The sequence below is a fragment of the Papillibacter cinnamivorans DSM 12816 genome (assembly GCF_900176335.1).
In the GTDB taxonomy this organism is placed as follows: domain Bacteria; phylum Bacillota; class Clostridia; order Oscillospirales; family Oscillospiraceae; genus Papillibacter; species Papillibacter cinnamivorans.
The window spans coordinates 1-115343 of record NZ_FWXW01000003.1; the positions used below are offsets into that span (position 1 = coordinate 1).

Sequence of the window (115343 nt, forward strand, 5' to 3'; positions counted from 1 at the left end):
ACGTACCGCGTCCTTATACCTTCGGTGTAAGCGCTTCCGATTACTCCGCCCACCGTATTTTGAAAAAATGGTGGGCTCAAATGGACTCGAACCATCGACCTCGCGCTTATCAGGCGCGCGCTCTAACCACCTGAGCTATGAGCCCTCGTCGTCGCGGACTTCGCTTCCTCTCGCTTCACCGCCGACGGTAAAGCTCGCTCGCTCCGTCGCTCCTCCTCTCCGGCTCAAACCCGCTGCGCTGGGCTTTGCGCCGGGGAAAACGCAATCTGCGGACCGTATGGTGGAGATGAGCGGAATCGAACCGCTGACCCCCTGCTTGCAAAGCAGGTGCTCTCCCAGCTGAGCTACACCCCCGCGTCGTCGCGGACTCCGTTGCGTCTCGCTTCTCCGCGGGGCGGAAAAGCTCGCTCCGCAGGGTTGTGCACCCTCTAAATTAAACAACGTGACGTTTTCGCTCCAAAAAAGACTGACCTAGGACCTGTACCGATATCTGTGTACCGGTATAGTCTCCTTAGAAAGGAGGTGATCCAGCCGCACCTTCCGATACGGCTACCTTGTTACGACTTCACCCCAATTATCGAACCTACCTTCGGCCGCGTCCCCCTTGCGGTTAGACTACGGACTTCGGGTATTCCCGACTCTCATGGTGTGACGGGCGGTGTGTACAAGGCCCGGGAACGTATTCACCGCGGCATGCTGATCCGCGATTACTAGCAATTCCGACTTCACGCAGGCGGGTTGCAGCCTGCGATCCGAACTGAGACGGTTTTTAGGGATTTGCTCCACATCACTGTCTTGCTTCCCTCTGTTAACCGCCATTGTAGTACGTGTGTAGCCCAGGACATAAGGGGCATGATGATTTGACGTCGTCCCCGCCTTCCTCCGTTTTGTCAACGGCAGTCTCGCTAGAGTGCTCTTGCGTAGCAACTAGCAATAAGGGTTGCGCTCGTTGCGGGACTTAACCCAACATCTCACGACACGAGCTGACGACAACCATGCACCACCTGTCTCTACTTTCCCCGAAGGGCACCTGACGTATCTCTACCTCGTTAGTAGGATGTCAAATCCTGGTAAGGTTCTTCGCGTTGCTTCGAATTAAACCACATACTCCACTGCTTGTGCGGGCCCCCGTCAATTCCTTTGAGTTTCAACCTTGCGATCGTACTCCCCAGGTGGGATACTTATTGTGTTAACTCCGGCACGGAAGGGGTCAGACCTCCCACACCTAGTATCCATCGTTTACAGCGTGGACTACCAGGGTATCTAATCCTGTTTGCTCCCCACGCTTTCGCGCCTCAGCGTCAGTTAATGTCCAGCAGGCCGCCTTCGCCACTGGTGTTCCTCCTAATATCTACGCATTTCACCGCTACACTAGGAATTCCGCCTGCCTCTCCATCACTCAAGAACTACAGTTTCAAATGCAGCTCCGGGGTTAAGCCCCGGCATTTCACATCTGACTTGCAATCCCGCCTACACGCCCTTTACACCCAGTAAATCCGGACAACGCTTGCCACCTACGTATTACCGCGGCTGCTGGCACGTAGTTAGCCGTGGCTTGTTTTCCAGGTACCGTCACTTCTTCTTCCCTGGTCAAAGAAGTTTACAACCCGAAGGCCTTCTTCCTTCACGCGGCGTTGCTGGGTCAGGCTTTCGCCCATTGCCCAATATTCCCCACTGCTGCCTCCCGTAGGAGTCTGGGCCGTATCTCAGTCCCAATGTGGCCGTTCAACCTCTCAGTCCGGCTACTGATCGTCGCCTTGGTGGGCCTTTACCCCGCCAACTAGCTAATCAGACGCGAGCTCATCTTTCGGCGGATTGCTCCTTTGGTATACGGACGATGTCGTCCATATACGTTATGCGGTATTAACGACCGTTTCCAGTCGGTATCCCCCTCCAAAAGGCAGATTGCTCACGCGTTACTCACCCGTCCGCCACTAAAATACCCCCGCATTGCTGCTTTGGTATTTTCGTTCGACTTGCATGTGTTAGGCACGCCGCCAGCGTTCGTCCTGAGCCAGGATCAAACTCTCAATAATATGGTATCTTAATGCCCCGCTTAACCTTTCGGTTCCGCGGGGACCCCGCAGACATTTTTTGCGGCCGCCGAAAGTGAATTCCGTCGGCCTGCGCCGCCTCTCGGCGGCGTCCCGCCTTTCGGCGGGTCCCTGCTGGATCCTTGGGCACTAAAATCATTTTATCGAGCTTAATCAAGCTCTTGTTTTCTTTTGTCATCTACTCTGTCTACAATCAACAGTTTCGACAACTCAAAGTACTTTTCTGGTGCTTTTTTTGTCACGTTGTTTAATTTACAAGGTGCACTGCCTCTTCAGGCGGAGTTACATCATACCATACCGGCCGCCGCTTGTCAACCCTTTGCTTTCCCTTTCGACCGTTTCCGATCCCAGGCCCAGCTCCCGGCCACCCGCGGCAACTTTTACAGTTTAGCACCACCAGGAGCCTTTGTCAACTCCTTTTCGGCGCCTTTCTCCACCTTTTTTCGGCTCGCTTTCCCCTTCTGACTGGGGTCAAAAAACCGCCCTTCCGGGTCTCCCCCTTCAGGCGCTCCGTTAATATACCATTTCTCTTCCTCCCTGTCAAGCCTATTTTACCTATTTTGCACTTCCATTTTTACGGAATGTCCAATACACACCAGTATATTCTCATCCGCCGATTTTATTACTCTTTTTTAACCCGGAAACCGTTTTTCGGCGGTGAGAGAGAAAAATTCGCCGGAAGAGTGAAACGTCCGCGCCGGCATATGCCGGCGCGGACGCTACATTCAATTAGTTACCGGCCTTATCGCCTTTATCCCGCCGCGGTGGGAGAGGGAGATGCGGCGCCGGCATCGGTAGCCTCGGCGGCGTTGTCGCCGGCTTCCGCTTCCGCCTCGGCCTCTGCCTCCAGCTCCTCGCGGAGGGTCAGCAGCTTGGTATAATAGGCCTCCGGGTCCACCTTATCGTAGGCGCTCTTAAATGAGACTTTCGCTTCTTCCTGCCACTGATTGATTCTCTCGTCAAAATTCTGGTCGCTGTAGTCATCCACCAGCTTGGAGGTGTCTACCGGAAGACGGAGAATAATATGGTATCCGAAGTCGGTCTCCACGATGTCGCTGATCTCATTGATGTCAAGGTTCTGCACCGCCGATTCGAAATCCTCCACCATCGTCCCCGGAGTAAACTGATAACCGTCGGGATTGGAGGAATAGCCCGTATCGTCCGTATATTCCGCGGCAAGGGTATTGAACAGCGTCAGGGGATCGTCACTGGCACGCAGCTGAGCCAGCACTTCCTTCGCCTGGGCGAGAACCTTCGCCTTTTCGTCGTCCGGAATGGGATTGCCGTCGTCGTCCAGAGTGGAAAACAGAATATGATTGGCATGGAGATATCCGTTGTCGCCTGCATACTGGGTGAGCTCCTCATCGGTGGGGTAAAAGGCCCCGCCCTCCGTGTAGAGGTTGCTCTTCAGGTTCTGATACATATAAGATACCGAGTTGAGCTTCATAAAGGTCTCGTCAGACAGGCCGATGCTGCGCATCTTCTCCGCATACGCTTCTTCTCCGCCCAACTGGCTGACGAAACTTGCGCGCATGCTGTCCAGATTGCTCTGATCCTCTTCGGTCAGCCCGCAGTCGTACTCCTTCGCCTTCGCTTCCACCACGGCGTAGAGCTTTGCTATATTCAGCGCGTCGTCCTTCACATAATCGGCAGTGGAAACTTCCGCTTCCTCCTCGTCCGCCTGCTGCATTTCCTCCCAATCGATTTCGCCGGTGTCGCTGTATTGGGCCATGTAGTCGCAGCTGTAGGCCAGCCAATAGTAATACACTTCCGCCGTCACATCTATTCCGTTCACCGTCATCAGGACGGTTTCCGGAGTCACTCCCGCAGCTTTGTATACCAGGCTGTCCGTATCCCCCTTCGTTCCTCCGCAGCCGGTTAGAATCCCGGCAGCAAGAGCCGCCGTCAAGAGCAGTCCGGTGATCTTCCTGTAGCTTATCATGATCCCCGCCGTTCCCCTTTCCATTATTTTACTTTTATCTTCCGATGGCTTTACTATACCATCTTTCCCTGCCGGAGGCAACCTGACAGGCAGGTAATTCACCAAAAATTAATAATTGCTTTCCCGGGGCCTATTTCATGTCCGGTATTTCCTCCGCCTGTTTCGACTGCGCGTACGCCGCCACCACTTTTTCCGCCGCGGCGAGGATATCCTCTTCTTTGCCCACACGCAGAGACAGATACGGGCGCTCTCCCGCCGAAAAGAGAAGCTTTCCCTTGTACTCCCGCCGGGCGCAGAGGGAGGAAATGTGCTTGAGATCGAACTCCGCAAGGGTCAGAATCAGCCGGCCTTCCTTCTGGGATATCTCCGTAATGGAGGCAGCCGAAGCGGCGGCGCGCAGCAGAGCCACGGAGATTAGGGCCCGCACGCTGGCGGGAGGCTCTCCGTAACGGTCGATGAGTTCATCCACCATATCCTCCGCGTCATCTTTGGTGCGGATGAGAGCAATCCGGCGGTACAGGTCAATCCTCTGTTCGGCGGAAGGCACATACCGCTCGGGAATGTTTGCGGACACCGCAAGGTCGGCGGCGCATTCGGCAGCCTGAACCGGGCGCTCCCCCTTTTCCTCCAGGACCGCCTCCTCCAGCAGCATCAGATACATATCGTAGCCCACGCTGAGCATGTAGCCGGACTGCTCCGGCCCCAGAACGTTGCCCGCGCCGCGGATCTCCAGGTCCCGCATGGCTATTTTGAAGCCCGAGCCGAACTCGGCAAATTCCCGGATGGCGGAAAGACGCTTGGATGCGGTTTCGCTGAGAGCTTTTCCCTGGCGGAAGGTCATGTAGGCAAAGGCATGACGCGAGCTTCTGCCCACCCGGCCGCGGATCTGATGGAGCTGGGCAAGCCCCAGCTTGTCGGCATCTTCAATAATCAGTGTATTGACATTGGGAATATCTATGCCTGTTTCTATTATAGTAGTACAAACCAGAATCTGAATTTCCCCGTCAATCATCTGCTGCATCACGTCGCTGAGAGCTTCCTCGTCCATTTTTCCGTGTGCCACGGCGACGCGGGCCCCCTCCATCATGCCGGAAATCCGGGCGGCCGTCCGCTCGATGGTCTCAATCCGGTTGTGCAGATAATACACCTGCCCGCCCCGTCCGATCTCCTTGCGCATGGCGTCGGCCAGGATGCCCCAGTCGTGTTCCAGCACATAGGTCTGGACCGGTTGGCGGTCCTGAGGCGGCTCTTCCAGCATGGAAATGTCCCGTATCCCGGACAGAGCCATATTCAGCGTGCGTGGGATGGGAGTGGCTGTCAGGGTCAGCACGTCCACCTGGCGGGCAATCTCCTTGAGCCGTTCCTTATGGGAAACGCCGAAGCGCTGTTCCTCATCGATGATGAGAAGCCCCAGGTCCTTGAATTTCACGTCTTTCTGCAAAAGTCGGTGGGTACCGATAAGAAGGTCCACACCGCCCTCCCGCGTACGGCGCACCGTTTCCCTGTGCTGGGAGGCCGAGCGGAAACGGCTTAGCACGTCGATTTTCACAGGGTATCCCCGGAAGCGGTGCATGGCCGTGGCATAGTGCTGCTGGGCCAGCACGGTGGTTGGGACCAGTATGGCAGCCTGCTTCCCGTCCAGAATGCACTTCATGGCGGCCCGGAAGGCCACCTCCGTCTTTCCGTATCCCACGTCCCCGCAAAGCAGACGGTCCATGGGAACGGGGACCTCCATGTTTTCCTTGACCTCCCGGGAGCACCGGAGCTGGTCCTCCGTCTCCTTATACTCGAAGGCTTCCTCAAACTCGGTCTGCCACACGGTGTCGGGAGCAAAAGCGTGCCCCTTCCTGCGCATCCGCTCGGCGTAGAGGGCTATGAGTCCTTTGGCGAGGTCCTTCGCGGCACTTTTGGCTTTAGCCTTGGCCTTACTCCACTCCGCCCCGCCCAAGCGGCTGAGCTTCATGCCGGCCGTTTCCCCGACGCCGATATATTTGGAAACCAGGTCCAGCTGGGTCGCCGGAACATACAGATTGTCTCCGCCTGCGTACGCTATCTTGATGTAGTCCTTTTCCGCGCCGTCCACCGGCATTTTGACGATCTCCACAAACCGGCCCACGCCGTGATGCACGTGCACCACCAGGTCGCCGGGAGAAAGATCCGAATATCCGGCCAGGCGCTCCCGGCTGGACATCTCGCGCTTTTTGCTCCTGGACTTCGGCCGGGAGGCGAGAATCTGGCCTTCGGTGATTACCGCCAGGCGGATTCCCGGATACTCCAGTCCTCCCGAAAGCTGCCCCACGGAAACCAGAACGCTTCCCGGCTCGGGAAGGCGGGCCGGGAGCAGATCCAGCACGGCCGGTATTTTATGTTCCGCCAGCAAATCCTTCAGCGCCCCGGCCCTTCTCTCGTTGGCGCACAGCACCGCCGTGCGGTATCCCGAGCGGACATAATAACCGAGGTCGCCCAGGGCGGTATCCAGGTTCCCCCCGTACGAGGGAATCTGCTTTGCGGAAATGGAAAGAAGTTTTCGCGGCGGCAGAAGATACCGGGAAGCGGCAAAGGGCTCCAGCATTACCACGGGAAAAGAAGCAAAACTCCGGATCAGATCGTTCAGGTCCCAGGAAAACTTCGCCAGCTCGCCGGCCAGGGCGCCGGATTCCAGCAGAGCCTCGGCATCCTGCTGCAGCTGCCATGCGTAGCTCTTGGCCCTTTCCCGGATCCTGGCGGTTTCGCTCACCAGAATCACGGCATCCTCCATCATATAGTCGGCCGCCGCGGCCATCCGGGGATAGATCAAATCCATATACCGGTCCGCGGCGGGGAAAGCCATCCTTTCCCCCAGCCTCTCCCGATCCGCTTCCAGGGTTTTGAGCAGGACGGCATGATCTCCCTTCCGGCGCGACACCTTTTTTATGAGCTTTTCCAGTTCCCCCTGCAATCCCGAAACGCCTCCGGGCGTCAATTCCGGAAGGGTTTCGGCGGCCGGCAAAATAACCGCGTTTTGGATCTGCTGGATCTTTCTCTGGGTGCCGGTGTCGAAATAGCCCAAAGAGTCCAATTCGTCCCCGAAAAATTCCGCTCGGACAGGATGTTCCCCGCCCGGAGAGAAATAATCCAGAATCCCTCCGCGAACCGCGAACTGGCCGCCGCCCTCCACCTGCTGGCACCGGGTGTAACCGATGCGCGTCAGATGATCCGCGAGCCCTTCCAGGTCATAACTTTCTCCCAGGGCAAGACGGAATACGGAAGAATCGAACAAATCCTTCGGAATGGTCCGCTGAAGCATCCCGTCCACCGTGGCGAGCACCACGGGGGCCTTTCCCGCGCTCATGGAATAGAGGGCCGCAAGCCGGCGGTGCTCCCATTGGCGGGAAACCACCGAAGCGTTGTAAAAGGTGAACTCCCTGGCCCCCAGGATCACCGGCTTTTCCCCCGAGAGACTTTCCAGATCGGGGGAAAGCCTCGCGGCCTCCTCCTCATCCGCGCAGAGGATCAGAAGAGGCCTTCCGGTAAGGACCCGAAGGGCAGCGCCTATATGGGCGCGCTGCACCGGCCCGAGTCCCGTCAGGGCAACCGGGCCGTCTCCGCTCTGAACCCTCGACAGCATTTCTCCGAATTCCGGAAGCTGTGCAACCGCTTCCGTTAAAAAGCGCATGGCGCGCCTCCTCAATGTAAAAATATGGAAATAGCAAGAAAAAGCTTTCCCCCTAAACCTATCTCCCGCAGGCATATCGGACACCCGGACACAAGCTGCCGCCCGGAGCGGCGGGAGTATCCCCGGCAATCCGCGGAAAATGGGATTGAAAGCCTTTTTTATTCTTTATCAATACTATGGTATCTGCCTTTACAGGCCATTATACCTGTTCATCGCGGCATCGGGGCCGTTTTTTACGATCTCCGAAACCGCCTGGATCGCGTTTTCCACCGCTTGGTCCACCGCTTTGCCTTCCTGCTGGGAAAACGTTCCCAAAACCCAGTCTGCCAGGTCGTACTCCGGGTTTGGCGGAGCACCCACCCCGATCTTGACGCGGGGGAACTGATCCGACCCAAGGCAGGAGATAATGCTCTTAATTCCGTTGTGCCCCCCCGCGCTTCCGCTCTTGCGGATCCGGAGCTTTCCCGGGGGCAAAGAGATATCGTCGAAAACCACCAGAATTTTCTCCGCCGGAATTTTGAAGTAACCGGACGCCTCCCGGACCGATTCCCCGCTGAGGTTCATAAAGGTCTGAGGCTTGAGAATCAGCACCTTTTCCTCTCCCAGGGACACCGTACCCGTCAGGGCCTTGAACTTCAGATGGTCCAGGCGCGCGGACTGCTGCCGAGCAAGGGCGTCCGCCATACGGAAGCCCACGTTGTGCCGGGTCTTTGCATACTTGGGCCCGGGATTTCCAAGGCAGACCAGGAGCCATCCCGGCGCGCCGCGCATTCTTCGATTTGAAAACCACATACCGCACATCCCGCCCGCATTCCTGCAGATTTGCTCCCGCACGACGGCGGGCACGGCTTCGTCCCGCCGGAATACAGCCGTTAAATAAACAGCTTGGAGATGGACACTTCCTCATAGATCCGCTCGATGGCCTCGGCAAACATGGGCGCCACCGGCAGGAACTTGATTTTATCGCAGTCGCATTCCGGACGAAGGGGAACGGTATCCAGGAACACGGCTTCCTTGATCACGCTCTTCTGCAGCCGCTCGATGGCGGGACCCGAAAGGACGCCGTGAGAAGCGCAGGCATAGACCTCCTTCGCCCCGCCGATCTCCACCAGGGCCTGGGCTGCGCCGCAGATGCTGCCGGCCGTGTCCACCATATCGTCGAAGAGGATCACGTCTTTTCCCCGCACGTCGCCTATGATATTCATCACTTCCGAGGAATTGGCCTTCTGGCGCCGCTTGTCCACGATGGCAAGGGACATCCCCAGCTTCTGGGCAAACACCCTGGCCCGGGCCACCGAACCCACGTCGGGGGACACCACCACCATATTCTCATGCTCCGAGGCGAATTTTCTGCTGAAATAGCGGGCAAAGATGGGATTGCCCAGGAGATTGTCCACCGGGATATCGAAAAATCCCTGGATTTGTGCGGCATGCAGGTCCATGGTGAGCACCCGGTCCGCCCCGGCACGGGTGATGAGATTTGCCACCAGTTTCGCGGAAATCGGGTCCCTGGCTTTTGCCTTTCTGTCCTGGCGGGCATAGCCGAAATAAGGGATCACCGCTGTGATCCTTCCGGCGGAAGCCCGCTTCAGGGCGTCGATCATGATGAGCATCTCCATAAGATTGTCGTTGACCGGCGCGCAGGTGGACTGAACCACAAAAGCGTCCGATCCGCGGACGGTCTCGAAGATGGACACAAAGATTTCGCCGTCGGAAAACTTTCCCACCTCGGATTCACCCAGCTTCAGCCCCATCTCCTTGCAGATGCCCTCCGCGAGCTTCTTGTTGGAATTTCCCGTAAATACCTTTATGTCCTTGCCGTGTGCTATCATCGGATTTCCTCTCACTTTCCTCAGATGTTTTTACCGTCAACGGGGCAAGCACCCTCTGCTCCCCCGCCTTATTTTATTTCCGCCGTTTATGCACCCACTGCTTTTTGACGGTCTGCTGGGCCCGGGCAATGGCAAGACTTCCCGGAGGTACGTCCTCCGTAATGGTGGAGCCGGCAGCCACGTACGCCCCCTCGCCCACTACAACGGGAGCGATGAGATTGGTGTTGCAGCCCACAAAGGCGCCCTCGCCCACCACGGTGCGGGCCTTGGTGTTCCCGTCGTAATTCACCGTAACCGTACCGCAGCCCAGATTCACGTCCGAGCCGATGTCGGAATCGCCCACATAAGTAAGATGAGATATTTTAACTCCTTCGCCCAGGTTGGAGTTCTTAACCTCAACAAAATCGCCGATCTTATTTCCATCTCCAATAACGCAGTTAGGGCGCACGTACGCAAAGGGCCCGATCTTGGTCCGGCTGCCAATCACGCTTTCATTGAGCTGGGAGGCGTTTACAAGGGTGCCGTCTCCCACCGTGCAGTCGGTGATCATGGCGTTTGGGCCGAGCTCGCAGTCCAAGCCGATGGAGGTATTTCCCCGGAGGATCGTCCCCGGGAGGATGAACGTTCCCTTTCCGATACGGACCCGGGGATCAATATATACCTGATTTGCGTCCAGAAACTGCACGCCGGCGCTAACATGGCGGGCGATCACATCATATCTGGCGATTTGCTGGACCTGGTATAAATCCGAGGCGGATTCAACGGACAGAGCGGGAGGAAGTGCATTTTCCGAATCCGTCCGGAGCAGTTCCCGCCCCTTGTCGGCCAGAAGCTTCCGGAAATCTTCGCCGCCTTCCAGCGCCGTTTTCATTGTCTCCAACTCCAGGCGGAAAAGGCCGGTGGGTTTTCCCTTTTTCGGCTGCGGCAGCTCATCCCGGAATATCCGGACGCCGCCGTCCAGAATCAGGGTCGGCCGCGTCACCACCACCACCTCGCCGGTTTCCTGCTCCGAGAGAAAAGCCCGCAGCTGCTCCGCGGGGTTTTCGCTCCCGGCGGTCACAACACTTCCTTCCGGAAAGCAGGATACGGCTTCTTCCTTATATTTATCGTGGCAGACAAGAAAAAACCGCTCCACGCCCACAGCGCTCAGCGCCTGCGCCACCCACGCGGCCACAGGACAAAAGAGCGCTTTCTGCAGCATCAGCGGTTTTTCGAGCCCTTCGCGGGCCGCATCGTCCGGAAAAAAGACAATCGCACATACGTCCCTCACGAAGATACCCCCCTTCTGTCTGCCATTATACCAAATTTCCATATTAAGTGCATGGAAGACAGCATAATTTTTATAAAAATCCTGCTGCCGGCCGCCGAGGACCGGAGCATCCCATCCGTACGGAACAATACGCAAAGGGAATCCGAAGCCGGTATGCTGAACCCAGCATACCGGCTTCTCAGGCTGAAATTTACGCCATGGGTTTGAGATCCGGTGAGATAATCAGCTTGCAGCCCGTGGCAGCCTGGATGTCTTCCACGGTGAATTCGGGATTGTATTCGGTCAGGAGAAGTCCCTTGGGGGTAACCTTCATGACGCCCATTTCCGTAACAATAAGGGTGACCACGCCCACAGCCGTGTACGGCAGGGTGCACTGGGTCAGGATCTTATGCTCGCCCTTCTGCGTGTGCTCCATGGCGATAATCACCTGCTTGGCATACGCAACCAGGTCCATGGCGCCGCCCATGCCGGGAACCATTTTGCCGGGAACGATCCAGTTTGCGAGATTTCCCTTTTCATCCACCTGAAGAGCACCCAGAACCGTGGCGTCCACATGTTTGCCGCGGATCAGGCCGAAAGATGCGGAGCTGTCCACAAAGGCGCCGCCCAAAGCAACGGAGGCAGGTCCGCCGCCGGCGTCAAACACATACGGGCTGGCTTCTTCCGGAGTAGGCTTCGGGCCGACGCCCACAATGCCGTTCTCCGCCTGGAGGATCACTTTAACGCCCGCGGGCAGATAGTTCGGGACAAGAGTCGGCAGGCCGATGCCGAGATTGACCACATCGCCGTCTTTGAGTTCCTTGGCTACGCGCTTTGCAATATAGTCTTTGATCAAAGCCTTATCCATTATGCTTTACCTCCATCCACGATATAATCCACCAGAATGCCAGGAGTCATCACATTCTCCGGTTCAATCTCGCCGAGCTCAACAATATTGTCGGCTTCGCAGATGACAAGGTCCGCCGCAGTGGCCATCACAACGTTGAAGTTCCGAGCGGAACCCTTGTACCATACGTTTCCGTTCTTGTCCACTTTGTAGCCGCAGATCAGAGCCACGTCGGCATGGAGGGGTTTTTCAAGCAAAAATTCCTGCCCGTCGATATTGATGACCTGCTTGCCGTCGGCAATGATGGTGCCGAGGCCGGTCTTGGTGAGAACACCGCCAAGGCCAGCTCCGCCAGCGCGGATCTTTTCGGCGAAGGAACCCTGGGGAACCAGTTCAACTTCCATCTCGCCGGCGTTCATTTTCTTGCCGACTTCCGGATTGAGTCCGATATGGGTGGCGATGAGCTTCTTCACCTGGCCGTTGGAGATGAGCTCGCCGAGGGCCCAGCCTGTCTTGGCGCCGTCGTTTGCCATAACGGTAAGGTCCTTTACTCCGGTTTGCGCGATTTCGTGCAGGAGTTTGCTGGGGCCGCCCGCGCCCAGGAAACCGGCGACCATAACGGACATTCCGTCTTTAAGCATCCCTGCAGCTTCCTTCATTGTCACTATTTTTGCCATGAATGCATACCCTCCTAAATTAAAATTATGTCAGAACGTTTATTTCAGCATTCCTGTGCCGGAATGCACGTGACCCAAAAGCCGCGCATTCCGGCACCAAACGCTTATTTCGGGATTACCGCCGTCGTACCCGGCAGTTCATTCAGCACATTTCGTAAATGGTGGCAATGCCCATGCCGCCGCCGATGCAAAGAGTGGCAAGGCCTTTCTTGCTGCCGCGCTTCTTCATTTCATACAGCAGGGTAACAATGATCCGGGCTCCGGAAGCTCCGATGGGGTGGCCAAGGGCGATGGCGCCGCCATTGACGTTGGTCTTCTCGGGATCCAGTCCCAGATCCTTTACAACGGCCAGACTCTGAGCGGCGAAAGCTTCGTTGGCTTCCACAAGATCCATATCCTTGACGGTGAGGCCCGCCTTCTTCAGGGCGTTCTTGGAGGCGTCGATGGGTCCGATGCCCATGATCTTGGGATCCACTCCGGCCTGGCCGTAGCCAATCAGCTTCGCCATGGGTTTGAGGCCCAGCTCTTTGACCTTCTCGCCGGAGGCAAGGAGGATCGCGGCTGCGCTGTCGTTGATTCCGGAAGCGTTGCCGGCGGTGACGGTCCCGTCCTTTTTGAAGGCGGGCTTCAGGCCTGCAAGGGTTTCAACGGTGGTGCCGGCTTTGGGATACTCGTCAACCTTGAATTCCACTTCGCCCTTCCTGGTTTTAATGACGACGGGAACAATTTCTTCCTCAAACCGTCCACTCTTGATAGCGGCAACGGCTCTCTGCTGGCTGCGGGCGGCGAACTCATCCTGCATCTCGCGGGTGATGCCCCACTGCTCGGCAACGTTTTCAGCCGTCATACCCATGTGGTAGTTGTTGAAGGCTTCCCAAAGTCCATCCTTCACGAAAGAGTCCACCATCTTGGTGTCGCCCATGCGGGCGCCCCAGCGGGCGGCGGGTACATAATAAGGAGCGGCAGACATGTTCTCCGTGCCGCCTGCCATCACGATATCGGCATCCCCGGCCATAATAGTGCGGGCTCCCTCCACCACGCTCTTCATGCCTGAACCGCAAACCATGTTAACGGTCGTGCAGGGAACGGTGATGGGAAGGCCCGCATTGAGTGCACACTGTCTGGAAATATTCTGGCCAAGACCGGCAGGAACCACGCTTCCAAAGAACACTTCGTCCACTTTATCGGCGGAAACGTTGGCACGTTTTAGAACGTCCTTCATAACAACTGTACCCAGTTCAATGGCGGATACATCCTTCAAGGTGCCACCAAAAGAGCCGATGGCTGTTCTGGTTGCGCTAACGATATAGACTTCTTTCATGGTAAAACCTCCTACTATATTTTGGGTTGATTTTATTATATACATGCATTTTTCAAACGTCAACCTTACAGTTTTCCCGCTTTGTAAGGTTTCGGGCATGAATCATCCCATTTTCTTGCTTTTCAGTCGGTTTTCTTGTTAAATTATTCATATTTTATTTGCGGTCCGGACAGGCATCATTGAATTTTTTTATTATTCCTCCTTCATATTATTCTATTTTCCGCGGCATTCTTCCACTTATTATGCCGCTTTTTGATCCAACTCCTGCATTTTCAAATCACGGCGGAAGAAAACTCAAAAATGGCAGAAATTGTTTTGTGCAAAGTGTAAAATACTTGAGCCTGTATGATAAAAAATATATGTCTTGCAGATATTGGATTATAAGCCGGCCGCAGGCTTCTCCGGGGCTTTTCGTTGACAGCGCCGTTGCGGCGGTGATATATTTACCGTATTACATCCTATAATACAGTCGACAGCCCAACACTGCAGGGGAGGCAGCGCAATGATACAGCTCAACTACCGGGATTCCCGGCCTATTTACGAACAGATCAAGGACGGCCTGCGCCGGCTGATGATATCCGGGGCGATCCCGGAAGGGGAAAGGCTTCCTTCCGTGCGGCGCCTGGCAGCGGCGCTCACCATCAATCCCAACACCATTCAGCGGGCATACACGGAGCTGGAGGGCGAAGGCTACGTCTCCACGGTGACCGGAAAGGGCTCCTTTGCCTGCAGGCAGGTGCAGACGGGCACGGGAAGACTGCCCGAGCTGTTTTGTCAATTCGACAGAGCGGCGGCGGAGCTTCTTTTCTGGGGGATAGAGCCGGGAGAACTCTCGGGCAGAATTGCCGGGATATCCGGAAAAAAGGAGGAAGAGCAGGTTTGATCGAAGTAAGAAACATTATAAAAAGCTTCGACGGTTTCCGGGCTCTGGACGGTCTTTCCATGTCGGTGCCCGGCGGCTCCATCTATGGCCTCGTGGGACCCAACGGCGCCGGGAAATCCACGCTGATCCGCAATCTCACGGGAATCTACCGGCCGGATTCCGGAGAAATCCGGTTTGACGGAAAACCGGTGTTTGAAAATCTCGCCGTTAAGTCCCGCATCGCAAGCATACCGGACGAACTGTATTTTTTCCTCCAGGCCTCCGTCCTAGATATGATGCGTTTTTACAGGGGGATTTATCCCGCTTTTGACCCGCAGCGGTACAGGGCTCTCAAAGAGGTGTTCGGCATCCGGGAGACCCAGAGCATCCGGCGTCTTTCCAGGGGCATGCAGAAGCAGGTGGCCTTCTGGCTGGCGCTATGCTGCAGGCCGGACTATCTGATCCTGGACGAGCCTGTGGACGGACTGGACCCTGTGATGCGCCGCCAGGTATGGAGCCTCATTCTGTCGGACGCCGCCGACAGGGGCATGACGGTGCTGGTTTCCTCCCACAATCTCCGGGAGCTGGAGGACGTGTGCGATCACGTGGGGATCCTCAACCACGGGAAGCTTCTCCTGGAGCGGTCTTTGGCCGATCTTCAGGGAAACGTGGTAAAAATGCAGGTGGTCTTCCAGGGGGACGCACCGGAGTTCCCGCCCGATCTGGAGATCCTCCATCAAAGCAGAACGGGGCGGATCTACACTCTCATCATCCGGGACACTCCCGCGGGAGCCACCAACCGGCTTGCCGTATACGCACCCATTCTCATGGACGCCGTTCCGCTGACGCTGGAGGAAATTTTTATTTACGAGCTGGGAGGTGCGGACTATGCGGTTAAAGACATCCTTCTTTAACCGGACGGTTTTTACAAGGTCGTTCTTCCGTTTCTGGCCCATCTGGGCGATCTATACCCTGATCTGGGCGTTTCTGTTTCCCATCGCTCTGGGAAACAGTCTGTTTTCCCCTTACAGCACGATGACAACCGACAGTCTCGCCCTCGCCTCTTACATCTATCGGATCATTCAGTACGGCGGCGTGATCATGACCTTTGTTTTCGGCGTCGTTGCCGCCATGGCTGTTTTTTCCTATCTGTATTCTCCGAAAAGCGCGGGGATGATGCACGCGCTGCCTATCCGCCGGGAAGGACTCTTCTTTTCCAACTATCTGGCGGGGCTCTGCTTTTTCCTCATCCCCCACGCAGTGCTGTTCGTACTGGCGCTGCTTGTGGAAGCCGGGGCCGGCTTCGTTTCTCCCGCGCCGCTGCTGGTCTGGCTGGGCGCCGTCACCGCCATGGCCGTATTCTTCTATTCCTTTGCCGTCTTCTGCGGCATGTTTACTGGAAATATCCTGGCCCTGCCGGTTTTTTACGGGGTCCTCAGCTTTCTTACTCCCGCCATAGAATATCTGATCCGTTCGGTTTTGGGGGATTTCCTGTTCGGGTATTCCAACCGGTACTCCGACTTCATTACCCTCGCTTTTTCTCCGGCGGCGAAGCTCCTCACAGGTCTTTCCCCCCAGGCAATCTACCGGGAAGGCTCAGGCGGGGTTAATGGGGAGGTAATCGGCTACATTCCGGGCAACTGGCGCTTTCTCGTTTACTACTTTGCCGTGGCCCTAATCCTCATTGCCGCCGCTCTCTTCGTGTATCAGATCAGGAGAAGCGAGTCCGCGGGGGATCTGGTTTCCGTGCGGGGTATGCGCCCGGTATTCAAATTCGGGGTCTCCGCCTGCGCGGCTCTGGCTTTGGGGCAAATGTTCTACTACTTTATCTCCTCCTCCATTCCCTCTTACGCCTTCTTTAACCCCTGGATCCTGCTGCTGTGCATGCTTCTTCTGGGATTCGTGGGGTATTTCGCCTCGGAAATGCTGCTGCGAAAGTCCTTTCGGGTATTCGGACAAAGCTATAAAGGGTTTCTGATTTTTTCCGCTCTGCTGGTCCTCTTCACCACGGCGCTGGAATACGACTTCTTCGGGTATGAAAGAGCCGTGCCTTCCCCGGAATCCGTCCAGTCCGTTTCCCTGCTGCCCAGCAGTACTTTTCCCTACTATACCGGGCAGCTTCTTTTTGAGGACCAGGAGGAAATCCGCGCCGCAATCGCGCTGCACGGCGATATCGTCGAAACCAAGGCATCCATCGAGCAGTCAGTACGGGAGTACTACGCAGGCGGGGCGGACTACTCCCCGAAAGCCGCGGAATATACCAGCACGAATTTTTATTCCGGCAGCGAATCTTCCCTCATCACGCTTCAGATTCTCTACACGCTTACCGACGGGAACACCGTGCGCCGGCAGTACACCCTCCCCGTCACCACCGGGGGGCTTTCGGATCCGGACGGCTTCGCCGGACGGCTTGACGAGCTGATCAACTCGGACGGCGGCGTTCTTTCCGGTCTCTTTCCTTCCGGTTTTTCAGCGGAAGATCTCACGGGGGGCACCGTGGGCTTCTCAGGAGGCAGGCAAACCACCGAAATCAGCCGGGAGCAGGCAATGGCCCTCTATGACGCGGTTATGGCGGACAGGAAGGAGAACGCCATCGGCAGGCTTTACCTCCTTGACAATCAGGAGTATTATAGTGCCGTATACGACAACCCCATCGAACTGTATTTCAGCGGGGTATATCCCGGCTGGACCTACAGCAGCGGCAAATATGAAAGCCACAGCGTCACCATCTGGCCGGAAACCGGCTCCGAGCACACCATCGAGGCCCTCGAGAAACTGGGGATTGTGAATCCGGATTCCCCGCTGGTCGTAAAGGGGGTTTCCGCCGGAACCGAATGGAACAAGAAATACTACATCGATTAACACGGAGGCTGTATGAAGGCAATTGTTTTAGCGGCGGGCAAGGGAACGCGCCTGCAGACCGAGGGGATTCCCCTTCCCAAAGTGATGCGCAGCGCCTGCGGCCGGCCGCTGCTGTCCTACGTGCTGCAGGAGCTGGATTTTCTTTCGCCGGGGGAGATCGCAGTCGTGGTGGGATACCGGAAGGAGAACGTCATTCCGGCGTTTCCCGGCTATCGGTTCGCGGAGCAAAAAGAGCAGCTGGGAACGGGGCACGCCGTTTTATCGGCATCCGGCCTGTTTGCCGGGTATCAGGGCCCCGTGCTGGTCTGCTGCGGAGACATGCCCCTGATGAAAAAAAGCACCTATCAGGCCCTTATTCGGACCCATCTGGAGGAGGGCAATCTCTGCACCGTCCTCACCGGGAGGGCAGAGCATCCTCTGCCGTACGGGCGCGTTATCCGGGACGGGGAGGGCCGTTTTCTCGCCATCCGCGAGGAAAAGGACTGCAATGCCGAGGAAAGGGAGATCCGGGAGCTCAATTCCGGGGTCTATGTGTTCGACGCCGAAACGCTTTTTTCCGCCCTGCCGAGGCTTAAAAACTCCAATGCTCAAGGGGAATACTATCTCACCGACGTGCCTTCCCTCATCCTGAGCGAGGGGGGGCGCGTAGGCATCTGCGAAGCCTGCGGCGAGGAGGAAATGCTGGGAGTCAACACGCCGGACCAGCTCCGGGAGGTGGAGGAGCAAATTCGCCGCAGGAAGGCCTGATTCAGATACTATACCGCAGATTTTCACATACTGACCCCAAAACGCCGGGAGAGCAAGCTCTTCCGGCGTTTTGGGGAAACCGTCGAAAAACTCTGTTTTCCGACGGAAACGTAAGAAGGAACGCGCCTTTGAAAAGGCGCGCAAAGTATGCTACGCGGAAAGTGAATTCCCGCGCTGCATTGTGATTTCATCTTTTGCGGATTCCGGTCACGGAGCGCAACGCAAAATCCGCAAAAGCTTTTCGCCGGCGGCGAAAAGAACGACGGGTTTTCGGACACTGACCCCAAAACGCCGGGAGAGCAAGCTCTCCCGGCGTTTTGGGGTCAGTATCAGTAATCAGGAGGATATCATAGTAAGCGCAGCTCAGATGATTGAGCCCTGGAGCAATATGCCCAGATTTTCCTTATAGATGGTGTCGAACTGAGAAATGGGGATGGGATTTTTCCCGAGACCAACCTCGACGGTATAGCCGGGGCGCCGGTATTCCTGGATGAACCAGTCCTTATAGCCGGCGTAGGAGGCGATCCCCGTCGCGACTTCCAGGGTGTAGCCGCTGACAGCGGCAAACTGCTGACCGATGATCTTCGCCTCGGGCGGCGCGAGGTCCATGAAGTTCCAGTAAATCACGCGGCCCTGGGTATGATAGGCGATGGCCAGGCGAAAGTCGTGGTCCCGGGTGAAGGCCACCATGGTCCGAGTTTCTGGTTCGGACTCCGGACCGGGGCCGGAATAGCGGGTGGGGCCGGGGCCGGTGATGCCCAGGGCGGCCTCTGCTTCCTTGGAGGCCTCCCAGGCGGCGTTGTAATTGTGGTTTAAGTCCACGCCCCGGTTGTTGGCCTGCCAGTCGGAGGAAAAGTCGTCGCTGCCGCCGTTCCAGCGGATCAGATCCTCGTAGTAGGGGTTTCCGGGCTTGAGGCCGTTCAGGACCAGATCCACTCCGTCGGGATTGACCATGGGAACGAGGTATATGCTGCTGATGTTCCAGATCTCCCTGGGATCATACCCTTTCAGCGTACGGCCCAGGGCATAGGCTCTCAGGAAATCCTCGGCAAATTTCATGAGAAGGGGCGAGGTGATCCATTCCAGGCTGTGATGGGCAGCGTTGTAAAAAACCTGATTGGAGCCCGCGCCCAGGCGAAGGTAATAGAGGTTTTTCCCCAGAACGCTCTTGCCCGCGACCCCTGTTTCCAGAAAGGGATAGCGCGCCTTCAGGCCCAGAATGTCTCTTTCCATCCCCTCATAGGTGTAGGAAATATTGGTGTCCACCACCGGAAAGGGAAAGGGCAAAATCACCTTCTGCCCCACCTGAAGATTGCCCGGCTCCACGCCGGGATTGGCTGCCAGCACCAGGTCCAGGTCCGCCCGCTGCTTTCTTGCCAGATTATAAAACGTGTCACCGGGTTTTACGGTATACTGCAGATATCCAAGGTAAAAAGGATTTAAGGCTTCCCGGGTCTTCGGACCCACAATTCCGTCGGATGTCAGCCCCATGTCCCGCTGAAAACGCATTACCGCCTGTCTGGTGTCCCCGCCGAAGAGTCCGTCCACCTCGCCGGGATTGTACCCCATCTTTTTCAGCAGCGCCTGCAGCTCCATGACGTCGGTGCCCGACATTCCTGTTTTCAGCGTCCTCGTACCATCACCTCCCGTCGGATTTTACCGCCGGGTTATGCTTCCGCCCGGCCGGATTCCCGGCTCTTTTCATATCTATTCCGCTCCGGTCCCGTTCATGTGTGTTTTACAGTCCGTTTCGTATTTTTCATGAAATAAACCCTCTCCCCGCCCCGGCATATTTCCGGCGAGAGGAGAGGGTTTATCCTATCATTTTCAGGCCGCGGCGGCGGGGGAAACTTCCGGGGCCGGGGTAACGGAGGGCGAAGGCGTCTCCAGCGGTGCGGGAGACGCGGACGGAGCCGGCTGGGACACGCCCGCGTCCAGACGGGTGATGGAATAGGCGTTGCGAAGCTCCCCAGTGGCCTGCCCGTCATATTCGATCTGCACCGAATCGCCCACATTCAGGATTACCGCCGCTTCGCTTTCCTCCGCGGATATCACGTAATATTCCGACTTGCCGTCCAGCCGGATATAATAGTAGGAATTACCGTCCTTGACCGCGGTTCGGATCTCCGCCACCGTTCCCGTCACGGTGTTCTGGGGCAGCGACTCCTCCTGTGTCACGTTGTTTTCCACCAGAAGGGAAACGTAATCCCGCTCGCACTCGGCAACCGACTGCCCGGTCCCCACGATCTGATACTGCCTCACGTTCACCATGGCGTACATCTTCACCAGGCCCGCGTTGTCCTTCAGGGCCATGAAATAGGTGGGCTGATTGGAAATATTCAGAAGCAGCGGGAAGGTGGCCACGTAGTTCAAATGCTGCACCACGCCCTCCGCGGAGGACATGGCGGAGTATTCCTCCGCGCCGGGTATACTGTAATAGGTCGTTTGCTTGGTGCGCTGATTGGATAGGATAAAGCCGATGTTGGACTGGTCCCCGGTAACGGAGGTAATGCCCGTGTAGACGTACACGTCGTCGTTCATCGCGATATAGTTATACCCGTCGGTGGTGACGGTGACTCCCCGCTGCCCGAAGATGGAATTGAAAAACCCGTTGCGGTACAGCCCGTAATAATCGTACTGCTCAATGATCAGTTCCGCGGTATACACCCGGTCCACCCAGGCGGGGACCTCCTCCTTGGGATAATACACAGACTCACCCGTAACGGCGTTTACCAGAACCGCGCCGAAGATATCCGTTCCGCCGAAAAGCCCGATGGTCTTCTCCACCCTGGGGCAGATCCAATAGGGCTCCCCGTCGTCGTTTATCTCGAAAACAGGCGCGTCAAACATATAAGTCGGGTACCGGAAACGGAGATACCGGTAAAGGTTCCTGCTGAAATGCTCGGCCGTGGTGTATTTGATGCCGTCCTGCAGACGGACCACCTCCACCCCCTGGGTTACCATATCGATGATAAGGTAAGCGGGGATCCCCTCGGAACGGTTGTTCCACCACTTGATGATATCCCCGTACACCAGGGGAGTCACGCGGACCGGGCGGTTTTTGTAGTTGATCTGGGTGTAGTTGTCCGCCACCTCAAACTGGCTGACCATGTCGGACAGCTCGCCCATTTTACGGTCTCCCAGCTTTTCCGCCGAATCCTTATCCAGCATGGGGATCTTGTCGTAGGAAATCTCCTTCACATCCTCGGTAAAATCCCCCTGAGCGACGGAAATCAAATCTTTATACGACCCGGCGCGAAACAGGGGAACGGAAATCACCGTACCTACGATGAAAACAAGGATGAGGGCCACGACGACCACCAGAGGAACCATACACTGCTGCTTCACAAAGGCACCGTATTCCCGGAAGCCTCCGCCGGTCTGAAATCCCGAGGTCAGCAGGGCGCTGACGGTATAAATCACGCAAAGGAGAAAAATGAAGCCGTAAAAATCAACAGAATGCAGATTCAGCGGGGGCAGGTTCACATAGAAATACACAGCGCCGATAACCACCGTAACAAGAAGATTGATCAGCGTCCTCTTTACGGAAGCGGCCGGGCCACCCGCGGGCTTTTGCTCCCGGGTCGGGCGGGCGCTGTCGCGTTTGCCGAATCCGAAGTGAAACCCATTTGCCTGACTGAACATAAAGAATAACTCCATTTCTCCGGCGAGGAATCGTTGAGCGCTCCGGCGGATGTGCCGGAACCGTTTCCGAAGCGCCAGCGTACGGGGAAGGAACGCCGTGTCCTGTACCGCGCCGCTTCGGTCTGCCACACCGGGGCCGGACCCGAAGCCTAGACTTTTCTGCAGAATACTATTATACCGTATTCCCGAAAAATGCGCAACCAATCCATCCTCAGCCAAAGGGAAGCCTGTGAAAAGAACGGAACTATCTCCGCTAAACCTCGGAGGCCTTCCGCCAACGGCGGAAGGCCTCCTTCGCTATGTATGAAACATTTTTATTCGCCGTCTTTATAAATCTCGCAGGAATCCACCAGATATCCGCCGCCGATTCCGTTCCCGCTTTTCAGGAAGACCAGCGCCCGGCCGTAATAGATGGGGTCTCCGCCGGTGTTGGGAGAGGCGTACAGAATGCACCACACCTTCGCGCCTTCCGCGGTCGCCTCACCGTGATAAATCTGGACCCAAACCGTCGTTTTAAGAGACGTCCTCCGCGTGAACACCACCGCGTCTCCGGTCCGTGTCACGACGCCGCCGGAAGAGGAGGCGTCATACTGATAGTTGCCGGAAGCGTCCTTGTTCAGATCTCCCACGGCGAAAACCGAGCGGTAAATCTCTCCCAGCTGCGTGTCGGTAACCGTCACCGAATCCGTATTCGTCACAAGGCCCTCGAACAGGCTTCCCTCCGCCACGGAGTAAAGAACGCACGTGGCTGTTTTCAGCGAGGGGGTTCCGTCTATGACGGTATAGCCGCTGTCCAGCATGGAGGCGCCCACATATTCCAGGACTGTCCCCAGGGCGCTCCCCTGAGAATCGGTCAGGTCCAGCGCAGCCAGCGTTTCTTTGTCAACACCGCGGGAAAAGGAGTTCCCGCCGAGAAATCCCGCCGCTTCCATCACCCGGTACAGGAAGGTCGCCACCTCCGCCCGGCCCATGGTGCCCTCCGGGTTCAGCAGCTCGCCGCTTCCCTGAATCATTCCGCCGCCCACCATTTCCGTCACCGCGTCCAGAGCATAGGGATACACACTGTCGAAATCCGAGAAGTCCTCCGGCACAGTTGCATCTTCCGTTTCCGGCAGATAGGCTCCCACCGCCGCCAACGTCCGGCTCACCAGCACCATAGCGTCCTGCCTGGTGATGCCGGAGGAAGGGCTGAACATCCCCCCGGAACCTTTGGCGATTCCCAGCGCCTTGGCCGTCAGGACAGCTTCGCAGTAATAACTGTCCTGAGAAACGTCGGAAAAATTCTCCTCCGTTCCGCCTTCCAGATCAAAGGCCCGGACGAGCATCAGCATAAAATCGGCCCGGGTGATCCGCGTCTCGGGCAGGAACATTCCGCCCCCCGCCCCCTGGACCACGTAGGCCTCGTACAGTTTGTCCACCGCATCGGCCGCCCAGGAATAATTCTCTCCCACGTCGTTAAAATATTTGGAACGAACGGCGGAAGCCGGAGTGGACAGGATCAGGGCCGCCAGGGCAAAGGAAAGCACCAGCAGCAGCTTTCGTTTTGTCCTCATTGCATTTCCTCCTGACAGTTGGATTGGGAAATCCGTTTTTCCCTAAATTATAACAATGTCGTATCAAATTATTACAATTTGGTATCATTATAGCACACTCGTTCTGATTTGTGCCGAAAAACCTTCGGTTAGGACCGCTCCAAATTATACCATGGAGCCATACCGTTTTGTATTTGGCCGGAGAATGGATTTTTTCCAGAACAATATCCAGAAGCTGCCACAGACAAAATAAAAGGCCGGAGAATACACATCTCCAGCCTTTTATTTTTCGCTTCGATTCCGTTTTTACGCCGTCGGTTCCGTTTCAAAGCCGTCACCCAGGTCGTATCCCACCAGAGCCCAGGTTATGGACTTATCCTCTCCGACGGTGTATCGGTACAAAATGGAGCAGGCGACGTGCCCGTCCTCCGCTCTGGCGTAGACCCAGGACTCGCTGAGAATCACGGTTTCATCCGGCAGGAAGGCGGGAGTACCGCCCAGAACGCCGCCGAAGGGGATCAACTCCGGATGGGCCATCAGATCGGCTTTCAAATCGCCGGCGGTTATTCCCAGGCTCGCCAGGTATGACACGGCAATTGGGGAATCGGCGCCGGAAGCCGGCACCGCAGCCGGCGTTTCTGTGGGCTTCGCCGTAAGCGACGGCTCCGGGGTAACGACAGCGGTGGGCGAGGGAGTAGTGGCGGCCGACGGCGCGCAGGCCGACAGGGCAAATACCGCTGCGGCCGAAACGGCCAGTAAAGCAATCATATAACGAGTTTTCATATGTATACGTCCTCCTTCTTTTCATGCAGGCGTATCATTTCCATTCTTTACGCTCTTTCCTTTCAGTCCATTATACCACAAGCGCAACGCGTTTCGTGGTATATGGCATCGTTCGCGCTTCCGCCTGGAAGGCGGGAGCAAACCGCGCCGTCCTGCCCGGTATAATAACCGCTTTGCGGCTATTATATCATAAACGCAACCGCCGTTTATGATATAATTTGTTGCGCCGGGTCTCCGACGCCATATTATTAAGATCTCAGCGCATGCTCCAAGAGAGAGCATATGCGCGGTCTTTCGCCCGCCTTACGGATATTCTGCCGCAAACCGCTCTGCCGTATAAATTCGGAGCACGCCGATGAAAGATATTTCTTTTCAATTATGTCGAATTATGTTATAGTTTTTTTTATAAACTTAAAATTATATGGAGGAATACGAATGGCCAATTATCAGGCGGAATACCGTTCTAAGGTAGTTTCCGTAGACGAAGCGCTTTCCCATATCAAAAGCGGATACTCCATCAGTTCGGCATTTGCAGGAAACGAACCCTTTACGCTCTTGGGCAATCTGCACAAGCTGCAGGGCAAGGTATCCGGAATCAAGGTCTTTACCTCACTGAACCTGGCAAAATACGAATTTATGAACAACCCCGCGTATAAAGACACCTTCGATGTGCAGTCCAATTTCATGATGGAAACCAATCGTCAGGCACACAAGGCAGGCCTTTTAACTTATATGCCCGGCCATCTTCACGACGGCACCTCCCGGTGGATCTCCCACAACGGCATGAACGTATACGTCGGCGCCGTCTCCCCCATGGACAAGCACGGATACTTCCGCATGTCCCTTAGCATGGTCCACGAAAGAATTCTTCTGGAGCACGCCGACCTTGTCATTGTCGAGGTCAATCCCAACATGCCCATCGTATTCGGCGACAACGAGCTTCACGTCAGCGACGTGGACTATGTCGTCGAGGTCAACACTCCCATCCCCACCCTTCCGAAGGGCGCCATCGGGCCCAAGGAAAAGGCCATCGGGGAATACGTTTCCACGCTGGTGAACGACGGGGACACCATCCAGCTGGGCATCGGCGCCATTCCCGACGCCGTGGGTGCCGCCTTTATGGACAAGCACGATCTGGGCGTGCACACGGAGATGATCACCAGCGTGATCGCCGATCTTGTGGACGCGGGCGTCGTCACCGGGAAAAAGAAGACTCTGCACCCGAGAAAGATCGTTGCCACCTTTGCCCTGGGTTCCAAGGAACTGTACGATGTTCTTGACAACAACCCCGCCATCATGATCATGGACGGCTCCTATACGAACAACTCCTGGGTCATGGCCCAGAATGACAATATGGTCTCCATCAACAACGGCCTCGCGGTGGACCTCACCGGGCAGGTCTGCTCGGAATCGGTGGGCTCCCTGCAGTACAGCGGAACCGGCGGGCAGAACGACACCGCCGTGGGCGCCATCCACTCCAAGAACGGCCGCTCCATCATCGCCCTCAAGTCCACCGCCAAGAACGACACCATTTCCACCATTTCTGCCCAGCTTCCGTTGGGTTCCGTGGTCACGCTTTCCCGCAACAACCTGGATTATGTGGTCACCGAATACGGCATTGCTCCCATGAAGGGCAGAACCGTCCGCGAAAGGGTCAACAATCTGGCAGCCATCGCACACCCCAATTTCCGTGCCCAGCTGAAGGCCGACGCGGAAAAGCTCATGCTCTGGTAATTCGGATTCATAAAAAGGGGAGCCGCCTTACACAGCGGCTCTCCTTTTCGTTAAAATGAAGCCGGCGCCTGTATTTCAGGCGCCGGCTTTCTTTTACACCACGGCGTGTTCCGCCGGGGCAAATACGATTTTTCCGTCGTCCGCCTTCGCGATCACCGTATCCCCTTTCTTCAGGGACCCGTCGAGATATTTCTCGGCGACGGTGTCTTCTATGGCGTTCTGGATGGCGCGGCGGAGTGGACGGGCTCCGAAGACCGGGTCAAACCCCGTCTTAACCAGGACGTCCAGCGCCCCGTCGTCCACCCGGAGCGTAATTCCCAGCTCGGAAATCCTGCCCTCCACCACGGAGAGCATGCGCTGGGCAATCTCCCGGATGTTCTCTTTGGTGAGCTGATGGAAGACGATGATCTCATCCACACGGTTTAGAAATTCCGGGCGGAAGGTGCGCTTCAAGTCGCTCATCACCGCGCTGCGGATCTCCTCAAACCGGGCCTTTTCGCTCTTTTCCCCCTCTTCCAGCTGGGCAAATCCCAGACGCTTGTGCTCGGTGAGGTTTTTGGCCCCCACGTTGGAGGTCATCACGATCACCGTGTTTTTGAAGTCCACCCGCCGGCCCTGGGCGTCCGTCAGGATGCCGTCCTCCATGATCTGCAGGAGAACGTTGAACACATCCTCATGGGCCTTTTCGATTTCGTCGAAGAGAATCACCGAATAGGGTTTTCTCCTTACCTTTTCCGTGAGCTGTCCGCCCTCGTCGTAACCCACATATCCCGGCGGAGAACCGATGAGGCGGGAGACGGTATGCTTTTCCATATATTCGGACATATCCACACGGATCATGGCGTTTTCGTCCCCGAACATCGCCTCGGCCAGGGCCTTGCTCAGTTCGGTCTTGCCGACGCCGGTGGGTCCCAGGAAGATGAATGAGCCGATGGGCCGTTTGGGATCCTTGAGCCCCACGCGGCCGCGGCGTATCGCCCGGGCAACGGCTTTCACCGCTTCCTCCTGGCCAACCACCCGCCGGTGGAGGGTCTCCTCCATTTTCAGAAGCCGGGTCCCCTCGTCCTCGGTGAGCCTCGTCACGGGAATTCCGGTCCAGAGGGAAACCACGGCGGCTATATCCTCTTCCCGGACCTCGCTGCGCAGGCTTCTCTGGTGCTTTCTCTCCTGCTCGATCTGGGCGCGAAGGTTGTTTTCAATGTCCCTGAGCCGGGCGGCCTTTTCAAAGTCCTGGGCCTGGACGGCAGCGTCCTTCTCCGCTTTCGTGGACTTGAGCCGGGACTCCATGGCCTTGATATCGGGAGGCAAAGTAAAGTTTTCCATCCGCACCCGGGAGGCGGCCTCGTCGATGAGGTCGATGGCCTTATCCGGCAGGAACCGATCGTTGATATACCGGCGGGACATGGTCACGGCCGCCTGAAGGGCGCCGTCTCCGATGGTCAGCTTGTGATGGGCCTCGTATCTTGAGCGAAGGCCCTTTAGAATATCCAGGGTCTCCTCCGGGCTGGGCTCGCCCACCTGAATGGGCTGGAACCGGCGCTCCAGGGCGGAGTCCTTCTCAATGTACTTTCTGTATTCGTTCAGGGTCGTGGCTCCGATCACCTGAATCTCTCCCCGCCCAAGGGCGGGCTTTATAATGTTGGCGGCGTCGATGGCTCCCTCCGCCGCTCCCGCTCCCACGATGGTATGGAGCTCGTCGATGAAGAGAATGATGTTCCCCAGACGCTTGACTTCCTTGATGGCCGCTTTCACGCGTTCTTCAAATTCACCCCGGTACTTAGTCCCGGCCACCATGCCGGACATATCCAGGGTGAGAATCCTTTTATTGCGCAGGGTTTCCGGAATGTCGCCCGCTACGATCTTCTCGGCCAGGCCTTCCGCGATGGCGGTCTTGCCCACACCGGGCTCCCCGATGAGAACGGGGTTATTCTTGGTGCGGCGGCTGAGGATCTGGATCACTCTCTGGATCTCCTTGGATCTTCCGATCACCGGGTCCAGCTTTCCCTTGCGGGCGGCTTCCGTCAGGTCCCTGGTAAAGTCCTCCAGGGCCTTGTTTTTCCCCTCACCCTCCGTCTTCTGATCTTTCTCGGAGGATTCTTCACCGGAGGATTCGCTGCCTCCCCTTGCCTGGGCAAGGGTGCTGGCGTACAGCTCCCGGAGGTCCACGCCCGCGGCTTCGATGATCCGGGCCGCGATGCCGCCTCCCTCCCGGAGGATTCCCATGAGCAGGTGTTCGGTGCCCACGTTACCGCGGCCCATCTGAGCCGCTTCGGCCATGGCCAGTTCAATGATCCTGCGGGATCTGGGCGTCAGCCCCTGGGAGGGGGAGGAGCCCGACGCACCGACGCCGATACTCTCGGCAATGGTGTCCCGGATCATCTCTTCCGTGAGTCCGGCTTCCAGAAGGGTCTGGCAGGCCATCCCCTCCTTTTCCCTGGCGAGACCCAACAGGATATGCTCGCTTCCTACATAGCCGTGGCCCAGCTCGGCGGCTGCTTCCTGCGCCAGGCGAAGAGCGTTCTGCGCTCTGCGTGTAAATCTATTTTCATTCATGCCGTATCCCTCATTTTTCCGCGGGAGTACTTCCTCCCTTGTTTTCCAACTGTCTGATCTTATCCCGCAGTTCGGCGGCCAGCTCGTAATCCTGGGCGTCCGAGGCGTCCTGCAGCTGCCGGTGTAGCAGTTGAAGCTCCCTGCGGGCCTTCAGCTTTTCAGCCACCGCCTCCGGGATGGTATGGTCCGCCGTCCCGACCTGCTTCTCCGCGCGGTCCGGATCTCCGGGCCGTTTGGCTTCCGGGATTTCCCCCGCCGCGCCTTCCACATTCCTGGAGGCGATGATGGCGGGTATCACAAGCCAGCCTCCGGTAAACTGGGACAAAATGGCGCTGAGCGTCGGGTCCTCTTCCCGTCCCGTCCAGGAGGCGGCATTGAAATGGGCCGCGCAGTCCTCGCAGAGGTGCTGCTCACTGATCGTTCCGTTTATGTTTCTGGTATAATGAAATACCGCTTCGTGTTTTCCGCAATTTTGGCAAAGCATTACAATCCCTCCTTGGGCAGCCGATCATTGAAGGATACGCCGATTCCTCACACCGCATGAATGAGAATTCTCTTAAGTATATCCGCGCGGAGCGGATTGCGTTCCTCGGTATGCACCGATCGAAGCGCTTTGTCGCTCACCGCGGCAACAATGATCTGGGCTATATGTTCCTCTATCACTCCGCCGGAGAGAAGATTGGAGCAGATGGCGCAGGCGCTCCACTCGTCTATCTCGTCCCCAATGGCATTGATGGCGTGCATCAGCATGGTCTTTCGGTCCAGGCGGACACGGGTGATGCGGATGTATCCGTTGCCTCCGCGCCTGCTTTCCACAATGTATCCGTGCTCCGGGGAAAACCGGGTGGACATCACGTAGTTTATCTGGCTGGGCACACAGTTGAACTTCTGCGCCAGCTCCCCGCGCTGCAGTTCCAGAACACCGTCCGTCTGGGCAAGGGCATCCTGGATAAAATCCGCAATCAAATCACTGATTCCCATGATCGTCATTCCTTTGTGCGGCTCTTCCCTACCGGGAGGAACCCGTTTTGACATTGTTTGACTATTCTAAGTTTAATCTATTTTCCGTTTTCGGTCAATTATCATTTTCAACCTTCTCTGACCAAATAGCGCGAATCCCACCATCCGCTTCCCTTATCCTTGCATTTGCTTCTCTTTTCTCCGCTTTCCTTTTTCCCGATCCTTGTGCTTTTCCGTTTCAGCGGTTAAGGGGGATTCCAAGCGTCTCGGAGAATGGGGATGGCTGCTGGGAGCCCTGCTCAGATCCGGCACCAGACTCCCGGCGGTCTCCATCGTGTCGAGATAATCTCGTCTCATACCGTCACTCCTCCCGTCAATTCACCAAGTATCCCCGCAAGAGCAAAAAATATTCCCCTGTTTTGGGAAAGAATCTTGCTTTTTCCCGATTTCGTGGTAGAATAGCAGACAGTAACAAAGTGGGAGGTGTATTTCTATGGCATATGTGATCAGTGACAAGTGCATCAGCTGCGGTTCCTGCCAGGGCGAGTGCCCCGTGGGCGCGATTTCCGCAGGGGATGACAAATACGTAATCGACGCCAATTCCTGCATTGACTGCGGGACATGCGCCGATACCTGCCCGGTAGGTGCAATCTCCCAGGGCTGAGCAAGATCCTTACATACGCGCCGCAGGCTTGTGCCTGCGGCGCGTTTTTCCATCTGAAAGACGTTGGGTGCTGTAAAAAACGGGCATCCTTATCTTAGGGCAGCAGGAAAATTTCATTCCGCCGGATGCTGCTGTTGCGGTGATTCGGGCTTTCGTGCTATGATACTTGTGATTCGCGGGAAGAAGGACAAGGGAGGGGGGCGGAAGGCATGGAACATGTGGAGGAGCTCTGGCCGGGAGGATTCCGGCTGATCTCCGACGACCGCCACTTCAAGCTTGGCACCGATTCGGCCATGCTCGCCGCCTTTCCGGCTCTTTCCGCCGGCTGCCGCGTCTGCGATCTGGGGTGCGGAACCGGGGTCCTGCCCATTCTGATGTCCGCGCGGTGCCCGGATCTCCGGATCGACGGAATCGACATTCAGGAATCCGCCCTTTCGCTGGCGGCGCGGAACATCGCCCTCAACGGGCTTGCGGATTCCGTCCGCCTCATTAGAGCCGATCTGCGGAATCCGGAGGAGCTGCCGGAAGCCGGCAGCTACGACCTGGCGGTTTCCAATCCGCCTTATTTCCCCAAAAACAGCGGATTTTCAAAAGCGGAGGACACCATCGCCGAAGCCCGGGACGACAGAAGCTGCACCGTTACCGAGGTATGCGCCGCCGCGTCCCGCCTGGTCCGGTGGGGCGGGCGGTTCGCTGTGGTCTTCCGCCCGGAGCGCCTGGTGGATCTTTTCTGGGCCATGCGGCTGCACGGGATCGAACCGAAACGGCTGCGCATGGTCCGGCACCGGTCCGGCGGTCCCGTTTCTTTGATCCTGGCGGAGGGCCGCCGGGGAGGAAAACCGGGTCTGAAGCTGGAGCGGGATCTCGTGCTGCTCCATCCGGACGGCACGGAAACCGACGAGGTAAAAGCCATCTACCGCCGAAAACAGAACTGAGGTGAAACCTTATGCCGGGAACCTTATATCTTGTTGCAACGCCCATCGGGAATCTGGGCGATATTTCCCCCCGCGCAGTCCGGGCACTGGAAGAGGCCGATTTTATCGCGGCGGAGGATACCCGGGTCACACTTAAGCTGCTCAATCACCTGGGCATCAAAAAAAAGCTGGTGAGCTATTACGCCCACAACCGTACGGAGGCAGGTCCGGGAATCCGGGACCGCCTATTAAGCGGAGAAAGCTGCGCTCTTGTCACCGACGCAGGCACTCCCGCCGTCAGCGATCCGGGAGAGGATCTCGTGGTACTCTGCGCCGAGGCGGGGATCCCCGTGTCGGCCGTTCCGGGGCCCTGCGCGCTCATTTCCGCCCTCGCGGTTTCGGGGCTTCCCACGGGACGTTTCACCTTTGAGGGATTTCTCAGCACCAGCCGGCAAAGCCGGAAAAAGCATCTTGCCTCTCTCGGGGACGAAACCCGGACCATGATCTTCTACGAGGCTCCCCACAAGCTGGTATCCACCCTCACGGATCTTCTGGCGGAGCTGGGAGACAGGAGGATAAGCGTCTGCCGGGAGCTTACCAAGCTCCACGAGGAGATCCTCCGGACCACTTTGAAGGAAGCTCTTTCGTATTTCTCCTTTGTTCCTCCCCGGGGGGAGTTTGTGCTTGTGGTGGAAGGAGCCTCTCCTCCCAGCCATCCGGCCCTGACCCTGGAGGAGGGCGCGGAGCTGGTGCTGCAGCGCCGGTCCGAGGGTCTTTCCCTGAAGGACGCGGCCCGGCAAGTTTCGGAAGAGACGGGGCTTCCCAAAAACGCGCTCTATTATGCCAGTCTGAATCACTGAAAAAAAAACACAGCCCTTTCCGGCGTTTGCCATCGGAAAGGGCTTTTCATATTTTCAGGCCGCTCAAGCATCTGTCGCTGTTAACCGCTTATCTAATTCCGACCTGCCAGGCTTATGTACGGCCATTTAACCGTATATTACTATCTGTATAATTTGGAGGAAATGTGTTTTCACACAGCCATCACATTCTATGTCATCTTTCCTACCCGGTGCGGAAATCCAGCGTTTCAGGCATGTGCTTTCAGGCATTGCTCACTTTTTGCACGGAAACCGAAATTACTTGTTTTTCAGCTCCTTGATGCAGTTGGGGCAGACGTTTTTACCCTTGTAGTTGATGACATCCCGCGCATCGTCGCAGAAGATGCAGGCCGGCTGATATTTCTTCAGCACAATGGAAGCGCCGTCCACATAGATCTCCAGCGAGTCCTTTTCCGCGATGTCCAGGGTGCGGCGGAGTTCGATGGGCAAAACGATTCTTCCCAGTTCGTCAACCTTTCTGACGATTCCAGTTGATTTCATATTCTATCCTCCTTTCCGGATTTCCCATTTACTGTTATCATAGTCCAGAATCTGTAATTATCATAACATAACGTATTCATTTGTCAATATTCATTTGTAAATTATTTTGGAAAAAGCACTAATTCCCACAGAAAATGTGTTATTATCACGTCTCCTGCCATATCCCGCCGCACCGGAAGCGGCGCCTTGTCTCATGATTTGCCCCGCGGCCGTATATATATAGTCCAGAAGCCCGGGAATCAGACAGCCCGGGCCGGAGGGAGTGTTTTCAATGGCAATGGCCTGGATCTGGACTTTTATGACCGTGTTTTCCATTTTCTGCGCCGTCCTCACAGGACGGATTGACGCCCTCGGCTCGGCCGTGCTGGAAGGAGGCGCCGCGGCCGTTACGCTTTGTCTTTCCATGGCGGGCATCCTGTGCCTCTGGACCGGAGTTATTTCCGTGATGCGGGAGGCGGGAATGATACGCGCTCTGTCCCGCCTGTTTCGCCCCGTTCTCTCCTTTCTCTTCCCCGGAGTCCGGGGAAACGAGGAGATCCTGTCGGCAATTTCCTCCAACGTCTCCGCCAATCTGCTGGGGCTGGGAAATGCGGCCACACCCATGGGGGTCAAGGCGGCCTGCCTCATGTCCAGAGCTTCCGGGAAGCGGGCCACGGACGATCTGTGCATGCTGGTGGTGGTAAACACCGCATCCATCCAGCTGATTCCCGCCACCGTGGCCGGCGTCCGGGCTGGACTGGGCGCCCAGGCGCCTTTCGATATCCTGCCGGCCGTGTGGTTCACCTCGGCGATGTCCGTCCTGGCCGGAGTTCTGGCAGCAAAGCTGCTTTCCGCCGTTTGGAGGCGGTTTGAATGAATACGGTTTCTTCCTTACTGGTCCCGGTTATCATCGGGTTCACTGCGGTATACGCGCTCTCCCGGAAGGTGGATGTCTTTTCCGCCCTCGTTCGGGGAGCCGGCGAGGGACTCACCGTGATGATGAAAATCTTCCCCGCCCTCATAGGCCTTCTGACGGCGGTATATATGTTCCGCGCCTCGGGAGCCATGGATCTCATGGCCCAGGTCCTTTCGCCCCTACTGGGCGCCCTGGGAATCCCGCCGGAAACCGTCGGGCTGATGCTTGTCCGCCCCATCAGCGGAAGCGGCGCCCTGGCCGTGGGCGCGGAGCTCATGTCCTCCTACGGGCCGGACTCCACTGTGGGCCGGACGGCCGCCGTGATGCTGGGTTCCACCGAAACCACTTTCTATACCATCGCGATTTACCTGGGTTCGGCGGGGGTCACCAAAACCCGCTACACCATCCCGGCGGCTTTGACCGCGGATCTCACGGGGTTTATCGTGGCAGCGGCGTCGGTGCGTCTCTTTTTCCATTGAGGCGAGCAGGATCCCACCCGCGGGTCTTATCCTATAGGACAATCAGGCCGTATTTATCCTTCAGGCGTTCCAGGACGTCCGCTTCGATGGCGCCCGTCCCGTCGTAAAACGCCCGGCCGTTATAAAGCCTCAGGGCCTTTTCCAGGATCTCCGGAGAATCGGAGAGCAGGCAGAGGGCTTCGCGGATCATATACTGGGCCTCATTGAAGACATCCAGGTCGTCCTGGCTGTACACGGCAATTTTTACGGCGCCGCTGGGCGCGTCCTCCGCTTCGAGAATATCCTCCTCCAAGTGGGGGGAGCATTCGATGGTCTCCCCCACGTCCACGGTGGGAGATATAAAATGTACTTCCGTCCGGCTGGCGCAGAGGATGCTGTCCTCATCCCGGGGAAAACCTGCCGGCGCGGACAAATCCATGGCATCCACAGCTTTCCGCAGGGCCGCGATATGTTCGGGACCCGTTCCACAGCAGCCGCCGAAAATCCGGGCGCCGGCCCGAGCCAGGTCCGGGACACAGGCGGCAAATTCCTCCGGACTCAAATAACATGCCGGATCGTTTCCCTCTTCAGCGGGAAGCCCCGCATTGGGCTTTGCGACCAGGGGGACGGCGGCATAGGGAGTAAGCCTGCGCAGGCCTTCCAGGACCATCTTCGGGCCTTCGGAGCAGTTGATGCCGAAAGCCGCGGCCCCAAGGCCCTCCATGATGACGCAGGCGGCCAGGATATCGGCCCCGTCCGCCGTTTCGCCGTCTCCGTCCACGGTGAAGCAAACCATCACCGGCCGGGAGGAAACCTCCCGCAGCGCGATCACCGCGGCGCGGGCCTCTGCGATATCCGTCATGGTCTCCACCACGAAGAGGTCCACACCGGCCTCTTCCAGCGCTCTCCCCTGCCGGGCGAAGATTTCAATCAGCCTCTCCAGCCTGTCGGGTTCCTCTTCGTCCAGAAGCGGGCCCACCGGAGACAGGTTCCCCGCCACCAGGGCTTTGCCGCCGGACGCCCGCCTGGAGAGGGCCACCAGTGCGGCGTTATATTCCTCCACCTTGTCTTCCAGGCCGAAGCGCGCAAGACGCGGGCCGTTGGCGCCGAAGGTGGGGGCCAGAATCACGTCCGAGCCTGCCTCAACGTATCTTTTCTGAAGTTCCACGAGAATTTCCGGGTGAGCGAGCACCCACTGCTCGGTGCACGCCTCGGGAGGCATCCCCTGCTCCCGGAGTGCCGTTCCGGTTGCGCCGTCCATGAGGAACGGCAATCGCAACGGAATTGCGTCCATTTTTCCGTTCTCCTCCTTAGATCACATTCAATCAAATAAAATCACATTTTAACCGGCGCCGAAACGCCAATGAGCTTCAATCCGTTTTCCAGCACGGCCCGAACGCTGTCGGCCAGCTTCAGCCGGGCCGATAGGACCTCCGGATCCGCTCCCTTGAGCCGGTTGGAGGTGTAAAAGCGGTGGAACCGGGCCGCGAGTTCGATGAGATAGCGGTTGATGCGGGAGGGATCCAGCTCCCGGGCCACCAGGCGGACCTCCTCGGGAAGCTGAGAGAGCTGCTTAATCAGTTCGTGCTCCACTTCGGTGGACAAAAGCGACGCGTCGATCCCGGAGGAGGCGGGAACCTCGGCTCCCTCCAGCGCCAGGGCGGAGATGAGGCTGCAGATCCTGGCGTGGGCGTACTGTACGTAATAGACGGGATTTTCGCTGTCCTGGCGGACGGCAAGCCCCATATCAAATTCCAGATGGGTATTGGGCCGGGAATTGAACCAGAATCTGGCCGCGTCCACGGAGATCTCGTCCAGCAGGTCCGACAGGGCGATGGCCTTGCCGGTGCGCTTGGAGACCTTCACCGTCTCTCCGTCCCGTGTGAGGTGGACCAGCTGCATGATGAGAAATTCCAGGCGGCTGTTGTCGATCCCCAGAGCGGTGATCCCCTTTTTAAAGCGGAGAGCGTGCCCGTGATGGTCCGCTCCCAGGACATCGATGACCCGGTCGAAGCCCCGCACCTGGAATTTATTCCTATGGTAGGCCATGTCCACGGCAAAATAGGTGTACCCCCCCGTGGAGCGGCGGAGCACCTCGTCCTTTTCCGCGCCGAAATCGGTGACCCGGAACCAGAGGGCGCCGTCCTTCTCATAGGTGTATCCCTTTTCCACAAGAATCCGGATGGTGTCCTCCACGTATCCGCTCTCGTGAAGGGAGGACTCCCGGAACCACTCGTCGTAGGTGATCCCGTACCGCTCCAGATCGGCGCGCATCTTCTCGATATTGTATTTCAGGCCGAACTCCATCATAACCTGCCGGCGTTCCGCCTCGTCCGCTTTCAGATACCGGTCCCCGTAAACGTTCCGGAAAATTCCGGCCAGGGTGACGATATCCTCTCCGTGATACCCGTTTTCGGGTATGCCGGAGGCCTTGTCCCCCAGGAAAAGCTGGAGGTACCTGGCCTCCAGGGACCTGGCAAAGAGCTCTACCTGGTTTCCCGCGTCATTGACGTAAAATTCCCGCCAGACATCGTACCCGGCGCGCTCCAGAATGGAGGCCAGCGCGTCCCCCAGAACGCCGCCCCGGGCATTGCCGATGGTCATGGTCCCGGTGGGATTGGCGGAAACAAACTCCACCATGACTTTTTTCCCCCGGCCCTCGTCCACGGAACCGTAGGTTTCCCCGTCCTCCTCAATGGAGGAGAGAACCTGACGGTACCAGGTGTCGGCAAGGCGGAGGTTTATAAACCCGGCGCCCGCCACCTCGGCCGATTTGAAATAAGACCCCTCCAGCCCAAGCCGGGGCAGGATCTGCTCCGCGATCTTTCTGGGCGGCAGTTTCAGCTGCCGGGCCGCCGCCAGGGCAAACCCGGAGGTGTAATCGCCGTGGGACGCATCCTTCGGAATTTCAATTGTTCCCACCGCCGCCGCTCCGGCCGGCAGAGCTCCTTCCGCAACCGCCGTTTCATAGGCCGCCCCGACGAGATTGGAAAGCTCGTCTCCCGCCGCCTGTACCATATTCGTCATAGCGCACCTCTAGCTTAAAATTCTGTTTTTCCCGTTTGCTCCGACTTCCCGCACATTGATTTTGAAGATATTCTCCCCGGCCACCGCGTGGTCGATTTCAATGGCATAGTCGATCTCGATATCGCCGCCCAGGTCGCTCAGCTCCGTTTTTACCCTGCTGGCGCTGACGCCGATGGTCATGGCGCCGTATACCGTCTCATAGAGGGAAAAGTGCTTTTTCCCCTCCTCAAATATCATCTGGGAGCTCACGGGTCCCATGCGCAGAAGAGTTACGCGGCCCCGTTCAATCTGGAAGGTGGTGGTGGTGCCCTCCAGCCCGGTGAGCTCGCTTTCCAGATAGCTGAGTGTATATCCGTTCTCCGTCCCGGAATACGTACCGGAGGTCACCAGCTCGACGGTCTCCTCTCCGGCATCGTCGAAGGACTGTTTCCCCTGTATGGAAATAATAACCTCTTTATTATTCATAGAAAACGCTCATTTCTGTCAAAAAGATTTCCCGCCTCCGGCTTTATCATATAAACCAATCTATTATACACAGACCGGTTCCTTTTGTAAATATGTTCTATTTTCCCGGATTCGCGCCCGGGGCCGGACCGCGCGGACGTCAAGGCATCCGGCCGCTCAGTATTTTTCAATGTCCACCTTTTCCACGCTGTCGCTCAGGTCCCGGTTCAAAAAGACGGACGCCAGCTGGCTGAACCCCTCCACGCTGTCGCTCACATAATAGCAGCAGTCGCCGCTTTGTCCGGGATCGGCGGTCAAATCCCGGATGCGAAGCTGCCGCTTCAGGTCGGCGGCCACCTCCACTCCGGAATTTACCAGAACCACACCCCCGCCCAGGTACTCCCCGATCACGTCCATAAGGAGGGGATAATGGGTACAGCCCAGGACCAGGGTATCCGCACCCCAGTCCCGGATGGGCTTCAAATATTCCGAGGCCACCGTTTCGATCACGATGTCCCCCCGGCGAAACCGCCCGTTTTCCACCAGCGGGACGAAAAGAGGGCAGGGATACGCCCGCACTTCCGCCTCCGGGTTCCACTTTTGGATCAGGCGCTCGTAGGCGCCGCTGCGAACGGTGGCCTGCGTGCCGATGAGGGCGATTTTCCCGTTCCGTGTGGCCCCCGCGGCTCGCCTTGCCGTGGGATCCACCACACCGAATATGGGAAGGGTGTATTCCCTCGTGATGACGTCCATGGCGGTGGTGCTCACGGTGCCGCAGGCAATCACGATGGCTTTCAGATCAAAGCTCTGCAGGAACTGCACGTCCTGCCTGGCGTATTTGATGATGGTCTCCCGGGAGCGCCCGCCGTAAGGCACGCGTCCGGTGTCTCCAAAGTATATGACATTCTCAGAAGGCAGTATGTTCATAATCTCCCGGACGGCGGTGAGCCCTCCCAGGCCGGAATCGAACACGCCTACAGGCCGGTTATCCACAGTCAGATTCCTCCAAACGCAATTGGCTTTTTCTATCATATGATACCGTCATCCATAAAACAAGTCAATTTTTGAGTTAAAGCCGCCCCGGTACGGAAATTCCAAGCATCACATCCGGGAGACCTTTTAGGGCCGGCTGCACCTTCTCCGGCGCTTTTTCCGCCTGAATTGGCGTTTATTGCGACCGATTACTCATTATTTTCCCACGTTCCGCCTTATATTCCAATCATCCGAGACGGTTTTCCGTTATTTCCCACATTTCTCCTCTTAATTGTTACTTTCGCCACAATTTTTCTGTAGAAATGCAATTGACTTCATACTATAATAGGTCTATAATTTTGGTCTCAGATATAGGGTTACAACCGGACAGAACTTTTTTCATCAAGGAGGGGCGGCAATGAACATCGAATTGACGGCAAAGCAATACAGACGGCTGTTGGATTTGGTTTACATTGGAAACTGGATTCTGAACTCCATCCGGGGAGACGACCGGTTCGCCGACTACGATGAGGTGGAAAGCCTGATTTTTTCCCACTGTATCAAAGAGGGAATGCCCTCTCTGACGGAGCACTACAACGGCACTCTGATTCCTTCCCGCTCCTTTGCCGAAGGCGGAATCCACGAAGCCATCGCCGATTACGAGAATACGGTGTTCTACGAGGTCCTGGCGGAAGAGCTGGCACGGCGGGACATGAATTACGAACCCATCAGCAATGAGAATTACGAGGAGCTCTCCCACCGGATCGACGAGTACATAGCAGAATTTGAACGCAACGGCACGGAGAATATTCTGGTGGATATTTAAACGGATCGGCCGTTTTTCAAATGCTTTACCTCCCGCCGCATTTCTGCGGCGGGTTTTTTTATCCTGTTTCAAAGTCCGGTGGATGGGAAAAGGCGGGAGTGGACTGCGAAAAGCCGCGGCTTTTCACAGTCCACTCCTTAATTCTCTTCGGTTCCCGCGGACCTGTCCTCTTGACAAAGCCCCGCCGCACCGATCGTCAGCCGGTTCTGAACCGGCCGCCGCCAACCGGAGACCGGCGCAGGGTGAGCGCCGCTTTATTTCATCAGCTCATAGACCAGCCGGGAATACTCCGCCGGATCCTCGATGGGAAGGTCCGCCATGAGAAGCGACTGGTAATACAGCACTCTGGCGTACAGCGCGGCCTTCTCCCGGTCGGTTTCAAAGGCGCTGCGAAGGGCTTCCACGGCGGGGTGCTCGGGATTGAGCTCCAGGACCCGCTCGGCGGTGAGCTTTTCTCCCGCCGCGTCCGGAAGGCTTCTGAAGTATTTTTCCATCTCCAGGGAAACGGGGCCGTCGGCCGTCATGCACACGGCGTGGCTTTTCAGTTTCCTGGAAACGCGGGCTTCCTTGATTTTATCGCCCAGGGTTTCCTTCACAAAGTCCAGAAGCCCCCGGTTTTCCTCAATCTGCTTGTCGTGTTTTTCCTGCTCCTCTTTGCTTTCGGGAACGGCATTGTCGTCGTTAACGGATTTGAGTTCCTTTTCTTCCACCTTGCCCAGGATCTGAACCACGAACTCGTCCACCTCATCGGTGAGATAGAGGATCTCATAGCCCTTTTCCAGGAGACGCTCAGTCTGGGGAAGCTTACCCAGCCGCGCGACGTTGTCTCCTGCGGCGTAGTAAATATATTTCTGGTCCTCTTTCATCCGGGACACATACTCCGCCAGAGTCGCATACTTCTCCTCCGCCGAGGAGTAAAAGAGCAGCAGATCTCTCAGCAGATCCTTGTGCGCGCCGTACTCGGCGGCGATACCGTACTTGATCTGCAGGCCGAAGGCTTTCCAGAAACGTTCGTATCCCGGCCTGTCGTTTTCCAGGAGCTTTCGAAGCTCGGCTTTGATCTTCTTTTCCAGGTTGGCGGAGATCACCTTGAGGCCCCGGGTGTGCTGAAGCATCTCCCGGGAGATGTTCAAAGACAGATCCTGGGAGTCCACGACGCCCCTCACGAAGCGGAAATGATCCGGCAGGAGCTCCGGGCACTTGTCCATGATGAGAACGCCGCTGGAATACAGCTGCAGCCCTTTTTCAAACTCCCGGGTATAAAAGTCGAAGGGAGCCCTGGCCGGAACAAAGAGTAGGGCCTTATAGGTGACCGCTCCCTCCGCGCTCACGGTAATCACCGCGGCGGGGTCTTCGTAGTCCATGAACTTCTCCTTGTAGAAGCTCCTGTACTCCTCGTCGCTCACCTCGGATTTGGGGCGCTGCCAGATGGGGACCATGCTGTTGAGGGTCTCGGTCTCCATATAGGTTTCCCATTCGGGAGCCGCGTTCTCCGCCGTGCCTTCCGCCTTATCCTTCCGGCGGTGCTTCACCATCTCCATACGGATGGGATACCGGATATAGTCGGAATATTTTTTCACCAGGGCGCTGATCTCGTGGGCGTCCAGGAAGCGGCCATACTGCTCCTCCTCGGTGTCCTCCTTCAGCTTCATCACAATCTCGGTGCCCACGGTGTCCTTCCGGGATTCCTCCACCGTATAGCCGTCCGCTCCCGCGGACTTCCAGCGCCAGGCCTCGTCCGAACCATAGGCCCGACTGGTCACGGTCACCTCGTCGCTGACCATAAACGCGGAATAAAAGCCCACTCCGAACTGGCCGATGATGTCCATGTTCTCGCCGGAGCTGCTCTGTTCCATCTCCTTCTTAAATTGAAGTGAGCCGCTTCTGGCTATGACGCCCAGATTGGATTCCAGCTCCTCCTTTGTCATCCCGATGCCGTTATCGGTCACCGTTATGGTCCGGGCGCCCTGGTCCAGCTTGATTTCTATGCCGAAATCGCTCCGGGACATGCCCACCTTGTCGTCGGTCAAAGACAGGTATGCGAGCTTGTCCAGCGCATCGCTGGCATTGGAGACAATCTCCCGGAGAAAGATCTCCTTGTGGGTATAGATCGAATGAATCATCAGTTCCAGAAGCCGCTTTGACTCCGCTTTGAATTGTTTTTTTGCCATGAACCGTACGCCTCCATTGATATTGTCCTATTATTCAGGCCCGGGCGCCTGAGCGCCCGCAGGGCCGTTCATACCGTTCTCCCGTTAAACCGGGAAACAGTATAAATACATATTAGCACTCTTTTGTATCGAGTGCTAATATCAATATACCCTATCCTTTTCCATTTTTCAAGAGGGCAGCACAACATTTTATAAGGGCCTTTCAAAATCTCCTTCATCCGGCGGGCAGACACATCCGCGGCCCAGAAGATAATCGATAAACTGCCTGGCCGTCCTGGGCGTCCGCCCTGCGTGGTGCAGCTCCCAGCGCATCGCTTCCCCATGAAGCGCCTCCGGTTCCATCCGGATCCCGGCTCTGGCCGCAAGGATATCCACCAGTTCCAGGTACTCCTGCTTTCCCAGGGCCAGGAAGGGGATACGAATCCCAAAACGTTCCGAAAGGGCGGCCTTTTCCTGGATGGACTCCTTGGGATCAATCTCGTCTTTGCCCCGTTCGCTGAAAAACTCCCGGACCAGATGCCGGCGGTTGGAGGTGGCGTAAACCGCGACGTTCACCGGGCGCCGCTCCAGGCCGCCCTCCAGCACGGTTTTCAGGCAGGAAAAGGTCTTGTCGTCGTTTTCAAAGGTGAGATCGTCCAGGAAAAGGATAAACTTCTGCCGTCTCCCGGACAGCTGCCGGATGAGCTCCGGCAGATCGCCCAGCCGCTCCCGCCTGACCTCCACAATGCGCAGATCCCCGAATTCCGGGATGCCCAGGAGGGATTTCACCGTGGCGGATTTTCCCGTCCCGCTCTCCCCGTAGAGCAGCACGTTGTTGATGCGGTTTCCTTTCAGAAAGGCCCGGGTATTGTCGATCACGGCGGTGCGCTGCAGCCGGTAGCCGACGAGCTCGTCCGCTCCCGGCACGTCGGGGTCCTCCACCGGTATCAGGTGAGGATCCTCCCAGACGAAGGCACGGTACCGGGCAAAAGGGCCCCAGCCGTTCCGGCGGTACTGCTCCGTAATTTTCTGAAAATCCAGTTTCCTTCCCGTCCTCCATTCGGGCAGGGCATCGACGGCAGGGCCGTACTCCGGCCCCGCGGCCTCAAGGGCCAGCGCCTTGAGCCGTTTTGCGCCGAGACTGCCGAGGCGGGAAAAGGCATCCAGGTCCCGGCGGGCAGCACGGACGAGGGACGGGTCCGCTTTGCCTTCGGAGGCGGCCCTGGCATAGGGCGAGTCGTCATACAGGATGTGATCCCGGAGATATTCTCCCAAAGAAGCGTATCCCTCCCCGGCCAGGGCATAAAAAAGCTCCGCCCAGCGGTCCAGCAGGACCCGGGGTCGGGGGGAGACTGCTCCCAGTTCCTCCAGGAGCCCCAGCGCGGCCTTCACCGCGGGCAGCAGCGTCACATTCCTATAGGCGGCAGCCGAGGCCAGCCGCCTTTCCAGTTCCCTGATTTCTTCCAACTGTTCCATGTACGATTTCCTTTGTGCGAGACTGAAAAGCCCCGGAATTTTCTATATCACGCCGCGGAAGCCCTTGCCGATAATACCGCTGGTGTTGGTAATGAAGATGAAGGACTCGGGGTCGATCTCCCGGACGTATCGCTGCAGAAGCAGCGCCTGGGCCCTGGGGAGCACCGTAAGCACCACCGTTTTGTGTTCATGGGTGAAGGCGCCGGTGGCATCGTAGGTGGTGGCGCCCCGGTGCAGCCGATTGGATATAAAGGTGCAGATGGGGTCCGGCTTAGTGGTCACGATGGTAAAATATTTGCATAGGTTAAAATTTTCAATGGCGGAGTCCACCACCAGGGCCTTCATGCCCAGGCCCAGAATGGAAAAGAGGCCCGTCTTGGGTCCGAAGACGGCGAAGGCGGCCAGGGTAATGACAAAATCGGTGGTGAGAAGGCTCACTCCGATGTTGGCATTGGTATACCTGCGAAGGAGCATGGCGACGATATCGGTCCCTCCGGTGGAGGCGCCGATGTTAAAGAGAATCGCCGAGCCGAAGGCGGGGAGCATCACGGCAAACATAAGCTCCAGGAGAGGTTCGTCCGTCATGGGAGCCGACATGGGCCACACAATTTCGAGAATCCGTATGACGCCGGACATGAGGATGGTGGAGTAGGCCGTCTTGATGCCGAAGCTCTTGCCCAGGACCAGATATCCGATGAGCAGAAGCGCGATATTGATGATGAGGATGATCGTGCCCGGGGTGTAATTTTTCAGCAGAGCGCTGAGAATGAGGGATATGCCGCTGACGCCACCGGTAGAAAAATTGTTTGGAAATTTGAAAAAATACACGCCCGCGGCTACCAGCAGGGTACCCGCGTTCAGCAGTCCGAAATCCTTCCACTTTCCCTTGTCCATCTGTTTTCCGATTCCCTCTCCCATATACTTGCGCGATATCCATCCGGAAACGATCGCTAAAACTCGGCGCTTCCCGCCGTTCTGGGATAGGGCAGCACGTCCCGGATGTTGGTGATTCCGGTGAGATACATGATGATGCGTTCAAAGCCCAGGCCGAAGCCCGCATGCCTCGTTCCCCCGTAGCGGCGGAGGTCTAAATACCACCAGTAGTCCTCCGGCCTGAGACCCAGCTCACGCATGCGCTCCTCCAGGACGTCGAGGCGCTCCTCCCTCTGGCTGCCGCCCACGATCTCCCCGATGCCGGGCACCAGCAGGTCGGCGGCGGCCACGGTATTCCCATCGTCGTTGAGGCGCATGTAGAAGGCCTTAATCTCCTTGGGATAATCGGTGACGAAGACGGGGCGCTTAAAGTGCTTTTCGGTGAGATAGCGCTCATGCTCCGTCTGCAGATCACAGCCCCAGGAGACGGGATACTCGAATTTCTCCCCGCTTCCCAGAAGGATTTCCACCGCGCGGGTATAGCTGATGCGGGCAAATTCCGAATGGAGAACGCCGGTGAGACGCTCTAAGAGCTCCTTGTCCACAAAGGCGTTTAAAAACTGGATCTCGTCCGGGCATTTTTCCAGGACCGTCTTGATAATAAAACGGATCATGTCCTCCGCCAGGTCCATGTCGTCCTTCAGATCGGCAAAGGCGATTTCCGGCTCGATCATCCAGAACTCCGCCGCGTGGCGCGGGGTGTTGGAGTTTTCCGCCCGGAAGGTGGGGCCGAAGGTATAGACGTTCCCAAAGGCCAGGGCAAAGCTCTCGGCCCCCAGCTGCCCGGAAACCGTAAGGTTGGTGGGCCGGCCGAAGAAGTCCTTCCCAAAATCCACGCTACCATCCTCTTTCCGGGGAGGATCGCCGGCGCTGAGTGTCGTGACCCGGAACATCTCCCCGGCGCCCTCGGCGTCGCTGCCCGTTATGATGGGCGTGTGTACGTAGACAAATCCCCGCTCCTGGAAAAAGGTATGGATGGCAAAGGCCGCCACCGAACGAATCCGGAAGGCCGCCGAAAAGAGGTTGGTGCGGGGGCGCAGATGGGCAATGGTACGCAGGAATTCCACCGAGTGGCGCTTTTTCTGGAGGGGATACTCCGGCGTGGAGGTCCCTTCCACTTCGATTTCCCTGGCCCGCACCTCAACGGACTGCCTGCCCTCGGGGGTGCAGACCAGAGTTCCCCGAATCACAAGAGCGGCTCCCACATTCTGCTTGGTTATCTCCGCGTAATTGGCAATCGCCGCGGACTCATACACCACCTGAAGGTTTTTAAAACCGCTGCCGTCGTTGAGTTCGATAAAGCCGAAGGTTTTCATATCCCGCATGGTGCGGATCCAGCCGCCCACCACGACCTTCTGCCCGTCCATCTCCTTGGCACGGGCATAAAGTTCTGAAATTTTACTTCTTTCCACGCAAATCGATCCCTCTCCCGTTTATTTATCAACCGTCCGCTCAACCGTTTCCGCTGCGCGTTCTTCCGAAGTGTCCGCGGTTATTATACCTGTTTTTCCCCCCGTTTACAACAGGGGAATCGCCTAAAGCGCCTTGACAGGAGCTTTCCGGTATTCTACGATGGACGGAGACATGATTTAGGAGCGGCATTATGAAAGAATTCATTTTCGAAAACATCCGGATTTTCCTCATCTATCTCGCAGCCGTCAATCTGCTGGCGTTCGCGCTCATGGGAATCGACAAAAGGAAGGCCAGGCGGAGCGCCTGGCGGATCCCCGAGCGCACGCTGTTTCTCGCCGCAATCCTGGGCGGTTCGCTGGGCGCAATCGCCGGGATGCAGATCTTCCGGCATAAAACCAAGCACTGGTATTTTCAGCTGGGCATGCCGGCTATTTTCGTAGCGGAGCTTGTCGCCCTCGTATATTTTCTCAAGTAAACCAACAGCCTTTCGTCATTAAAAACCGCGGATGGATCCATCCGCGGTTTTTTTCCTGCTGTATCGGGAAGAAAGGCGCACACCTTCCGGAGCGGACGGTTTCAGGGGGAAAAGCAATAGGCGGTAAAATAGTTATCCGAATACAGACGCTCGTATTTTGTCAGATCTGTCTCCTTAAGAATTTCCGCTACGGCGGCATACTGGTCCGTGTCCCGGTCCAGGTAGACCATCAAATCCCCGCCGTATCCGATTTCGTCCAGAATCGATCCGAGAGAGGCAATGTTTTCCTCCCGGGTACAATAGATCCGGGGATAATGCAGAAACTGTGTGACTTCGTCCGCAGTTTCCCAGCAATCTTCGTAGAAGCAGACGGCCGCACCGCAGGGGTGGGCTTCCATGAGGGCGCCGTAGGTTTCACTCTCCGGATAGAGATACAGTATGCTCCCGCCGCGATAGGACAGGATTGTGACAGCGGCAAAAAGGATGAGCAGGGCCGCGGGGAAAACAGCCGCATTTGCAAAGAGCCGCCGGAACATCCAGCGGGTTAAAAGGACAAAGCACAACGCCGCCAGAGGGAGCAGGAAAGACACATACCGAAGGTTATAATACGGAGCAATTTGGGCGATGACGGCAGCGCAGGCGGCAACGGATATCGCCAGGAAGAAAAACGCCGGGCGCCGGCGCGGCAGAACGGAGCCTGACCGCGTTTCGTCCGCCGGACGGTTCGGGTCTGCGCGCGTTTCGGCGTTTCGTCCCGGGCGGTGCGTTTTATCGTATATCGCTTTGCCGATACAAGCCAGCAGGAGCAGGACCAGAAGCAAAGACAGCTCTTTCGTCCAGGTGTAAAAGAACGCCCTGCCGAGGATGGTGAGGTATGCGGAGAGCCTATGGGCGAACAGCGAAACCGACAGGCTTTTTAAATTGGCGAGCGCCTCGTTCCCCCTGTCGCTGCCGATAAGACCGCGGGTCAGGGCGGTGGGCCAGAGGGCAATCATAAGCGCAAACGCCCCCAGCATGCTCCCGGCATACAGGGCGGCCGCTTTCCATTGGCGAAGGAAAAGCCGGTAAAACACAAAGCAGGCCGCGAGGAAGAAAAGAAAGAGGGCGGAATAATAGTGGGTCATTAAGCAAAGGAAAGAAAAGAGACCCGCAAAAAGCAGATTTTTGGCGGATTTTTTCTCCGAAAGCAGCTTCAGGTGGAAGTAAACCGCGCCCATGGTCCACATGGCGAGCATACTATACATCCGAACGTAAATGACCATGCTCGCGGCTCCGGCACTGAACCCCCAGAGAATACAGGGCAGAAAAGCGAACCACTTCTCCTTCCCCTTAAAAAACCAGGACGCGCAGAGAAATAAAAATATCTGTGTGACAACAAAATAAAGCATGTTGGGAACGATGCCCAGCCATTTTGAAAAAATCCCCGGAAACAGAGAACAGGAGGTATGCAGAAACAGGTGAAACAAGGGTACGTGGGACGGGTCATTATTTACGTTGGCAAGAACAGTATCGTACGAAAACCTCCGGTCTTCGCGCACATACAAAGAGCCCGCATAATACTCCGTACTATGCCAGGTGTCCGAATAACCGGGTTCATCGTGCAAAAACGCCTCATACAGTCCGTTGCAGTTCTGAAATGAGTATATTTCATCGATATGAAACCCCTGTTTCTGAAAGCCCCAATAGGTCAAAACGCCCAGCTGCAGCAGAATAAGCGCCGCCAGGGAGAGCAGAAGCCGGCACCTCCGGCGCCGTATGATCTGCGGACAGGTTTCCGCGGCAGTCAGACTATTCATCGTCTTTCCTCTCGTCACTCGTGTTGCAGGATTGATTGCCTCCCGGTCCGGGTTTGCCGGACACCGTAATGATATGGTTTTTAAAAATGCGGACCGGTATGGAACACGCGGCCCCAAAGCGGCAATTGAAAACGCCGGCAGAAAGATCTGCCGGCGTTTTTTATCTGTTTCAGGTTGTGCTCAGGCTTTCAAACGGGACTACGGTTCCTTCCGCCGGAGCCTCTGCGGGCGTCTGTGTCGTGGCGGAATACTGGAGGGTGCCGTTCATGGTCATCTCCAACGAATCGGGCACCGACATGGTCATATCAAGTGTTACTTTTCCTGTGGCATCCATGGCCGCGGTCATGGACATGCTGAGGGTACCTTCCTGCTCCATGCTCATGGCTACGGAATATCCGGTGAAGGTGTCTCCGGTCAGATTGAAAGTGGTGGTGACGGTCATGTCCATGCCTTCCATGCTCTGCTTCAAAGCGGAGACGTAACTGTCACCCGTCTTCACAAACGCCTGATCGCTGTACATGGCGTTATAAAGCGCCAGCACCGTCACAGCCGTATTGTCCTTATCGGTGAGGGGGATGGCCTTCAGGATTGCGGACAGATACTCCTGGAAGCTTTCTGCAGAGGCGGACAGATTCATCAGAGAGGTCAGGGGGACCTGGACTCCGCTCTCGGCCTGTACCTCCTGGGAAAGATCATCAAAGTTGAAGGAGAGCCAGCTGCCTTCCGCCAGACCCAGCATCTGATTGATGGTTTCCGAACGGATATACATCATGCCGGTTTCCAGGTTGACGATGAAATCCGCCTGCACATTATTCAGCAGAGACAGCAGCGCCAGGGTTTCCGTGTCGACGTTCTGCAGATCGCCGCTCTGGGAAAGCGCCTCCAGCAGGTTGGAGGTGGCGGTGATGCTCAGTTCCCCGCCGGTCTGATCCAAAAGCCCTTCCATACTGCCGTTGATCGTTACCGTAATGCCGCCGTTTTCCAGTTCCTCCGAGAGAAGCTTCATATCAATCGTCATGGAGCCGCTCACCGCATGGGGGACGGCGTTAAACTGTTTGGAAAACGCAAGGTATTTGTCCATCACCGTATAAGCTGCCGTATTGGCCGCCAGGATCGTGTCCACATCGTCCACGATGACGGTCTGATCGTCCTGATCCCAGCCCACGTTACAGCCGAACGCCTGGGCGGCAAAGCGCACCGGAACTAAAGTCCTGTTGTTCCGGGCGATGGCGGGCGCGTCGATGGTAATGGTTTCGGTGGTGTCGCCCGTCTTTACCGTCACTTCGCTCTGGCCGATAACAAAGGATACCGTGGTATCTCCACGGACCGCCGTGACGGTCATGGTGTCGGCGTCATAGTCCACCGAAGCGCCCAGCGCCTCGAAAAGGGCGCGGAAGGGCACGTAGGTACGCCCGTTTTCCGCGAAGGGACTGACATCGGTAAACGTAAGCGCCTGCCCGTTTAGCTGCACGCTGATCCCCTTAGGTTCGGCGGCGGCCGACGCGCCAAGCATCGTCAGAGACAACGCAAGGGTAACCGCTACGGCAACCGCGAGAATTTTTTTCATTGCTTTCCGCATGATCTGCGCCTCCTTTTAATTTCCACTACATTTTAACAGTATCGGATAATAAATGCAATGGAATTACGGTATTTATCGATAAACCATCCTGCCGGTATCAGTACAGGTCTCCCGCGGCGATTACGGGACCGTCCGCGGGGCAGGGCGCAGGCTGCTCGCTGGTTTCTGTAAACTGAAGAGAACCTTCCACAACCAGTTCCATTTCCGAAGGCTGCGTCACGGTCACGGAAAAGGTCTCCATTCCTGCGGCGTTCAGCCCCACCTTGGCCACGACGATCGACCCGTCTTCGGTCACCTGTTCCAGCTGTACGGAGCACCCTGTCATACTCTCCCCGTTCATGGTGCAGGAGCTTTCCAGGCTTATCGTATAGCCTCCCTGTTCGTCCGCATATGTCGAAACATACCCGCTTCCCGTTGCGGTCATCACCTGATCGCTGAAGAGTGTGTTCAGATGCTGAAGCACCGTTGTGGCCGTATAATCCTTATCGGTCAGCGAGTTCATCCTCAGCAGAACCGCCAGGCTGTCCCGGAAGCTGCCCGGGGACAGCATCGTACTGAGAAGAGAGGACAGAGAAATCAGCGTTCCGCCCGTCATATAATATCCTTCCGTCATCTCATTCAGGTCCTGCGAAATCCACGTCCCCTCTTCGATTTCCTGCATTTGGTTATACCAATCCGAACGGGTATAGATCATGCCGGTCTCCAGATTCAGGAGGAACTCCACCCGGATGTTGTACAGCAAAGACGCCAGCATCAGGTTCTGGACATCCGCCCTCTGGGCGGCGTCCTTCTGCGCCAGCTCCAGAAGATTCGTAGTGATAAGGACATCCATCGCCAGCCTGTCCCGGTCGACGAGTCCGCTCACATCCCCGTTGATTTCCAGGTCGATGCCTCCGCTTTCCGTTTCCGGCGAAAGGGAATTGATTTTCACGCCCACTGTTCCTCTCACCGCGTGAGGAGAAGCGGTAAGCCGACTGAAAAAGCCCAGGTATTTATCCATCACCGTATAGGTGGCCGCGTTGGCGTCCAGAATGGCGTCCACGTCGTCGATGACGACGGTCCGGTTGTAGGAATCCCACCCCACATTGCAGCCCAGCGCCTGAGCGGCGAAGCGCGCCGGGACAAACGTCCTGTTGTTCCGGGCGACGGCGGGAGCGTCGATGGCGACGGTTTCGGCGGTATCGCCCGTCTTCAAAATCATCTCGCTCCGGCCGACAACAAAGGACACCGCGGTGTCTCCCCGGACCGCCGTGACGGTCATGGTATCCGCGTCATAGTCCACCGCAGCGCCCAGGGCTTCAAAGAGGGCGCGGAAGGGCACGTAGGTGCGTCCGTTTTCCGCGAAAGGGCTCACGTCGGTAAAGGCAAGTTCCTGCCCGTTGAGCTGCACATGGATGTCCTCCGGCCCGACGGCCGCCGACGCCCCCGGCGCCGCGAGGGACAGCATAAGCATAAAAGCCAGACCGGCCGCCAGGATTCGTTTTACCCCTTTTCCCATGCCTTACATCTCCCTGCCATTTTTTCTATATATTAGCATCTTCACGCAAAAAAAGCAACGGCCCTGCCGGGTATCATATCCGGCAGGGCCATCGTATTCGGCGCTACTTATTCCTTTTGGCCAAGCTTTTTCCTGGTTCCCTGACTGTCCACGATATAGGTGTTTTCCAGCTGGGACACCAGGTTTTCCCGGACAGAGGCCAGATATTCCTGACGGAGCTTCTGCTGCTCTTCCCGTTCGCTTTCGGTGAGCCCTCCGGGCTCCTTCGCCTTTTTCGCCAGTGTATTGATTCTTGCTATCTTTTCCTGATCCATTCTTATCCCCTCACAGATACCGTTTAATTTCAACGGATATGCGGCCCTTTCTCGTGGCGCCGCCCACATGCTCCAGGACGATTTTCCCCAGGCCCCTGACCGTCACGGCGTCCCCTTCCCGAAGAAGCCTGTCGGGTTTCTGGCAATCCTGCCAGTTGACCTGAGCCCGCCCGGCGGCCACAAGGTCCGCCGCCGCGCTCCGGCTCAAGGAAAATCCCGCCGCGGCGACGCTGTCCAGCCGCAGGGCCGCCACCGTATCGCGGAAAAGTCTGGTTTTCCCTTCCGGAATCCGCAGGTCTTTCAGGGATACGGGCGCGAGCCTCAGCTCCGCCCTTCCCGCCTTTTCCATGCCGGAGAGAATCCAGTCCGCCACCTCCCGCAGCACCGGAAAATCACAGCCGTCCTCCGACACCAGAAGATCCCCGATACAGTCCCGCCGGACTCCCAGCCCCATGAGGCTGCCCAGGAAATCCCGGTGAGTCAGGCGGTTTTCGGGCGCGAACTCCGCCCGCAGGCCCTGGAGCGGGCCGGCGTCTTCCTCCTGAATCTCCTCCGCGGTCATGTAATCAGGCAAAAACAGAAGAATTTTTCGTTCGGCCTGCTCGTAACCGCCGAAAAACACAATGTTTTCCCCATCCCCCGCCGCTTCCAGCAGGCGGGCGGACACCTCCTGCTCCCGGGGATTCAGAAACCCCGTGGAAGAAAGGATATTCCTGCGCCGGGAGGTCTCCATCCGGTCCAGTACCCGGCCCAGGAGGATTCTCTCCTCTCCGTCCCGGGCAAACCGGTCCAGCAGTTTTCCCTTGTCCGTCATGGCTCTCTCCCCGTTTCCCCTTCCGCCGGAGATTTTTTATGGCGAGGGGAGCCGGACTCGAACCGCCTCGCCTGATGCCGAAGTCCCGTCATTCCTGCTCCGCCCGGGTCGCCTGCTGCGCCCTCCAGAGAGATGCGTATTCCCCGCCGGCGGCCAGAAGCTCCTCATGGGTCCCTTCTTCGGCGATGCCCGCTCCGTCGATGACGATGACACGATCGGCGTTTCTTATGGTGGAAAGCCGGTGGGCGATGATGAGGGTGGTGCGGCCACGGGCCAGTTCGTCAAAGGCGCTCTGAATCCGCGCCTCGGTGACGCTGTCCAGGGCGGAGGTGGCCTCGTCCAGGATCAGTATGGGCGGATTTTTCAGAAAGATGCGGGCGATGGAAACCCGCTGCTTCTGCCCGCCGGAAAGGAGCGCGCCCCGCTCCCCCACATAGGTCTCGTACCCGTCCGGCATCTGCAGGATGTCCTCGTGGAGCTCGGCCCGCTTTGCAGCCTCAATGATCTCTTCCCTCGTGGCGTCGGGCTTCCCGTAGCGTATGTTGTCGTAAATGGTGGCGGCAAAAAGAAAGACGTCCTGCTGGAAAATCCCGATCCTTGAGCGGAGATCCTTCTGCTTCACATCCCGTATGTCCCGGCCGTCCACCAGGATGCGGCCCGCCGTCACATCGTAAAACCGGGGGATGAGCTGGCAGAGGGTGCTCTTTCCCATACCGGAGGGCCCCACCACCGCCAGGGTTTCCCCGGCTTTTATCCTGAGGTTTATATGTTCCAGAACGTCCGTCTTCCCTTCATAGGAAAAGGACACGTCCTCCAGGTCGATATCCCCTTTTACCGAGGAGAGATCCCGGGCGCCGGGCCGGTCCGTCACCTCGGGGGAGGTCCGCATAAGCTCCACAAAGCGGTTGAAGCCCGCCATGCCCACCATGTACTGGTCCACAAAGGCGGAAAGCTTGCGCACCGGGGAAAGAAAGGCCGTAATATACAGGCTGAAGGTAATGAGGTCGATATAGGTCAGCTCCCCCTGCATCAGGAAATAACCGCCCACCGCAATCACCAGCACCGACATGACGGACATGAAAAACTCCAGCATGGCCTGATAGAAGGACATGGCCCTGTAATACTCCTGCTTGGAGGTTTTGAATCTTTCATTGGAGACGTTGAATTTGGAGATCTCCTCCTCCTCGTTTGAAAAGGCTTTGGCGGTGCGCATGCCGGAAATGCTGGATTCCAGGTCCCCGTTGATGCCGGCCAGGCGCTGCTTGACATGGGAGGAGGCAAGGATCATGCGTCTTCTCTGAAAAACCGTAAAGACCACAAACAGGGGAACGACGGAGAAGATGATCACGGCCAGGCGCCATTCGATGCCCAGCATGACGATGAGCGCCCCTATGAGGGTGACGGCGGAGATGAAAAGATCCTCCGGGCCGTGATGGGCAAGCTCGGTGATCTCAAAGAGGTCCCCGGTGACCCGGCTCATGAGGTGCCCGGTACGGTTCTTATCAAAGAAGCTGAAGGACAGATCCTGCATGTGGGAAAAGAGGTCCCGCCGGATATCCGCCTCGATGCGCACTCCCAGGGTATGCCCGAAGTACCCCACAATATAGTACATCCCGGAGCGAAGCACGTAAGCCAGCAGCAAAACCAGCATCACGGTGAAAAAAGCCTCGAACTGTCGGCCCGGCAGCAGCCGCTCCATAGACAGCTTGGACACGATGGGGAACGCCAGATCGATAAGAGAAATGCACAGGGCGCAGGACATATCCAGCAGAAAAAGCCCCAGGTGGGGCCTGTAATAGGAGGCGAATATGCCGATGGTACGTTTTGTTTTCATAGCTTCGGAGGTCATAGAGCGTTTTTCTCGTCCTTTCATAGGAAAATAACAGAATGCCTTTCTGCAGCCGGTCCGCCGGATGCGGGGTGAAAAAGGCACGCGTTTCTGCAGAATACGCGCTTATTGCTCAGGCCCGTTCATTACCAGTATATCACAGCCGGGTCTGCAATAACAACACGGCTCCGGCGGGTCTCCGGATAGTAGACGGGCGCGGTTTGCTATGGCGCCGCTCTTTAAAATGCGGCGCCGCTCTTTTCCTCAAAAGGGCGGCGCCGCTGAGATTTTCCTGTTTACCGCAAATTCACTGGGGTTTGACCCGGATGATGCACTCCAGAACCGTACTTCCGAATTTCGCGCGGATGGTGGTCGTTCCCTCGCCCACGGCCGTCACCTTTCCGCCGGCATCCACCTTTGCGACCGCCGTATTCCCGCTGGTCCAGGTCACCGTCTGGTCGGTACCCGTCACTTTCAGGGCGTAGGACTCCCCCGCTCCGGAAAACGTGATATCCGTTTTATTGAGGGACGCCTGGGTCACGGTGTCCCCAGAACCGCCCGTCTGGGCGGTGAGCTTCACCCGGACGATACAGGCGGCCGTTTTGCCTCCCGCGGAGGCAGTGACGTTCGCCGTACCCGCTCCCACGGCTTTAACAAGGCCCGAGGAGCTTACGGTGGCGACCGCTTCATCAGAGCTCTTCCAGGTCACCGTACCGGAGGGTGAAGAGGTCAGTTTCATCTGTGCCGTCTCTCCCACGGAGAAGAGGGAAATGTCCGTTTTTTCCAGGGTCAGCGCCGTATTTGCCGAGCTTCCCGGAGTAACCGCGGGGGAAGGAGAGACCTCCGTTCCCCCCGTGGGTTCCGCGCCGCTGACCACGGGAGGCACCGCGCCGTCCTCGTCCGGCTCATTCGTCACATCCGGAGAGGGCGAAGGAGTCACCTCCACCGTGGGGCTGGGAGTGGGGGAAGAAGCGGCGGGCGCATTATCCCGGATGGACTTGATAACGGAATAGATCAGAAAACCCGCAAGGGCAAGCGCTATGAGCAGAAGGATCACCCGGAAAACGCCGCCTCCGCGTTTGCGGGCAAGTCTCTTTCCGCCTTTCCTGCGCTGGGGAGACCCGCCGCAGAAGGGGCATTTTTTATATGTAGTGGAATAGTGTTCCCCGCAATTCGGACACCGTCTCGTACTCATGGATGGCTCCCTGCGCCGCGTGTCCGTTTACCTCTTCTCCAGGCTATCGGAGCATGCAATGCGGCGGCCGCTCCTTCCCGGCGGGCGGCGGGCCGAAATTGTATCTTCTGCTTACTGCGGGACAGAATACCGAAAGGATTTGTCGGCGTATCATCGAACGGGACACCGGCTTCCTGGTTTCCAAACTTTCCTATTTACATAATACATTATTATGCCACCTGCGTCAACCCGAATCGGACGAAATCCGACATTTTTTCTTACCGCAGAGCACACCGGCTTGACCGCAGGCCGGAGCATCCCTATAATGAAGCCAGGGGGGTGGAACGCTTGGAAACCTTGGTCATCGGGATCGCCGGCGGAACCGGCTCGGGAAAAACCACGCTGACGAGAAGCCTGAAAGAGCGCTTCGGAGACGATATCAGCGTCATCAATTACGACAGCTATTATAAGAGCTACGACACCCTCTCCTTTGAGGAGAGGCGGAAGCTCAATTTTGACCAGCCCGACGCATTCGACACCCCTCTCATGGCGGAACACCTGCGGTCTCTGATCGGCGGCAGGCCGGTGGCCTGTCCCGTCTACTCCTTTACCGAGTATATCCGCACCAAGGACACCGTCACCATCCAGCCGGCGAAGGTTCTCCTGGCGGAAGGGCTTCTGATTCTGCAGAACCCGGAGCTGCGGAAAATGATGGACATCAAGATTTTCGTGGACGCCGACGCGGATGTGCGGCTTTTGCGGAGGATCCTCCGGGACGTCAAAAAACGGGGCCGCACGCTGGACTCGGTCGCCGCCCAGTACCTGGCCACGGTGAAGCCAATGCACGACGAATACGTGGAGCCCAGCCGGCGATACGCCGACATCGTTGTGCCCGGAGGCGGGAGGAATCCCGTCGCCCTCGGCCTGATCATCGGGCGCATCCAGGAGCACCTGAAATCCAGCTGAAGGACTTGATTTGCACGCGTCCCCAGCAATTTATCCAAGGCGAGAATTCAAGGGCCGGCTGCGAAGCTGCAGACCGCGGCCCTTCCACTTATCAGGAGGTCAACTGTGCGAAAGACTAAAATTATCTGCACCCTGGGCCCCGCGGTTCCGGACGAGGAATCTCTCCGGGCCCTCATCCTGGCGGGGATGGACGCCGCCCGGTTCAATTTCTCCCACGGCACTCACGAATCCCATCTTCAACAGCTGAACCTTCTGAAAAAGGTCCGGAGGGAGCTGAGCCGCCCGGTCGCCACCATTCTGGACACGAAGGGGCCCGAGATCCGGATCCGGTCCTTTGCCGGGGGCAGCATCCAGCTGGCGCCGGGGGACCCGTTTATCCTCACCTCCCGGGATGTGCCCGGGAGCGCGGAGAGGGTCTCCGTCACCTATCCTTCCCTTCCCCGGGAGGTATCTTCCGGAAACCGGATCCTTCTGGACGACGGCCTGATCGAGCTTGCGGTAACGGAGATCCGGGGTGAGGACATCCTCTGCACCGTTATCAACGGAGGAGAACTCTCCAACAACAAGAGCATCAACATCCCCGACGTGCACATCGATCTGCCGTCCCTCACGGACCGGGACGCGGAGGACCTCCGGTTCGCCGCGGAAAACGGTTTCGACTTCATCGCCGCCTCCTTCATCCGGAAGGCCTCGGACGTGGAGGATATCCGCCGGGTCCTGCGGCAGTGCGGGGGAGAGGGCATTCTGATCATAGCCAAGATCGAGAACCGGGAAGGCGTCGACAATATGGACGATATTATCGCGACGTCCGACGCTGTCATGGTGGCCCGGGGAGATCTGGGCGTGGAGATCCCCATCTACGAAGTGCCCATTCTGCAAAAACGGATTATCTCAAAAAGCATCCAGCGGGGAAAACCCGTAATCACCGCCACACAGATGCTGGACTCCATGATCCGCAATCCCCGACCGACCCGGGCGGAGGTAAGCGACATCGCCAACGCGGTGTTCGACGGCACCAGCAGCGTGATGCTCTCCGGAGAGACCGCCTCGGGGAAGTACCCCCTGCGCGCCCTTTCGACTATGGTCCGAACTCTGGAGGCGGCAGAGGCGGAGATCGACTACTGGGCTCGTTTTCTGGCAGGCGGCTTTTCCGCCAGGGCTTCCGTCACCAACGCCATCAGTCACGCCTGCTGCACCACGGCCCACGATCTGGGCGCCGACGCCATTATCACGGTGACCACGTCGGGCCATACGGCCCGGATGATCTCCCGTTTCAAGCCTCAATGCGCCATCTCCGCCATCACCACCACCGACAGGGTGTGCCGCCAGCTATCCATCTCCTGGGGCGTGTTTCCCATTTTGACGGCACCCGTTACTTCCACGGACGAACTGTTCGATTGCGGCATCCGGGAATCCGTCCTGGCCGGAATCGTTTCCGCGGGAGACACAGTGGTGATCACGGCAGGGGTCCCCATGGGCGTCAGCGGCACCACCAATCTGATCAAGGCGCAGGTCGTCTGAACACTCTTTCCGAAAAGCTCTGAAAAGCACAACCCCCCATCTGTCCTCGAGCAGATGGGGGGCTACCGTTCAACCGGGATCAGCACTATTTTGTTTCTCCTTTCCGTGTCCGCGCATTTCAGGGTTTATTTGGGGCATTTGCTTGAGTCGGTCGCCAGTTTCCGTTTGTCTTCCAGCGGTTGGTCCGCCGAACCTGAGATTTCCGACCGGGCTTTTGCCGAACCCCCGTCCCCGCATGTGCAGGGCAGTTTTCCGCCGGTTCAGCCGGCACGAAATGGGTTCCTCCGTTCTTCCTGCATTGGAATCACCCCTTCCTTGTCTATATTGTACTATTCGATCTTGTTATTGTCAACTGTTTTTTATGCATTTTATTTATTATTCTTTTTTGGAAAGCAATGTAAAGCCCTTTGCTTATTGACTTTTTCAAGCGCAGTCTATAATATGTAATATGAACCATTGTTTCTACATTTTTTCCAAATCCCCACCGCATTTCCCCGGATTTCGACTGGTATAGGAGGGTACATATGGGGCATCTCGACAAGCTTTTTCCCGCGGCCGGTTCTGCGGAAAACGCATGGCAGGATTTGATCTGCAGGCTGGACGGCGTTTTTTCCGCCCACGTTATTTTTTCGGCCGACGGGCAGGCGGATGAAATCCACGTGCTTGCCAGCAACGCGAAAAACCCCAAGGCCCTGACCCGTGACATCCAGTCGGCTATCATTTCGGCTTTCGGAATTGAAATAGACTACCGGATTATTTCCATCGCGCAGATCGATTCCCAAATGGCTTCCGCTATGAATATCCGACTGAAATATACGGGGATCGAGATGAAAGCCAGAGGAGGAAGAATCACCGTTTCGGTCATTCTAGAGCGGGGGGACCAGGCTTACGTCGGGGAGGCGACCTGTTCTTCCCAAAGCTTTTCACGCCACAGGGCCATCGCCGCCGCAACCATCCAGGCGATCGGCCAGTTTGTCCCCAAAAACCACCTGATCGAACTGATCGACACCAGTCTTGTCACCTTTTCCGGCCAGTCCGTTGCCCTTGTATCTCTGAGCTGCGACAACAGCGCGAAGCTTCTGGGAAGCGCATTTATCGGAGACAGCCCGGACAACGCCTTCGTCTTCGCCGTGCTCAACGCCCTCAACCGGAGAATCGGCGGCGCCATGTAGCGCAAGGATGTACATCCTCCGCGCAGCCCACACGAATTTTCTCGTTTTCAATCTCCCCGCACCTTTACTTTGCTAAAAACAGATTCGGAACATATCACCAGAAAGCGGAGCGGATATAGCCTGCCTAACGAGCGGTTGGCAGAGTCTCAACTGAGGAGGCTATATCACATGAAAAAGACTTTGATCGCCCTTGCCAGCCTGTGCGCAATGCTGCTGTCCAGCGGTGCTTATTTCTGCGTAAGGTAACAGTATAAAAAGTCGACCTTCTGTTCCGAATCTGTTTTTAATTAACCAATTATTTTGCATTTTTGCCGGAGGAACCCTCAATGTTGAAAAGGCAAACTGCATACCGTTCTTTGATTATCGTGGTCGGTTTTCTGATCATCGGCTACTGCGCCGCTTATGTGATGAAGCAGGTGCAGGGATCCGGTTTTACAGTTCAGGACGCGGTAAACTGGGCAATCGTCCTGCTGCTGTTTGCCCTGTCCCGCTCTCTTCCCGTTTACATCTCGGAAGACAAGTCCATTGATGTGTCTTTTGTTCCCGTTGTTGCAAGCATGATGGTGTTTGGTCTGCATACCACTATCGTGCTCTTTTCCTTTTCTATCCTGTTTTTCTTCCTTATGGACGAGGATACAAAAAAACTGCGCTATGCTTTGAAGGCCTCTCCAGGCAACGAAATCTTCAATCTGTGCAATATCATCCTCTCGGATTTCGTAGGAGGGCAGATGCTGCTTCTCCTGGGAGGTACGGGGAGCGACTTCCGCTTTCCCTACTCGATTCTTCCGGCAATTCTATTTGCGCTGATTTCCATCTGTCTCAACCTGATCTTTTTCATTTTCGATTTCGTGTCCGCGGGGAAAGAAAAATTCGCCCCCATGTTCTATCAGAACATCCTGGGGATTTTGCCCAACGTGTTTTCCACCATTCCCTTCGGGATCCTGCTGGCCATCCTGCTGAACATGCAAAACGGCGCGTATTTCGTACTGCTGTTCATGTTTCCTCTGCTTCTGGCCCGGTATTCCTTCAAGCTGTATCTGGACAGCAAGTCCATGTACATGCGCACCATTTCCTCCCTGTCCATGGCGATCGATGCCAAGGACCGGTATACCCAGGGCCATTCCCAGCGCGTGGCGGCCTATTCCCAGCAGCTGGCGACCGCCATGGGCCTGCACAGGGATATGGTTGAAAATGTGAAGGTCGCGGCCATTTTGCACGACATCGGAAAAATCGGGGTCAGAAACGACGTGCTGAACAAGCCAGCAAGGCTCACGGAAGAGGAGTTTGAGGAAATCAAAATGCACCCCGTCATCGGGCGGAAGATCATCGACGATATCCGGCTGTCCCCCGTGATCAACGAAGCGGTCCTTTACCATCACTGCCATTACAACGGCGGCGGTTACCCTCCCAACGGACCGAAATTTGAAAACTTCCCGGTAGCCGCCGCTATTCTCGGCGTCGCCGACGCATTCGACGCGATGACCACCGACAGGCCTTACCGGAAAGGTATGACGAAAGAAGCGGCCACGGAAGAGATCCATCGTTTTTCCGGAACTCAGTTCGACCCGAAGGTCGTCACCGCCTTCGACTCCATCGTGGACAAGATCGAGCTCTAACACCGGCTCCCCCCGACCCCGCCGCCCTGAAAATCCGGCGGCCGGTCAGGAGGTTTGCAATATACCGGGTTTTTCCGATACGGATGAGGAAAGGAGGCGCCGCCTTGATTCTTCTCATGTTTGCAGCGATAGGGATTTCGCTGGGCTTATACAGGGGCGGCAGTTTCCGGAATATTGCCGACGGAACGGTGCGGTTTCTTCCTCTGCCGATTTTCGCCCTTCTTCTGGAGGTATGGCTGCCCTTTCTCCTGACCACGCTGAATCTCAGCGGATTTTGGGTCAAACCCCTCCCGCTGGTTGCGGAGTACGGAATGCTGCTGTTTTTCTCCGCGGCCAATATCCGTTCTTTCTGGAGCGGCTGGTTCGGAGTCGGCACGCTTTTTAATTTTGCGGTCATGGCGTTAAACGGATGGGCCATGCCCGTTTCCCAGGGGATTGTGAGCGGGGCGGCGGGTTCCGGAATCGTCCAGCGGCTGGCGGCCGGGGAGATTTCCGGATATGTTCTGGCGGACGCCGGGACCAGGCTTCTCTTCCTGGGAGACGTGATCGGAATCCACTTGGGCGCCAATCTGCTGGGGTTTGCCAGCATCGGGGATTATCTTTTGGGAATCGGCGTTGCAGGACTCGCCTTTCGTCTCGTCTGTCCTCGGTATTCGGGAAAACGGCTGGAGCGCGGTCCGGCATTCTGAATATTAAGTAAAATTAAAGATTCCGGTGCGGCGTCTGCCGTACCGGAATCTTTTTCTAAAAGCTTCAATCTGCTCTGTCCTATGGGGCGGCGCGTCGCGTCAATGCCATTTCAGTCCGTACTCCTTGGCCTTCCGGGCTATGGTGGCCTGGGAGGAGCAGAGGGCCTCCGCCGCTTTATAAGTAGTCCCATAGGTCTCCAGGGCGTTTTTCAGCACCGCTTTTTCAAAGTCGTTCATGATTTCCCGCAGGGACATGCCGTCCGTCGGCACCGTGCGCCGATCCTCCCCCAGCAAAATCCGTTCAATCTGGGTGGTGGTGATAAAGGATTCGTCGCCGATGATAATAAGCCTCTCCAGCAGATTTTCCATCTCCCGGATGTTACCCGGCCAGTTGTACTCCGTCATTAGGGACAGGGCACCCTGAGTCAGCTTTTTATTCTTGCCGTGCTCGTTGTTGAACTGGCTCAGAAAATGCTGCGCCAGAAGAGGGATATCCTCCTTGTGCTCCCGGAGAGGCGGGATGCGGATGGGGATGATGTTCAGACGGTAATACAGATCCTTACGGAAGGATCCGGCCTGGACCATGGCCTCCAGATTCTGATTGGTGGCCGCAATGAGCCGCACATCCACGGGGATTCCCGCCGTGCCGCCCACGCGCATGATCTCCCGTTCCTGCAGTACCCGCAGGAGTTTCGGCTGCAGGGCCTTTGGGAGTTCCCCGATCTCGTCCAGGAGCAAGGTGCCCGTATTGGCAAGCTCGAAAAGGCCGATCTTCCCGTGCTTGCTGGCGCCGGTAAAGGCGCCTTTTTCATATCCGAAAAGCTCGGATTCCATGAGGTTCTCCGGAATGGAGGCGCAGTTGACCTTGATGAAGGGGCGGCTGTTCCGCTTGCTCTGGTTGTAAATCTCCTTGGTCACCACCTCCTTGCCCACGCCGGATTCCCCGGTGATGAGCACGGTGGCGCTGGTGGAGGCGACGTAACTGACCATCTCCCGCAGGTCGCCTATCACCTTGCTGTTCCCCACGATGCTGGAGGAGGCATACTGCGTGCGATAGAGCTTCAGTTCGTCCGAAATGAGCTTATTCTGCTGAATGGCATCTTCCAGCCGGTCGCGTGTGTCGGAAAATTCCGTGATATCGGTACAGCTGGTGAGCACATAGGTGATCTTTCCCTCCCGGTAGATGGGCACGCTGGTGACGATCAGCTTGTTGTTGCTTGTGGAATAGGTGAACATGGAGACGGGCCTGCCCTGCTCCAGCGTAGCGATGGCCACGGAATCGTAGGTCTTCTGATCAAAGTGGGTGACGCTCCGGCTGCCGTCGGATTCCTCAATGGAGAAAAAGAACCCGTAGGACGATTTTCGCAGCACCTCGTTGATGTGGTGCCCCAGCACCTCGGTCTTCTTATCGTGCATGAACACTTCCCAGGCGGGGTTTACATATCGGATAAGCCCGCTGCGGTCGATAATATGTATGGGAACATCCAGAACATCCAGAAAAACGGAAAACGGAAGACGGATTTCCCCGTTTTCCTCCGCAGCCAGCTCCGCTCCGGCCCATTCCGAAGCGCAGGTTGCCCCGGCCAGCTTCTCAGCGGCATTCACCATCTCCGACGTGGGTATCGTGACAACCTGTTTCACGCGGCAGCCTCCTCTCATCCCGTTATCTTGGCTCATGCCCGCCAGACTGACCGTTATTCGGTTCGTCCGGCTGATATTTTTTATCATATCATCCGGCCATCGGTTTGTCTATCACAATAATTTAGTATTGGATTATTAATTCTTTTTTAAGTTTTCGGCGGGTCAACAGTAGATATTCAGGGGCTTTTCCCAATAAAAACAACGGTATAACTCATTTCCGAGTTGTATAGCTGCTTCTGTTTTCTTGCTCGAGGCGCCGCCCCATCATTCTTCTATGCCCTCTATTCACTGCGGCGCAACAGTTTTATGTTTTCTTTCCGCCTGCTTGACAATATTGGCATCTCATTTGCTCAACTATTCAAGTGATCTTAAAAGTTCCCCCAGGACAAACGGGTCCGGCGGGAGCTTATACCGGAGGTGGACGAATGCCTCAGATTCTGCTCTTCAACGGAAGTCCCCATCCCAGCGGAAACACCGCCCAGGCTCTGGGCGTGGTTGGGGAGGAACTAAAATCCCACGGAATTGCCACCGAGTTCATCCAGCTGGGCGGCCAGCCGATCCGGGGCTGTCTGGGGTGCCGCAAATGCTGGGAAAGACTGGACGGACACTGCGTCATCGCTTCGGATCCCATCAACGCGTACCTGGATAAGATGATCGCTTCCGACGGATTCGTCATCGGTTCCCCCGTCTATACGGCCAACGTCACATCGGAGGTCAAGGCGTTTATCGACCGGACCAATTTCGTCGCCAAGGCCAACGGCTTCCTGTTCAAGGGCAAAATCGGAGCGCCGGTAGTGGTGGGCACCAAGGCCGGGATGATGCCCGCCTATTCCGCGATCCAGTACATGTTCGGAATTTCCCAGATGGTATCGGTGGGTTCCATCCACTGGAATCTCGCCGTAGGGAAATTCCCCGGAGACATCTGGAAGGACGCGGAGGGAATCGAGAGTTTCCGGGTCCTGGGAAGAAACATCGCCGAGCTGCTGCTTATGAAAAAAGCGTGACCACACCGCCAAAATGTCAAGTTTTCGGCGGACCCGAAAGTTATATAAAGTCTGCTATTCCAAAAGGGATATAATGAGGAGGTAATACTGTGCGCGAAATCTTGAAAGGAATCCTGGATATCCACGTTCACGCGGGACCGTCTATCGCCAAGAGGGAGGTGGACGCGGCCGATATGCTCAAGGAGGCGCAGGTGGCGGGATACCGGGGCTTTCTGGTAAAAGACCACTATTTCCCCACCATGATGGGCACCAAGATGGTGGCGGAGCACTGCGACAACAGCCGGGGAACCGAGATTTACGGCGCCCTCGCTCTGAACAATTCCGTGGGACTCTTCAACCTGAATGCCGTAGACGTGGCCGTGAACATGGGAGCAAGGATCGTCTACTTCCCCACGGTTTCCTCCAAAAACCACATCGACCATCATAAAGGAAGCTTTGTCGGCTCCGGCAAGACCAGCGTTCCTGAAACTCCGGTGGTCTATGTGGACGAAAAGGGCGTCATGGACCCCGCGGCGGTGGAAGTGCTGATGTATCTTGCCGCCAAGGACGTGGTCCTGGGCACCGGACACGGCACCGCCTGGGAAATCGACCACCTGGTGGAAAAGGCCACGGAGCTGGGCGTCAAACGGATTCTGGTCAATCATCCGCAGTTTCATATCGGGGCAAGCTACGAACAGATGAGCAAGTGGGCTAAAATGGGCGCCTACATCGAGCTCAACGTCTGCGTCTTCAAATCCGGCTCCAAGCTGGGAACCCTGGACGATCAGGTGATCTCGGACATGCTTAAGGCAGTGCCTCTGGAACGGCTGATTCTGGACTCCGACATGGGCCAGAGCGGCAACGGGTCACCTGTGGAAGGAATGTACAATTTCATTCTTCTTCTGATGAACAAATTCGGTCTGTCGGAAAAAGACATCAATCTGATCGCAAAAACGAATCCGGCAAGCCTTCTCGGCGTATAACGATTTTTTCTCTCCGCACAACCGGTCTATCCTCACGAGCGTCATAGGTCCCATTTTAAAATGTTCAAATAACAGAAAGGGAGATCACGATGAAAAAGAGCTTGTCACTAGCCTTAGCAATGGCGCTAGCCCTAATGCTTGTTCTAACCGCCTGCGGAGGAGGCGGAAGCGCCGCAACAGCGACCCCAACACCTACCGCAGCTCCCACCGCCGAGACCGTGAAGATCGTTTGGGCAAACTACGGCAACAGCAAAATGCCTCCCGCCCAGGGCGACTATGACAGCGTCAAGTACATTGAGGAAACCAGCGGCGGCACCATCGACATCGACTACGTTCCCGACGGAGTTCTGGGCGGCGAGGCGGATATGATGCAGCAGATCATGGACGGCACCATCCAGTGCGTTTCCGTGGGCACCTCCACCTTCAGCACTTTCACCTCTTTGACGGAAGTCTTCCAGCTGCCCTGCCTGCTCACCGACTACAACCTGGAGTACCAGGCATTCCAGAGCGACGAAGCGCAGGCCATCTTTGACAAGGTGGGCGAAGACCTGGGTGTCAAGATCGTCGGCTTCTCCGAAAACGGCATCCGCCACTTCGCCAACAACGTCCGGCCCATCACTTCCATGGCGGATATGAAGGGTCTGAAGCTGCGCATCGCCCCCAGCAACATGCTCACCACCTACATGACCAGCATCGGCGCCAATCCCCAGGTGGTGCCCTACGCCGAAGTCTATTCCGCCCTGCAGAACAAGGTGGTGGACGGCGAAGAGATCAACATCACCTCCATATACGCCCTCAAGCACTACGAAGTGCTGAAGTATATCTCCGAGATCGGCCTGTATCCTTTCCCCACTCTGATGGTCTTCAACCTGGACTTCTGGAACAGCCTGACGGCAGACCAGCAGCAGATCATCCTGGACGGCATGGCTCTGGGCGGAAAGAATGTCTTTGACAACTATCTGCCCGCATATGAGGAAGAAGCCCTCAAGGCCTGCACGGACGCCGGCGTTCAGATCAACGTCATCGAAGGCGACGCGAAACAGGAATTTATCGACGCTTCCGCTTCCGTGTGGGACGAATACCGGGCGAAGGATCCCCTCATCGCCAACTTTATCGACAAGGTGGAAAGCCTGAGCAAATAAAACCGACCCCGCATAGCCGGCAATAACTGGGAGGTTCTTATGAAAGTGATAGAACGCGTTCTCGACGTGGTCTGCCTGATTGCAAAAATCATCGCGGCCGCTATGCTGGGCGTGATGCTGGTTGTCTCCCTGGTGGAAATAGGACGCAGGTATATTCTGGGGCTGTCCTTTCCCTGGGCCGATGAACTGATACGCTATTGTATCGTTGGCGTCGCCATGTTTGGAGGCGCGGTCGCCTTCCGGCAGGCTGGCGGACTGGTGGCTTTCGACCTGATCCTCGGCCGTCTCAAGGGTGCGGCCAGGCTGGTCCTGGAACTAGCCGTCAACACTATATGTCTGGCTTTCTGCTCCTTTATGCTGCGCAACGCCATCGCAACGGTAAACACTCCTTCCATTGTAAAACAGATCAGCATCGGGCTTCAGATCTCCATGCGGTGGCCGTATATGTCCATCGTCGCAGGTATGGCGCTGATCGTTGTTTTCTCCATTGAAAAGTATTACCGCATCATCAAAGACTACAAGACTGGAAAGCTGAATTCCGAGCCCGGTCCCATAGAGGAAGGGGGTATCCCGCTGTGATTGCAGTACTCGCCGCCTTTATCGTCCTGCTGCTGGCGGGGGTTCCCATCGTCTTCGTTCTGGGCATCACGGGACTTACCCATGTTGCCACCATGGGCAACGCGGCTTTCTTCAACATCCTCACGCAAAAGGTCTTTGCCGGCATCAACGTCGGCAGCCTCACCTGCATTCCCTTCTTCATCATGGCCGGCGAGCTGATGAACGCCAGCGGCGTCACCCAGAAGCTCATCGACTTTGTACGGTCTCTGGTGGGCCAGTTCCGCGGCGGCCTTGCCTATGTGGTGGTTGTGGTGGCTATGATCCTCTCCGCCATCCTGGGCTCGGCCAACGCGGTGGCCGCCATCCTGTGCGCGGTAGTGGTGCCCGAGATGATCCGGGACAAATATCCGGACGACTTTTCCGCGTCGCTGGTCTGCGCCTCCGGCGTCCTGGGGCCCGTCATCCCGCCCAGCGTCACCTTCGTTTACTTCAGCGTCCTGAGCGGCGTATCGGTAAACGCCATGTTCATGGGCGGCTTTATTCCCGGCGCCCTGATCGCCCTGGGCTATATCGCGGTGATCCGCCTGAAGACCAAGAGCCTCAACCTGCCCCGCAGCACCGACCATTTCGATTTAAAACTGGCGGCCGTCTCCTTCCTGAAGGCTCTGCCGGCCCTTCTGGTGCCGGTGGTCCTGGTGGGCGGCATCACCAGCGGCGTGTTCACCCCCTCCGAATCCGGCGCCGTGGCGGTGCTGGCCGCCGTCATCGCGGGGCTCATCTACGGAAAGTTCCGCCCCTCCATGCTGCCGCGGGTCCTCATGAACTCCACCATCGTCACCGCCGGCATCTTCATCATCATCGGCTTCGGCAACATCATGGGCTGGACCATGGCCATCGCCAAGGTTCCGGATCTGGTGAAGGCGGCCGTATTGGGCTTCACCCAGAACGGAGCGGTCATCATCCTTCTGATGTTCGTCATCCTCATCATCATCGGCTGCGCCATGGAAGCCACTGCCGCCATGCTGATCTTCACTCCGGTGATGATGCCCCTTGCCATGGCGGCCGGTATGAACCAGGTCCAGTTCGGCGTATGGTTCTGCATCATGCTCACCATCGGCCTGGTGACGCCTCCCGTGGGCATGACCCTTTTCGTTACATCAAATATCACAAAAATTCCATTGGAACGAATATCCAAGCAGCTGGTTCCCTTTATCATCGCGGCCTTCGCCGTCACTCTGCTGATGGCATTCGTGCCGGAGACCATCCTTTTCCTGCCTCGGCTGCTGGGTATCTCCTGATCCGATGCGGAATGCGTCAAACTTAAATAGGAAGCGATCAATATGAACAAAGCTTTTTCCCTGCGTGAGCGTATCCTCAACAAAGAAGTCGTGTATGGCCTGTTTTACAAGCTCAACAGCCCCGACGTCGCCGAAATGGTGGGAAACGCCGGCTTCGACTTCATCATCGTGGACACCGAGCACGCCAACTTCTCCACCTACGACACAGCCAACATCATCCGCGCGGCCGACAGCACCGGTATGAGCACGGTGGTCCGGGTCTTCTCCGCGGAGGAGGAGCACGTCCTTCACGCGCTGGATTCCGGAGCGGACGGAGTACAGATCCCCAGCATCACCTCCGTGGAGACCGCGAAAAAGGCCTGCGCCGGAGCCAAGTACTTCCCAGAGGGCACCCGGGGCCTGTCCATGACCCAGCGGGCCGCCATGTACGGCGCCTGGAACAAGCAGGAGAGCTACTACGCCTATTCCAACCGCAACAGCCTGGTGGTGGCCCATGTGGAAAACAAAGAGATGGCCGACAAAGTGGAGGCGCTGTGCGACATTCCCCAGATCGACGTTCTCTTCCTGGGGCCGGGCGACCTGAGCCAGTCGGTGGGAAAGCCCGGAAAGCTGGACGACCCGGAAGTGGTGGCGATCGTTGAAAAGGTATTCAAGGTTGCCCTCGCCAGGGGCAAAGCGGTGGGCATCTACTGCGGCAACCCCGCGGCCGTCAAGAAATACACAGCCATGGGCGCCACCTATATTGCCTACGGCTCCGACGCCACCGCCCTTTCCTCCGCACTGGTAAACATCCGAAAATCATTGGCACAGGGTTAAAACGGACGGGCAGGGAACCCAAAGTCCATCCGCTAACAGATCATATATTTGGAGGTAATTTACATGAGCACAATCGCATCCGGCAACTGGTTTGAAACTCCCTGGGAAAAGCTCCGCCCCGGCATCGAGCGCGTGGTTTTCGCCATGGAAGCCGACAGCATGAGCTGCACCATCGGCCGCGTGGAAAACGGCCATGAAGTAAAACCCCACCATCATCCCAACGAGCAGGTCGCCCTGGTCATCGAGGGCGAGTGCGACTACTATGTGGACGGCGTTCCCTACCGCCTGAAGGCCGGCTCCTGGGTCACCGTTCCCTCCAATGTGGAGCACTACATCCACGTGTACGATTCCCCCGTTCCCTGCCTGCAGATGGACATCTTCACCCCCGCGAGACCCGAATACAAGGATGTCTTCACAAAATTCCTGCAGAGCCAGGAAAAGAAATAAGCCCTCCTCCGGAAAGCCCGGAGCTATGGCTCCCGCCCTGCGGCGCAGTGTTTCCCCCTTCCGCGCCGCAGGGCGGGACTCTTATACGGAAGTGAACGAACCGGCTGCAGGGATCCGGAAGCATCCGAAATATGTGAGACGACGGATCCGGATTCCCGCTTCTGCCGTCAGAGAAGGCCGCAGGAGCGCATCAGCCGGTAAACGATACCGAATAAACGGAGGCATGAGCAATGAAACTGCGCGGGCAAAAGACTTTGAAGCAGCGGCTTAACGAAGGCGACGTGGTCTTCGGGACCTTTTACAAATTCAACTGCGCGCCGCTGGTGGAAATGCTGGCACTGGCCGGGATGGATTTCATCATCGTGGACGGCGAGCATGCCGACTACAGCTATCTGGACATGCAGAATATGGTACGCACCGCCAACGGCTGCGGCATGCACGCCGTGGTGCGGGTACCCCATGCCGCCGAGGAGCACATTCTTCACGCCGGGGACATGGGCGCTCAGGGCATCCAGGTGCCCAACGTCAAAACTGTGGAGGAAGCACGGCGCGCGGCGGAGAACATGCGCTACGCCCCCTTCGGCACCCGTGGGCTGGGGCTTACCACCCGGGCCTCGGGTTACTGCTTCGGCAGCAACGACGAATATATCCAGTATGTAAACAACGATCTTCTCTCGGTGATCATGGTGGAAAACAAGGAACTGGCCGAGCGCGTGGAGGAGTTATGCGACATTCCCCAACTGGACGTTCTTTTCATCGGCACAGGTGACATGAGCCAGTCCTGCGGCGTGACGGGAAAGACCGGAGACCCCAAGGTGCAGGATATCGTCCGCAAGGTCACGGAAACCGCTCTGCGCCGCGGAAAAAAGGTGGGAATCTACGCCGGCAGCACCGCCGACGTGGAGAAATACATCAAGTTGGGAATCCAGTACATCGGCTACAGCTCCGAAATGGTGATGATCGCCAATAAGTTCAGGCAGGAAGTCCAGACGCTCCATGAAATCCTGGATTCAGCCCGCCAATCGCGTTAAAAAACGCCGCATATGGGCGCATACGGAAATACGGGGAAGCTGGCAAAGGGGGGAAGCCCGCGATGAGTAAAATTCAAATGGGAGACTGGTCAACATCACCGCGGGAGACCATCCGGCCAGGCGTGGAGCGCATTCTGCTCGGTTCCGACACGGACCTTCTAAACTGTTCCGTGGTCTGTCTTCAAAATGGGCACAGGGTGTATCCCCACAGTCATCCCAGCGAACAGATCTCCCTGATCCTGGAAGGCGAGTGCGACTTTTACGTTGACGGGAAGCCATACCGGATGAAAGCAGGCAACTGGATATTTGTCCCGTCCGGTCTGGAACACTACATCCATGTTTTCGACAGCCCCGTTCCCTGTGTCAAGGTGGATATGATCTCGCCCCCGGAGCATATATGTTCTCCAGTCTACCAGGGCTTTCCGCGTCTGGAGGAGCCGAAGGCCGCCCCTGAGAAAAAGAAAAGCGGCGCGGCAAAGCAGGAAGCGGAAAAATGACAGGGGCCTTGAGTTTATTGTATCTGTTCCGGTTATCCGCCCTCATACAGCCCTCTCACACCGCACTCAAGGAAAAGGGCGGGCCGAAAGGCCCGCCTTTTTCTCTTCACAGGAAACCGTTCAGGAGAAACGTCATCGGGGCATGACGGTTTCGTTGCCCGGGAGCACCGTTTATCATACCCTCCTCAAAACAGCGCGCTGCCAAACATTTGGCAGCGCGCTGTTTTGAGGAGGGTATCGTTTTGTCTGGAGTATTTTCGTTCAATCGCTTCTGTTTTATATGTATCTCAGGGAAGATTGGGAAAGATCTGGAAGAGAATAATGGCAAGGGCGGTGGCGGCGGCAGGCAGGACAACCGTGAGCTTGAAAATAGGCATATAGCCATCCTTGTGGCTTGTGCCGCAGATGTTCAGGAGGGTAACCACATATCCGTTATGAGGCATGGAGTCCAACGCGCCGGAAGCAATGGAGGCCACTCTGTGGAGCTGTGCCGGTATGACCCCCATGGCCATGTAGATGGGACCTATGATGGGGATGGAGATCCCCAGGCCGCCGGATGCGGATCCCGTGATGCCGCAGATGATGGTCACCGCGAGAGCCGCGCCGATGAGCGCCGGGCCCGGAATGTGAGTAACCGCATCAATGAGTATCTGGAAGGAGGGAACGGATTTCACCACCGCGCCGAATCCCACTACGGCGCAGGTGTTTGCAATAGCGGTGACGGCTCCTCCGGCGCCTTTGGTAAACAGTGCCGGAAGTTCCCTGAGATTCAAAGTGCCTTTCAGGAGCACGATGCCGATGATGATCCCCAGCAGGATGGACACTTCCACCTTGAACTTAAAGGCGTTGAGGAACACCACGGTGGCGATGAGGGGAATGAAAGCGAAGGCGACATTGGGAAGCTTGGACTCCTCCACCGATTTGGACTGCTCGCCGGGGTCCATTTCGAAATGCCCCCCGGCCTTTACGTCGGCATTTACCATATGCTGCAGCCAGATAAAGCCCACGATGAACATGAATATTGCGGCGATGAAGCCCACCGTGGCGCCGGCCATGGTGCTGGTACCCAGAGTGGTGCCGGGAATGATATTCTGAATCTGAGGCGTACCCGGACTTGTCATGGCGAAGGTAACCGAGCCGAAGGCGATGGTGCCCGCCAGGAACTTGCGGGGAAGATTGGCTTCCTTGAATAGGTTAAAGGCGATGGGATAGAGGGTAAAGGCGGTGACAAACACGCTTACACCGCCATAGGCCAGCACAAAGCATGCGATGACAATGGCCAGCAGCGCTCTTTTAGCTCCCAGTTTCCGAACCACCAGCGCGGCAATGGCGTCGGCCGCGTTGGACACCTCCATGAGCTTGCCGAAAAGCGCGCCCACCAGAAACATGATGAAATAGCTTTTAAAGAATGCCACATAACCCGTCATGTAATTGGTCAGCAGGGCATCGTAAATGTTCATTCCGTTGAGCAGGGCTACCACGATGGAGCAGACAAGGGCCGTGAGCAGTATGTTGTACCCTTTCATTGCCATAAAAACCAGCAAAACGAGCGCAAGAATCATACCAATTATTCCCAGCATTTCACGGAAACCTCCTTATTCTTTTTTATACTGCACTGCCGATCGTTTCATCCAATACAGAAAGATATCTGCGCTAAGGCGTCTTTTTCATCAACAGGGCGGCGGAAAGCTCTGCGGCCGGTTTAGAATCCGAAGCGTTCCTTCAATCCAAGCGGTTCCGGAGTAAAAATGACCGCCTCCATCGTTTTCAGGTCCGGGCTGACAACGGGCTCAAACTCCATCAGATCCAGGATGTCGCGCTTTAAGTCGATTCCGGGGGCGATTTCCGTTAAAGTAAGGCCTTCTGGGCGCACCTGAAAAACCGCCCGTTCGGTTACCAGGGTGATTTTCTTCCCTTTGCCGCTTTCGTATTTGCCGTTAAACGTAATCTGTTCGATGGATTTTAAGAATTTCTTTTCTCTGCCCTCTTGTAAAATTTCCAATTTGCCTCCGTCCGTTTTCACCTTCAATCCCCCGGCGGTAAAGGTACCGCAGAAAACGCACTGCTTTGCATTTTGCGAAATGTCGATATATCCCCCGCAGCCGGGAATTTTGGGTCCGAATTTGGACACGTTCAGGCTTCCGTCGGGATTGCATTCCGCCATGCCGAGGAAGGTAATATCCACGCCTCCCCCATCATAGAAATCAAACTGATAGGGATGATCGATGATGGCATGGGGGCCTATGGTGCTTCCGAAATTCAGCCCGCCCTGGGCGGCGCCTCCATAGATGCCGGGCTCAACCGTGGAAATGAACGCGCTCTCCACGTTTTCCTCCTTGAGCTGAGACGCCACTTTTTCCGGGATTCCGATGCCGAAATTCAAAACCCGCATGGAACGGTTCATCTCGAGCACCGCCCGTCTTCCGATCACTTTGCGGATATCGTGCTCTGATGGCTGAAATTTTTCCTTGTAGATGCCGGCCTGAGAAATAAACTCAATGTTGAAGTCCGTGCCCGCGGTCTGCATGTGATTTTTTTTATCGCTTACCAGGGCAACGACATCCACGAGAGTTCCGGGGATCACGACCTGTCTGGGATCCAGCGTACCCCGCTTGACCAGACGTTCCACCTGAACGATGACGAGGCCGCCTGCATTTCTGGCCGCCATGGCAACGGACAGGTTTTCCAGACGCAGCGCCTCCCGGCTGATGCCGATATTCCCGTCTTCATCCGCTTCGGTCCCGCGCAGTACGGCAACGTCTATTTTCTGGGATTTATAAAACAGATACTGCTTTCCATCCAGATGGATCTTTTCCACCAGATCTTCCTTGGCGGCTTTGTTGAGCTTGCCGCCTTCATAATCGGGATCCACGAAGGTTTCCAGCCCCACGTGCGTCACGACGCCGGGTTTGCCGGCCGCCATATCGCGAAACATGGTCACCAGCACGCCCTGGGGAAAGTTATATGCCTCCACTTTGTTTTCGTTGACGAGAGGCGCGATCTTCGGGAAAAGGCCGTAGTGGCCGCCGACCGTACGCTTGAGAAGCCCTTCATGACAAAGATGGTTCAATCCTCGTACCGTTCCGCCGTCGCCGGGCCCCGAGGCCCACATGACGGTAAGTCCCCTGGGCTTTCCTTCCGCCAGAAACCGCTGTTCCATTTCCATAAGCAGCTCTTCGGGCGTGCCGGTCATCATAAAACCCACCGTCCCGATGGAAGCGCCGTCGGGAATCAGCGCGGCCGCCTGCTTTGTTGTGGTAAATTTCACTTTATTCATTCAAGCAACGCCTCCATATGTCTTTGTATGCCTTCCCGGATGACGGGAGCCGCGTCAGATCACGGCCTGCATGCCGTCCGGCTGCACAAGCGGCAATTCGTCATCCGGTCTTTTTCATACCGCTTATCGCATAAGGCAATATGAAGAATCTGTCTTCAGCCGGCAATCAGTACGTATATCCCCCGCTGACCTCGATTACTTCTCCGGTAATGAAGCTGGCTTCATCCGACGCCAGGAAGGCATATACGTTGGCAATCTCTTCGGGCTTGCCCAGTCTGCGCATCGGGACGCCTTTGATCAGGCGCTCAAGGATCTCGGCGGGGATCGGTTTTATAATAGGCGTATCGATGAGACCGGGAGCAACAGCGTTGGCCCTGATGTTATACTTCCCATACTCCTTTGCCCAGGCTTTTGCCATAGCAATCACCCCGGCTTTCGTGGCGGCATAGTTGCACTGGCCCACGTTGGAATAAATCCCGCCGATGGACGACGCGTTGAGAATAACGCCGGACTTCTGATTCATCATGTAGCTGATCGCCGCCTTGGCGCAGTTGAACGTACCGTACAGATTGATCACCACGACGCGGTTAAACTGCTCAGGCGTCATTTTGTGGAGCAGCGCGTCGCTGATAATGCCGGCATTGTTGACGAGCACATCCAGCTTCCCGTATTTTTGTACAACCTCTGCGGTAGCGGCTTCCACCTGCGGAAGATCCGTTATATCCACTTTATATCCGCATACGCTGCCGCTGTTCGGATACTCGCCGACAAGGGAATCGATGGCCTCCTGGTCGATGTCGAAAACGGCGACCGCGGCGCCTTCCTCAAGGAATTTTTTTGCGGTGGCGTACCCGATCCCTTTCGCGCCTCCGGTAATAATCGCCACCTTGTTTTCAAGCCTGTTCATGTGTATCCTCCTTTTTCAATTTAATATATAAACAGGGCTTCCCTCTTCATCCAGGCGGTCAAACTTTACAGGATCGCCGATCCCGACCGGTTTGTCTTTTTCAAACGCTTCAATGCGAACCAAAAAGCGCTTTTCTCCGTCGTCCACAATGACGATGAGATACGGTGCAATTGCCGAAAACTTTTCGACAGGAGCATTGATAATGCTGTAGGAATAAATACGGCCGTCCTTATACACAATTACTCCCTCCCTCTGAAAATATTGATGACACAGGTAGCGCCCATCCCCCCCAAATTATGATTCAGTCCGATCCGGGCATTTTTGATCTGACGTTCTCCGGCATCACCGCGCAGCTGCGTAACCACTTCGAATATCTGGCTCAATCCCGTGGCCCCGATAGGGTGGCCTTTCGCCTTGAGTCCGCCGGAAGAATTGATGGGAATCGCCCCGTCCAGAGCCGTCCTGCCCTCCGAAATGGCACGGGCGCCCCTGCCTTTTTCAAAAAAGCCGAGGTCTTCAATATTGATGATCTGCGTAATAGTGAAGCAATCGTGCACCTCGGCAAAATCGATATCGGAAGGCTTCAGCCCTGCCATGCCGTAAGCCTCTTTCGCCGCGTTTCGGGTTGCCGCAAAGGAAGTGATGTTTTTTGTGGAAACCTGTATGGTGGAGCCGCCGTGTCCGGAACCCAATACGTCAACAATCTTGCTACCGGAAATTTTATCCGCGATCTCCGAAGCCGCAAGAACAATAAACGCGGACCCGTCGGACACCAGAGAGCAGTCATACACCGTCAGGGGGTACGCAACCGGGAAACCGTTTTTTACCGTATCCACGTCAATCCGCTTATGCATCTGCGCATCCGGATTGAGACAGGCATTGGCATGGTTTTGAACCGCGGCCATCGCCATTTCTTCACGCACATTCCCATACTCGTAAAAATACCGGTTGGCAGCCAACGCAAAAAGCGAAGGGAAGGTCGCACCCACTTTTGCTTCCAGCTCCACATCCGTCGCGCTGGCGAGCCCTTCCGTAATGACCGGCGTGGATTTGTGCGTCATCAATTCCGCACCGCCAACCAGCACCACATCATACAGACCGCAGGCAATGGAATAAAAGCCCTGTCTGAATGCGAGGCTGCCGGTAGCGCATGCGCCTTCCAGACGCATCGTCGGCAGGTCCTCAAGTCCGATGGCTTCCGCAACCAAAGGTCCCATCAGGCTCTGCCCGCTCCAAAACGAGCCGTTGAAATTCCCGAAGTATATGGCTTCAATGAGTTTTTTATCTATTTTTGCATCTGATATCGCTTTTTCAGCCCCCTCGCGGATCATGTCTTTCAGCGTGCCGGGGTATTTCCCCATTTTGGTCTCTCCGATACCGATTACGGAAACTCCACGCATTTTATTACCTCCCAGTCATTCCTTATTGCTTAAGCCTCAAAACCGATAAAGAGCAAAGAGTATGCCAAGCTTTTCGCAGTAAAATCGGCAAAAACAGGACGATTCTTACAAAGTTTTTACGATTATTTTTTAATTTTTAATGCCATTTGCACAAATTTGAACCATATATTTTCATGAAATGCAGTAAAATAAATGCATGTATCGAAAACGATACATGCATGGCACTAGGGGTTTCCCCGATATTACAAACTTCTGTAGCGAAACGTATACCATATTCCGAACGCAGTCCACCGAGACATAACAATTGCAGTATTTTTATTGAAATTGTATAATGATTTTGCATGAAAAGGATATTTTCAGACGGAATTGTCATGAATCTAAGTTATAAACACCAATTTAAAGGAGAAGGAGTGAATATGGGTATTTGGGGGGGACAATCGGTTCTGACCGATGAGGAATTGCTTATATCCTTCAAGAAATGTTCGGAGATATCGGACGACGGATTTTTATTCGTATCCAGAGACGGGAGGATCGCCTATATCAATCCCGCCTACAGCAAATATATCGGGGTCAGCCAGGAGGAAGCCCTCAACAAACCGGTGCTGGAGCTGATTGAAACCTCCAAAATGTCTAAAATCGCACAGGACTCCGATTTTATTCCGGAAACAGGCGTTCTCCACAGGACATCCAACAAGCAGTTTTGCGACCGGGAACAGTTCGTGATTGTAAACCGCGCCAATGCGTCAAAAAACGGCCGCTCCATAGCGGCAGTGGCGCAGATCAAATTTGTTCGAAAAACCATCGAGCTTTACAGCGCTTTCAACGACGTTTACACTCAGCTCGAGTACTACAAAAAGGAGCTGGGACACCTTGTCCTGGAACAATACTCTTTCGACAGCATTATAGGAAATTCCGGAGAGATCACAACGGTTAAGGAAATTACCAAGAGGGCCGCAACCAACGATTTTTCCGTCTTGATAACGGGCGAAACCGGGACGGGAAAGGAAGTATTTGCAAACGCCCTGCATTACGCCAGCAACCGGAGGTCCAAGCCGTTTATCCGCATCAACTGCGCCAGCATCCCGACCGAACTGTTCGAGAGCGAGCTGTTCGGTTATGAAGAGGGTTCCTTTACGGGCGCGCGGAAGGGCGGCAAAAAAGGAAAATTCGAGCTTGCGGACGGCGGAACCATCTTTTTGGATGAAATCGGGGAAATGCCGTTATTTATGCAGGCAAAACTGCTGCGGGTCATTCAGGAGCGGGAAATCGAAAGAGTGGGCGGCACCTCTCCCGTGTCCATCGACGTGCGCATCATTGCGGCGACCAACAAAAACCTCCCGAATGAAATTGAAGAGAAGCGTTTCCGGCAGGATCTGTACTACCGTTTAAATGTCATTGAGATCAAAATACCGCCGCTTCGCAGCAGAAAAGAAGACATAGGGCTCTTTATCGATTTCTTTTTAGGGGAGATCAATCAAAAATATCACAGCGACGTCATGATCGACCCGGAGGCGAGGCTCATACTGATGAGCTACCGCTGGCCGGGCAACGTACGGGAACTGAAGAACACCGTACAGCGCTGTTATGTCCTGAATGAAAATGGTGTCATTACCCTGCATACGATCCCGGAGAAAATCCTGGCGGACCTTCAGTACACAAAACTGGGAAACGTGCCCCGGAACAGCCTTGAGCTGATTATGGACGAAGTCGAACGAAAGATCATATCCGAAGAGATCCTCAGGGCCAAGGGCAATTTGCGGCAAACGGCGTTTAATCTGGGGATCCATCGCACAACCTTATATAAAAAGATGGATAAACTCGGTATTTCCAGGCAGGACATCATTCATATGCCGGAAAAAAACGAAACCAAGTAGAGCAAAATAAAAAGCCGACCTGTTTTCAGGCGGCTCCCGGTGCAGGTATTTTGTGGGCCAAAGAGTATACTTACGACCCGATAGACAAAAGCGCGCCGCCGCGCGCGGCGCACAAAGGGCGCGGAACCCAAAAAGAAAGAACAGGCCAAAGCCTGTTCTTTCTTTTTGGAGCGGGAAACGGGACTCGAACCCGCAACATTCAGCTTGGGAAGCTGACGCTCTGCCATTGAACTACTCCCGCAAAGTCAGTATTAGTATTATACCGCATTTTCGATATTTGGCAAGGGGGTTTTTATCATTCCCTGTCCGCCCTCATTTGAACACGTTTCCGCAAAATTTCCCTTGGGGCATTGCCGTATAAAAAGGTGGATTTTCCATATCCTCTATATCAGATTGACGATTGACGCTTCGGAGGAAATCAACATGAAAAGGCTGTTTTCTGTTTTTTTAATACTGACCCTGCTTTCCATTCCCGCCGCCGCCGTCACCGGCACGCCCTCCGTTGAAGCGGAATCGGCCCTGCTGATGGAGAAGGAGACAGGCACCGTCCTGTACGCCAAAAATGAGCACGAAAAGCTGGAACCCGCCAGCGTCACCAAGGTCATGACCATGCTGCTGATCGCCGAGGCCCTGGGCAGCGGGACCATTTCTCTGGACGACATGGTCACCACCAGCGCCTATGCCGCCAGCATGGGCGGCTCCCAGGTGTATCTGGAGGAAGGGGAACAGATGTCGGTAAACGACATGCTGAAAGCCATCGCCGTGGCCTCCGGCAACGACGCATCGGTGGCCATGGCGGAATATATCGCGGGGAGCGAGGAGATCTTCGTCGCCCGGATGAACGAACGGGCGGCGGAACTGGGGATGGCGGACACCACCTTTAAAAACTGCACGGGGCTGCCGGCCCAGGGCCACGTCACCTCGGCGTACGACATTGCCCTCATGTCCCGGGCGCTGCTTTCTCATTCGGTGATTCGCAACTACACCACCATCTGGATCGACTCCCTGCGGGGCGGAGCATTCGGGCTGGCCAACACCAACAAGCTGGTACGCTTCTACAGCGGGACCACGGGACTCAAAACCGGGTCCACCGACTCCGCGCTCTACTGCCTGTCGGCAACCGCGGAGCGGGACGGGATGGAACTCATCGCCGTCATCATGAAATCCCCCACCTCCACCAAACGGTTTGAAAGCGCCAAGAGCCTTTTGAACTTCGGATTCGCCAACTACGCGCTGGTGAAGGCAAGCCCCGACGAGGCGCTGCTGCCGGTGGAGGTCAACCTGGGCGAGGTGCCGGAGATCCAGCCCGTGCTGGAAGGCTCCAGCCACATCCTTGTGGAAAAGAGCCAGGTGAGCAGCCTGAAAAAAACCGTGTCGCTCTGCAAGGAAGTGGACGCGCCGGTCATCGCGGGGCAGAAGCTAGGCGAAATGACGGTCACCTCGGGTGACAAGGAGCTTGCCGTCATCCCCATCGTGGCGGCGGAGGACGTGCCCAAGCTCACCTGGGGCAAGATCCTCGGGCGGTTTATGGACACGATATTCATGGGCGGCAAATGACGACCCATCGACAGCTTACCGGCGGCTCCCGCTTATTGCGGGAGCCGCCGATTATTTTTGGATTATTTTTCTTTCAGACCGGAATACTATGGGAAACTCGGGCGCGGCATATCCCGAATCCGTCCAACGCCGCGGGGAGCGAACCGGGAGCCGGACGTTTCCGGTATCCCGGAGGCGCCGGGTTTGGAATTGTATTTTCCCGGCGCGCGTGCTACACTGGGGAAAAGAGGAAACCGGGCGATCCGCGCAGGACGGCCGGAAGACGGGAGGCAGCTATGATCAAGGCGGATCTATCCGGCGGCATGTCATTTTTCCCAAAGGGAGGCCTGGAAGCCCTCGCGCCCCAGCTGCAGACGGCGCACCGCGCCCTCCTGGAGGGCACCGGCGCGGGAGCGGAATACACCGGCTGGGTGGAGCTTCCCCGGCGGTACGACCGGGAGGAGTTTTCCCGCATCCAGCGGGCGGCGGAGGACATCCGCACCCATTCGGACGCTTTGGTGGTCATCGGGATCGGAGGGTCCTACCTGGGGGCGCGGGCAGCCCTGGAGCTGCTGCGCTCCCCGTATTACAACCTGAAGAAAAAGGATACGCCGGACGTCTTTTTCGCGGGGAACACCCTTTCGGGAGACGCCCTGGGGGACATTCTGGAGCTGCTGGGGGACAGGGATTTCTCGGTGAACGTCATCTCCAAGTCAGGGACCACCCTGGAGCCCGCCGTGGCCTTCCGGACCTTCAAAGACTTGCTGGAGCGCAAATACGGCAGGGAGGGCGCGAAGCGGCGGATTTTCGCCACCACGGACAAAAGCCGGGGGGCTCTGCGCACCCTTGCACAGGAGAACGGCTACACATGCTTTTCCGTGCCCGACGACATCGGAGGAAGATACTCGGTCCTTACGGCGGTGGGGCTTCTCCCCATGGCGGCGTCCGGAATCTCCACCGGTATGGTCATGGCGGGGGCGGAGGAAGCCATGGAGGCCCTGGCCGCGCAGAACATGGAAAACCCCGCGTGGCTCTACGCCGCGGGGCGGAACCTTCTTTACGGGCAGGGGAAGCGGATCGAGGTGCTGGCGTATTTCGAGCCCGCCTTCCGCTTCATGGGAGAATGGTGGAAGCAGCTTTTCGGGGAGAGCGAGGGAAAGGGCGGCCGCGGCATCTTCCCGGCCAGCGTGGAGTACACCGCGGACCTGCACTCCATGGGGCAGTATATCCAGGACGGGGAGCGCGGGCTTTTTGAAACCATGGTCCGCTTTTTAAAGCCCCGGAAGGATCTGTCCGTGGCGCCGGAGGCGACCAACGCGGACGGGCTGGACTTTCTCACGGGGCGGGGGCTGCAGGAGATCCAGGAGCAGGCACGGCTGGGAACAAAGATCGCCCACGCCGACGGAGGCGTCCCTAATCTCCTTCTCACGGCGGAGGAGATCAGCGAGCGGACCTTCGGCCAGCTGGTGTACTTTTTCGAGCTTTCCTGCGGGCTTTCCGGATACCTGCTGGGGGTGAACCCCTTCGACCAGCCCGGCGTGGAGGCTTACAAGCGCAACATGATGGCCCTCATGGGAAAGCCCGGGACGGAACGGGAGCGGGCGGAAATCAACGCGCGCATCGCGTCCCAGGGGGGCGGCGGTCTATAGTCATTAACAATCGGTGAATTTGCTCAAATATCGGTTGTAACCCCGGCGCGTATATGGTAAAATACAGGCAGTAACCGGAAACCGCCGATCCTGTTTCCGAACTATCAAAAGGAGTGACGCGATTTGGTTAAAGTAATCATGGGACTGAAAGGTTCCGGAAAGACCAAGCAAATGATCGAAATGGTCAACGCAGCCGGTCACAGCGAGTCCGGCCATGTCGTCTGCATCGAGCGCGGCCCCAAGCTGACCTATGATCTCAACTACAAAATCCGCCTGATCGAAGCCAGTCATTATGAAATGAAAAATTTCGACTTCCTGAAGGGATTTATCAGCGGGCTCTACGCCAGCGATTATGATATCTGTCACGTTTTCATCGACAGCATCACAAAGGTGGTCCCCAGCGAATACAACGCCGAGGTGGACGCCTTTATGGAATGGCTGGAGAAGTTCTCCGAGGCAAATCACGTCAAATTCACGCTTACCGTCAGCGCCGACGTCAATCTGGCCACCGAAAGAATGAAAAAATTCTTTTAACCATACATCTCCGGGTCCTGCCCTGGCAGGGCCCGGAATTTAACGCGCGCTTTGACCGGAACACGGCGGGCCCGGCATCCGTCCGGGACGGCCCGTTTCCCGAAAGGGCGGCGCAGCACCAAGGTACGGCAGAAAGGGAGAGCAAAATGGAAGAAATGAAATTCGACAAAAGCGTATTTTTCGACATGTCCTACGGCATGTACATCCTGGGCGTCATGGACGGCGAGCGGCCCACGGGGTGCGTCGTGAACACGGTGTTCCAGATCACCAGCGAGCCGTCCGTTGTGGCCGTGAGCGTTAACCACGACAACTACACCAACGGGTGCATCAAGAAAACCGGGATGTTCACCGTGAGCATCCTCTCCGAGTCGGCGCCCCAGGAGGTCATCGGCACCTTCGGCTTCAAATCCGGGAAGGACACCGACAAGTTCGCCTCCGTCCCCTATACCATGAACGAGGCGGGGCTTCCCTTCCTGCCGGACAACACCTGCGGCACCCTCACCTGCAAGGTGGTGGATTCCGCCGAGCTTTCCACCCACACGGTCTTCTTCGCCCAGGTGATCGGCGGCGTCCGGCGCGCGGCGGGAGACCCCATGACCTACTCCTATTACCACAAGGTGAAAAACGGCAAGGCGCCCAAGAACGCCCCCACCTACCTCAAGGACGAGGACATCCCCAAGACGGCCCCGGCGGAAAAATGGGTCTGCGGCATCTGCGGCTACGTCTACGACGGCAGCCAGGGCCCCTTCGAGAGCCTCCCGGACGACTGGAAGTGTCCGGTATGCGGCGCTCCGAAAGAGATGTTCAAAAAGCAATAAGGCGATTTATCGGATAAGGGCTCTGATTTTGACAAATCAGAGCCCTTATTTTATGTCCAGTAATTGTAAAATGGTGAAATATGTAGTATGGTGAAGGTAAACATGTAATTTGGCATTATAGCAATAATGGGAAGTTCACCTTTAAACCCCAAAAGCGGTACTTTCGAACAAGGTCCGAAGTGGATCCACCGGAACCCTATTTTTTGGCGAACAACATCATTTTAGGTGGTGGAACAAAATGAAACTAAGTGAGGTTTATCGCACAATTCCATACGATTTATCCGGTTCAGTAAGTAAGAATCGCTTCCGGCAGGAAATTCTATGGGGTATAAGCAAAATGTTCGACTTGTTTGACAAGCCGGAGTTTTGCGTCATATTCGATTATAAGTGCGATATAGAAATTCATCTCAGCGATTCCATTGAGTTTTACCAAATAAAATCCCAAAAGGCGCAAAAGCCATATAGCTTTACAGACCTGAGCAAAGTGGAAGGTACTGGCAGTATTATAGGGAAACTGTTTGTGTTGAAAGATACCTCTTGCCCTGAAACACGGATTAAATGCGCTTTGGTATCTAATCGCTTTCTAAAGATAAAGGGAAAAGAATTATCTGACGCGGAAGTCATTGATTTTGATGCTCTAGACGACAAATTGAAAGCTGTTGTCCAAAATGCTCTAAAATCAGAGTTAAGCCGTGACGAAATTGATTTAAGGGATCTGCGTTATATTTACACATCAATGGATTTGATTTCGCCAGAAAACGCTGTCAAAGGGCAGATCGACAGTTGTTTTGAAAAAATCAAAGGCTGTGAACCCGCTAAGCCAAATGCCTTACACAGACTGGTTTTCGATACTGTCCAGAAAAAGGCGTGTTACGAATTTGCAGCCGATGATTTTGACGAACTGGTTAAACAAAAAGGTGTTACAAAAGATGAGCTTGACTCTATTCTTGAGCAATACAAAGAGAAAACCGACAACTCTTTGGAACAGGTTCAGGCATATATAGAAGAATACTATCAAAAAGTCTCCGAACGGAAAAAGCTAAAGACGGCGCTGGCAAAAGTATTTGAGGCTGAATATAATTCTCAGATTTTGCAAAGAAAAGAGCGAGAAATTTCAGCATACCTGATAGATAAAAGCGAATCTAAAACCTTGTTGGATGATTCAACTGAAGTTTTGGCGGATGTCCTTATAACCGCATTTGGGGATACGTTTCCGTTAGAATATTCAAAGCAGGAAATATATGTTTTTGTTTTGTTAGTCATCAAACGCTGGGAGGATGGGAAATATGAGTAAGTTGCTTTTTAATAAACTCTATATCTTTTCAAGCCCTGATAAAACGGCGAGGGTTATTGGGTTTGCCGCTGGCAAGACAATAATTACTTCAAGCTCTATCGATGGAACTAACCGTGGTAAATCTGTCATAATGAAGTCGCTGTATCATGCAATGGGCGCAGACTGTAATTTTGACGATATGTGGGATGATAACAGCAAAATCTATATTTTGAATTTTACCGTTGATGGCAATGAGTTCTATATTTTCCGTCATAGTAGCTTATTTAAGATTTTTGATGCGGATAAAAATATTATCTTCAAGACCGTATCTCGGCATGAACTATCCGAAAGATTGAATGATATATTTCATTTTGCTGTAAAACTTCCAGCTAGGCAAAATAGTAGTAAGGCTCTGCCAGAAGAAAATGAAGAAATTCAAAGGCTTGAGATAACACCTCCGGCTTACAATTATTTACTGTATTTTGTTGATCAAGATGGGCAGAAAGGTTCGCAGTTTAGCTCGTTCAAAAGCCTACAGCAATACCCTGACTTTAAAACTAATACGCTATATTATCATTTTGGAGCTTTTGACGATGACTATTACGATTTAACAATTCAACAAGAAAAATTGATAGAACAACAGAAGCGGAATATCCGTGATGATGAGATGATGCATTTAATGCTTGATAGGGTTTATGCAAATATCAACGGTGTTTCATATTCCAAAGATATTGAACATCTTTACCACGATATTGACCGCACAAAAGCGCAATATAATGAAATTGCAAAAAAACTAAGTGAAATCCGCAGCAAGCTCATTACTTTGCGAAATGATAAAGAGGAACTTTTACTACACATTAGCTCTCTTTCCGAACTTACGAAGGAAAACGACAAACAGATTCAATCGCTTAATGATCATATTTGCCCATTGTGCAGCTCTTATTTGGATAATCCGCTCCACTTGAGAATTAAGCGCTACAATACTGGCGATGATATTATCCTTTTGTCAGGTGAATTGCAGATTGATGTTCAGAGAATAGAAAGAGATATAGCAAAGCAAGAAATAGAATATACCGAATGGCTAAGTAAGCTGAATGAATATGAGAGTGCACTTAATTTACATTCTTCTGAAATCAACGACGTCCTGCGCCATAAAGGATATATCGAAATAAAGGAAAAAATGTCTGACGATCTTCATGCGTTGCGTGATCGAGCGGATCAGCTCGAAGCACAGCTAAAAAACATTAACAAAAAACTACGAAAATACAATGATGCAAAAAAGAAGATAAACACACGGTATTATGAGCTTATGCTTGTCGATAAAAATCGCTTTGGGCTTGATGGTATTAAACCGAAAACCTTTGAGAACATACAAAAGAGCTTTTCTTCCGGCGGGAGCAACAACCCTATCGCAACAATTGTGTGGTATGTAAATTTGCTCAAACTGAAGCATGAGTTCAATCCTGGCACAATTGATTTCCCGGTGGTTCTGGACAGCCCTAATAATGCAGAAACTGATCAAGAAAAGAAAAATCAGGTTTACCAGTACATTTGTGAGCGTGTTACTGATAACCAGTTAATTGTGTCCGGCATAGGTTTTCTGGATATGCAGATTCAAAATGTTAAATTTGATAAGATTATTAAGTTGGATAACCCTAAATATAGTTTACTTTTGGAAAAGGACTATACTGAAAACATTGATATCCTAAATGAACTTAATTCAAAATAGTTTGCCACACGCAGCGTGTGTTTTGTTACAAAAAGCATCTTCAGGATAACTTGATCCAAAATCGGCAGGGTTCCCATTATGTTTATAATGTCTAGCACTTTTTAAATCAGTATTTTGCAGTTTCAACTTAATCCTTAAATTTATAAAGGCAGGGAAAATCCGGGGGGATTTTCCCTGCCTTGTTGGTTTTCCGCTCTTTTATCTCTCGGACAATATCTCGGACCAGATGTTGAAGTAGAGGGGTTTGACGTCGTCGTCATAAGTCGGGATAGTGCCGAGGCGCCAGACGGAGACGCCGGTGACGCCGAAGAGGCGGGCGAGCTTGATCTTGGCCTCGACGCTGCGGGCGTCCTCGTACCAAAGGAGGACGGAGGTCCCGTCGGTATTGTTGTATGTAATATAGGGGTTCTGATACCGCTCGGAATAGTGCATCACGGCGCCGGCTGTGGTGAGCTTTGTATAAATCTCCGAAGGGGTGAGGCTGACGGAAGCGGCGTCAATCACCTTTTCATTCTGCATGTGCCAGCCGACGCTGTCCATGCTGAGGGCCAGGACGATCTTGGAGGTGTCGGCCACGCCGGTATCCGGATCTGTTATCTCGCGCAGAGCGTAATACACCTGCTCCAGGGGAGTGAGGGGGGTGGCGGTGAAGCCGGTGCCCACCAGCACCGCGTCCATGGTGTCGGCGTTATAGTCGTGAGCCATGAGGATCACCTCGTCGGCGGCGTTTCCGATGGCCTTATAGTCATACCCGTCGTAATACACACCGTCGGCGGTGACGGGGGGGACGGTGACATAGAGGGTCTTCCCCAGCTTGTCCAGGGCGGTGTTCAGCTCGTTTAAAAAGGCGGTGAAGCCCTCCTTCAGGGCGGAACCCTTCATGCCCTCGAAATCGATGGTGACGCCGGAGTAGATATTGGCGCCCGCCTCGGAATAGATTTTGGTCACTTCGTTCACGATGGCACTGACCGCCTGGGTCCTGGCCGCGGCGGTGAGGAGGACCGCGCTGCACATATCGGTCTGAGTCCCGTCGGACAGGGTGACCTTCCGGGAGGTGTCCATATACACGCTGAGATTGGCGGGGACGCCCTCCTGCTTAAAGTAATCGGTTGCCAGGGTGTAGCCGGAGGGGATCTTGTATTCGTTGCTGTCGGATCCCGTGGTATTGAGCCAGGCGCCCGTCCCGGCGGAGTACTCCATGCGGCTCCAGCCCAGAGAAACGGCGTCCATATCGGCGGCCAGCTCCTTCTGGCTGTAAGAGCTGATGGCATAAAACCCGTGAAGCCAGGTGATTTTAGAGGCGTATTTGTCGTATACCCGCATGAGCATGGTGATGGCTTCCTCCCGGGAGGCGGTCTGCCTCGGGCTGAAGGTGACGGAGGTGGTGCCCTTGGTCATACCGATGTCGTAGGCGATGGTTATGTATCCCTTATTGGTGGAAACATCCTTGAAGGGCAGGCCGTAATCCTGCACGACGCCGGACAGGACGGTATACCCCAGGGCCCGGACCAGCATGACGGCCATCTCCTCCCGGGTGATTGCGTCCCGGGGACGGAAATTTTTGTTCTCCGCTGTAACCGCGCCGTTTAAATAGGCGGTTTCCACCGCGGAATAGTACCAGGCGGTGGTATCCTGGTTGTCATCATAGCTGCCGGAGGCGGGGGTCACCAGGTCCCAGCCCATCATGCGGCACATCAGAAGGGCGAATTCGCCCCGGGTGATCTTGATCCCCAGGCCGAATTTATTGCCGCCGATCCCTTTCACGAGGCCCTGCTGCACGGCCTCCGTAATGCTAGCCTCGGCCCAGTGCCCGTCCGGCACGTCGGTAAAGCCCGCCACGGCGGCTAAAGCCGTCCCCGGCAGAAGGCCGAGGCACAGCGCGCCCGCCAGAAGCAGGGCGATAATCTTTCCTTTCATTTTTTCGCTCCATTCCGCCGTTATCCGGCGCATCCGATTGTTCCAAAGGCGTCCCCCGAAATATCTCTTCCCACAACTTATCCGGGAGACGGGGTCTTAAGCCCCGCCCGGGAAAAGGGGGACATCCTGTCTTATTTTAGCAGGAAGCGGGCTTTTAGGCAAGCCGATGGGTCAGGAAGTTTTTCCCTGCATAAGACGTCGAACGCACCCGATTGGTTCCGAGAGAACACTTCGGGGGCCGGCACGGTTCTTGCTCTTGTAGAACTCTGTTTTTTTTGATATAATTTTCTATAATATACATCTCTCAGCGGCGATTGGAATGAACAGCTTAATGGAACGTAAAAAATGGGAGTTATCCGAAATACGCCCGGAGGCAATCCGCGCATTGCAGCAGTCCGGACTTCCCTATCTGGCGGCGGCCGTGCTGGCTTCCCGGGGCATCCGCACACCGGAGGAGGCAGATCTTTTCCTCGCGGCGGGGCACGAGCTGATGCATTCTCCTTTTCTCTTCAAGGACATGGACAAAGCCGTGACCCGGATCCGGGAGGCACTCCGCCTGGGCGAGCGCATCGCCGTCTTCGGGGACTACGACGTGGACGGCATCACGTCCACCTGCCTTCTGGTGCAGTATCTCCGCAGCCAGGGCGCAAACTGCATATACTATATACCGGACCGGTTTGAAGAGGGCTACGGCCTCAACGCGGAAGCCATATCCGGTTTTCATACGCGCGGGGTCTCTCTGATCATCACCGTGGACTGCGGCATCACCGCCATCCAGGAAATCGCGCAGGCCAAGGCCCTGGGAATCGACGTCATCGTCACGGACCATCACGAGTGCAAGGAAGAGCTGCCGGACGCTTATGCGGTGGTGGATCCTTTCCGGCCGGGGTGCAGCTATCCCTTCCGGGCCCTTGCGGGGGTCGGCGTCGCCTTCAAGCTGGCTCTGGCTCTGGCGGGGCCGGAGCGGGAGCGGGAAGTTCTGGACAAATATTCCCCGCTGGCGGCCATCGGGACCGTCGCGGACGTGGTGCAGATGACGGGGGAAAACCGGGCCATCGTAAGCCACGGGCTGAGGAATATCTCCGCCTACGGAAGCCCCGGGCTGCACAAGCTGCTCGCCGCCATCGGCCTGGGCGACAAGCCCCTTACCTCCACCAGCATCGGATACATACTGGCTCCCCGGATCAACGCTTCCGGGCGGATCGGCTGCGCGAGCCTGGCCGTGGAGCTGCTCCTCACGGAGGAGCCGGCGAGGACGGAGGATCTGGTAACCGCTCTGTGCAGCCTCAACGCGGAACGCAAGAACATAGAGCAGGAAATCTTCGCGGACGCGCTCTCCAAGCTGGAAACGGAGCCGGAGGGAAACCGGTATGCCATCGTGCTGGCCGACGAGGGCTGGCACCAGGGGGTCATCGGGATCGTGGCCTCGCGCCTGGCCGAGCGGCTCACTACCCCCACTTTTCTCATCTGCCTTTCGGGAGAAAAGGGCAAGGGCTCCTGCCGGAGCTGTTTCGGCATCAACCTCTTCGCCGCCCTGGAATCGGCCTCGGACCTCCTGCTGGAGTACGGCGGGCACGGGCAGGCGGCGGGATTTACCATTCCGCGGGAAAACATCCCCGCCTTCCGGGCGCGGATGAACGATTTCATGAATCGGGCTCTTTCCGGGGGGCAGCCGACCCCCACGCTGCATATCGACGTGGCCATCGAGGATCCCGCGAGCGTCACTCTGGAAAGCGTGGAGGGCCTCAACCGCCTGGAGCCTTACGGGACAGGAAACCTGCGGCCGGTCTTCTGCCTTCTGGGCGCCCGGGTGGTGTGCATGCAGAACGTCGGCGGGAACCATCACCTGAAGATGCGGGTATCCAAGGGTAAAACCATCTTCGAGTGTATTTTCTTCTCAAGAAACATCGAAACCTGCGGGGTCGTTCAGGGGGAGCCGGTGGATCTGGCGTTTTTCCTGCAGGTCAACGAATTCCGGTCCAACCGGAACGTGCAGCTGCAGCTGATCGATCTCCGGCCGGCCGCCGCCCTGCTGTCCGAAGAGGCTTCCGCCATAAAGCTGTACCGGCGGCACAGGGGCGGGGAGCCTCTGACCAAAGAGGAGCGGGGAGCGCTGCTCCCCAACCACGAGGATTTTTCGACCGTGTGGAAGTATCTCAAGCGTTCTTCCGGGCCGGAGGGCATCGAGGAGACTTACACCGAGCTGTCCCGGAAAATCGCGGGCTCCACAGGGCTTAAAAACGCGCTATTGCGCACCATGGTATGTCTGGACGTTTTTTCCGAGCGAGGGCTCATCACGATGGAGGCCCGGCAGGAGACGGTTTCCATCCGTTTTTCCTCCCGGGAGGGCAAGGTGGATCTGGAGCAATCCGAAATCGTGATCTCTTTAAAAAACGGCGGACTGCCCATCGCTTGACGGATTTCGCGGCGCAGGGCGCCGCTTTTAACCCGTTATATGCATCGGCTGGCAAAGGAGAGCAAAATGGACCCGATACTGGAACGATACTACGCGCTGGAAAATAAAATCAAGAGCTATAATCCGGCGCTGGACACCAAGCGCCTGTTCGCTGCGTTCCAATTCGCGGACGCCGCCCACAACCTCCAGACACGGAAGGACGGCTCTCCTTATGTGACCCACCCGCTGTCGGTGGCGGAGATTGTGGCGGAGATGGGGCTGGACATCGACTCCATCATCGCGGCCCTCCTCCACGACTGCATCGAGGACGCGGGGATCACCCACGAGGAAATCGCCAAAAGTTTCGGCCCGGTGGTGGCCGACCTGGTGGAGGGCGTCACCAAGCTGACCCGGGTGGTATACACCAGCAAGGAAGAGGAGCAGATGGAAAATCTGCGGAAGATGCTCATGGCCATGGCCAAGGACATCCGTGTCATCCTCATCAAGATCGCCGACCGGCTGCACAACATGCGCACCCTCAAATACCAGAGCGCGCGGAAGCAGAAGGAAAAGGCACTGGAGACGATGGAGATCTACGCTCCCATCGCGCATCGCCTGGGAATGCAGAAGATCAAGTGGGAACTGGAGGACCTGTCCCTGCAGTACCTGGATCCCATCGGCTACGCGGAAATCAGCACGGAGCTTGCACAGCGGAGCACGGAACACGAGAAATTCCTGGAGAGCATCCGCTCCCAGATCGAGGCCCGGATGGAGGAAGAGCACGTCCACAGCCAGGTATACGGACGGGTCAAGCATATCTACAGCATCTACCGGAAGATGTACAGCCAGAACAAGACCCTCTCCGAGGTCTACGACCTCTACGCCTTCCGGGTCATCGTCGACAACATCCCGGACTGCTACAACGTCCTGGGGTATCTCCACGACCTGTTCAAGCCGGTTCTGGGGCGCTTCAAGGACTATATCGCCATGCCCAAGCCCAACATGTACCAGTCGCTGCACACCACGGTCATCGGGCGGGAGGGCATCCCCTTCGAGGTGCAGATCCGCACCTGGGACATGCACCACACGGCGGAATACGGCATCGCGGCCCACTGGAAGTACAAGCAGGGGCTGGAGGGACGCCTGGGGACCGAGGAAAAGCTGGAATGGGTCCGGCGGCTGCTGGAGAACCAGCAGGACACCGACGCGGAGGAATTTGTCCGGACGCTGAAGATCGACATGTTCGCCGACGAGGTCTTCGTCTTCACCCCCAAGGGGGACGTGATCAACCTGCCGGCGGGGGCCACCCCCATCGACTTCGCCTACACCATCCACTCCGAGGTGGGCAACCGCATGGTGGGCGCCAAGGTGAACAACCGCATCGTTACTTTCGACTACGTGCTGCAAAACGGCGACATCGTGGAGGCGGTGACCTCCAAGAGCGCCCACGGGCCCAGCCGGGACTGGATCAATATCGCCAAGAGCAACGAAGCCAGAAATAAAATCAAACAGTGGTTCAAGCGGGAGCGGCGGGAAGAAAACATCGCCCACGGCAAGCTGAGCTTTGAAAGCGAGCTGAAGCGGAACAACATCCCCATTTCCGCCATCACCCCTGAGGACGTGCTGTCCCAGGTCCTCAAAAAGGTGGCCTTCGGGTCCCTGGAGGAGATGTATGCCGCCATCGGCTACGGAGGCCTTACCTCCCAGAAGGCGGTAAACCGGATTCGGGAGGAGCTTGGGCGCCTGAACCGGCTGCACAACGAAAAGGCGGCGGCGGAAAAACTGGCACAGGCGGCGCCCCAGGGCGGGGCCGCCGTCACGCCTCCCATCCCTCCCAGAAAAATGCGGACCTCGGAATCGGGAATCGTGGTGGAAGGCCTGGATAATTTCCTGGTGAAATTCGCCAAGTGCTGCACCCCGGTGCCGGGAGACAAGATTGTGGGCTTTATCACCCGGGGATACGGCGTTTCGGTACACCGGGCGGACTGCCCCAACGCCGACCCCGCCAAGCGAAAACCGGAAGAGCTGGGCCGCTGGATCGACGTGTCCTGGGCGGAGGGCGGGAAGGACGTCTATCACACCTCCCTGCAGATCACCGCCAAGAACCGGGACGGACTGGTCATGGACATCGCCACCATTTTAAGCACCGCCAAGGTCAAGGTGCCGTCCCTCTCCGCCCACGAAGTGGGAGAGGGCTTCGCGGTGATCAGCATCGTGCTGGAAATCCAGGACGTAGAACAGCTGGACACCGTCATGCGGAAACTCAACCAGATCCAGTCCGTCATCGAGGTCAAGCGGGCGGGCGGATAACGCCTCCGGGAGAACGGAGACACACCGTATTTTCCTGAAAGGAGTCCCATGCCATGCGCGCTGTCGTCACCCGCGTCACTTCCGCTTCCGTCACCTCCGGCGAGGAGCTGCTGGGGGAAATAGGCCCCGGATTTCTAATCCTGCTGGGAATCGGGACAGGGGACACGGAGGAAACCGTCAACAAGCTGACGGATAAAATCGCTTTTCTGCGGGTCTTCGAGGATGAGGGAGGAAAAATGAACCTCTCTTTAAAGGACTCAGGCGGCGCCATGCTGGTGATCTCCCAGTTTACTTTGTACGCCAACTGCCGCCGGGGACGGCGGCCGGATTTTCTGGAGGCGGCAAGGCCGGAGCTGGCCGTCCCTTTGTACGAGGCTTTCACGGAGCGCTGCCGTTCCCACGGGTTCCGGGTGGAAACCGGTCGGTTCGGGGCTAACATGAAGGTATCCTCCGTCAACGACGGGCCGGTCACATTGCTGCTGGATACCGATCTGTTATAAGGAACAAGATATTGATAAATTGAGGTGTAGCTATGCTGATTCAGTCATTACAGGTAGGAGAAATCGGGACCAACTGTTATCTGCTGATGGACGAGGCCACCCATGAGGCGGCCGTTATCGATCCGGGGGACGAGGCGCCGCGCATCCTGCGCATGGCAAAGGACGCGGGAGCAACGGTCAAGTATATCCTGCTGACCCACGGCCATTTCGACCACACGCTGGGCGTGGAAGGTGTTCAGAAGGCGACGGGCGCGACGGTGTATATCCACAGGGGAGACGCGGTGCCCAAAGGGTCCTCCTTCATGCGGGGATACCCCGCGGGGCCCGAGACGGTGTTTTACGACGAGGGAACAAAACTTCCCCTGGGGAACCTCACCATCGAGGTGATGCACACGCCCGGGCACAGCCGGGGTTCCTGCGTGCTGCGCTGCGGCGACGTCCTTTTCACCGGGGACACTCTGTTTCGGGACAGCTGCGGGCGGACCGACCTGCCCGGCGGCAGCTACGGGGAAATCCTCCGCTCCCTCAAGCGGCTGGCTCAGCTGGAAGGGGACTACAAGGTCTATCCCGGGCACGAGGGATTCAGCGACCTGGACTATGAGCGCAGGAATAATTATTACATGCACGAGGCGCTCCGAACTCCGGGGATATAAAACCGGACCCGGAAAGGACCGATTTCTATCAAACTGTTACTGAAAGGGCACTCCTATAAATATGCCGCGGAACAGATTTTACTGGTACTCTTCCCGGAAGAGCGCCCGGAATTTGTTTCCGCGCTGCCGGAAGCGTCGGAGCCCTCGGCCGTCTGCAGCCTGAACACCGGCTCCCGGTACGCCACGGCCGTGACTCACCTGCAATACGGCGGAGAACGCTATGAGGGCCGGGCCCGCATCCCCGTGTCCCGGCTTACGGGGAAGCTGGAGACCGACCGGCTGCTGCAGCAGACTATCAAGCGCTCCTTCTTCCGGGCGGCCTGCAGAGCCACCGGGCAGACCCCTCCCTGGGGTTCCCTCACGGGGATCCGCCCGGCCAAAATCGTCACGCGCATCTTTGACGGCGGCGGAGACCGGGCGGCGGCGGAGGGCATCCTGCGGGAGGTGTACTCCGTGACGGCCGACCGCCGCCGATTGTGCATCGACGCCGCGGAGGCGGGACTAAAAGCCAGGCGGGATCTGGGGGAGCGGGAAATTTCCCTTTATGTGGGCATCCCCTTCTGCCCCACCCGCTGCGCCTATTGCTCCTTCGTGAGCCACTCCACGGAGAAGTCCTTCCGGCTGGTGGAGCCCTATCTCGCAGCGCTGGAAGAGGAGATCCGAAGGGCCGGAGAACTCGTCCGGCAGGGCGGATACCGGGTGAGCACGGTGTATATCGGAGGGGGAACGCCCACCACGCTTTCGGCGGAGCAGCTGGAGCGGCTGCTGGGCCGGCTTTCCGATTCTTTCGATCTGTCCGGGCTGCGGGAGTATACCGTGGAGGCCGGGCGGCCGGACACCATTACGGAGGAAAAGCTGCGTGCGTTAAAGGCCGGCGGCGCCGACCGGATCAGCATCAATCCCCAGACCATGGACGACCGGGTGCTTGCCGCCATCGGGAGGAACCACAGCACGAAGCAGACCGGGGATGCTTTTCTCCTGGCCCGGAAGGCGGGATTTGAAAAAATCAACATGGACCTCATCGCGGGGCTTCCCCAGGACAGCACCGAAGGATTCCGGGACTCTCTCACAAGGGTGCTCGACATGAGGCCGGAAAATATCACGGTGCACACCCTTTCGCTGAAAAAGGGCTCCCGGCTCATGCTGGAGGGCGGGAACCTTCCGTCGGCCGGCGAGGTGGAGGCCATGCTGGATTTCGCGTCCTTCCGGCTCCGTGCGGCGGGTTTTTTCCCTTACTACCTCTATCGGCAGAAATTCATGTCCGGCAATTTTGAAAACGTGGGGTGGACGAGGCCCGGCTTCGAGGGGCTTTACAACATCTACATCATGGAAGAGCTGCAGACCATCCTGGCCCTGGGGGGAGGCGGGACCACCAAGCTGGTGGACCCCAAATCCGGCAGGATCGAACGGATTTTCAATCCAAAATACCCCTACGAATATATCGCGGGAATCGAGGCCGTGCTTCGGAACAAGGCCCGTTTTTTGGATTTTCCCCAACCCGCAGCAAGGAGCTGAGCCGATGCCGTATCACCTCAGGGAAATCAACCGCCGGGTCCGCAGCGACGTCCGGGGGTTTTTGGAAGAGAGCGACGAGGTCTATCACAAAAAAGTCTCGGGCGCCGCGGAGCACATCTCCCAGCGGGCGCGCATCAGCCCCGTCGTCTTCCTTTCGGGGCCGTCCGGCTCGGGAAAAACCACTACGGCGGAAAAAATCTCGGCCGAGCTGCAGCGCCGCGGAATCCGCTCTCATACGATTTCCATGGACGACTATTACAAGACCATCGACCCTTGCACCGCTCCCCGGAGCGAGACGGGGGAGATCGACTACGAATCGCCGGAATTGCTGGACACAGAGCTGCTGCGGGAGCATTTCTCCAGGCTGGAAAGCGGCGGGGAGATCCTGATCCCGAGGTTCGACTTTGTCCGGCAGGTGCGGAGCGAACAGCCGCCCCGGCCTTTTCGCCTGGGGAAAAACGAAATCGCTATTTTTGAGGGGATCCACGCCCTCAACGACAGGATCACCGGGCAATATCCGCAGGCTTACAGGCTCTACATCAGCGCCCGGTCCAACGTGGAAGACGGGAAGGAGATCTGCTTCAAGGGCACCTGGATCCGCCTGGTGCGCCGTATCGTGCGGGACTATCAGTTCCGGGGCAACGATGCGGAATACACCATGCGGCTCTGGGCCGGCGTCCGGCGGGGAGAAAAGCTATACATCTCGCCCTATAAGGAAAGCGCCGATCTGCTTTTCGATTCCTCGCTTCCCTACGAGGTCTCCGTGCTGAAAAATCTTGCTTCGCGCCTTCTCACTGAAATTCCCCCGGACGTACCGCGAAGGGCCGAGCTCTGCGAGCTTGTCCGGAACCTGGAGCTCTTCGAGTCCATCGAGCCGGCTCTGGTGGAGCCCGACTCTCTGCTCCGGGAGTTTATCGGGGGAGAGACCTGAAAATACCAGGGAGATGCAGTAAAACGCAGGATACCCGCGTTTCGCCGCGTCTCCTTCTCTTTTTCCAGGCGCCGTTTGTCGATTGATTTTTCCCTCGGCGGGGTGTAGAATAATACCAAAATTGACCTGTTTTCAGGAATACCTTCATTCGTTTCAGCGCTGTTTGCAGATTCTACCGGACAACCGATTCTGGCGGGCCGCCGGCCAGTAACGGCGGCAGCCGCACGACACCGCGGAGAACCCGGGCCCTTCGGGGCGGGGCCTTCCGGAGCGGCATCGGGGTATGATATGGACGAAAAAGTAAGAGAACTGATGGACAAGGTCCGGGAAACCGCCATATCCATGGGGGAAGCCGCCGAATACACCTTCCGGAACGCCGGAAAACGGGCGGAGGAGATGCTGGGCATCACCAAGCTGAACATGGAAATCTTCGATCTCAACACCGAGATCAACATCCTGCTGAAGGAAATCGGCCAGATCGTCTACGACACCCACACCGGGAAGGAAACCGACTCCCAGCTCCTGGACAAAAAGCTTGCAGGAATCGACGAGAAGCGGGTGCAGATCAAAACCTGCAGGGAGCAGATCGCGGCCCTCAAGAAGAGCAGGAACTGCCCGGTCTGCGGCGAGGCGTGCGAAAAGGACGACAAATTCTGCCGGCGGTGCGGTCAGGTACTGGGAGAAGAATATCCCGCGGGAGATGAAAAATGAGTATATCCTTTAAAGCGTATCGGGAGAGCGCGGAATATATCAAAAATCGCATCGGCGGCTTCACGCCGCGGATCGCCATGATCCTGGGCTCGGGTCTCGGGTATCTGGGGGACGAGGTGGAGGACGCCGTCAAAATCCCCTACTCCGAGATCCCCCATTTCAAGGTTTCCACGGCGCCGGGGCACGCGGGGCGGCTGGTTTTCGGCCGGCTGAACGGAAAGCCCGTGGCGGTGATGCAGGGAAGAATGCACTACTACGAGGGAAACAGCTTCGCCGAGGCGACTTACGCCGTCCGGGTCCTGCGGCTTCTGGGGGCGGAAACCCTGATTGTGACCAACGCATCCGGTGGCATCAACCTGGAATTCCGGGCCGGGGATCTGATGCTGATCACCGACCACATCAAGTTTTTCAGCGACGGACCCCTGAGAGGAGAGAATCTGAGGGAATTCGGCGAGAGGTTCCCCGATGCGACTTTCCTGTATACGCCGGAGTTCCAGCAGCTGGCCCGGGAGTGCGCCCGGGAGCTGGACATCCCCCTGCGGGAAGGGATCTACATGTTTTTCCCGGGGCCGCAGTACGAAACTCCGGCGGAAATCCGGGCGGCGCGGATTCTGGGTGGAGACGCCGCGGGAATGTCCACCGTGCCGGAGGTGCTTACCGCCGCCCATGCGGGCATGAAGGTGCTGGGCTTCAGCCTTATTTCCAACATGGCGGCCGGTATCCTCCGGCAGCCTCTCACGGAAGAAGAGGTCCTGGCGGCGGGAGAAGCCTGCCGGGAAAAGTTTTCCGCCCTGGTGCTGAAATGTCTTTCCAGGCTGTAAAGGAGCTCATAAATGGATATACTGTTTGAACACGTCACCGCCGTCACCATGGACGAGGCCTCGCCCGTCCTGGAGGACGCTTTCGTGCTGGTATCGGGGCGGAAGATCGTTTCCGTCACAAGGCAGGAGCCGGAACATTTCAAGGGCAGGCGCATTTCGGGACAGAACAAGGTTCTCATGCCGGGCCTCGTGAACGCTCACACCCACATCCCCATGACGCTCCTGCGGGGATACGCCGACGGCTATGACCTGCAGACCTGGCTGAACGACTACATCTTTCCCGCGGAGGCCCAACTTACCGAACGGGCGGTCACCGCGGGAACCTATCTGGGACTGGCGGAGATGATCGCCTCGGGGACCACCTCCTTTTCCGACATGTACTATTTCTGCGACCGGATCGCCCAGGCCGCGGCGGCGGCGGGAATCCAGGCCAACATCTGCCGCGCCGTCATTTCCTTCGACCCGGAGTACCGGTTTGAGACCGACCAGGCGGGGATCGAGCTGCGGGAGCTGAAGGAGCGCTGGCACGGCTACGACGAGGGGCGGATCCAGATCGAGGCCTCCATCCACGGGGAATACACCTCCCACGAGAAAGTGTGGCGGGCCGTGGCCGGATACGCCCGGGAGCATGGTCTGGGGATGCACGTCCACGTGTCGGAAACGAAGAAGGAGCACGAGGAGTGTATCGCCAGGAGCGGCCTGACCCCCGCCCAGACGCTGGACAGGGCGGGAGTATGGGACACGAGGGCTCAGGCCGCCCACTGCGTCTGGGTATCGGAGGAGGATCTGGAGCTTTTCGCGCGCAAAAAGGTCACCGCGGTCCACAACCCGGTGAGCAACCAAAAGCTGGCCAGCGGGATCGCCCCGGTCCCCGCCATGCTGCGGCAGGGCGTCAACGTCGCCCTGGGGACCGACGGGGTGGCCTCCAACAACTGCCACGATCTTTTCGGCGAGATGAAATCCGCCGCTCTCATCCACAAGGCGGCGACGCTGGATCCCACCGTGATACCGGCCCTCGAGGTCCTCAAAATGGCCACTGCGGGCGGAAACGCGGCCCAGGGGCGAAACGGCGGAAGGATTGAGGCCGGCATGGACGCAAACCTCATTTTGCTGGACTTCGACAAGCCCCACCTGACCCCCTGCCACAGTGTCGTTTCCAACCTGGTGTTCGCGGCCCGGGGAAGCGACGTGGTTCTGACCATGGTACGGGGCAAGGTCCTCTATGAAAAGGGCGAATGGAAAACCATCGATCTGGACGCCGTAATGCACGAGGTACGCAATTACGCGGTGCCGAAAATTTTGGGGCGGCTCTAGACAGGCATGCGGCACTTTATTGCCGGCAGCCGCTTGCTTTTTTTCAGAAAGTGTGAATATATATAGTGGTGTCCCGGCGGCTTTGGCCCGGCGGGGGATCTGAATCCGGAAGGACTGTGTATTTTGAGCAAGACCAAAGGGCAAACTTTTCTGGGCGGAGCGGCCATTTTAGCCGCCTCGGTAGTCATCGTCAAGCTTCTCGGTGCTTTGTATAAAATCCCTCTGGGCAATCTTCTGGATTCCCAGGGAATGGCGCACTTTTACGTCGCCTACAATATCTATAACCTACTGCTGACCATCTGCACCGCGGGCCTTCCCATCGCCCTGTCCAAGATGGTCTCCGAGGCAAACGCCCTGGGAAAACACAATCAGGTGAAGCGCATCTTTTCCGTCTCTTTGACCACTTTTTTTATCATAGGCGCCGCCGCCACCCTGGTCATGTTTTTCTTTTCCGGGCCGCTGGCCAATTTCATGAACGATCCCCTCGCATCCCAGTCGATTCATGTCCTGGCGCCCGCCGTGGTCTGCATCTGCATCGTGTCCGCTATCCGGGGCTACGAGCAGGGCCTGGGGAACATGGCTCCCACCGCCATATCTCAGGTCCTGATGGCCCTGGGCAAGCTCATCGTGGGCCTGACAGCGGCATGGTTTCTCGTAAAATGGGGATACGGCCCTGAAATCTCCGCCGCGGGCGCCACCTTCGGCGATACCGTGGGCATCGTGATTTCCATGATTTTTTTGATTGTCCTTGTTCTCCATACCCGGAGCATGCGGTCAGAAGCTTCCTCTGACAAACCGCAAGCTTCCGGTGAGATTTTCAAACGGATCATGCAGATCGGTATCCCCATTACCATCGGCTCCTCCGCCATGAGCATCATCACGCTGCTGGACGCCACCATCGTCCTGGGCCGGCTGCAGAGCGCGCTGGGTCTTTCCGTGGAGGACGCCACCACTTTGTACGGGCAATACACCTTCGGTATGAACCTGTTTTCCCTCCCTTCCGCATTTATGCCGGCGCTGGGGGCCAGCCTGATCCCCTTCGTAAGCGCATCCCTTGCCCGGCGGGACACCAAGGGGGTATCCAGGATCGTCACCGCCGCCATGCGGGTCACCGCCCTTCTGGCCCTTCCGGCCGGGATCGGGCTTTCGGTCCTCTCCGGGCCGATCCTGCACCTTCTATATCCCGCGGTTCCGGAAACTGCAGCCGCCGCGGCGCCGATGCTCCGCGTGCTGGGCATCGCCGTGATTTTCGTCTGCCTGATGCTGCTGGCCAACTCCATCCTCCAGGCTCACGGCTGGGTCAACATCCCCATCCTCACCATGGTCATCGGCGGTATCGTCAAGATCGTGACGAACTATTTTCTGGTGGGGACGCCCAGCATCAACATCCACGGGGCTCCCATCGGAACACTGTGCTGTTACGCGGTCATCGCGATACTCAATTTGATCATTGTCGCCCGGATGATGCCAGGAAAGCTCAACTACGCCGCGATCTTCTTTAAGCCCGTAATCGCCTCCCTTCTCATGGGAGCGGCGGCGCTGGGCGTTTATCAGGCGATGGCGGGGTTTACGGGAAATTCCATCGCAACGGTGGGAGCCATCGCCGTGGCGGGGCTTTTCTACCTGATTTTGGTGCTGGTTATGCGGATCATCACCCGTGAGGATTTAAAATTAATCCCCAAGGGGGAGAAAATCGCAAATATTTTGCGGTTAAAGTGACAAAATCTTAAAAACAGCTTGCAGAGGTCGTCAAAGTATGGTAAATTTTGATTGCAAAGAGCATTACAAATTCCCCGATTTAGTAGAAATCATAAGGCTTTTACGGTCGCCGGGGGGATGCCCCTGGGACAGGGAGCAGACCCATCGGAGCATCCGCAGGAATCTCCTGGAAGAAGCATACGAGGCGGCGGAAGCCATCGACACCGAAGACGCCGGTCTCCTGTGCGAGGAGCTGGGAGATGTTTTGATGCAGGTGGTGTTCCACGCGCGCATCGAGGAGGAAGCCGGAGGATTCGATATAGACGCGGTTTCCGACGGAATCTGCAAAAAACTCATCGAACGGCATCCCCACGTGTTCGGCAGCGTTTGTGTTTCCGGTTCCGACGAGGTACTCGTCAACTGGGACCAGATCAAGCGGAAGGAAAAGGGACAAGCCACCACCGCCTCCGCCATGGACTCGGTGGCCCGCAGCCTTCCCTCCCTGTGGCGCGCGGAAAAGATTCAGAGCAAGGCAGCCAAGGTCGGATTTGACTGGCCGGACGTGAGCGGCGCGCTGGACAAGCTTAGGGAGGAAACGGAAGAGCTCCACGCGGCGGCGGGCGGCGAGGGGGATCCCCGGGAGGAACTTGGCGATCTTCTGTTTTCGGCGGTAAACACGGCCCGTTTTTTAAAGATCGATCCCGAGGAAGCGCTGAACGAGGCGTGCGAAAAGTTCATCACCCGGTTCCGGCATGTGGAAGCGGCAGCGGAGCAGGCCGGAAAACCGCTTTCCTCCATGACTCTTGCGGAAATGGATCTCCTCTGGGACGAGGCAAAACAGTCTTAACAATGAAGCACCGCTTCATTTTAAGAGATAGACCGAAGGTTGTTTATCAACTGAACGTTACTATTATTTCATAGGAGGGTACAAAATGAATAAAGCAGAGCTTATCAATGCAGCCGCAGAAAAAGCCGGTCTTTCCAAAAAGGATACAGAGCGCGTTTTGAATGCCTCAATTGATGTCATCAGCGGAGCCCTTGCAGACGGCGACAAGGTTCAGCTGGTCGGGTTCGGAGCTTTTGAAGTCAAGAACAGGGCCGCACGGATCGGCCGTAACCCCAAGACCAAGGAGAGCATCGAAATCCCCGCTTCCAAGGTTCCCATGTTCAAGCCCGGCAAGGCCCTGAAGGATACCGTGTCCAAATAAATACCCCGCCGCGGCTTCGGTAAGGCACGCCGAAGCCGCGGTTTTTATTCCAGCGGTAATGAAGCACAGCCCATTCGCGGTCTGCGCCTCATATCCATATCGGTCATCGCCGGTGCCCGTCGGAGGAGAGTACAGAATGAGACTGGATAAATTTCTCAAGGTTTCCCGCCTGATCAAGCGCCGGACGGTGGCAAACGAAGCCTGCGACAACGAAAGGGTGACGGTGAACGGGCGTCCGGCCAGGGCGTCTTACGCCGTCAAGGAGGGAGACCGGATTTCCATCCGCTACGGCGACAAATCTCTGGAGGTGGAAGTGGTTTCCCTGCAGGAGCATGCCGGAAAGGCGGAGGCTTCCGCCATGTACCGGGAGATATAGGGCTGCGCGTCCCGGAATACGGAGCATGATATTTTATTTTTAAATCCAGGTTCTCAGCGGCATCCCGAAAGGAACGCCGCTTTTGCGCTTTATCCGGGACCTGTGTATTCAGCCGGATCGTACAATATCAGCATGCAGATTTATGGCTGCGGGCGTACAAGCGCCCATAGCCATAAATACCAATCTCCAATTTTATTGAAGATAAGTATAAAACCCCGTCCAGGTAAGTATAAATGTACAAACCGTACTGGAGGGGGCTGCATTATGGCTTACGAGGAGAAAATCCAACGGAACGGCCTTGTTCATCATATCGTCATGGAGGGACGGGAGCATTTGAGCGTGTCCGGCGTGGAGGACGTGGAGAGTTTCGACGAGACCGGCATCGTCATGATTACCTCTCAGGGTACTCTGGTGGTCCGGGGAAACGAGCTGCGCATTGGGAAGCTGAACCTGGAGGGCGGGGAACTGAGCGTGGAGGGCACCATCGATTCGCTCACCTACGAAGAAGATCTCCGGGAGCGCGGGGGTCTTTTCAGCCGCCTGTTCCGCTGAAAAATGACACAGTCCGTTTCGCTGCAGCTGACGCAGTTCGTCAATTCGATCCTGCTGGGTTTCGCCGTCGGCATTCTCTATGATCTGCTCCGCGCTCTCCGCGCGCGCCGCGCTTCGGCTTTTCTGACCGCGCTGCTGGACATCCTTTTCTGGCTCCTGGCGGCGGGCGCGCTTTTTGGGTTCGCCATGCAGGTGGGATTCGGGGAGCTGCGCATCTTTATGGCGGCGGGAGCCGCGGGGGGCGGCGTCATATACTTCTGCTCTATGAGCCGCTTTTTTTTCCGTTTTTTTGTTTTTGGAGTGGACCTTTTGGTAAAATTCCTGAAAATTGTCTTGTTTCCCATACATATGTTAAAAATTCTTTTGAAAAAAGGAGCTGAAAACGCAAAAAATATCTTTCTTTATTATAGAAAATGGTATAAAATAATGAGACACGAAAGAACGCGGAGCAGCAGCCGAGATCACAGACCTAAGTCGGGAAGGGATGGTGCGGTCCGTGAAGATCAAAAGGGCAAGCCTTATCACAAAGATCGTTATCCTGGCGGCATTGATTTACGCGGCCATATCGCTTCTCAATCTCCAGGGTCAGATACAAAACGCCGCAGAGGAAAAGGCGCTTCTGGAAAAACAGATTGAGGAGCAAACCCAAACCAACGCCTCACTGAGCGACGATATCGCCCACAGCGGCGACCCGGACCGGGTGGCGGACATCGCCAGAAAAAAGCTGGGTCTTGTGTCACCGGGCGAGAAGGTCTTTTACGACGTAAGCAACTGAATTTCGCACCTGGATTTCGCGCGTAATCTATGAAGGAGGATTTGTCGTACAATATGGAGCTTGGTGTTGGTACGGTACTTGAGGGAAAGGTCACTGGCATTACCAAATTCGGCGCGTTCGTTGCGCTGCCCGAGGGAAAGACGGGATTGGTGCATATTTCTGAAATTTCCCATTCCTATGTCAACGACATTCGGGAGCATCTGAAGGAAGGGCAGACGGTCAAGGTCAAAATCATCGGGATCGACGCGAACAACCGGATCAATCTTTCCATCAAAAAAACCCTTGAACCGCCGCCCCGTTCGGCAGAACACTCCCGCCCGTCGGCCCACTCTTCCTATACTCCCCGCTCCGCGGCACCAAGAGAGCCCTCCTCTTTCGAGGACAAGATCAAGCAGTTTATGCAGGATTCGGACAGCAAGATGTCCGACCTGAAGCAATACATAGACAAACGCAGCGGTTCCTCCCGGCGCCGAGGCAAATGATGAATACCACAGGATTGCGCAGGCGGGGTCTGCGCAATCCTTCTTTCTCGGGCTTTTCTTTTGTCTGCGCCGTTTCCCCTTAAAAGGCCGCCGGGTTTTTCCGGTCCCGTCCCTGAAGGCAAAAAAAGGCCGCCTTTTAACATAAGGCGGCAAAAAGGGTGGGATAATGGAATGATCCGTAAAGCGTCATTGGTTCAGCTGCAGTTGTATTATACAGAATTTTCCATGCTTGTCCATAGAAAATCCTGTCGAAGAGCAAAAAAAAGATCTGGAATTGAGGAAACCATATGCTGGTAATAAACGGACGGATTCTCACCATGGAACGGGAGGAGTACGATCCCGGCTATGTATGGATAGAAAACGGGATCATCGCAGAATGCGGGTCCATGGATCAGCTTCCGGCCGATATAGGCGGCCCCGTGCTGGACGCGGAGGGCGGCACCGTTCTCCCCGGCCTGATCGACGCCCACTGCCATCTGGGCATGTTCGAGACCCTGCTCAGCCACGACGGGGACGAGGCCAACGAGGACACCGACTCCGCAACGCCGCAGCTCCGGGCCATCGACGGCATCAATCCCATGGACCGGTGCTTCCGGGAGGCGCTGTCCGCGGGCGTGACCACCGTGCTCACCGGTCCCGGGAGCGCAAACGCCATCGGGGGACAGTTCGCGGCTATTAAAACCTACGGGCGGAGAATCGACGACATGATTCTTCAGGCGCCGGCCTGCATCAAGTTCGCCCTGGGAGAAAATCCAAAAACCGCCCATCTCGACCGGGACGAAGGGCCCGTCACCCGTATGGCCACCGCCGCCATCATCCGGGAAAACCTGTTCAAGGCGCAGGAGTATCTCCGCAAAAAGGACGCGGCAATCCGGGACGAGGACGCGGAGGATCCGGATTTCGACATCAAGCTGGAGGCTCTGATCCCCCTGCTCAAGGGCGATCTGGCCGCCCATTTTCATGCCCACAGGGCGGACGATATTTTTACCGCCATACGCATATCCAAAGAATTCGGGCTCAAATGCGTCATCATTCACGGTACCGAGGGGCACCTCATCGCGGACATTCTGGCTAAGGAGAGTATTCCCGTCATCACGGGTCCGCTTCTCACCGACCGGTCCAAACCGGAGCTTTCCAACCAGACCCTGCGGGGACCCGGAGTCCTTTCCTCCGCCGGAGTTCTCACGGCTATCTGCACCGATCATCCGGAAACGCCGGTCCAGTATCTCGTCCTCTGCGCCGCCATGGCCACCAAAAGCGGGATGAAGGAGGCGGACGCGCTGCGCTCCATCACCATTCATCCCGCCAGAATCGCCGGCATCGACCGGCGGGTGGGCTCCATCGCGCCAGGTAAGGACGGGGACCTGGTCATTTTCAGCGGACATCCCTTTTCCATGAAAAGCGAGATCCGAGCAGTCATCGCAGGCGGGGTCCGGGCGGTTTAACGCCTGCAGCCATTATCCGGATCTTTTTCACAGGAAAATTCGTATCAACCGTTTTACATCAGTATCACTTTCTGGAGGAACTGCCATGCGCACCATTCACTGCAAGGATATTTCCCGGACCGTTGCTTCCCTTTGCATGGAGGCAAATTACTATCTCCCGACGGATGTGCAAAAGGCTCTCGAGGCCGGGAGGCGGAAGGAGCTTTCCCCCGTCGGGCGCTCCATTCTGGAGGATATTGAGGAAAACTACCGATACGCCGGAGCGCAGTCCATTCCCATCTGCCAGGATACCGGCATGGCGGTGATTTTCTGCGAGCTGGGACAGGAGGTCCACATCGAGGGCGGGGCTTTGGAGGACGCCGTGAACGAGGGCGTGCGCCGTGGATACCTGGATGGGTATCTCCGCAGCTCCGTAGTGGCGGATCCCCTGCGGCGGGAAAACACCGGGGACAACACGCCGGCCGTTTTGCACCTGCGCCTCGTGGAGGGCGACAGTCTGCGCATAACGGCGGCACCCAAGGGCTTCGGAAGCGAAAACATGAGCGCCTTAAAGATGTTCACTCCCGCCGCCAGCGCAGAGGACATTGAAACATACATTGTGGAAACGGTATCCGCCGCCGGAAGCAACCCCTGCCCACCCATCATCCTGGGCGTCGGCCTCGGGGGAACGGCGGAAAAGGCGGCGCTGCTGGCCAAAACCGCTCTGCTCCGGTCTCCCCTGGAGGACAACCCGGATCCCTTTTACGCCGAGATGGAACACCGCCTGCTGGAAAAAATCAACCGTCTGGGGATCGGACCTCAGGGCCTGGGCGGAACCCTCACCGCGCTGGGAGTCAATATCGAGACTTATCCCACCCACATCGCGGGCCTGCCCTGCTCCATCAATATCGGCTGCCACGTCACGCGCCACGCCAGCGCGGTTTTATGAATCAACAATACAGCATCCTCCGGCTGTTTATTCTCAGCCGGGGGTTTTCTATTTTTGCACTGTTTTTACATTCTTCCGTGTGGTATAATACAGATACGGAGAACTTCGAAGGTTTTCCGGCTCAATATGGCTCCTCCTACGGGAGCAGAAGGAGTTGAAACAAATGAGGTTTGTTTTTACCGACAAGAAAGTGGACCTGGCCGACTCCGTTCACAGCTACGCGGAAAAGAAAATAGGAAAGCTGGATCGTTTCTTCCGGGCCGACGCGGAAGCCTTCGTCACCTTCGGCGTCGAAAACAGCCGCTGCACCGTGGAACTCACGGTTCATTCCGGCAATACATTCTTCCGGGCGGAGGAAAGCACTCAGGGCGATATGCGCGTTGCCATCGACGCCTCCGCCACCGCTATCGAGCGGCAAATCCGCAAAAACAAAACCAGGCTTTCCAAGCGCCTGCGCCAGGATGCGTTTGAAAAGGAGATTACCGTTGCGCCGGGAGAGGAAGTACAGGAAGAACTGGAATTCCCCGTGGTACGCACCAAGAAATTCCCCATCAAACCCATGACGGTGGAGGAGGCCATCCTGCAGATGAACCTGCTGGATCACACCTTCTTCGTTTTCCGGAACCAAAACGCCGGAGACGCCTTCGAAGTGGTTTACAAACGGAAAAACGGCGGCTACGGTTTGATCGAAAGCGGCGACTGAGTCTCCGCCGAAAACGGGCCATCGGAACAGTCCAATCTCAGGGCATAGGATGTACGCATCCTATGCCCTGTTCTGTTTTGTCCCATATATACGATTATCCAATAAAAGATTAAACAAAACAGTACGGTTGTCCCCCCGCCTCCGGCGGAAGGACAACCGTACTATTTCATTTGTTGTATCGGCATTTTTATGGAAGTCTGGTATTAGCCGAAGCCGGGCGGGAGGGCCGGGCAGACTGGAAAAACATTTCCATTTTTATATTGACATTTTTGGTTTATGGTTATAAACTTAATCTGTGGTTTATGGATATAAACCGCAGCTGGGAGGACAACATGGATTATCTGCGGCTTTGCGAAAGCGACTACCGTTTTATGCTGACGGTATGGGAAAACGAACCGGTGGCCTCGGGCAGGCTGGTGACCATCTGTAAAGAGAGGCTGGGATGGAAGAAACCCACCACGTATACGGTGCTCCGGAAGCTGTGCGACAGGGGATTCCTGAAAAATGAAGCCTCCGTGGTCACGTCTCTGGTGGCGAAGGAACAGGTGCAGGCCTATGAGAGCGAACACTTTGTGGAACGGGCCTTCGAAGGTTCTCTGCCCCAGTTTCTAGTGTCGTTTCTCGGCGGCAAGACTATTTCCAAAACGGAGGCGGAGGAACTCAAGCGGCTGATCGACGCTCACAGGGAGGGCTGATATGGAAGGACTGTTTCTGAAGATCCTCAACATGAGTATTACGGGAGGCTATGTGATCCTCGCCGTCGTGCTGATCCGCCTTCTTTTACGGCGGGCGCCGAAGAAGTATTCCTACTTCCTTTGGGCCGTGGTCTTTTTCCGCTTAGTCTGCCCGGTATCCTTTTCTTCGGCTATCAGCATATTCGGCATAAAGCCTTTCAATATGTCGGCGGCGCAAAGCTCCGGGGCGGCTGCGCTGACCTACGTCCCCGGGAATATCGGCCTTATGACCCAGCCCCGGGTCACGGTAGGGATCCCCATGGCGAACTCTCTCATCAGCGGGAGCCTGCCGTCGGCCGCGCCAGCCGCCAGCGTGAATCCCCTGCAGATCTGGGTCTCGGTCGGAACCGCTCTGTGGTTTATCGGCATGGCAGCGCTGCTTCTGTACGGCATCGTATCGTTTATTCGGGTACGGCGCAGGATGTCCACCGCCGTTTTGCGTAAGGACGGAATCCGGCAGTCGGATAAAATCCGGACGCCTTTCATTCTGGGTTTTTTCAGGCCAAAAATCTATATCCCCTTCGGGCTTTCGGAAAAAGAAGAGGAATACATTCTTTCTCATGAAAGGTACCATCTCAGGCGCATGGACCATATCATCAAACCGGTGGGCTTTCTCGTTCTGGTCCTTCACTGGTTCAATCCCCTGGTCTGGCTGGCCTACGCGCTTATGAGCCGGGATATGGAGATGAGCTGCGACGAGTACGTCCTCGCCCACAGGGGCGGCGGCATTTCGGCTGCCTACAGCACCTCTCTGCTGTCCTTCGCCTCCAACCGGCGCTTGCCGTCTGCCGGCCCATTATGCTTCGGGGAGACCGGGATCCGGGAACGGATCCGGAACGCCCTGAACTGGAAACGGCCCCGACTGTGGGTGACCGTAGCCGCGGGAGTTCTGTGCGCCCTTGCAATCGTCTCATGCGCCGCCAATCCGAAGGAAAGCCAGGCGGCGGAAGACGGGATGCCCATCGGAACCTACGCATTTGAAAAACAGGTCTATATGAACCCTTTAAGCTCCTTCATCGCCTTCGACGATTATGTGGAATACTATGCCCTCACCGACAACACCTTTACCGTCATCAGTTACGACGGAAACCGATACCCTTTTTCCATCACACCGGAAGAAACGGAATTTGACGAAGCAGCTTTCAAAGACAGTTTTTTTATTCAGATGGAACCCATCGACGTTTCACAGTACAAGATACGCAAGCAATACAATCTTATAGGCGCCAACCGCAGGATTTACGTGATGGACGACGAAATCTGGATCGCCTCCGTGCATGAGATCACATCGGGGACCAGGCCGGGGGAATATATCTGGTCCATCTACCGGATCGTACCCTATGACGGGGTACTGCCGGGGACCATCTCGCCGGACGCCGGCGCCAAGGCAGAGTCGCTGGAGCTGCTGGACGGCATATTTCAGGGCGGGGCCTATTTAAGCTATATCGACATGGGTTCTCTCGCGCAGAGCCACACCTCATCGGTGCGTCATTTCGCGCTGCCGGAGGACGAATACCTGGAACGGTACCGGGTTTTATTCGACTGCGACTGGGAAAAAAGTGACGAGCTGCGGGACCCGGCAGACGGCGAGGCATGCCTGTTTCTGGGCAAAGACACAACCGGCTTCTGGTTTTTTCCGTACACCAACGAAGTGAGCTATATGGAAGACGGCACGGCCGCCGCCACCTGGCGGGCGGGGAGCGGGACCGGCACTCTCTACGAGGTCATCCTGGCGGAGTTTTCGGGATATGAAGCGGATTATACCAATGTGACGATTCCGGCGGGGGAAGGCGACAGTTTTGAGGAGGCCGCCCGGGCGTACCTGGAGGAATACGGCACGTATCTTCAGAATATGACGCCGGAGAACCTGGAGCGGATTACGGACTTCAAGACACTGGACACGGAGGTCTTCCTGACAAAGGAAGGAGACGACTCCATCTTCGGCTTCCGGTGCCGTTTCGCCGTGAAGCCGGTCGTCTACAATTCCGTTTTCTGGTGGTCGGGAAACACCGAAACCGGAACCGGGGAGCTGGACGGCTGGCTCATCATGTACCGGGAGCTCCGCCTGGAGCGGCAAGACGGCCTTTGGCAGTGCACCGACATGGGCACTGGGGGCCTGAGCCTGGAATAATCCTTTGCTCCTGTCTATCCCTATATCATACTATTCTCCAATAAAAGATTAAACAAGATCGTACGGTTGTCCCCCGCCTCCGGCGGGGGACAACCGTACGATCTTGTTTGTTGTATCGACATTTTTATTGCAGTCTAGTATCCGGAAAGCGGTGCGCTGCAAATTTCACAAAAATACCGCTGAATCTGTAAAATATGTGCGTTTTGCAGCAGCACCGTTTTCCAAGACGCGGACGGGATTTTCTTTTTGGGGCTTTCCCAGCTTTCGGCGGCGTTGTATACTGTAAACAGGTCGCCTTTATCGGGCCGTCTTCCGGAGGACAGGCAAGAGCTTCCGGGCCAGGGCGCAGGCCACCGCTATTTTTAGAAAATCCCCGGGGAGAAAGATAAGCATCCCCTTCTGCACCACGTCCCAGGCCGAAAAGCTCCGGCCCAGATACAGGTTTAAAATCAGATACATGTACGGAAGCCCTACGGCGTAGAGCGCAGCAAGACCGGCAAGGCACGCCGGGACGAGGCGCCGGAGCTCGGTTCTTCCCCCGGCGATTCTGCCGGCAACCCAGGCCATCGCTATGAGGCCGAAGAGGAAGCCGCAGGTCGGCGTAAGCAAATACGAAATGCCGCCGCCCCCCGTGAACACGGGGATCCCCACAAGCCCCAGGATAACATACGCCGCCTGGGACAACGCTCCCAGCTTTGCGCCCAGCAGGATGCCGGCCAAAAGAGTGAACAGCAGCTGAAGAGTTATGTAGGAAACACCGGCGGGTATCCGGACGAACGCCCCCACGGCGGTGAGGGCCGTGAAGAGCGAGGCTAAAATCAGATCTCTGGTTTTCATGAAGGCCTCCATTGTAAACTTATTTCTAATATATAGTTTACAATCAGTGTAACAGACAATCTTTTTTCTGTAAAGGGGTGAGCGGGTGCTTCGCCAAAAAATACTGCAGATCCTGTCCCGGCGCGCCGGCTTTTATGTCTCCGGAGAGGAGATGAGCCGGGAACTGAAGGTCACCCGCGCGGCTGTATGGAAGGCCGTGGCCGCCCTACGGGAGGCGGGATATGAGATTTCCTCCGTCACCAACCGGGGGTACCGCCTGGATGGCGTCCCGGATTTGCTGTCGGCCGAGGCCATCCGGATAAAATACGATACCCGGACGGTGGGACAGGACCTGATTTTCCTGGAAAGCGTCGACTCCACCAACACCTACGCCAAGAGCCTGGCGCTTTCCGGCGCGGCGGACGGGACGGTGATCCTCGCGGAGGAGCAGACGGGAGGACGGGGCCGAATGGGGCGCTCCTTCCAGTCTTCCAAAGGCAAGGGGGTCTACCTCACCGCCATTTTTCTTCCCCAGGCGGAGCCCGCCGCCATGCTGACGCTGACGGCCAGGGTCGCCGTGGCGGTCTGCGACGCGGTGGAGGACGCCTGCGGGGTAAGGCCGCAAATCAAATGGACCAACGACATCCTCATGAGCGAAAAGAAGCTCTGCGGCATCCTCACGGAAATGGGCATCGAGGGGGAGAGCGGAAGACTGCAGTACGTGGTGGCGGGAATGGGGATCAACGTGGGGCACCGGCGGGAGGATTTCGACGAGGCGGTGCGCCCTGTGGCAACTTCCCTGTTTTTACAGCTGGGGAAAACCGTTTCCCGGGCCGAGCTGGCGGCGAAACTGATTTCCCGTCTGGACGGCATGTACGCTGAGCTTCTCGCCGGGTCCCGGGACTATCTGGAACGCTATCGGAAGGACTGCATCACCGTGGGACGCCGGGTCCGGGTAATCCGTGGAGAGTCCGTCCGGCCCGCGTTCGCTTTGGGGATCGGAGAGGACGCCTCGCTCCTTGTCCGGTACGAGGACGGGAGCACGGAGGATCTCATCGCCGGGGAGGTCACGGTGCGGGGCTCGGAGGGGTATATCTGATATTATGTTGTTTCCCTTCCTGATTTCTAAACAGCCAGGCACGGGGACACAAACAGAAACGGACGCGGAATTTTCATTCCGCGTCCGTTTTTTTTGCTTGCATACCGCAAAGCCAAAGAATAGCAGCGATCAGCGCTCCTCCCGGAAGTAGGGATTGCCCAGGTTTTTGGGAGGCTGATTTTCCTTCTTCTTGCGTAGGCCGATGAAGACCAGAACAAGGATGGTGACCAGATAGGGCAGCATATCCAGCAGCTGCGAGGAAATCACGACTCCCCCCAGGAAGGGGATGCCGCCCTGGAGCTTGAAGCCCACGCCCCTGAGAGCACCGAAGAGATAGGCACCCGCAATCGCCCGGATGGGATTCCATGTAGCGAAGATGACCAGGGCCACCGCAATCCAGCCGGCGCCGGCGGTGATGCCGTCCTGCCAGCTGGGCACGTAGACCAACGACAAAAAGGCGCCGCCGATACCGCACAGGCAGCCTCCCGCCACGATATTGGAGTACTTATAAAGGGTAACTCCGATGCCGGAAGCGTCCGCCGCCGCGGGATTTTCCCCCACCATGCGGGTATTGAGGCCGATGCTGGTCTTATTGAGATAAACATACACGATAACGGCCGTCACCAGGGCCATCTGGACGTATATGCTCTGGTCGAAGAGCATTTTCCCAATCACCGGAATATCGGAAAGGACCGGTATCGCTTTGGCCGCAAAGGCCGCGGTGATGCTGTCCGGAAGAGCGAGGCCCGAGATGCTTTTTCCAATCATGCCGGAAACCCCGGTGCCGAAGATGGTAAGGACCAGACCGGTCACCACTTGGTTGCCGCGGAGGGTAACGGTGATAAAGGCATAAATAAGAGCGCCCACTCCACCGGCCAGGGCAGCGGCCAGCACAGCCAGAAGAGGATTGCCGGTCTGGTAGGCAACGCTGAAGCCGAAGGAGGCTCCCATGAGCATCATGCCCTCCACGCCCAGGTTCAGGTGCCCCACCTTTTCGCCCATGATGGCACCCAGGGTGGCAAAGAGCACATGAGTCCCCATCTGGGCGGAAACCTGGAGGAAGAGCTCCAGGGAGTTTAAAAAGCCGTTCATGCGTCATGCACCTCCCCGGCGCTTTTTTTCTTCTGAAATACAACGGAATATTGGATAAAAAATTCGCTGCCCAGGACGAAAAAGAGAATAATTCCCTGGAGCACTCCCGCCACGGCGGAAGGGATCTTCATGGAGCTCTGGAGATAGGCCCCGCCCTGGATGAGCACCGAAAAGAGGAAGGAGACCAGGACGACGGCGGGCGCGCTCAGGCGGGCCAGCCAGCAGGTGATCACCGCGGTGAAGCCAAGGCCGCCGGAGAGCTGGTCGTTGAGGGTCCTCTCGATCCCCGAGGCCTGCATCATTCCGGCAAGGCCGCAGAGGCCGCCGCTTATCAGGACCGCCGTAACGGTGATTTTCGCAACGCTCATGCCGGCATACCGGGCGGTGGTATCGCTTTCGCCCAGCACCGCGATTTCATACCCCAGCTTGGACTTTTTCAGCAAAATGTGAATCACGACCACCAGAACCAGGGCGATGATCCAGCCGATATGAATGCCGAAAACCTTCGGGAGGACGGCGCCGGACGAAAACGCAGCCATCTTGGGGAAACCGATGCCATTGGGGTCCTTCCAGGGACCGTACTGGAGATAGGAGACCCATTTGATGGCGATGTAGTTGAGCATCAATGTGACGAGGGTCTCACTGGTGGAAAATTTCAGCTTCAGGAGGGCGGGGATCAGCGCCCAGAGGCCCCCGAAAACGGCTCCCACAAGCATCATGAAGGCCAGGAGAAGCGGAGAGGGAAGGGTCGGGAGGGAATAAGCCACCAAAGCCGCCCCGAAAGCTCCCATATAGAGCTGACCTTCCGCGCCGATGTTCCAGAATTTCATTTTAAAGGCAACGGCAATACCCAAAGAAAGGACCACCAGGGGTATGGTCTTGTGGATGGTCTCCCGGAAGCGGTAGGCCGACATGAGGGAGCCCTCCACAATCTTGGCGTATACCAAAAAGGGATTGTAGCCCAGAAGCGCCATGATGACGGCGGAGGCAACCAGAGCGAAGAAGACGGCGGACACGCGCATCAGGGTCTCTCTGCGGTGGGACCCCTCGGGACGCTTGACGATCTTAAGCATAGGCCTCTCCTTCCCTGCCGCGCCCCAGCATCATAAGGCCCAGCTCCTCTTTCGACGTCACCCGCGGATCCACGATGCCCATGGACCTGCCGGCGTGGAGAACCAGAATCCTGTCGCAAAGCTGCAGGAGCACGTCCAAATCCTCTCCGATGAAGAGAACCCCCACTCCCGAGCGCTTCTGTTCGTTCAAAACGTCGTATATGTTGTAGGAAGCTCCGATATCCAGGCCGCGCACGGGATAGGCCGTAATGAGAAGGTGGGGGTTCATGTCCACTTCCCTGCCCAGCAGCACCTTCTGGATATTGCCTCCGGAGAGCTTCTTCACGATGTGAAAAACGGAGGGGGTCGAAATATCAAATCGCTTCACGATTTTTTCGGCCAGTTTTTTCCCCGCCGCCCGATCCATGAAAAGGCCGGGGCTGGCGTGATAGTTTTTCAGCATGACGTTGTCCACAATGTTCATTCCGGCTACCAGGCCCATGCCCAGGCGGTCTTCCGGAATGAAGCTCATACTGATCCCCTTTCGGATGATCTTTCCGGGGGTCATGCCCAAAATCTCCTCGCCCATAAAGCGGACGGAGCCCGCCGTCGCTTTGCACAGCCCGGCAACGATCTCGCACAGCTCCTTCTGCCCGCTGCCCGCGATCCCCGCCACGCCTAAAATTTCACCGCCGTACAAATCGAAGCTCATGTCGGACAGGAGCTTCACGTTCTCCTCATCCCGGGCTTCAAGGCCTTCCACGCGGAGAAGAGGTTCGGCGGTTTTTTGCGTCTCGGTCCGCTCCACCTCCAGCTTGATGGCGCGGCCCACCATCTGCTCGGCCAGCTCCAGCGGCGAGACGCCGGCGGTTTCCAGAGTGGAAACGCTCTCTCCTTTTCGGAGAATGGTGACCCGGTCGCTGATCTCCAGGACCTCATTTAATTTATGGGTAATGATAATGATCGCGCAGCCCTCGTTTTTCATATTCCGGAGAATATCGAAAAGGGTTTGAATTTCCTGAGGGGTGAGAACTGCGGTGGGTTCGTCCAGGATCAAAATACGGGCGCCCCGGTAAAGCATTTTCAGGATCTCCACCGTCTGCTTTTCCCCTACCGACATATTGTAGACCTTTTTGTCCGGGTTCACCACGAGCCCGTACCTCTGGCCGATGGCGGCGATTTCCCCGGAAAGAGTCTTACCCCGGACGAAAAAGCCCGTCTTGCTGCCGGCGGCGATATTTTCCTTGGCGGTCATCACATCCACCAGCTTAAAATGCTGGTGGACCATGCCGATTCCCTGCTCGATAGCGTCCCGGGGGGAAGAAAAATACACCGGTTTTCCGTCAATGAAAATTTCTCCGCCGTCGGGAGAGTATATGCCGGCCAGCATGTTCACGAGAGTGCTCTTCCCGGAGCCGTTTTCGCCCAGCAGGGCGTGGATCTCGCCCTTGTTGACGGAGAGGCAGACATCACGGTTTGCCACCACGCTTCCAAAGGACTTACAGATGTTTTTCAGTTCGATATAGGCATGATCCGACATACAGACCTCCATGACGCGGGATACCGGCTCTCAACCCAAGACACGGACAAAGTCCGGACCTCCGGTTCAAAACCGGGAGCTGCGCTTTTTCAGCAACCCGACAAGGCTGTGCAGATGCACAGCCTTGTCGCCGGTTGCTTCCGTATCTTCGCGGAAAAACTTATTCGGGAATGGTTCCGATGACGCCCTTGACAAACCAGCTCATGTTCCAGATCTCGTCGTCGGTCATCGTGGTGCCTTCGGCAACCTTCACATTGCCGTCCTGATCGTAGAGAGGACCGGTGAAGGGTTCAAGCTCGCCGGACTCGATCTTGGCCTGGGCGGCGGCAACGGCGTCGGCAGTGCCTTCGGCGCAGTTGGCGGTGAGATCGTCCAAAGAAACCATGCCGGCAGAGAGGCCTTCCCAGTAAGCGCGGCTGGTCCAGGTGCCGTCAATGATCTTCTGTACGTCGTCCACATAGAACTTCTCCCAGTGGAAGAGGGGGGCGGTGAGATAGGCGTTGGGAGCGGCGTCGGGAGTGGAGGTGTTATAACCGACGGCGAAGGCGCCCTTCTCCTGAGCGGCGATCTGGGTGGCGGTGCTGTCCTGGTGCTGAGCCATGACATCGCAGCCCTTGTTCAAAAGCTCGATGGCGGCCTGTTTTTCCACGGCGGGATCATACCAGGTGTTGGTCCAGACGACTTCCACAGTGGCGTCGGGATTGACGGACTGCACACCCAGGGTAAAGGCGTTGATGCCGCGGATGACTTCCGGGATGGCATAGGCGGCCACATAGCCGATTTTACCGTTCTGCGTTTTCATGCCGGCGACGATGCCCGCGAGGTATCTGGCCTGATAGATTTTTCCGAAATAGGTGGAGAGGTTGTCCGAGCGCATATATCCGGAGCAGTGTCCAAAATAGACGTCGGGATGCTCTTTTGCCACTTCCACCGTGTATTCCATGAAACCGAAGCTGGTGGCGTAAATCACGTTGCAGCCCTGATCGATGAGGTCGTTCATGGCTTTC

At 56.6% G+C, this 115343-nt stretch carries 99 protein-coding genes, 3 tRNA genes and 1 rRNA gene (1 of these 103 running past the window's edge); 56 read left to right on the forward strand and 47 right to left on the reverse strand.

The window, feature by feature from the left end; genetic code table 11:
* Positions 1 to 68: 68 nt before the first annotated feature.
* The 11 genes from B9A13_RS04910 to B9A13_RS04960 form a co-directional block, all read right to left on the reverse strand.
* Positions 69 to 145 (reverse strand) — tRNA-Ile (locus tag B9A13_RS04910).
* 133 nt (positions 146 to 278) lie between these two features.
* Positions 279 to 354, reverse strand: a tRNA-Ala gene (locus B9A13_RS04915).
* 161 nt (positions 355 to 515) lie between these two features.
* Positions 516 to 2036, reverse strand: a 16S ribosomal RNA gene (locus tag B9A13_RS04920).
* Between the two features lie 769 nt (positions 2037 to 2805).
* Positions 2806 to 3996: a peptidylprolyl isomerase gene (locus tag B9A13_RS04925; RefSeq protein ID WP_159448031.1), complete on the reverse strand. Its 1191-nt coding sequence runs from the start codon at positions 3994 to 3996 to the stop codon at positions 2806 to 2808.
* A 130-nt stretch (positions 3997 to 4126) separates the two neighbouring features.
* On the reverse strand, positions 4127 to 7651 hold the full coding sequence (gene mfd, locus B9A13_RS04930; RefSeq protein WP_084233952.1) for a transcription-repair coupling factor: 3525 nt from the start codon (positions 7649 to 7651) through the stop codon (positions 4127 to 4129).
* A 189-nt stretch (positions 7652 to 7840) separates the two neighbouring features.
* The gene (gene pth, locus B9A13_RS04935; protein WP_200809685.1) at positions 7841 to 8443 is read right to left on the reverse strand and encodes an aminoacyl-tRNA hydrolase; all 603 of its coding nucleotides are present in this window, start codon (positions 8441 to 8443) and stop codon (positions 7841 to 7843) included.
* 80 nt (positions 8444 to 8523) lie between these two features.
* Entirely contained in the window at positions 8524 to 9483 is a 960-nt protein-coding gene (locus B9A13_RS04940) for a ribose-phosphate pyrophosphokinase (RefSeq protein ID WP_084233953.1), read from the reverse strand.
* 73 nt (positions 9484 to 9556) lie between these two features.
* Positions 9557 to 10753: a GlgC family sugar phosphate nucleotidyltransferase gene (locus B9A13_RS04945; RefSeq protein WP_242942785.1), complete on the reverse strand. Its 1197-nt coding sequence runs from the start codon at positions 10751 to 10753 to the stop codon at positions 9557 to 9559.
* A 190-nt stretch (positions 10754 to 10943) separates the two neighbouring features.
* Complete coding sequence (locus B9A13_RS04950; protein ID WP_084233954.1) at positions 10944 to 11600, reverse strand: 3-oxoacid CoA-transferase subunit B; 657 nt, start codon at positions 11598 to 11600, stop codon at positions 10944 to 10946.
* Positions 11600 to 12256 carry a CoA transferase subunit A gene (locus tag B9A13_RS04955; RefSeq protein ID WP_084233955.1) on the reverse strand — a complete coding sequence of 219 codons (657 nt, stop codon included), beginning with the start codon at positions 12254 to 12256 and terminating at the stop codon, positions 11600 to 11602. Before B9A13_RS04955 ends, B9A13_RS04950 begins: the two co-directional genes overlap by 1 nt.
* Positions 12257 to 12398: 142 nt before the next feature.
* The gene (locus B9A13_RS04960) at positions 12399 to 13577 is read right to left on the reverse strand and encodes an acetyl-CoA C-acetyltransferase (protein ID WP_084233956.1); all 1179 of its coding nucleotides are present in this window, start codon (positions 13575 to 13577) and stop codon (positions 12399 to 12401) included.
* A gap of 502 nt (positions 13578 to 14079) precedes the next feature.
* On the opposite strand from B9A13_RS04960, the gene B9A13_RS04965 reads away from it, so the two are divergent.
* Genes B9A13_RS04965 through B9A13_RS04980 form a run of 4 tightly spaced genes read left to right on the forward strand, consistent with a single transcriptional unit; the run spans position 14080 to position 18048 of the window.
* On the forward strand, positions 14080 to 14460 hold the full coding sequence (locus B9A13_RS04965) for a GntR family transcriptional regulator (RefSeq protein ID WP_084233957.1): 381 nt from the start codon (positions 14080 to 14082) through the stop codon (positions 14458 to 14460).
* The gene (locus B9A13_RS04970) at positions 14457 to 15353 is read left to right on the forward strand and encodes an ABC transporter ATP-binding protein (protein ID WP_084233958.1); all 897 of its coding nucleotides are present in this window, start codon (positions 14457 to 14459) and stop codon (positions 15351 to 15353) included. The genes B9A13_RS04965 and B9A13_RS04970 overlap by 4 nt, the downstream gene beginning before the upstream one ends.
* Positions 15328 to 17301 (forward strand): hypothetical protein, encoded by a 1974-nt coding sequence (locus B9A13_RS04975; protein ID WP_143806892.1) that lies wholly within the window; start codon positions 15328 to 15330, stop codon positions 17299 to 17301. The genes B9A13_RS04970 and B9A13_RS04975 overlap by 26 nt, the downstream gene beginning before the upstream one ends.
* A 12-nt stretch (positions 17302 to 17313) precedes the next feature.
* Positions 17314 to 18048: a sugar phosphate nucleotidyltransferase gene (locus tag B9A13_RS04980; RefSeq protein ID WP_084233960.1), complete on the forward strand. Its 735-nt coding sequence runs from the start codon at positions 17314 to 17316 to the stop codon at positions 18046 to 18048.
* A 363-nt stretch (positions 18049 to 18411) separates the two neighbouring features.
* Here the strand turns inward: B9A13_RS04980 and B9A13_RS04985 are convergent, their stop codons facing one another.
* From B9A13_RS04985 to B9A13_RS05000, 4 genes are all read right to left on the reverse strand, one after another.
* Positions 18412 to 19662, reverse strand: a complete 1251-nt coding sequence (locus B9A13_RS04985; protein WP_084233961.1) for a M14 family metallopeptidase — start codon at positions 19660 to 19662, stop codon at positions 18412 to 18414.
* Positions 19663 to 19875: 213 nt separating this feature from the next.
* Positions 19876 to 21693 carry a CvpA family protein gene (locus B9A13_RS04990; RefSeq protein WP_200809686.1) on the reverse strand — a complete coding sequence of 606 codons (1818 nt, stop codon included), beginning with the start codon at positions 21691 to 21693 and terminating at the stop codon, positions 19876 to 19878.
* 314 nt (positions 21694 to 22007) lie between these two features.
* A complete protein-coding gene (locus B9A13_RS04995) occupies positions 22008 to 23246 on the reverse strand; it encodes an S-layer homology domain-containing protein (protein ID WP_084233962.1) in 1239 nt (412 codons plus the stop codon).
* A 285-nt stretch (positions 23247 to 23531) separates the two neighbouring features.
* Positions 23532 to 24008: a hypothetical protein gene (locus B9A13_RS05000; RefSeq protein WP_084233963.1), complete on the reverse strand. Its 477-nt coding sequence runs from the start codon at positions 24006 to 24008 to the stop codon at positions 23532 to 23534.
* A gap of 435 nt (positions 24009 to 24443) precedes the next feature.
* Here B9A13_RS05000 and B9A13_RS05005 point away from each other — a divergent pair, with 435 nt between their 5' ends.
* Complete coding sequence (locus B9A13_RS05005) at positions 24444 to 25742, forward strand: acetyl-CoA hydrolase/transferase family protein (protein ID WP_084233964.1); 1299 nt, start codon at positions 24444 to 24446, stop codon at positions 25740 to 25742.
* 93 nt (positions 25743 to 25835) lie between these two features.
* On the opposite strand, the gene B9A13_RS05010 is transcribed toward B9A13_RS05005, so the two are convergent.
* From B9A13_RS05010 to B9A13_RS05020, 3 genes are read right to left on the reverse strand one after another with little or no spacing between them, the layout of a single operon-like run.
* Complete coding sequence (locus tag B9A13_RS05010; protein WP_084233965.1) at positions 25836 to 28295, reverse strand: ATP-dependent Clp protease ATP-binding subunit; 2460 nt, start codon at positions 28293 to 28295, stop codon at positions 25836 to 25838.
* 10 nt (positions 28296 to 28305) lie between these two features.
* A complete protein-coding gene (locus tag B9A13_RS05015; RefSeq protein ID WP_084233966.1) occupies positions 28306 to 28779 on the reverse strand; it encodes a UvrB/UvrC motif-containing protein in 474 nt (157 codons plus the stop codon).
* A 47-nt stretch (positions 28780 to 28826) separates the two neighbouring features.
* Positions 28827 to 29276: a CtsR family transcriptional regulator gene (locus B9A13_RS05020; RefSeq protein WP_084234374.1), complete on the reverse strand. Its 450-nt coding sequence runs from the start codon at positions 29274 to 29276 to the stop codon at positions 28827 to 28829.
* A gap of 472 nt (positions 29277 to 29748) precedes the next feature.
* Between B9A13_RS05020 and B9A13_RS05025 the strand changes: the two genes are divergently transcribed.
* The 3 genes from B9A13_RS05025 to rsmI all read left to right on the forward strand — a co-directional run bounded on the left by B9A13_RS05025 (position 29749) and on the right by rsmI (position 31693).
* Positions 29749 to 29919 carry a DUF362 domain-containing protein gene (locus B9A13_RS05025; protein WP_084233967.1) on the forward strand — a complete coding sequence of 57 codons (171 nt, stop codon included), beginning with the start codon at positions 29749 to 29751 and terminating at the stop codon, positions 29917 to 29919.
* 209 nt (positions 29920 to 30128) lie between these two features.
* Positions 30129 to 30854: a tRNA1(Val) (adenine(37)-N6)-methyltransferase gene (locus B9A13_RS05030; RefSeq protein WP_084233968.1), complete on the forward strand. Its 726-nt coding sequence runs from the start codon at positions 30129 to 30131 to the stop codon at positions 30852 to 30854.
* 11 nt (positions 30855 to 30865) lie between these two features.
* The gene (rsmI, locus tag B9A13_RS05035) at positions 30866 to 31693 is read left to right on the forward strand and encodes a 16S rRNA (cytidine(1402)-2'-O)-methyltransferase (RefSeq protein ID WP_084233969.1); all 828 of its coding nucleotides are present in this window, start codon (positions 30866 to 30868) and stop codon (positions 31691 to 31693) included.
* 276 nt (positions 31694 to 31969) lie between these two features.
* Here the strand turns inward: rsmI and B9A13_RS05040 are convergent, their stop codons facing one another.
* The gene (locus B9A13_RS05040) at positions 31970 to 32212 is read right to left on the reverse strand and encodes an AbrB/MazE/SpoVT family DNA-binding domain-containing protein (protein WP_084233970.1); all 243 of its coding nucleotides are present in this window, start codon (positions 32210 to 32212) and stop codon (positions 31970 to 31972) included.
* Positions 32213 to 32483: 271 nt separating this feature from the next.
* Here B9A13_RS05040 and B9A13_RS05045 point away from each other — a divergent pair, with 271 nt between their 5' ends.
* Entirely contained in the window at positions 32484 to 33068 is a 585-nt protein-coding gene (locus B9A13_RS05045; RefSeq protein ID WP_084233971.1) for a nucleoside recognition domain-containing protein, read from the forward strand.
* On the forward strand, positions 33065 to 33586 hold the full coding sequence (locus B9A13_RS05050; protein WP_084233972.1) for a spore maturation protein: 522 nt from the start codon (positions 33065 to 33067) through the stop codon (positions 33584 to 33586). The genes B9A13_RS05045 and B9A13_RS05050 overlap by 4 nt, the downstream gene beginning before the upstream one ends.
* Before the next feature lie 31 nt (positions 33587 to 33617).
* Here the strand turns inward: B9A13_RS05050 and B9A13_RS05055 are convergent, their stop codons facing one another.
* The 4 genes from B9A13_RS05055 to murI form a co-directional block, all read right to left on the reverse strand.
* Entirely contained in the window at positions 33618 to 34859 is a 1242-nt protein-coding gene (locus B9A13_RS05055; protein ID WP_084233973.1) for a homocysteine S-methyltransferase family protein, read from the reverse strand.
* Between the two features lie 41 nt (positions 34860 to 34900).
* Entirely contained in the window at positions 34901 to 36592 is a 1692-nt protein-coding gene (gene argS, locus B9A13_RS05060; RefSeq protein ID WP_084233974.1) for an arginine--tRNA ligase, read from the reverse strand.
* 9 nt (positions 36593 to 36601) lie between these two features.
* On the reverse strand, positions 36602 to 37057 hold the full coding sequence (locus tag B9A13_RS05065) for a YwiB family protein (protein WP_084233975.1): 456 nt from the start codon (positions 37055 to 37057) through the stop codon (positions 36602 to 36604).
* 156 nt (positions 37058 to 37213) lie between these two features.
* The gene (murI, locus tag B9A13_RS05070; protein WP_084233976.1) at positions 37214 to 38029 is read right to left on the reverse strand and encodes a glutamate racemase; all 816 of its coding nucleotides are present in this window, start codon (positions 38027 to 38029) and stop codon (positions 37214 to 37216) included.
* 397 nt (positions 38030 to 38426) lie between these two features.
* Between murI and B9A13_RS05075 the strand changes: the two genes are divergently transcribed.
* Positions 38427 to 38834, forward strand: a complete 408-nt coding sequence (locus B9A13_RS05075; RefSeq protein WP_084233977.1) for a hypothetical protein — start codon at positions 38427 to 38429, stop codon at positions 38832 to 38834.
* A gap of 254 nt (positions 38835 to 39088) precedes the next feature.
* Here B9A13_RS05075 and htpG read toward each other — a convergent pair whose 3' ends face one another.
* The 4 genes from htpG to asnS all read right to left on the reverse strand — a co-directional run bounded on the left by htpG (position 39089) and on the right by asnS (position 44760).
* Complete coding sequence (gene htpG, locus B9A13_RS05080; protein ID WP_084233978.1) at positions 39089 to 41005, reverse strand: molecular chaperone HtpG; 1917 nt, start codon at positions 41003 to 41005, stop codon at positions 39089 to 39091.
* 189 nt (positions 41006 to 41194) lie between these two features.
* A complete protein-coding gene (locus B9A13_RS05085; protein WP_084233979.1) occupies positions 41195 to 42460 on the reverse strand; it encodes an ATP-binding protein in 1266 nt (421 codons plus the stop codon).
* Positions 42461 to 42502: 42 nt separating this feature from the next.
* The gene (locus B9A13_RS05090) at positions 42503 to 43378 is read right to left on the reverse strand and encodes a YitT family protein (RefSeq protein WP_084233980.1); all 876 of its coding nucleotides are present in this window, start codon (positions 43376 to 43378) and stop codon (positions 42503 to 42505) included.
* Positions 43379 to 43410: 32 nt separating this feature from the next.
* On the reverse strand, positions 43411 to 44760 hold the full coding sequence (gene asnS, locus B9A13_RS05095) for an asparagine--tRNA ligase (protein ID WP_242942806.1): 1350 nt from the start codon (positions 44758 to 44760) through the stop codon (positions 43411 to 43413).
* A gap of 236 nt (positions 44761 to 44996) precedes the next feature.
* On the opposite strand from asnS, the gene B9A13_RS05100 reads away from it, so the two are divergent.
* Complete coding sequence (locus tag B9A13_RS05100; protein ID WP_200809687.1) at positions 44997 to 45281, forward strand: DUF1294 domain-containing protein; 285 nt, start codon at positions 44997 to 44999, stop codon at positions 45279 to 45281.
* 101 nt (positions 45282 to 45382) lie between these two features.
* Here the strand turns inward: B9A13_RS05100 and B9A13_RS05105 are convergent, their stop codons facing one another.
* The 7 genes from B9A13_RS05105 to B9A13_RS05135 all read right to left on the reverse strand — a co-directional run bounded on the left by B9A13_RS05105 (position 45383) and on the right by B9A13_RS05135 (position 54305).
* Positions 45383 to 47077, reverse strand: a complete 1695-nt coding sequence (locus B9A13_RS05105) for an ArnT family glycosyltransferase (RefSeq protein ID WP_084233982.1) — start codon at positions 47075 to 47077, stop codon at positions 45383 to 45385.
* A 169-nt stretch (positions 47078 to 47246) separates the two neighbouring features.
* On the reverse strand, positions 47247 to 48656 hold the full coding sequence (locus tag B9A13_RS05110) for a copper amine oxidase N-terminal domain-containing protein (RefSeq protein ID WP_084233983.1): 1410 nt from the start codon (positions 48654 to 48656) through the stop codon (positions 47247 to 47249).
* Between the two features lie 97 nt (positions 48657 to 48753).
* Positions 48754 to 50154 (reverse strand): copper amine oxidase N-terminal domain-containing protein, encoded by a 1401-nt coding sequence (locus B9A13_RS05115; protein ID WP_084233984.1) that lies wholly within the window; start codon positions 50152 to 50154, stop codon positions 48754 to 48756.
* 107 nt (positions 50155 to 50261) lie between these two features.
* Positions 50262 to 50468 carry a DUF896 domain-containing protein gene (locus tag B9A13_RS05120; protein WP_084233985.1) on the reverse strand — a complete coding sequence of 69 codons (207 nt, stop codon included), beginning with the start codon at positions 50466 to 50468 and terminating at the stop codon, positions 50262 to 50264.
* A gap of 10 nt (positions 50469 to 50478) precedes the next feature.
* Complete coding sequence (locus B9A13_RS05125) at positions 50479 to 51282, reverse strand: YlmH family RNA-binding protein (protein WP_084233986.1); 804 nt, start codon at positions 51280 to 51282, stop codon at positions 50479 to 50481.
* Between the two features lie 88 nt (positions 51283 to 51370).
* The gene (locus tag B9A13_RS05130; RefSeq protein WP_242942786.1) at positions 51371 to 53116 is read right to left on the reverse strand and encodes an ABC transporter ATP-binding protein; all 1746 of its coding nucleotides are present in this window, start codon (positions 53114 to 53116) and stop codon (positions 51371 to 51373) included.
* Positions 53117 to 53417: 301 nt separating this feature from the next.
* Complete coding sequence (locus B9A13_RS05135) at positions 53418 to 54305, reverse strand: Ig-like domain-containing protein (RefSeq protein ID WP_084233988.1); 888 nt, start codon at positions 54303 to 54305, stop codon at positions 53418 to 53420.
* A 327-nt stretch (positions 54306 to 54632) separates the two neighbouring features.
* Between B9A13_RS05135 and udk the strand changes: the two genes are divergently transcribed.
* From udk to B9A13_RS05160, 5 genes are all read left to right on the forward strand, one after another.
* Positions 54633 to 55250 carry a uridine kinase gene (gene udk, locus B9A13_RS05140; RefSeq protein ID WP_084233989.1) on the forward strand — a complete coding sequence of 206 codons (618 nt, stop codon included), beginning with the start codon at positions 54633 to 54635 and terminating at the stop codon, positions 55248 to 55250.
* 105 nt (positions 55251 to 55355) lie between these two features.
* Complete coding sequence (pyk, locus tag B9A13_RS05145) at positions 55356 to 56771, forward strand: pyruvate kinase (protein WP_084233990.1); 1416 nt, start codon at positions 55356 to 55358, stop codon at positions 56769 to 56771.
* 524 nt (positions 56772 to 57295) lie between these two features.
* Complete coding sequence (locus B9A13_RS05150; RefSeq protein ID WP_084233991.1) at positions 57296 to 57943, forward strand: hypothetical protein; 648 nt, start codon at positions 57296 to 57298, stop codon at positions 57941 to 57943.
* Between the two features lie 326 nt (positions 57944 to 58269).
* Positions 58270 to 59559, forward strand: a complete 1290-nt coding sequence (locus B9A13_RS05155; protein ID WP_084233992.1) for an HD-GYP domain-containing protein — start codon at positions 58270 to 58272, stop codon at positions 59557 to 59559.
* A gap of 104 nt (positions 59560 to 59663) precedes the next feature.
* The gene (locus tag B9A13_RS05160) at positions 59664 to 60248 is read left to right on the forward strand and encodes a DUF5317 family protein (RefSeq protein ID WP_143806894.1); all 585 of its coding nucleotides are present in this window, start codon (positions 59664 to 59666) and stop codon (positions 60246 to 60248) included.
* Between the two features lie 99 nt (positions 60249 to 60347).
* Here B9A13_RS05160 and B9A13_RS05165 read toward each other — a convergent pair whose 3' ends face one another.
* Complete coding sequence (locus tag B9A13_RS05165) at positions 60348 to 61889, reverse strand: sigma-54 interaction domain-containing protein (protein ID WP_159448032.1); 1542 nt, start codon at positions 61887 to 61889, stop codon at positions 60348 to 60350.
* A gap of 425 nt (positions 61890 to 62314) precedes the next feature.
* On the opposite strand from B9A13_RS05165, the gene B9A13_RS05170 reads away from it, so the two are divergent.
* The 9 genes from B9A13_RS05170 to B9A13_RS05210 all read left to right on the forward strand — a co-directional run bounded on the left by B9A13_RS05170 (position 62315) and on the right by B9A13_RS05210 (position 69644).
* Positions 62315 to 62893, forward strand: a complete 579-nt coding sequence (locus B9A13_RS05170) for a flavodoxin family protein (RefSeq protein WP_084233995.1) — start codon at positions 62315 to 62317, stop codon at positions 62891 to 62893.
* A gap of 89 nt (positions 62894 to 62982) precedes the next feature.
* Positions 62983 to 63855 (forward strand): DUF6282 family protein, encoded by an 873-nt coding sequence (locus tag B9A13_RS05175; protein ID WP_084233996.1) that lies wholly within the window; start codon positions 62983 to 62985, stop codon positions 63853 to 63855.
* A 134-nt stretch (positions 63856 to 63989) separates the two neighbouring features.
* Positions 63990 to 64997 (forward strand): TRAP transporter substrate-binding protein DctP, encoded by a 1008-nt coding sequence (gene dctP / locus B9A13_RS05180; protein WP_159448033.1) that lies wholly within the window; start codon positions 63990 to 63992, stop codon positions 64995 to 64997.
* A 39-nt stretch (positions 64998 to 65036) separates the two neighbouring features.
* A complete protein-coding gene (locus B9A13_RS05185) occupies positions 65037 to 65576 on the forward strand; it encodes a TRAP transporter small permease (RefSeq protein ID WP_084233998.1) in 540 nt (179 codons plus the stop codon).
* Complete coding sequence (locus B9A13_RS05190; RefSeq protein ID WP_084233999.1) at positions 65573 to 66853, forward strand: TRAP transporter large permease; 1281 nt, start codon at positions 65573 to 65575, stop codon at positions 66851 to 66853. The genes B9A13_RS05185 and B9A13_RS05190 overlap by 4 nt, the downstream gene beginning before the upstream one ends.
* A 42-nt stretch (positions 66854 to 66895) precedes the next feature.
* Positions 66896 to 67669 (forward strand): HpcH/HpaI aldolase family protein, encoded by a 774-nt coding sequence (locus B9A13_RS05195; protein WP_084234000.1) that lies wholly within the window; start codon positions 66896 to 66898, stop codon positions 67667 to 67669.
* 63 nt (positions 67670 to 67732) lie between these two features.
* Positions 67733 to 68116 (forward strand): cupin domain-containing protein, encoded by a 384-nt coding sequence (locus B9A13_RS05200; protein WP_084234001.1) that lies wholly within the window; start codon positions 67733 to 67735, stop codon positions 68114 to 68116.
* A gap of 230 nt (positions 68117 to 68346) precedes the next feature.
* Positions 68347 to 69147 carry an HpcH/HpaI aldolase family protein gene (locus B9A13_RS05205; protein ID WP_084234002.1) on the forward strand — a complete coding sequence of 267 codons (801 nt, stop codon included), beginning with the start codon at positions 68347 to 68349 and terminating at the stop codon, positions 69145 to 69147.
* Positions 69148 to 69209: 62 nt separating this feature from the next.
* Complete coding sequence (locus tag B9A13_RS05210) at positions 69210 to 69644, forward strand: cupin domain-containing protein (protein WP_084234003.1); 435 nt, start codon at positions 69210 to 69212, stop codon at positions 69642 to 69644.
* Between the two features lie 287 nt (positions 69645 to 69931).
* On the opposite strand, the gene B9A13_RS05215 is transcribed toward B9A13_RS05210, so the two are convergent.
* From B9A13_RS05215 to B9A13_RS05235, 5 genes are all read right to left on the reverse strand, one after another.
* Complete coding sequence (locus tag B9A13_RS05215) at positions 69932 to 71224, reverse strand: GntP family permease (protein WP_084234004.1); 1293 nt, start codon at positions 71222 to 71224, stop codon at positions 69932 to 69934.
* Between the two features lie 122 nt (positions 71225 to 71346).
* The gene (locus B9A13_RS05220; protein ID WP_084234005.1) at positions 71347 to 72921 is read right to left on the reverse strand and encodes an acyl CoA:acetate/3-ketoacid CoA transferase; all 1575 of its coding nucleotides are present in this window, start codon (positions 72919 to 72921) and stop codon (positions 71347 to 71349) included.
* Positions 72922 to 73087: 166 nt separating this feature from the next.
* The gene (fabG, locus tag B9A13_RS05225; RefSeq protein ID WP_084234006.1) at positions 73088 to 73828 is read right to left on the reverse strand and encodes a 3-oxoacyl-ACP reductase FabG; all 741 of its coding nucleotides are present in this window, start codon (positions 73826 to 73828) and stop codon (positions 73088 to 73090) included.
* Positions 73829 to 73843: 15 nt separating this feature from the next.
* Positions 73844 to 74065, reverse strand: coding sequence for a Zn-ribbon domain-containing OB-fold protein (locus B9A13_RS05230; protein ID WP_159448034.1), 222 nt, complete (start codon positions 74063 to 74065; stop codon positions 73844 to 73846).
* Positions 74066 to 74067: 2 nt separating this feature from the next.
* Positions 74068 to 75228 (reverse strand): thiolase domain-containing protein, encoded by a 1161-nt coding sequence (locus B9A13_RS05235; RefSeq protein ID WP_084234008.1) that lies wholly within the window; start codon positions 75226 to 75228, stop codon positions 74068 to 74070.
* Between the two features lie 416 nt (positions 75229 to 75644).
* Between B9A13_RS05235 and B9A13_RS05240 the strand changes: the two genes are divergently transcribed.
* Positions 75645 to 77102: a sigma-54 interaction domain-containing protein gene (locus tag B9A13_RS05240; protein ID WP_084234009.1), complete on the forward strand. Its 1458-nt coding sequence runs from the start codon at positions 75645 to 75647 to the stop codon at positions 77100 to 77102.
* 166 nt (positions 77103 to 77268) lie between these two features.
* Here the strand turns inward: B9A13_RS05240 and B9A13_RS05245 are convergent.
* A tRNA-Gly gene (locus B9A13_RS05245) sits at positions 77269 to 77343 on the reverse strand.
* Between the two features lie 182 nt (positions 77344 to 77525).
* On the opposite strand from B9A13_RS05245, the gene B9A13_RS05250 reads away from it, so the two are divergent.
* The 6 genes from B9A13_RS05250 (at position 77526) to B9A13_RS05275 (ending at position 84641) form a co-directional block, all read left to right on the forward strand.
* A complete protein-coding gene (locus B9A13_RS05250; RefSeq protein ID WP_084234010.1) occupies positions 77526 to 78659 on the forward strand; it encodes a D-alanyl-D-alanine carboxypeptidase family protein in 1134 nt (377 codons plus the stop codon).
* A 275-nt stretch (positions 78660 to 78934) separates the two neighbouring features.
* A complete protein-coding gene (locus tag B9A13_RS05255) occupies positions 78935 to 80287 on the forward strand; it encodes a glucose-6-phosphate isomerase (protein WP_084234011.1) in 1353 nt (450 codons plus the stop codon).
* Positions 80288 to 80410: 123 nt separating this feature from the next.
* Entirely contained in the window at positions 80411 to 80821 is a 411-nt protein-coding gene (locus B9A13_RS05260; protein WP_084234012.1) for a hypothetical protein, read from the forward strand.
* Between the two features lie 146 nt (positions 80822 to 80967).
* Positions 80968 to 81639 carry a flavin reductase gene (locus tag B9A13_RS05265; protein ID WP_242942787.1) on the forward strand — a complete coding sequence of 224 codons (672 nt, stop codon included), beginning with the start codon at positions 80968 to 80970 and terminating at the stop codon, positions 81637 to 81639.
* Between the two features lie 238 nt (positions 81640 to 81877).
* Positions 81878 to 82933 carry a dsDNA nuclease domain-containing protein gene (locus B9A13_RS05270; protein ID WP_084234013.1) on the forward strand — a complete coding sequence of 352 codons (1056 nt, stop codon included), beginning with the start codon at positions 81878 to 81880 and terminating at the stop codon, positions 82931 to 82933.
* Positions 82926 to 84641 carry a V-type ATP synthase subunit I domain-containing protein gene (locus tag B9A13_RS05275; RefSeq protein ID WP_084234014.1) on the forward strand — a complete coding sequence of 572 codons (1716 nt, stop codon included), beginning with the start codon at positions 82926 to 82928 and terminating at the stop codon, positions 84639 to 84641. Before B9A13_RS05270 ends, B9A13_RS05275 begins: the two co-directional genes overlap by 8 nt.
* A gap of 198 nt (positions 84642 to 84839) precedes the next feature.
* Here the strand turns inward: B9A13_RS05275 and B9A13_RS05280 are convergent, their stop codons facing one another.
* Positions 84840 to 86558 (reverse strand): glycosyl hydrolase family 18 protein, encoded by a 1719-nt coding sequence (locus tag B9A13_RS05280; RefSeq protein ID WP_159448035.1) that lies wholly within the window; start codon positions 86556 to 86558, stop codon positions 84840 to 84842.
* Between the two features lie 385 nt (positions 86559 to 86943).
* Here B9A13_RS05280 and recJ point away from each other — a divergent pair, with 385 nt between their 5' ends.
* From recJ to B9A13_RS05390, 22 genes are all read left to right on the forward strand, one after another.
* Positions 86944 to 88974, forward strand: coding sequence for a single-stranded-DNA-specific exonuclease RecJ (recJ, locus tag B9A13_RS05285; RefSeq protein WP_242942788.1), 2031 nt, complete (start codon positions 86944 to 86946; stop codon positions 88972 to 88974).
* A gap of 66 nt (positions 88975 to 89040) precedes the next feature.
* Complete coding sequence (locus B9A13_RS05290; protein WP_084234016.1) at positions 89041 to 91263, forward strand: RelA/SpoT family protein; 2223 nt, start codon at positions 89041 to 89043, stop codon at positions 91261 to 91263.
* Between the two features lie 53 nt (positions 91264 to 91316).
* Positions 91317 to 91763: a D-aminoacyl-tRNA deacylase gene (gene dtd / locus B9A13_RS05295; RefSeq protein ID WP_084234017.1), complete on the forward strand. Its 447-nt coding sequence runs from the start codon at positions 91317 to 91319 to the stop codon at positions 91761 to 91763.
* Between the two features lie 32 nt (positions 91764 to 91795).
* Positions 91796 to 92416 (forward strand): MBL fold metallo-hydrolase, encoded by a 621-nt coding sequence (locus B9A13_RS05300; protein ID WP_084234018.1) that lies wholly within the window; start codon positions 91796 to 91798, stop codon positions 92414 to 92416.
* Between the two features lie 189 nt (positions 92417 to 92605).
* Positions 92606 to 93931 (forward strand): coproporphyrinogen dehydrogenase HemZ, encoded by a 1326-nt coding sequence (gene hemZ, locus B9A13_RS05305; RefSeq protein ID WP_242942789.1) that lies wholly within the window; start codon positions 92606 to 92608, stop codon positions 93929 to 93931.
* 4 nt (positions 93932 to 93935) lie between these two features.
* Complete coding sequence (locus tag B9A13_RS05310) at positions 93936 to 94862, forward strand: uridine kinase family protein (RefSeq protein WP_084234020.1); 927 nt, start codon at positions 93936 to 93938, stop codon at positions 94860 to 94862.
* Positions 94863 to 95150: 288 nt separating this feature from the next.
* Positions 95151 to 95573, forward strand: coding sequence for a zinc ribbon domain-containing protein (locus B9A13_RS05315; RefSeq protein WP_084234021.1), 423 nt, complete (start codon positions 95151 to 95153; stop codon positions 95571 to 95573).
* A complete protein-coding gene (locus B9A13_RS05320; RefSeq protein WP_084234022.1) occupies positions 95570 to 96394 on the forward strand; it encodes a purine-nucleoside phosphorylase in 825 nt (274 codons plus the stop codon). Before B9A13_RS05315 ends, B9A13_RS05320 begins: the two co-directional genes overlap by 4 nt.
* Before the next feature lie 12 nt (positions 96395 to 96406).
* Positions 96407 to 97708, forward strand: coding sequence for an amidohydrolase family protein (locus tag B9A13_RS05325; protein WP_084234023.1), 1302 nt, complete (start codon positions 96407 to 96409; stop codon positions 97706 to 97708).
* A 123-nt stretch (positions 97709 to 97831) separates the two neighbouring features.
* Complete coding sequence (locus B9A13_RS05330) at positions 97832 to 99427, forward strand: putative polysaccharide biosynthesis protein (RefSeq protein ID WP_242942790.1); 1596 nt, start codon at positions 97832 to 97834, stop codon at positions 99425 to 99427.
* A 37-nt stretch (positions 99428 to 99464) separates the two neighbouring features.
* Positions 99465 to 100253, forward strand: coding sequence for a nucleoside triphosphate pyrophosphohydrolase (mazG, locus tag B9A13_RS05335; protein ID WP_084234025.1), 789 nt, complete (start codon positions 99465 to 99467; stop codon positions 100251 to 100253).
* Positions 100254 to 100338: 85 nt separating this feature from the next.
* Positions 100339 to 100614 (forward strand): HU family DNA-binding protein, encoded by a 276-nt coding sequence (locus B9A13_RS05340; RefSeq protein ID WP_084234026.1) that lies wholly within the window; start codon positions 100339 to 100341, stop codon positions 100612 to 100614.
* 136 nt (positions 100615 to 100750) lie between these two features.
* Positions 100751 to 100990, forward strand: a complete 240-nt coding sequence (locus tag B9A13_RS05345; RefSeq protein WP_084234027.1) for an RNA-binding S4 domain-containing protein — start codon at positions 100751 to 100753, stop codon at positions 100988 to 100990.
* Between the two features lie 264 nt (positions 100991 to 101254).
* Positions 101255 to 101542 carry a sporulation protein YabP gene (gene yabP, locus B9A13_RS05350; protein WP_084234028.1) on the forward strand — a complete coding sequence of 96 codons (288 nt, stop codon included), beginning with the start codon at positions 101255 to 101257 and terminating at the stop codon, positions 101540 to 101542.
* A 3-nt stretch (positions 101543 to 101545) separates the two neighbouring features.
* Positions 101546 to 102178 (forward strand): spore cortex biosynthesis protein YabQ, encoded by a 633-nt coding sequence (gene yabQ, locus B9A13_RS14650; RefSeq protein WP_084234029.1) that lies wholly within the window; start codon positions 101546 to 101548, stop codon positions 102176 to 102178.
* Positions 102090 to 102317, forward strand: coding sequence for a septum formation initiator family protein (locus B9A13_RS05360; RefSeq protein WP_423241260.1), 228 nt, complete (start codon positions 102090 to 102092; stop codon positions 102315 to 102317). The genes yabQ and B9A13_RS05360 overlap by 89 nt, the downstream gene beginning before the upstream one ends.
* A gap of 53 nt (positions 102318 to 102370) precedes the next feature.
* The gene (locus tag B9A13_RS05365; protein ID WP_084234031.1) at positions 102371 to 102799 is read left to right on the forward strand and encodes a S1 RNA-binding domain-containing protein; all 429 of its coding nucleotides are present in this window, start codon (positions 102371 to 102373) and stop codon (positions 102797 to 102799) included.
* Positions 102800 to 103086: 287 nt separating this feature from the next.
* Entirely contained in the window at positions 103087 to 104244 is a 1158-nt protein-coding gene (locus tag B9A13_RS05370) for an amidohydrolase (RefSeq protein ID WP_084234032.1), read from the forward strand.
* 85 nt (positions 104245 to 104329) lie between these two features.
* On the forward strand, positions 104330 to 105172 hold the full coding sequence (locus B9A13_RS05375) for a fumarate hydratase (RefSeq protein ID WP_084234033.1): 843 nt from the start codon (positions 104330 to 104332) through the stop codon (positions 105170 to 105172).
* Positions 105173 to 105335: 163 nt separating this feature from the next.
* Positions 105336 to 105875: a ribosome hibernation-promoting factor, HPF/YfiA family gene (gene hpf, locus B9A13_RS05380; protein WP_084234034.1), complete on the forward strand. Its 540-nt coding sequence runs from the start codon at positions 105336 to 105338 to the stop codon at positions 105873 to 105875.
* 332 nt (positions 105876 to 106207) lie between these two features.
* A complete protein-coding gene (locus B9A13_RS05385; protein ID WP_084234378.1) occupies positions 106208 to 106570 on the forward strand; it encodes a BlaI/MecI/CopY family transcriptional regulator in 363 nt (120 codons plus the stop codon).
* A 1-nt stretch (position 106571) separates the two neighbouring features.
* On the forward strand, positions 106572 to 108737 hold the full coding sequence (locus tag B9A13_RS05390; protein WP_084234035.1) for a M56 family metallopeptidase: 2166 nt from the start codon (positions 106572 to 106574) through the stop codon (positions 108735 to 108737).
* 297 nt (positions 108738 to 109034) lie between these two features.
* Here the strand turns inward: B9A13_RS05390 and B9A13_RS05395 are convergent, their stop codons facing one another.
* The gene (locus B9A13_RS05395) at positions 109035 to 109574 is read right to left on the reverse strand and encodes a biotin transporter BioY (protein ID WP_084234036.1); all 540 of its coding nucleotides are present in this window, start codon (positions 109572 to 109574) and stop codon (positions 109035 to 109037) included.
* 85 nt (positions 109575 to 109659) lie between these two features.
* On the opposite strand from B9A13_RS05395, the gene B9A13_RS05400 reads away from it, so the two are divergent.
* Positions 109660 to 110652 carry a biotin--[acetyl-CoA-carboxylase] ligase gene (locus tag B9A13_RS05400; protein ID WP_084234037.1) on the forward strand — a complete coding sequence of 331 codons (993 nt, stop codon included), beginning with the start codon at positions 109660 to 109662 and terminating at the stop codon, positions 110650 to 110652.
* A gap of 129 nt (positions 110653 to 110781) precedes the next feature.
* On the opposite strand, the gene B9A13_RS05405 is transcribed toward B9A13_RS05400, so the two are convergent.
* The 4 genes from B9A13_RS05405 to B9A13_RS05420 all read right to left on the reverse strand — a co-directional run.
* The gene (locus B9A13_RS05405; protein ID WP_084234038.1) at positions 110782 to 111744 is read right to left on the reverse strand and encodes an ABC transporter permease; all 963 of its coding nucleotides are present in this window, start codon (positions 111742 to 111744) and stop codon (positions 110782 to 110784) included.
* Positions 111741 to 112817: an ABC transporter permease gene (locus B9A13_RS05410; RefSeq protein ID WP_084234039.1), complete on the reverse strand. Its 1077-nt coding sequence runs from the start codon at positions 112815 to 112817 to the stop codon at positions 111741 to 111743. Before B9A13_RS05410 ends, B9A13_RS05405 begins: the two co-directional genes overlap by 4 nt.
* Positions 112810 to 114336 carry an ABC transporter ATP-binding protein gene (locus B9A13_RS05415; protein ID WP_084234040.1) on the reverse strand — a complete coding sequence of 509 codons (1527 nt, stop codon included), beginning with the start codon at positions 114334 to 114336 and terminating at the stop codon, positions 112810 to 112812. Before B9A13_RS05415 ends, B9A13_RS05410 begins: the two co-directional genes overlap by 8 nt.
* Positions 114337 to 114496: 160 nt before the next feature.
* Positions 114497 to 115343, reverse strand: the 3' portion of a protein-coding gene (locus tag B9A13_RS05420; RefSeq protein WP_084234041.1) for a BMP family ABC transporter substrate-binding protein. Its footprint extends 290 nt past the window's final position; 847 of the gene's 1137 nt are visible here — the last part of the coding sequence; its start codon lies beyond the right edge, outside the window; the stop codon is at positions 114497 to 114499.

Excerpts from the sequence above, each read along its gene's own strand:
- B9A13_RS05375 (WP_084234033.1), top strand. The coding sequence starts at position 104,330 with ATGCGCACCATTCACTGCAAGGATATTTCCCGGACCGTTGCTTCCCTT.
- rsmI (WP_084233969.1), top strand. The coding sequence starts at position 30,866 with ATGCCGGGAACCTTATATCTTGTTGCAACGCCCATCGGGAATCTGGGC.
- B9A13_RS05325 (WP_084234023.1), top strand. The coding sequence starts at position 96,407 with ATGGATATACTGTTTGAACACGTCACCGCCGTCACCATGGACGAGGCC.
- yabQ (WP_084234029.1), top strand. The coding sequence starts at position 101,546 with ATGACACAGTCCGTTTCGCTGCAGCTGACGCAGTTCGTCAATTCGATC.
- B9A13_RS05105 (WP_084233982.1), bottom strand. The coding sequence starts at position 47,077 with ATGAATAGTCTGACTGCCGCGGAAACCTGTCCGCAGATCATACGGCGC.
- hpf (WP_084234034.1), top strand. The coding sequence starts at position 105,336 with ATGAGGTTTGTTTTTACCGACAAGAAAGTGGACCTGGCCGACTCCGTT.
- B9A13_RS05240 (WP_084234009.1), top strand. The coding sequence starts at position 75,645 with ATGGGTATTTGGGGGGGACAATCGGTTCTGACCGATGAGGAATTGCTT.
- B9A13_RS05315 (WP_084234021.1), top strand. The coding sequence starts at position 95,151 with ATGGACGAAAAAGTAAGAGAACTGATGGACAAGGTCCGGGAAACCGCC.
- B9A13_RS05275 (WP_084234014.1), top strand. The coding sequence starts at position 82,926 with ATGAGTAAGTTGCTTTTTAATAAACTCTATATCTTTTCAAGCCCTGAT.
- B9A13_RS05020 (WP_084234374.1), bottom strand. The coding sequence starts at position 29,276 with ATGGGAATCAGTGATTTGATTGCGGATTTTATCCAGGATGCCCTTGCC.
- B9A13_RS05365 (WP_084234031.1), top strand. The coding sequence starts at position 102,371 with ATGGAGCTTGGTGTTGGTACGGTACTTGAGGGAAAGGTCACTGGCATT.
- B9A13_RS05210 (WP_084234003.1), top strand. The coding sequence starts at position 69,210 with ATGAGTAAAATTCAAATGGGAGACTGGTCAACATCACCGCGGGAGACC.
- B9A13_RS05150 (WP_084233991.1), top strand. The coding sequence starts at position 57,296 with ATGGGGCATCTCGACAAGCTTTTTCCCGCGGCCGGTTCTGCGGAAAAC.
- B9A13_RS05000 (WP_084233963.1), bottom strand. The coding sequence starts at position 24,008 with ATGAAAACTCGTTATATGATTGCTTTACTGGCCGTTTCGGCCGCAGCG.
- B9A13_RS05415 (WP_084234040.1), bottom strand. The coding sequence starts at position 114,336 with ATGTCGGATCATGCCTATATCGAACTGAAAAACATCTGTAAGTCCTTT.
- dctP (WP_159448033.1), top strand. The coding sequence starts at position 63,990 with ATGCTTGTTCTAACCGCCTGCGGAGGAGGCGGAAGCGCCGCAACAGCG.
- B9A13_RS05205 (WP_084234002.1), top strand. The coding sequence starts at position 68,347 with ATGAAACTGCGCGGGCAAAAGACTTTGAAGCAGCGGCTTAACGAAGGC.
- B9A13_RS05055 (WP_084233973.1), bottom strand. The coding sequence starts at position 34,859 with ATGGACGCAATTCCGTTGCGATTGCCGTTCCTCATGGACGGCGCAACC.
- asnS (WP_242942806.1), bottom strand. The coding sequence starts at position 44,760 with ATGGACGGGCAGAAGGTCGTGGTGGGCGGCTGGATCCGCACCATGCGG.
- B9A13_RS05090 (WP_084233980.1), bottom strand. The coding sequence starts at position 43,378 with ATGGGAGAGGGAATCGGAAAACAGATGGACAAGGGAAAGTGGAAGGAT.
- mazG (WP_084234025.1), top strand. The coding sequence starts at position 99,465 with ATGGTAAATTTTGATTGCAAAGAGCATTACAAATTCCCCGATTTAGTA.
- B9A13_RS05110 (WP_084233983.1), bottom strand. The coding sequence starts at position 48,656 with ATGCGGAAAGCAATGAAAAAAATTCTCGCGGTTGCCGTAGCGGTTACC.
- B9A13_RS04980 (WP_084233960.1), top strand. The coding sequence starts at position 17,314 with ATGAAGGCAATTGTTTTAGCGGCGGGCAAGGGAACGCGCCTGCAGACC.
- B9A13_RS05030 (WP_084233968.1), top strand. The coding sequence starts at position 30,129 with ATGGAACATGTGGAGGAGCTCTGGCCGGGAGGATTCCGGCTGATCTCC.
- B9A13_RS05130 (WP_242942786.1), bottom strand. The coding sequence starts at position 53,116 with ATGAAAACAAAACGTACCATCGGCATATTCGCCTCCTATTACAGGCCC.
- B9A13_RS05050 (WP_084233972.1), top strand. The coding sequence starts at position 33,065 with ATGAATACGGTTTCTTCCTTACTGGTCCCGGTTATCATCGGGTTCACT.
- B9A13_RS05395 (WP_084234036.1), bottom strand. The coding sequence starts at position 109,574 with ATGAAAACCAGAGATCTGATTTTAGCCTCGCTCTTCACGGCCCTCACC.
- B9A13_RS05340 (WP_084234026.1), top strand. The coding sequence starts at position 100,339 with ATGAATAAAGCAGAGCTTATCAATGCAGCCGCAGAAAAAGCCGGTCTT.
- B9A13_RS05065 (WP_084233975.1), bottom strand. The coding sequence starts at position 37,057 with ATGAATAATAAAGAGGTTATTATTTCCATACAGGGGAAACAGTCCTTC.
- B9A13_RS05345 (WP_084234027.1), top strand. The coding sequence starts at position 100,751 with ATGAGACTGGATAAATTTCTCAAGGTTTCCCGCCTGATCAAGCGCCGG.
- B9A13_RS05235 (WP_084234008.1), bottom strand. The coding sequence starts at position 75,228 with ATGCGTGGAGTTTCCGTAATCGGTATCGGAGAGACCAAAATGGGGAAA.
- B9A13_RS04965 (WP_084233957.1), top strand. The coding sequence starts at position 14,080 with ATGATACAGCTCAACTACCGGGATTCCCGGCCTATTTACGAACAGATC.
- B9A13_RS05220 (WP_084234005.1), bottom strand. The coding sequence starts at position 72,921 with ATGAATAAAGTGAAATTTACCACAACAAAGCAGGCGGCCGCGCTGATT.
- pth (WP_200809685.1), bottom strand. The coding sequence starts at position 8,443 with ATGTGGTTTTCAAATCGAAGAATGCGCGGCGCGCCGGGATGGCTCCTG.
- B9A13_RS05255 (WP_084234011.1), top strand. The coding sequence starts at position 78,935 with ATGATCAAGGCGGATCTATCCGGCGGCATGTCATTTTTCCCAAAGGGA.
- B9A13_RS05200 (WP_084234001.1), top strand. The coding sequence starts at position 67,733 with ATGAGCACAATCGCATCCGGCAACTGGTTTGAAACTCCCTGGGAAAAG.
- B9A13_RS04995 (WP_084233962.1), bottom strand. The coding sequence starts at position 23,246 with ATGAGGACAAAACGAAAGCTGCTGCTGGTGCTTTCCTTTGCCCTGGCG.
- B9A13_RS05025 (WP_084233967.1), top strand. The coding sequence starts at position 29,749 with ATGGCATATGTGATCAGTGACAAGTGCATCAGCTGCGGTTCCTGCCAG.
- B9A13_RS05115 (WP_084233984.1), bottom strand. The coding sequence starts at position 50,154 with ATGGGAAAAGGGGTAAAACGAATCCTGGCGGCCGGTCTGGCTTTTATG.
- B9A13_RS05290 (WP_084234016.1), top strand. The coding sequence starts at position 89,041 with ATGGACCCGATACTGGAACGATACTACGCGCTGGAAAATAAAATCAAG.
- B9A13_RS04990 (WP_200809686.1), bottom strand. The coding sequence starts at position 21,693 with ATGTTCAGTCAGGCAAATGGGTTTCACTTCGGATTCGGCAAACGCGAC.
- B9A13_RS04960 (WP_084233956.1), bottom strand. The coding sequence starts at position 13,577 with ATGAAAGAAGTCTATATCGTTAGCGCAACCAGAACAGCCATCGGCTCT.
- B9A13_RS05405 (WP_084234038.1), bottom strand. The coding sequence starts at position 111,744 with ATGAACGGCTTTTTAAACTCCCTGGAGCTCTTCCTCCAGGTTTCCGCC.
- B9A13_RS04955 (WP_084233955.1), bottom strand. The coding sequence starts at position 12,256 with ATGGCAAAAATAGTGACAATGAAGGAAGCTGCAGGGATGCTTAAAGAC.
- B9A13_RS05300 (WP_084234018.1), top strand. The coding sequence starts at position 91,796 with ATGCTGATTCAGTCATTACAGGTAGGAGAAATCGGGACCAACTGTTAT.
- B9A13_RS04925 (WP_159448031.1), bottom strand. The coding sequence starts at position 3,996 with ATGATAAGCTACAGGAAGATCACCGGACTGCTCTTGACGGCGGCTCTT.
- B9A13_RS04975 (WP_143806892.1), top strand. The coding sequence starts at position 15,328 with ATGCGGTTAAAGACATCCTTCTTTAACCGGACGGTTTTTACAAGGTCG.
- B9A13_RS05155 (WP_084233992.1), top strand. The coding sequence starts at position 58,270 with ATGTTGAAAAGGCAAACTGCATACCGTTCTTTGATTATCGTGGTCGGT.
- B9A13_RS05040 (WP_084233970.1), bottom strand. The coding sequence starts at position 32,212 with ATGAAATCAACTGGAATCGTCAGAAAGGTTGACGAACTGGGAAGAATC.
- B9A13_RS04940 (WP_084233953.1), bottom strand. The coding sequence starts at position 9,483 with ATGATAGCACACGGCAAGGACATAAAGGTATTTACGGGAAATTCCAAC.
- B9A13_RS05265 (WP_242942787.1), top strand. The coding sequence starts at position 80,968 with ATGGAAGAAATGAAATTCGACAAAAGCGTATTTTTCGACATGTCCTAC.
- B9A13_RS05385 (WP_084234378.1), top strand. The coding sequence starts at position 106,208 with ATGGATTATCTGCGGCTTTGCGAAAGCGACTACCGTTTTATGCTGACG.
- B9A13_RS05390 (WP_084234035.1), top strand. The coding sequence starts at position 106,572 with ATGGAAGGACTGTTTCTGAAGATCCTCAACATGAGTATTACGGGAGGC.
- yabP (WP_084234028.1), top strand. The coding sequence starts at position 101,255 with ATGGCTTACGAGGAGAAAATCCAACGGAACGGCCTTGTTCATCATATC.
- htpG (WP_084233978.1), bottom strand. The coding sequence starts at position 41,005 with ATGGCAAAAAAACAATTCAAAGCGGAGTCAAAGCGGCTTCTGGAACTG.
- B9A13_RS05310 (WP_084234020.1), top strand. The coding sequence starts at position 93,936 with ATGCCGTATCACCTCAGGGAAATCAACCGCCGGGTCCGCAGCGACGTC.
- B9A13_RS05085 (WP_084233979.1), bottom strand. The coding sequence starts at position 42,460 with ATGGAACAGTTGGAAGAAATCAGGGAACTGGAAAGGCGGCTGGCCTCG.
- B9A13_RS05100 (WP_200809687.1), top strand. The coding sequence starts at position 44,997 with ATGAAAGAATTCATTTTCGAAAACATCCGGATTTTCCTCATCTATCTC.
- B9A13_RS05195 (WP_084234000.1), top strand. The coding sequence starts at position 66,896 with ATGAACAAAGCTTTTTCCCTGCGTGAGCGTATCCTCAACAAAGAAGTC.
- B9A13_RS05320 (WP_084234022.1), top strand. The coding sequence starts at position 95,570 with ATGAGTATATCCTTTAAAGCGTATCGGGAGAGCGCGGAATATATCAAA.
- B9A13_RS05010 (WP_084233965.1), bottom strand. The coding sequence starts at position 28,295 with ATGAATGAAAATAGATTTACACGCAGAGCGCAGAACGCTCTTCGCCTG.
- B9A13_RS05075 (WP_084233977.1), top strand. The coding sequence starts at position 38,427 with ATGAACATCGAATTGACGGCAAAGCAATACAGACGGCTGTTGGATTTG.
- B9A13_RS04985 (WP_084233961.1), bottom strand. The coding sequence starts at position 19,662 with ATGTCGGGCACCGACGTCATGGAGCTGCAGGCGCTGCTGAAAAAGATG.
- B9A13_RS05370 (WP_084234032.1), top strand. The coding sequence starts at position 103,087 with ATGCTGGTAATAAACGGACGGATTCTCACCATGGAACGGGAGGAGTAC.
- B9A13_RS05410 (WP_084234039.1), bottom strand. The coding sequence starts at position 112,817 with ATGCTTAAGATCGTCAAGCGTCCCGAGGGGTCCCACCGCAGAGAGACC.
- B9A13_RS05005 (WP_084233964.1), top strand. The coding sequence starts at position 24,444 with ATGGCCAATTATCAGGCGGAATACCGTTCTAAGGTAGTTTCCGTAGAC.
- B9A13_RS05185 (WP_084233998.1), top strand. The coding sequence starts at position 65,037 with ATGAAAGTGATAGAACGCGTTCTCGACGTGGTCTGCCTGATTGCAAAA.
- fabG (WP_084234006.1), bottom strand. The coding sequence starts at position 73,828 with ATGAACAGGCTTGAAAACAAGGTGGCGATTATTACCGGAGGCGCGAAA.
- B9A13_RS05170 (WP_084233995.1), top strand. The coding sequence starts at position 62,315 with ATGCCTCAGATTCTGCTCTTCAACGGAAGTCCCCATCCCAGCGGAAAC.
- B9A13_RS04950 (WP_084233954.1), bottom strand. The coding sequence starts at position 11,600 with ATGGATAAGGCTTTGATCAAAGACTATATTGCAAAGCGCGTAGCCAAG.
- B9A13_RS05135 (WP_084233988.1), bottom strand. The coding sequence starts at position 54,305 with ATGAGTACGAGACGGTGTCCGAATTGCGGGGAACACTATTCCACTACA.
- B9A13_RS05120 (WP_084233985.1), bottom strand. The coding sequence starts at position 50,468 with ATGGATCAGGAAAAGATAGCAAGAATCAATACACTGGCGAAAAAGGCG.
- B9A13_RS05280 (WP_159448035.1), bottom strand. The coding sequence starts at position 86,558 with ATGAAAGGAAAGATTATCGCCCTGCTTCTGGCGGGCGCGCTGTGCCTC.
- B9A13_RS05045 (WP_084233971.1), top strand. The coding sequence starts at position 32,484 with ATGGCAATGGCCTGGATCTGGACTTTTATGACCGTGTTTTCCATTTTC.
- B9A13_RS05270 (WP_084234013.1), top strand. The coding sequence starts at position 81,878 with ATGAAACTAAGTGAGGTTTATCGCACAATTCCATACGATTTATCCGGT.
- mfd (WP_084233952.1), bottom strand. The coding sequence starts at position 7,651 with ATGCGCTTTTTAACGGAAGCGGTTGCACAGCTTCCGGAATTCGGAGAA.
- B9A13_RS05015 (WP_084233966.1), bottom strand. The coding sequence starts at position 28,779 with ATGCTTTGCCAAAATTGCGGAAAACACGAAGCGGTATTTCATTATACC.
- B9A13_RS05250 (WP_084234010.1), top strand. The coding sequence starts at position 77,526 with ATGAAAAGGCTGTTTTCTGTTTTTTTAATACTGACCCTGCTTTCCATT.
- B9A13_RS05125 (WP_084233986.1), bottom strand. The coding sequence starts at position 51,282 with ATGACGGACAAGGGAAAACTGCTGGACCGGTTTGCCCGGGACGGAGAG.
- dtd (WP_084234017.1), top strand. The coding sequence starts at position 91,317 with ATGCGCGCTGTCGTCACCCGCGTCACTTCCGCTTCCGTCACCTCCGGC.
- B9A13_RS05215 (WP_084234004.1), bottom strand. The coding sequence starts at position 71,224 with ATGCTGGGAATAATTGGTATGATTCTTGCGCTCGTTTTGCTGGTTTTT.
- argS (WP_084233974.1), bottom strand. The coding sequence starts at position 36,592 with ATGACGAATATGGTACAGGCGGCGGGAGACGAGCTTTCCAATCTCGTC.